The sequence below is a fragment of the Brucella grignonensis genome, from assembly GCF_002252505.1.
Lineage (GTDB): Bacteria > Pseudomonadota > Alphaproteobacteria > Rhizobiales > Rhizobiaceae > Brucella > Brucella grignonensis.
In genome coordinates this window covers 1-115,343 of record NZ_NNRL01000159.1, presented here as the reverse complement: position 1 = coordinate 115,343, position 115,343 = coordinate 1, and the positions used below count along the sequence as shown (strand labels likewise).

Below are 115,343 nucleotides of genomic sequence, written 5' to 3'. Positions count from 1 at the left end.
GAAGAGCGCAAGTCGAACTATAATGTCATTAAGGTCGATGGTTTCCCTGAAGGTATGGCAATCCGTGTCCAGACGGGGCCTGCGGTAAACGGCACCGATCTGCGCGATGCGACTGGTACAATCGAATTTGGCCAGTTCAAGAATCAGATCGAATTCCAGAATGCCGGTTCTGCGCTCAATAATGAGATGAAGAAGCAGGTTCTTGAAGGCGTTGATGTCAACAATCTCGTTGGCAAGACGGTTTCAGTGACGGGCGTTTTCAAGCTCGTCAATCCGAAGAACTGGCTGGTTACACCAGTGGGGCTTGAAGTAAAATGAGCCCTGACAGGAAGACAATTGAAGGCAAGCACGGCGAAGTCGTTCTTTCTGCACATGACGTAGCCAAGGCCTATGGACGTATCAACGCGCTCAAGGGCGTGAACTTTGAAATCCGTCGCGGTCAGGTCACCACGCTTTTTGGTGAAAATGGTGCTGGCAAGTCGACCCTGATGAAGGTTCTGTCGGGGGTCATTCAGCCGACGTCGGGCACGATTGTTCTCGATGGTGAACCTGTTGCGTTCGGCTCCTCCTCAGAAGCCCGCGATCGCGGTATTTCGATCATCCATCAGGAGCTGAGTCTCGCACCCAATATGAACGTGCGCGACAACATCTTCATGGGACGCGAAATCCGCGGTGCAACGGGCGTCGACTTCGCAGAAGAAGAACGCCTGACCCGCGAACTTCTTGCAGAACTTGAAGAAGACATCGATCCGCTGACTCTGGTTGAAGAACTACGTCTTGGCCAGCAACAGGTTGTCGAAATCGCGCGTGCGCTTTCGGTCAATTCCCGCATTCTGATCATGGATGAGCCGACTTCAGCGCTCAGTGCTTCGGAAGTGGAAGTGCTCTTCAAGGTCATTCGTGATCTGACTGCGCGCGGTGTGGCGATTGTTTATATCTCCCACCATCTGGAAGAAGCGCTGCAGATCACCGATCATGCCGTGGTTCTGCGCGATGGTGCGATGACCGCTTATGCACCGCGTGCCGAGATTGATCTGGAATGGATCGTTCGCAACATGGTGGGCGAAAACTTCGATCTTGGTTCGCCTCCAACCGGTTACGAATGGGGCGATGTAGCGCTTTCCGTGGAAGGTCTGACTGTTCAGGACAAGTCTGGTGATTTTGCGCTTGTCGATAATATGTCGCTGAATGTGCGTGCCGGTGAGATCGTTTGTATTTACGGTCTGATGGGTGCAGGTCGTACCGAACTTCTTGAAACGGTTGCTGGTCGCCTCAAGGCCAATTCGGGCAGCATTCTGCTTGAAGGCAGGGATGTCGCAGGCCTCACGATTGCCCAGCGCATTGATCAGGGTCTGGTTCTGGTGCCGGAAGATCGTCAGCGTGACGGTCTTGTGCAAACGATGACGGTTGGCAGAAATCTATCGCTGGCAAGCATTGGCGAAATGACGAGAGGCCTTTTCACCTCGACAAAACGTGAAAAGAACATCGTCGATCAGTCGATCAAGAATGTTCACATCAAGACGGATGGTGGCGAAGCCGCAATCGGTTCGCTTTCCGGCGGCAACCAGCAGAAGGTCGTTATCGGCAAGATGTTGGCAACTGAGCCGAAGGTTATTCTTCTGGATGAGCCAAGCCGCGGTATCGACATTGGCGCCAAGGCTGAAGTGTTCAAGCTGCTGGCTGAAAAGGCCAAGGACGGGCTCGCAGTCGTCTACACGACATCTGAAGTCGGCGAATGTCTCAGCATCGCTCATCGTATCATCGTTATGCACCGTGGACGCATCTCGGCCGAATTCGGCTCCGACGTCTCCAAGGAAAAGATCATGGCCGCCTCGGGCGAATCCATGGTCGGTCACTAAAGCATGATCCCGAAAAGTTGTTCGACTTTTCGGATAAGATTATGCGTTAAAACAAAGAGTTAGAGCATTAAGTTGGTCTTTATAACCACAAATGCTCTTGATTATGGAGCACTGATAGAATGTCAGTCACGAGCACCAACGACAAAAAGGCGGCGTCCACCGGGACAAAGCGCAAAACCAGCATCGTGCATTTGCTGCTCGAAGGCCGTGCGTTCTTTGCATTGATTGCGATCATCGCAGCCTTCTCGTTCCTTTCGCCTTATTATTTTACCGTCAATAACTTCCTCATCATGTCGTCGCATGTGGCCATTTTCGGTCTGCTGGCAATTGGCATGCTGCTGGTCATCCTCAACGGCGGTATTGATCTTTCGGTCGGTTCGACGCTTGGTCTTGCGGGTGTTGTTGCCGGTTTCCTTATGCAGGGTGTCAACCTTCCGGAACTGGGTGTCATTCTCTATTTCCCGGTTTGGGCGGTTGTCATCATCACCTGTGCGTTGGGCGCATTTGTTGGTGCCATCAACGGTGTTCTGATCGCTTATCTGCGTGTTCCGGCCTTTGTGGCGACGCTCGGAGTGCTTTATTGCGCACGCGGCGTGGCACTTCTGATGACCAATGGTCTGACCTATAACAATCTCGGTGGTCGTCCGGAACTCGGCAATACCGGCTTCGAATGGCTCGGCTTCAACACGCTTTTTGGTGTGCCGATCGGTGTTCTGGTACTTGCTGTTCTCGCCATCATCGTTGCAGTCGTACTCAACCGCACCGCATTTGGTCGCTGGCTCTATGCTTCGGGTGGTAACGAACGTGCAGCTGAACTGTCGGGCGTTCCAGTGAAGCGCGTGCAGATTTCGGTTTATGTGATTTCGGGCATCTGCGCGGCAATCGCTGGTCTAGTTCTGTCGTCGCAGCTGACTTCGGCTGGTCCGACCGCAGGCACCACTTACGAGTTGACGGCAATCGCCGCAGTCGTGATCGGCGGCGCAGCGCTGACGGGTGGTCGCGGTACAATTCTCGGCACGCTTCTCGGCGCTTTTGTTATCGGTTTCCTTTCCGATGGCCTCGTGATCATTGGCGTATCGTCCTACTGGCAGACTGTCTTTACCGGTGCGGTTATCGTGCTCGCAGTTCTGCTCAACAGCATTCAATATTCCCGGCGTTGATAATTACGGCTCCGCTCACCGTTCCGGGCGGAGCCGGTTCTTCGGGGGTATCGAAAGGTTCCAAGACGGCGATATCAGTTTGAAATCTCGCCCACTGGAAATGGTAGCGCCGGGCAACCGGCATAACTCAACGATAATTTTTACGGGAGTGAGACATGTTTAAGAAGGGTATGCGCGTTCTTTTTGCTGCTGCTGCAGCATTGCCGCTTATCGCCAGCACCGCATGGGCTGAAGGTCTGATCTCAATCGTGGTCAACGATCCTTCCAACCCATACTGGTACACTGAAGGTGAAATCGCCAAGAAAACCGCTGAAGGCCTCGGTTATTCGGCTGTGGTTGGCGGCCATAAGGGCGACACTAACACCGAAAGCAACCTTATCGATACAGCCATCACCAACAAGTCGGTCGCAATCATTCTCGATCCGGCAAATGCTGACGGTTCGGTTGGCGCAGTCAAGCGTGCTGTTGCAGCTGGTATTCCAGTGTTCCTCGTAAACGCTGAAATCAACCAGGAAGGCCTTGCCAAGGCACAGCTCGTTTCCAACAACGCACAGGGCGCAGCACTTGGTGCAACGCAGTGGGTTGAGAGCGTTGGTGAAGAAGGCAAGTATGTTGAGTTGTTTGGTTCGCCGTCGGACAACAATGCTGCAACGCGTTCGAACGGCTATGAAACCGTTCTTTCGCAGTATCCAGACCTCGTAAAGGCTGGTCAGGACGTTGCGAACTGGAACCGTACGCAGGGTCACGACAAGATGCAGGCTTTGCTTCAGGCAAACCCAGACATCATCGGCGTTATCTCGGGTAACGACGAAATGGCTCTCGGTGCAATTGCTGCTCTGAAGAAGGCTGGCAAGCTCGATAAGGTTAAGGTTGGTGGTTTTGACGGTTCGCCAGACGCCGTTGCCGCGATCAAGGCTGGTGAACTTCAGTACACCGTTCTGCAGCCCGTTGCGATCTTCTCGGAAGCTGCTGTCAAGCAGGCCGACACCTTCATCAAGACCGGCAAGACCGGTGTTGATCAGGAAAAGCAGCTCTTCGATTGCTTCCTGATCACCAAGGACAATGTTGACAAGTACACTGCTCCGTTCGTTCTCGAACAGTAAGAACTGTGTGGATGGGGCGCGGATCTAATTCCGTGCCCCATCCAATTTTTCGTACTGATGCTATGAATCGGAACCGGTCAATAAATTGAGCGGGCTGGGGGCGAGTGATAGGCATGGTTACAAGCAATAAAGCAAGCATTGAAAACCTGATGACGGAGCAGGTGCCGAACGATAGTCGGCATGCACGTCAATTGGTTCGCCGCCAGCAAATTGCTGAAATGATTATGTCCGAAGGATCGGTAAGGATCGAGGATCTCACCGAGCGTTTCGGCATCAGTCTGATGACTGCCCACAGAGATGTTGATGAACTCGTCAGTCGCGGTCTGTTTCGCAAGGCGCGCGGTATTGTTTCCGCAGCACCCACAAGCCTCATTGAAGCGAGCGATCTTTATCGCGTCGCACGCCAGTCCGAAGAGAAGAAGCTGATCGCGGAAGCTGCGATGCAGTTTGTAGAGCCAGGGCAGGCGATTTTCTTCGATGATTCTACAACCGTTCTCCAGATGGTCCCCTATCTTCCGGGCAAGGGGCCGCTGACCGTCATCACCAATTCGCTGATCCTGATGAATGAAGTGCGCGATATGAAAGATGTCACGCTGCTTGGTCTCGGTGGACAGCTTTATAACTGGTGCAATGCCTTTGTCGGTGGCATGACGATCCATGAAATCCGTCGCCTGCGGGCCGATGTGGCGTTCATTTCGATTGCTGCCATTACCGATGATCTGTTGTTTCACCAGTCGCCGGAAATGGTCGAAACCAAACGCGCCATGCTTGATTGCGCTGCAAAGCGCGTGCTGCTTGTCGATCACTCAAAGTTTGAGCGCCGGGCACTGCATAATTTCGGCGCGCTTAATGATTTCGATGTTGTCATTGTCGATGACAAGACTCCGCATGAACATATCGAACGCATGCAGTCGCAGAACATCAATGTGGTTATCGCCAGTTCTGGCGGAACAAGAGAATAAAGCCCAGTACTTCATCGCATACATATCAGGAAATACGATCCATGCCGTCTCTGTTGGGAATTGATAGCGGACTGACCGTCACCAAGGCCGTAATATTCGACGTTGATGGAACGACGCTTGCCGTTGCCCGCCGCCGCGTCGCGCAATCCTTCCCACGCCCACGCCATGTTGAACGCGACATGGATGAATTCTGGAATGCGACTGCGGATGCAATTGTCGAAGCACTCGCAAAAAGCGGACGCCCTGCATCTGATATTCTAGCCATTGCCACCACCGCCCATGGTGACGGCATCTACATGCTCGATAAAGATCGCCACCCGCTTGGTAAAGGCATTCTGTCGCTGGATAGCCGTGCCGTTGATGTGGCTGAGCGCTGGGTGAACAGCCCTGTCGCAGAACAGTCGATTGCGATCACCGGTCAGCTGCCGCACGCCTCTGCACCGTCCGCCATTCTGGCCTGGGTTAAGGAAAATGAGCCTGAACGCTATGGGCGCATCGGGCATGTGATTGCGTGTAAGGATTGGCTGCGTTTCTGCCTGACGGGCGAAGTCGGCACTGATCGCACCGAGGCATCGACGTCTTTCACTGATTACAAAACGCAAGACTATTCCAAAGACGCGCTCAAACTTTTCGACCTCGAAGCACTTTGGGATGCGCTGCCTCCAATGTCGCGCTCGGATGAAATCGTTGGAGGGGTCTCTCAGGAATGCGCGAGCCGAACCGGCCTTGCTGCTGGAACGCCCGTTGTTGGCGGCCTGCATGATGTGACGGCCTCGGCGCTCGGTGTTGGCGGTCTTAAGATTTGTACAGTTGCGGTCGTGGCTGGCACCTATTCGATCAATGAAACGCTGTCATCCAAGCCCAACGTCGATAAGAGCTGGTTCTGCCGCAATGGCATTGCACCGGGCGAATGGAACAACATGTCCATTTCGCCTGCTTCCACCGCAAATTACGACTGGTTTCTCGACAAGCTCTGCCCGGCGGAACGCCGTGAAGCTGAGGAAACTGGCCGCTCGATCCATGACATGCTGCGCCCCGAAATCGATGCCGCACTGGCCAAGCCTTCGACAGCGCTGTTCCATCCTTATCTGTTCGGCTCGCCTTACGGTGCCATGGCGAGTGGTGCGTTCTTCGGTCTTCGCGGTTGGCAGGAACGTGGTGATATGCTGCGCGCAGTCTGGGAGGGCATTGCCTTTAATCACCGCATCCACGTTGATCATCTGAAAGACGGCTTTGAAATTTCTGCAGCGCGCCTGACCGGCGGCGTTTCGCGCAGCCCATCATTCGCGCAGATGTTTGCGAATGTTTTGGGTATGCCGGTCACAGTGACCGATACGGATGAAGCGGCAGCATGGGGCGCCGCACTTTGTGCGGGCAAGGGTGCAGGTGTTTTCTCTGATGTTTACAGCGACCCGCGCGATCTTGATGCGATTGGCCGAACTTATGTTCCGGATGCCGCACGCAGCGAGCAATATGGAAAGCGTTATGCGCTGTTCAGGGAAATCGCCTCTGCGATGGGGCCGATCTGGCCGAAAATTGACGCGCTTACTGATTGAAATACAGCGAAGACAGTGAAATGAACGATTTCGTAAACAGTGCCCACATGAAGAACCGCATCAGCCAGCTCGAAACGGATGGTGTCGACGTGCTCATCCTTGGTGCGGGCATCAACGGCGCGGGCCTTTATCGCGATCTGAGCGAACAGGGCGTAAGCTGTTTCATCGTCGATAAGGGCGACTTTGGTTCCGGCACGAGTGCTGCCCCGTCACGCCTCATTCACGGCGGTCTCAAATATCTCGAAACCGGTGAATTTGGTCTCGTGGCGCAATCAACCGTTGAGCGTAATATCCTGCTCAAAAACGCGCCGCATAATGTCCAGCCGCTGCCGACCTTCATTCCGGTCTTTTCGTGGACCAAGGGTATTACCGCAGCGCTTCGTACCTTGTTCGGCTCAACGACAGCCCCGCGCAGCCGTGGCGCAGTTCTCATCAAGATCGGCCTTGGTCTTTATGATTATTTTGGTGCGCGTGAACGTGTCATGCCAAAACACAATTTTCTCTTCAAGAAGAAAGCCTTGAAGGAAATGCCTTATATGACGCCGTCTATCGTGGCGGGTGGCATTTATTATGACGCATGGGTTAGCAAGCCGGAACGTCTGGTTTATGAGCTTGTCAGCGATGGTTTGAAGGCTAACCCGAAAAGTGCAGCAGCCAATTTCACGGCAATTGTTGCAGCCAACGACGGCGCAGTAAGCTTTGAAGGGCCGGATGGCGCGACTTTCTCGGTTAAGCCGAAGATCGTTATCAATGCGGCTGGTCCGTGGATTGATCATGTCAATGCGGCGCTTGGTAAAGAAACCAAGATGATTGGCGGCACCAAAGGTTCGCACATCCTTGTTGACCACCCTGAGCTGGTAAAGAGCCTCAAGGGCCGTATGATCTATTTCGAGGCGGATGATGGCCGTATCTGCCTTGTCTATGATTATCATGGTCTGGCGCTGGTCGGCTCTACCGATATTCCGGCAAACAATCCGGACGAGGTTTTTGCCGAAGACAAGGAAATCGATTATTTCATCGAAAGCCTGCGCTCGCTGCTGCCAAAGCTGAAGTTTGACCGCAGTCAGATCGTTTACACCTATAGCGGCATTCGTCCGCTGCCCGCCTCCAATGCGTCGGAACCGGGGCTGATCAGCCGTGACCATTCCGCACCGGTTATTGAGCCGGATGCAGGGCGTCCGTTCGCGATTATTTCGCTTGTTGGCGGCAAGTGGACCACGTTCCGTGGTTTTGCGGAAGAAGTAGCCGATACGGTGCTCAAGCGCTTTGGCCGGGAGCGTGTTAAATCAACCCGTAATCTGACCATCGGCGGCGGCAAGGATTACCCGGCGGACGATCGTGCACGCGCTGCATGGGTGGCGAAACATGCTAAGGAAACCGGGCTTGCTGCTGAACGGGTCGAAACGCTTTTGCAGCGTTATGGCACGACGGCCCTGCCGATCATTCAGGACGAAGCCCAAGTCGGTGTTACACTTTTGCCCGATACGGACAGCATAAGCCGTGCAGAAATTGCGTGGATCGCGCGCAATGAGCTGGTGGTGCACCTCTCTGACGTTGTTCTGCGACGTACAACACTGGCAATTGACGGCGCATTGTCGAATGCCAATCTCGCGGCAATTGCTGATATTCTTGGCGTCGAGTTTGGCTGGGATGCTGCGCGCAAGGCGCAGGAGCTTGAGCTTGTTATTGCTGAGCTTTCAAAACGTCACGGTATGAAACTTGGCGAGCAGCCAGCGAAACGCCGCTAAAGCTCTCAAATTTATTTGATAAAACGCCGGTCAATAGATCGGCGTTTTGCACTTTCTTTGCAATGTCGCGGCGCTATCTTATGCACGGACAGGAGAATGCTATGGAAATCAAAAGAAATGGATCTGCGCCATCAGGTGTTGGTCCTGCAGACTGGTTCACGGGCAAGGTTCGCATTGACCCGTTGTTTTCGCCCAATGAAGCGCGGCGCGCTGCAGCCGCTACCGTGACATTCGAACCGGGTGCCCGGACCGCTTGGCACACCCATCCACTGGGCCAGACACTGATTGTGACCTTTGGACTTGGTCTTGTTCAGCGCGAAGGCGGCCCGATTGAAGAAATCCGCCCCGGCGATGTCGTCTGGTTTGAGCCAAATGAAAAGCATTGGCATGGTGCGTCACCAAAAAATGCGATGACCCATATTGCCATTCAGGAGCAGCTTGACGGTAAAGTCGTCGATTGGATGGAGCATGTGACGGACGCTCAATATCCGAGTGTCTAAATGAAAAAAAACGGGCCATTGGCCCGTTTTTTAGCTCATGCTCAACTGAACGCCATAAGGTGGCAAGCTTATTGTCTTGCCACCTGCAATGACCACATCCTGTTCATGTGGTGTAATATTGACCAGCCAGATCTTCTCTTCTACTGCCATTGCCAGAACGTCCGATGGACGCGAAGACTGGCACAGCCTGAAGCTTTTCCCGGCAAGCTGTGCAAGCACTTTTACAGCGTTGAACAAAGGACGCTTGTTACCGATAGCAACCGGTTCATTCTCATCCGCAATGAGTCCGAAAGGGCCGGTGAGGGCTGAAAGCGTAAGGCTGTCGAGACCAGCATTCAGCACCGATATGGCATAGGCCAATGCGAAGCTTTCCGCGAATTTTCCATTATGGCGCGGATCGCGATTGGCCATCGCAATGCGCTTGCCATTCGGGTTTTCCATCGTTCGGCTGCCATAAGGATTCTGGCGCATGGGGATGGTAGACGGCCCGATGCGATAGGGCTTGTCGCCATAGACTGCTCGCACCGAACGGGTAATGAAAGGCAGCGCCTCCAGTGTTTGCATGACGCTTAGATCATCGGCGGCATGAACAATCGGATTGGTGCAATGGGTGACGAAATCAACAAGCTCGCCCGGAACGCGCTTGCGATTAAGCTCGGTGAAATAGCTCAGCATTCCGCCGCCAAGCCGCACATTCGGGAAGGCTGCTCTTGCTGCCGCATAGACATCTTCAAGCGGTGGGCAGGGTGGCCATTCGCTGCCGGGCGGTGTGGACTGCCGGTCTATAGCCGGTGAAACAATGATTGAATCCGGGGTAAAACCAGCCGTCTTCATGTCAGAAGCGATGGTCTTCGTCTCATCAATGAGCGGCTTCTCGCAAGGCAATGCAATTTCGAGCGAAACGCGCCCACTATGCTTCGCAGCCAAGGCTGCAAAATCGGCAAAGGCTGAACTTTTGTGCCCTGCGAGTGGATCGTAATGAAATAACAGATCCTGCGGGCCAATTTCCTGCAACAGATCAATTGCGGTAAGGCTTGCTTTGGCTTCTTCCGGTGTGATGATAATGCCGATATTCGGCATTCTGCCGCTCGTGTCACCAAGCGTGATGCTCACCGGCTCTGCATACCGGGTGTTATTTGATGTCGCTGCGCGGGTGTCGGAAATGTTGAGTACGATGCGCTGATGCTGTGGTTTCTTGGCTTCGATCTGGTAAGGCCATGGCAAAGCCAGCGGACGTACATAGGTCTTGTAAGATGCATCCGACCAGTTGCGCTGATCCTCCATCTCAAAGGTATCGCCTTCCATGCGGCATTCGGCCGTAACGTTGGGCATGGCCTCATGGGTGATCGCACGCATGTCCTTGAAAGGCTGCCATGGCTCAATCAGATAGGGCAGCTGTGTTCTATTGAGTGTGCCATCGACATGCTCGACAGTTACAGGCGAACCGGCAACGCCGACGATTGGATGCAGGATGCAAAAGCCGCAACGGTTGGTTTCAAAGCCTGTCGTTGTATTCGCTACGGCGTCGAAAGTGAGCGTACCGCCACTCTCTGCCTGAATACGGACATCAATGGTGAGTTGGGTCGCATCCGGGCCTTCGCAACGTGCCTGATAGGTGACGATGAAACCGCTGTCGCTTTGCTCGACGTTCAGATCATGGATTTGCGGGTTATAGGTTCCCCAGTCGCGATCCCGCACGAGATAGGAGACAGCGCGCAGAACTTCGACACCGTCGTAAGTGATGGTGCGAAGATTGCCGTCGCTCAAATCCAGGCTAAGCAAGCCTGCTTTCAGATGCGTCGGTCGAGCTTCAGCTTCACGCGTTCCATAGAGCAGGAAAGGATCGACGTTGCTCATTTGAGCAACGCCGTAATGTCGACGCGGTTGCCGCTTGCGGCACTGTCATAGGCGGCTTCGACAAGCGCGAAAGTCTTGAGATTATCCGCACCCGATGTCGAGGTTTCTTCGCGAGTTTCCAGCTTGTCCACCCAATGCTGCTGAATGGCAAAAACGCTTTCCTGAATATTGTGCCATGGACGTGTGGCCCATGAGAGCAGTTTTGGTGAAACGTCGGAAACCGTGGTGCCGTTCGGCGTAATCACTTCAAGGCGATAACCCTGATAAAGACGGATAGAGCCTTCGGTGCCATCAATTTCAACGAGTGTTTCCGGGAAAGGATCGGTTTGGAGCTTGGTGGCGTAGCTTACGTCGACAATGGAAGTCGCACCATTTTCATGGTCCATGAGAATGGTTGCTACATCTTCGCCCTTGATCTTCGGGTTCACACGCTTGGTGCGTGCGACAAGGCTCGTGACATCGCCCAGAATGAAGCGTGCAATATCAAGTGTATGAATGCCTAAATCTTCTATGATGAAGCGTTCGCCTTCCGCAAGATAAGGCTGGCCGGAGAAAACATCAAAGCCCGAGCGGAAGGAGAAACGTCCCCAGAACGGTGTGCCGATGACGCCGCTGTCGAGCGCTTTACGCACGGCCTGAATAGGTGTCTGCCAGCGGAAGTTTTCATGCACCATGAGCGGAATGCCTGCTTCATCGCAGACCTTCACCATGGCCTTTGCATCATCAAGCGTCTTGGCAAAGGGCTTCTGGCAGATTGCTGGCACCTTGTGGGCGGCGGCAAGTTCCACCAGAGCGCGGTGGCTTGAAACCGTGGTGGCGATATCGACAAAGTCGATGCCGCCATCTGCAAACAGCGCCTCAGCATCTGTGTAGCGGCGTTCGATGCCGAACTGGTCGCCGACAATCTTCAACCGCTCAGGATCACGGTCGCAGATCGCCACAATTTTGGCACCCGAAACGTCATTCCATGCATGCATCTGGTTGATTGCGAAGAAACCGCAGCCGATCAGAGCGCCATTCAATTCCGCCATTTACTGAGCCTTTATCCTGCTTTTGCCATTTGCATAAGTGTAACGCGCTGCTGGAGGCGGCGCTGTGCCTGATCGACCACCACGGCAATGATGATGACAAGGCCCTTGATGACCATCTGCCAGAAGGACGATACGCCCATCATGACCAGACCGTCGGAGAGAATACCGATGACGAATGCACCGATGATTGTGCCGCCAATGGTGCCGCGTCCGCCTGACATCGAAGTGCCGCCGAGAACGGCTGCCGCAATGGCGTTCAGCTCGAACGAGTTACCCGTTGCCGGATGCGACGACATCAGTTCGGACGAGATGATAAGCCCGGCGATCGCAGCACAGAAGCCTGAAAACATGTAAACGAACATCTTTACGCGGTCGACGCGGATACCCGACATACGTGCCGCACGTTCATTGCCGCCGACTGCGAAAATCTGCCGCCCAAGCGGCGTGTATCGCGCGATATAGGCTGCGGCCAATGCGACGACGATCAGAATCCAGATCGAGACCGGAAGACCGAGAATGCTGCCTGATCCAAGGAAGGCGAAGCCTGTTGTGCCCAGGTCTTCACGGCCTACAAGGTTCGGGAAGGTCTGGCCGTCCGAGGACAGAAGAGCCAGACCGCGTGCCACATAAAGCGTGCCGAGTGTCGCGATGAAGGGCGCGACATTCAATTTGGTTATCAATAGCCCGTTTATGAAGCCGACTGCGACACCCACAGCCAGTGTGATCAGCGAGATTTCGATGATGTTGAAATAGATCGTGTAGCCGATGCCAAGATCGATCCCGTAGATCAGAAGACCGCCGGCAACCATGCCGCAAAGCCCGACAATGGAGCCGACGGAAAGGTCGATGCCGCCTGTGATGATGACGAAGGTCATGCCCATTGCAAGAAATGCGTTAAGTGCAACGTGCTTCGACATCAGGATCAGGTTGGCGGCTGAAAGGAAGTTTGGTGCTGCGAATGAGAAGAAGATGAACACCGCAAAAAGCGCGATGAAGGTTCTCAGTTTCATCAGCGTCAGCAGGGCCGAGCCGCTGTTAAAGGTTGAGTCAGTGGCGGCCGTCGTCGTGTTGGCTGTCATGACGCGAGTTCCCTTGTTTGTTTGTTGTGGTCGTTGTCATGTGTGTGCCCGTGGCCTTTGGCTGAAGCGGCAACAATGTCGGCTTCCGTCGCTTTATCGCGGTCGAATATGGCAATCAGCTTCCCATTGCTGAGCACCGCGATGCGATCGGAGAGCGCCATGACTTCTTCCAGATCAGAGGTTGAAAAGAGAATGGAAAGACCTTCGGCAGCAAGCCTGCGCATGGTGCGGAAGACATCGGCCTTGGCACCGACATCGATGCCGCGCGATGGCTCATCCATCAGAAGAACTTTTGGGTTGGTCATCAGCGCCTTGCCGATGACGACCTTTTGCTGATTGCCGCCTGACATCGAAGTGACTTCGAATTCCGGGTTCGGCGCCTTGATCGAAAGGTCTTTGATCGCCTGTTGAATGGCCTGTTTTTCACGCTTGGGCGTGATGTGGAAGAAGCGCGCCAGACGATCGAGACTTGCCAGTGTCAAATTGCTGGCAATCGACAAGATCTGTACCAGACCTTCGCGCTGACGATCTTCCGGTATGAGGGCAAGGCCGCGCCGGATGCGACGGGTCGTATCGCGTTCCTTCACTTCCTCGCCATCGATATAGATATGGCCGGTGGAGTGCCCATGCTGGCCCATCACACATTCGAAAAACTCAGAGCGCCCCGCGCCCATAAGGCCGTAAATGCCCAGAACTTCGCCCGCGCGTACGGTCAGGGAGACGTCATCAACCGCAAGCCCGCCGATAGCCCGGGGCAGGGTGATGTTTTCAGCACGAAACCGTTCTGCACCGATCTTGTGGGTCACAGGCTTGGCAAAGTCCTTGGCATCGGAACCGATCATCGAACGCACAATCCATTGCGTGTCGATATTTTTGATCCCTTCCTGGCCGGTGATTTTTCCGTCGCGCAGAACCGTGATGTAATCGCCAATTCGCATCAGTTCTTCAAGACGATGCGAAATATAGACGATTGCCACGCCCTTCTTTTTCAGCTCGGCGATCACCTTGAACAGAATATCGACTTCGGCTGCAGAAAGGGCCGATGTCGGTTCATCCATGATGACGATGCGTGCATCGAGCGAAATGGCCTTGGCGATTTCGACAAGCTGCTGCTGACCGATCGGCAGATCGGCGACGAGCGTAGTTGCACTGATGCCTGCGTCAAGACGGTCGAGATATTCGTTGGCCTTGACGATCTGCGCCTTGTGATCAATGCCACGCAAACCGCGCGTGATCTCGCGTGTGGCAAAGATGTTCTCTGCCACCGTCATGTTTGAAAACAGGTTCAGTTCCTGAAAGATCATCGCAATGCCGCGCTTCTGCGCGTCGGCAGGGCTGTCGAATGACACTTCCTCGCCATCGAGAATAATCTTCCCCATGGTCGGACGCTCAACGCCCGCGATGATTTTCATCAGCGTTGACTTGCCAGCACCGTTTTCGCCGACAAGCACATTGACCGAACCACGGCGCAATTCAAGATTGGCGCGCTTGACCGCAACAATGCCCGAATAGACCTTGGAAACATCCTCAAGCTTGAGGACGATATCGTTTTTCTCGTTCAATTCCGTCTCCATGGCTTATTTCTCCAGAGAGATGGAAACAGGCGTCACAAGAGGAAGCTGGCCCTTCGATGGCAACGGAAAAGCACCTTCGGCCTTCACCTTCATGCCAACGAGTTCTTCGCGTGGCAGCTTGGACAATACGTCATCGTTGACGCGGGTGTTGAACGCCTTGCCAAATTGCGCCCAGTCGATCTGATTGCGGAACTCGTTAAAATTCACAAAGGACAGGCCGTCACGGATTGCGCTGCCGCGAACGGTCGGCCCGATCTGCACGCGTGCATCGGCCTTGCCATCGCCATTGCTGTCGACATCGACATAGGCGGCACGTGACTTTGTTTCAGCGGCGACCACTGTGCCTTCAAGCTTGGCTGCGAAAGTCCAGGGGGCATTGCCCTGCTTTTCGCGATGACCGTATTTCGCTCCAGCCGCATCCGCATCTGCGTTTGCTGCCTGCATCACTTCATCGAGCGTTGCAGTTTTCTCGGCAAAAAACGGCTTAACTTTTGAATCCCATATGTCGGCAACAGAACGATCGGGATTGAAATTATCACCGCGTGCTTCTGCGGCTTCTTCTGCTGTCGGCGTCTTGATGATTTTGCAACCCGAAAGCGCGACACCGCAGGCCAGCAGGATAATGGAAGCTGACTTCAGCACTGACATGAATTTATCCTCAATATAGAAAATAGTGCCGGGAACACCCAAATTAGATTGGCGCTCCCGGCCAGGCAGTGCTTGATCAATCCTTCAAAGCGAAGGTTTCGAGCTTGTCTGCATTGTCAGGATTGATGAGGACGCAGTCCATCAGCTGCTTTTCTTCAGCAGGGCCCTTACCGGTCTTGATGAATTCGTCTGCCTGAACGACAGCCATCTGTGCCTGAGCATAGGCTGGCTGAAGAACCGTTGCCTTGATGCCACCGGCCTTGATGGAGTCGCGAACATCGTTGGAGCCGTCGAAGCCGACAACGATAACGTCCTTGCGACCTGCGGCTTCAAGCGCTGCCCATGCGCCCATGGCCATGGTGTCGTTGCCGGAAATCACGCCCTTAATGTCGGGATTTGCCTGCAGGATGCTCTGCATCTTGGAGAAGGCTTCAGTCTGGCTCCAGTTGGCAGACTGCTGCGCAACCATCTTCATGTCAGGATATTCATCGATGACGTCGTGATAACCCTTCGAACGAGTGCCTGCATTGAGATCGGATTCACGGCCGAGCAGCTCGACATAATTGCCAGCTTCGCCCATTAGCTTCACGAATTCTTCCGCACCAAGCTGTGCGCCCTGATAGTTGTTGGAAACAATCTGCGACACTGCAACACCGGAGGCGTTGATTTCACGGTCGATCAGGAATGAAGGGACTTTGGCATCCTTGGCCTTCTGAACGGCGGCAATCGATGCTTCCGAGCCAGCATTGTCGAGAATGATTGCCTTTGCGCCACGACCGATGGCCGTATCGACAAGCTGTGACTGTTTGGTTGGGTCGTCGTCATGTTGAAGGATCAGTGTTTCGTAGCCGAGTTCCTTGGCTTTGGCTTCAGCACCCACGGCTTCAGCTTTGTAGAATGGATTGTCGTGCGATGGCGTGATGATCGCGATCAGATCAGCGGCCCATGCTGGCATGACAACACCGCCTGCCAATGTTGCCGAGACTGCTGCAATCGCAAAACCGCGCGCAATTGTCCTGCGTGTAAACTTCATATTTTCCTCCCAAATCAAGCCCCGTTTCCCAAGAGGCGGTAAAAAGGGGAAGGCGCATTGCGCCCTCCCGGATAACGTCACGTAATGCGACGGATGCTTTCTGCGATTTCTTCCGGTTCGAAAACGTTCTTCCAGTCGTCGCGCATCAGCGCAGGAATGCCGAATTCGATTGCCTTGTTGCAGGCATCGGAGAATACGCCCTGGACTTCGCCAAAGATGACGGCGCCGAGAACATTCATGTGGCCGAGCAGGAAGTCGCGCGCTGCTTCTTCAGGAACGCCGCGACGAACAGTTTCATCCATGGCCTGCTTCATGACAACGAGAAGCGAAGCTGCAACGGTTTCCGAAAGACCCGGCTCGAGGATTGCGAGCTGCTCAACGGTTACGCGATGCGAGCGCATCACTGGTGCCCAGATGACCTTGGCGATTTCTTCGCCCAGTGCATAAGCTTCTTCCGGACCCTGCATCAGAGCCGAAACGATGTGCTGCTTTGCAAACAGACCGCCGAAGTGGTCCTTCTTTGCTTGCATATCCGTTTCGTCGTTGAAGATCGGCGGATGGCAAGGATGGGTCACGAAATAGGTGAGGTCTGCACGTTCTGGCAGATGGCCGGCAAATGGCGCGGCTGCGTCGAGTGCAACAACCATCGTGCCCGGCTTCAGCTTGTCAACGATGGATGAAGCAACTTTACCGATGATGGTATCCGGCACAGCCAGAATGACGACTTCCGCGCCTTCAAGACCCGCATCAACATCGACTGTATCGATGCCGAGGTCGTTCTTCAGGCGTGCCTTGCCTGCGTCGCTGACTTCAATGTGACGGACGTCAAAGCGCGAACCTTTGAGGTTCTTGGCCAGACGGTAGCCCATCTTGCCGCCCGCTCCGAACAAAGCGATAGCTGTCATGATTGTAGTTCCTTCCCAGACTTTTGGTAGCGCAACTGGTATAACCAGTCAATGAGTATTCCAGATTCAAGCGGTCAGGCCGTCGCGAATCTGACTGAAATAACCGTCAGAACCGACCTGACCACCCTTGAGGGCAATCTGGAGGCCGTTGGTGGCGGCGTGAGCGCCGTGCGCCGTGCAAAGCGGCGACCCCGGTGTTTGTGGAAGCGGCAAAAGCGTGGTGAGTGCATCGACATGCAATTCACGCAATGCGTGGCTCGAAGTGTCGCCGCCTGCAATGACGGCGCGGGTAAGCCTTTCGCGCTCGACAAGGCTGCGGAGGATGAAGCCGAGGCTGCGGGCCAGCTTGTGGCGGCTGCCTGCAATCTTGTCGATTTCGGTGCCTCGGTCAGCCGAAGGGCCGAGGGCGGTGTTGAGGATCACACTGTTGCCCTGCTGAAGCGCCTTCTGACCGTCAGCAATGGCAGCTTCGATTGCCTGATTGCCATTCTCACCCAGAAGATCGAGCGGGTTGAGATCAATGCCGGTAAAGCCTGATGCCGTTGCATGACGAATCTGACGTTCTGTCGTCGGTGAGACGCTTCCTGAAACGACCGCAATGCGGTCAGCCTTGCCCGGAAGTGGAAACTCTTTTTTCGCACTGATCAGTCCGGCCTTGGCCCATGCTACGAGAAGTGCGTATTCGACACCGGACGAGCCTGCAACGAACCAACCCGCATCAGGACGCAGACGCCAAAGCTGTTCACCTGCCTGTAACTGGCTTTCATGGCTGTCGACGTCGAACAGCAACATGCCGTCCGCATTTTTGACAATGGCGTTTATGTGGTCATTTGCGTCTGCGGCTGAAAGCGCTACGAGATCAGCAAGTACCGTTTTCAGTGCGGTCTGCTTTGCCAGATGCACGCGCAGGTCTGCTTCATGCATGGGCGTGACCGGATGGCGGCTCATGACGGGGTGGCGGTCGATACGATAGGTTTCGCCCTGATAGGCGGCAAAGAGATTGCCGAAAGATGTGTAACGCTTTAGCTGCGGCGCACCGACAATCAACGGTACATAGGCCTGATCGAAGATTGCTTTGCCGATTTCCACGGCCTTGCCAATATTGCCGACATGTGGTGCGGAATCGAATGTCGAGCAGACTTTGTAATGCGCAATTGCAGCATTCAGGCTTTTGAGCCAGTTGAACGCAGGCGTGAGATTTTCCTGCATCCATTCCGGCGTTTCACTGCGGCTGGTGCCTGCAAGACCGATAGCCTTGCAGTGCGAAAAGCGTGAAAGAAGCTCTTCATCCGGCACATTCATGAACAGCACAGTGTCGACGCCATTGGATGCCATGGCTTCCATAACATCGGTCGAGCCGGTCAGATCATCGCCGTAATAAGACAGCAGTAATTCGTTGGAAGCCTGTGACATTATTCGCCACCTTTCCCGAATTTTGCGAGCGAGGCTGCAAGTTCGGGGTGATCTGCGGCGTAAGTTTCAAGCGGGATACCCGCAACTGCTGCTTCCCATGCCTTTTGCACGGCGCGAACACCGGCTGCCGGGCCACCCGGATGGCTGACAATACCGCCGCCGCACAGATAAAGAAGGTCCGTCGTGCGGCCCGTGCGCTCATAGGTTTCCGGTGCCTGTCCACCCCATTGCCCGGAACCGGCCACAGGAAGCGGACAATCGGACGGATCAAACAGGGGGGTGCTGACAGCCTTGAACGAATTGACGAAGCTTTCGTCCGGCTCCCAATATTTCACGCGAATACCGTTGATCTGGAACTGATCGACGCCGAGCAGCCGCCAGAACTGCTGATAAACGCGGAAATCCATACCGGCGCCCGGATTGCGGGTCAGGATGTCCCAACCGTTGCGATGGGCATGAAGCACGAGGCCCGAGCGCTTGCGCAAGAAGCTCATGCCCCCAAAGCCAACCGAGTTGATGTTGACCACAGCGCAATTGCCGCCAGCTTTCAGTACCATGTCATGGTTGCGCATCATCTCGTCAGGATCGGCATGGGAGATACCGAAGGCATACATGACCTTCTTGCCGGTCTTCTGTTCGTGATCGAGAATACGTGGCATGATTGCCGCGATGCGCTCTTTAAGCGGCGAGTAGGCCGGGCTCATCAGTTTTTCATCGTCCTTGATGAAATCGACACCAGATTCGATCAGTTCGCCAACGAGTTCTGCTGTTTCATGCGGACGTAGGCCGAGCGCGGGCTTAACGATGGTGCCGATGATCGGACGCTTTTCAACGCCTGTCAGACGACGGCTTCCGGCAATGCCGAACTGTGGGCCGGGATGCGCGCTTTTGAAGGCTTCCGGCAGCTTCATGTCGACAACGCGGATGCCTGTCATGCCCTTGATCGAATAGACGCCGCCGACGGCAATCGTCATCAGTGCTGCAAGATCAGTACCGATTGCATCGAGCGGAAAGGCAATATCGACATCGGCGCGCTTGATCGGGCTGTGTCCGGGCTCAAGCTCCGGCCATGCAGGCATCGTTGCGTCTTCAAGCGGGCGAATCTCGAGCACACGTGCTGCAACCCGCGCCTTCAGTTCTTCCGTCTCACCCGGAACGGCGACGAAAGTGCCGGTCGACTGATCGCTCGCGATCTTGGCCGCCATCTGTTCGATGCTGCCGGTGGTCTCAATGCGATAGGTCAAACAGATGTTCATCGGAATTGTCGTCACTCACGGTTTTCGTTGCGCCTACAATAAGCGCATGGTGTTTGAGTGCGAACTGGTATAATGAGTATTCCAATATCTGCAAGCGGAAAATTGTTAACCGGTCGCGAGAGTGTGGGTAACGGCTTTCCTCAGAGCATTTGAAGATGCATAAGGGAGAAAAGCTCATGAGCAGTGAGACGCAATGACCCAAGCAATTGAACCCATCATTCGCCGCAAACTATCTGACGAAGTTTTTGACCGGCTCGAAAACATGATTACTTCCGGTGAATTGACGCCGGGCGACGAGATGCCGTCCGAGCGCGTTCTGATGGAGCGTTTTGGCGTTGGGCGGCCCGCGATCCGCGAGGCGATGCAGTCACTTGCCAAGATGGGGCTGGTCAGCATCTCGCATGGTGAGCGCGCCAAGGTTTTGAAACTGACTGCACGTTCGATCTTGCAGCAAGTGGATCCAACTGCGAAGATCATGCTGGCGCAATCTTTGGATACGCTGGAGCACCTTAAAAGCGCACGTATTTTCTTCGAGCGTGGAATTGCGCGTGAAGCAGCACTCAAGGTAAGCGACAAGGATGTTGCGGAGCTTCGTGCCATCGTCGAACGCCAACGAGATTCGCTTGGCGATGCCGATGCATTTATTTCTGCTGATATGGAGTTTCATATTCGGATCGCGAAGATCTCAGGCAATCCGATCTTCGTTGGCGTCAGTGAGGCGATGCTTGCCTGGCTGCGTGAATATCATACGCATATGCTGATCTGGACCGGTAAAGAGAAATACACGCTGGTCGAGCACGAAGAAATTATCGACATGCTTGCCACTAAAAACTCAGATGGTGCAGAAGCTGCGATGCTGCGTCATCTGGAGCGCTCGCGCGCTCTTTATACGAAGTAACCTTTTTCGGGATGCGCTTTAATTTTCAGGAATGTTCTCTCTGAAGATCACCTGAACGCGAGGTGGTTGTGGGTCGAATGGTGCACCTTTAATGCTGCTCATTAAAGTAACCAGTGCTTCGCGTGCTTCAACGCGCGGGTTCTGATCAATGACAGCATCCATCGTGCCGTTCAGCAGCAGGCGTTTGGTGCTTTCTGTCAGTTCATGGCCGATGAAAATAACCGAATCCGATTTTCCTGAATCCATCAGTGCCTGTCCGATGCCCTGATTGCCTGCGCCGAGATTATAGATGCCTGCAAGGTCGGGATGGCGCTTCAGCAAAGCCATGGTTTCCGTGTAGGCTTTCTCGCGGCTATCCTCGATCTCTTTGAGTTCGACGATATTCAAGTGCGAGAACTCTTCCGCAATGACACGACGAAAGCCCATTTCGCGTTCCTCATGGCCGCGATAGGAAAGCGATCCGGCAAAGAGCGCGATCTTGTTTTCGGGCTGCAGGCCAAGAAAGCGACCGAGTATGTAGCCGCCAAGTCTGCCTGCCGCACGATTATCGATGCCGATATAGCCAGCGCGCGGCACATGGAGAATGTCAGATGCAATGGTGACGATATGAGCGCCGGCTTCAGCAAGCGAGCGCATGGCTTCACGCACGGTCGGGTGGTCCAGTGCGATCACGCCAACACCTTGCGCCTGTCCCTTGAGGTCTTCAAGGGCGCGCGCAAGCGTATCCGGGTTGAAACCTTCAACGCTATGGATTGTAAGTTCGATTTCAGGCTTCAGTGCTGCTTGCCTGACGATCTGGTCGCGCAGATTGGCAATGAAGGTGTTTGTGCCTGCTGGTAGAACGAAATCCAGCTTGATGCGATCAGCGGGATTTGCGCTGAGTGGAGCGCCACCGGGGAGGTAGCCAAGATTGCGTGCGGCTTCGAGCACGATTTCGCGCGTGCGCTCTCTCACGCCCTCGCGATTGTTGAGCACACGATCAACAGTGGCGCTGGAAACGCCCGCTGTTCTGGCAATGTCGCTCACCGTGGAACGCAAGTCAGACTCCTCATCAAAATGATGGGAAATGATGTATTTCGATTTGTGCAAGATGCAAGGCTTGTTGTGCGCTGGATGCGTGTTTTCCTCATAAATTCGACTTTACCGCAATATGAAGGCATCAAAAAGCATCAAAATTTATATATGAACGTCGAAATTCGGGAAAATGGTCAGATATTTTGTCAATTTCGATGTTAAATGATGTAAATTGATTTTATATGATGTTGACACTGTTGTAATTAATCTTCATTAATCATCAGGTTGCCAATGGAGGTTGGCAATTTCCTCGCAGAGGCTGGTCCTGCTCGTCAGGTTTTCGATGAAGTTGGGGCTTGGAAATGTAATGGGAGGATACAATGAGCGATGCGCGGGGCTTTGTTCCTGATCCGCAGGTGCGGGCTCGGGATTCCAAAATAGGCTGTATCGGCGCAGGTATGATCATGGCCGAATGTCATCTTGCGGCCTATAAGGAAGCGGGCTTTACGGTCGCGGCAATCGCCTCGCGCACCAGGGCGAAGGCCGAAGAGGTCGCCGCGCGCTGGGGCATCGCCAAGGTTCACGACACGCCGGAAGCGCTGATAGCCGATGAAGCAATCGAAATCATCGATATTGCATATCCGCCGGATCAGCAGCCTGCGCTCATTCGCAAAGCGCTCACACAGCCACATATCAAGGGCATCCTTGCGCAAAAGCCACTGGCTCTGACGCTTGAGGAGGCTGTTGCCCTTCGCGATGAGGCAGCAAAGGCTGGCAAAATCCTCTCGGTTAATCAAAACATGCGTTACGACCAGTCGATGCGCGTGTTGAAGCAAATTCTCGACAAGGGTGAGCTGGGCGCACCCGTCATGGCCACCATCGAGATGCGCGCGATCCCACATTGGCAGGCATTTCTGGAAGATTATGATCGCCTGACACTGTCTAACATGAGCGTGCATCATCTCGATGTACTGCGCTTCCTGTTTGGCGAGCCTGATACCATCACAACACTGACACGGACTGATCCCCGCACCCAGTTTGAACACAAGGACGGTATCACCGTTTCGACGTTGATGTTCCCGAGTGGTGTGATGGCTGTTTCGATGGAAGACGTCTGGTCGGGGCCGCGCGAAGAGGGCTTTGACAGCGACATTTATATCAAATGGCGTGTCGAAGGCACAGATGGTGTGGCACAGGGCACGATTGGTTGGCCCGATGGCTCGCCATCGACACTGACTTATGCCTCCAAAAAGACGACAGACGGCAAATGGGTGAGCCCGAAATGGGAAACCATGTGGTTCCCGCATGCTTTCATTGGTGTGATGGAGCAGCTGCAATACGCCATTCAGTCTGGCGAGCCGCCAGCGCTTTCAGTGGCGGACAATGTGAAGACGGTCGCACTCATTGAGGCGGGCTACAAGTCGATCGATGAAGGCCGCACTGTCAAATTGTCTGAGATATCAATCAATTAAGCAAGCACATCCCGAAAGGTGCGAAGCGGTTTTCGGAAAAGATGCGCGTTAACAAATAATCTTAACGGGAGGGTTTCGATCATGATGCAGGTGGGTATTTTCAGCGGCTATTTCCCTTATTCGCTTGAGGAAACGGCTAAAAAAATCCGTGCGCTCGATTTTAATGCAGTCCAGCTGGACATGCATTTCAAGGATATCGATCTGAGTGCTGGTCAGATCACCAAAGATAAGTGCGTTAAAATCCGCGAGACATTCCGCGATCACAATCTGCCGATTTCATGCATTTCCGGCTATACGAACATCATTCACCCGGACAAGGCAGAGCGTGAGCGTCGCGTCGGCTATCTCAAAGAGATCATCCGCCATGCGCAATATCTCGGTACGCCTTATGTGATTTCGGAAACCGGCACCTACAACACCGAATCTGATTGGGTTCATCACCCGAAAAACAAGACCGAAGAAGGTTTTGAAGAATGCCGCAAGGTCATCGCTGACCTCTCGCAGTTTGCTTACGACCACGGTGCGATGTTCCTGCTCGAAACCTACGTGAACAACGTCGTCGGCTCGGTCGAGGAAACGGTGAAGATGTTTGCCCAGGTCGATCATCCGGGTCTTGGCCTGCTGATGGACCCAACCAATTATTTCGAGACGCACAATATCGACCGGATGGATGAAATTCTCAATCAGGTCTTTGATACGCTGAGCGACAAGATCAAGATTGGTCATGCCAAGGACGTCAAGCGTTCCGGCGACGACAAGACTGAAAAACATGCAGATATTGGCGATGCCGACGCGCTTGAAAGCCATACTTTCCGTGGTGTGGGTGAGATCGAACTGCCAGCTCCGGGTCTTGGTTCGCTGAACTACGACCTTTATCTCAAGCGCCTTGCGCAGAAGCATCCAAACATTCCGATGCTCATCGAGCATCTTGATGAGGCTGATGTGCCGCGCGCGAAGAAGTTCCTTGATGGTAAGCTGCGTGCGCAGGGACTCTAGAGCACGTTCGATCTGATTGAATCAGATCGGCGCTCCAATTTCGGGATGCGCTCTAACACCACCTCGGGCGGGGTGGGGCGGTTGGTGTTTACAGTGGCCGCCTTCTGATCAAATGGCTGTTCGCCGCAGCATTTAAGGTGCCAGAATGGTGAAGCTTTACGGAGAGGCGAGGTCGCGTCGCGACATCGCCGCGAGCAGTGGTTCTTTTGCGCAATTTGCAGGCGTTCGCCTGATGGTGCTCGAAGACGGATTGGAACGCGGCATAAGAATGCTGGAGTTCCGTTCAGGTACCGGCTTACGCTTCACCGTTTTGGTTGATCGTGCGCTCGATATTGCCGATTGCGACTATTGCGGCATGGCAATCGGCTGGCACTCCCCGTCCGGTTTTCGCCATCCGGGGCTGCATGAATATGAGGGCGAGGGCGGTCTTGGCTGGATGCGTTCGTTCTCCGGCCTGATGGTGACATGCGGTCTCGACCATATCCTCTTCATGTATGATGAGACGGCGGACCATTATAATTACAAGCCGCGTCAGACGATCAAGCATTCCATTCATGGCCGTGTCGGCACCATTCCTGCGAAGCTGACCGGCTATGGTGAGCGCTGGGAAGGCGACGAATGTTTTCTCTGGTGCGAAGGTGTCGTCACGCAGGGAACAGTTTTTGGCGAGCATCTGGAATTGACGCGCCGCATCGAAATCAAAGCTGGTACAAACGATATCAAGCTCACGGATCGCGTGACCAATCGCGGTTTTTATCGCACGCCGCATATGTATTGTTACCACATTAATGTCGGACATCCCGTTTTGGCCGAAGGCTCGCGTTATCTCGCACCCGTCAGGGATGTTGTCTGGGCGGCTCATGCCGGAGACGACTACACAAAGCAGAGCGTTGGCTATCGAACACTGCCTGCACCGCAGATGCAGTTTCATGAGCAGGTCTGGCAGCATGAAATGAGTGCCGATGCCAATGGCGAAGTGCCGGTTGCGCTGGTCAATGACCGGCTTGGCATCGGCTTTGAAGTCGTTACCCGAAAGGACCAGTTCCCTTGCATGTATGAGTGGCAGAATCTGCAGGCCGGGCAATATGCGCTTGGCATCGAGCCTGCGACCAATCACGTTCTGGGACATGGTGCGGCCCGCGATCGTGGTGAATTGATCTGGCTCGAACACGGTGAGGAACGCCGTTACGACAGTACGTTCCGAGTTTTGGGTGATGTCGCTGACATTGCGGCGAGTGAAGCACGCATTACTGCAATCGTGAAACAGCCTGTAGACGATTATCCGGCACCATCCGGCAATCACATCGCTATTGGAGGCCGCTCATGACCGCATCATCGCCGTTTTCGGTTGCAGGCAAAACCATTCTCTACACAGGCGCTGCCGGTGGCCTCGGTCTTGAAACTACGCTCAATTTTCTGCGCGCCGGCGCACAGGTTGTGGCTATCGATCATGATCCGAAAAAGATCGAAGAACTGAAAGACAAGGCCAAGGCCGAGGGAGTTACCGGACTTTCGATCCATGCGCTCGATCTATCGAATTTGCAGGCACTTCGCCCTGCACTGGAAGCGATTAGTCGTGAGGTCGGTGGCTTTGATGTCGTGATCAACAATGCTGCGATTTATCCATCCAAGTCGTTTGAAGACTATACGCTTGAGGAAATGCAGAAAGTTCAGCACATCAATGTCGATGCGGGTATTGTCTGCGTTCAGGTGGCGCTGCCGCATATGCGGAAAAAGGGCTGGGGTCGTATCATCAATATTGCCAGCGTGACTGCCTATGGCGGCTGGGCACTGCTTTCGCCTTATGTGCAATCAAAGGGTGCCCTGATCGGGCTTGCGCGTGCTTGGGCGCGCGAGTTTGGTGCCTATGGCATTACCGTCAATGCGATTTCTCCGGGTGCGTTTCCAACCGATGCCGAGAAAATTCACCCTGATCCGGAAGGTTACACGAAGTTTGTGCTGGAACATCAGGCTGTTAAGCGTCGCGGATCATCACGGGATATAGCCTCGGCTTTGATGTTCCTTGCCTCCGATGAAGCAGGATTTATTACCGGACAGACCTTGAATGTCGATGGCGGATGGGTGATGCATTAGGGTCCATGGGGAATTAGGTTTTGGGCGTGGCGTGAGACGGATTTTGTTTCTGAACAGGAGACCCCACTCCACCTTCGGCTTTGCTCCAAAATCTGTGCTATTTTCATCCATACCACGCTTCAAAACTAATTCCCCACAGACCCTGAATAGTGTTTTGCGTTTACGTCGTCCGCGTCATGGATTAGGAGAAACAGGCACCATAGCGGAATAACTCTTTTATAAGGCTTTTCCATCTTTGACCGGCGAAACCGCGCAAACCCGAAAAAGTCGCCGCAAAGGCTCTGGTGTGACCATGGCAGATGTGGCTGCGGCTGCAGGGGTTTCCATGCAGACCGTTTCGCGCGCCTTGCGTTTTCCGGATTCCGTGACGCCTGATAAGCGAAAGCTCATTCAGGATGCAATCGAGAAGACGCATTACGTCCATAATCTCGCGGCAAGTCATCTCGCATCGCATAAAAGCAATACGGTTGCGGCGATCATACCCACGCTGTCCGCATCTGTTTTTGCTGACACGATCCAGCATTTTTCAGATGTGCTGCATCAGGCCGGTTATCAGATATTTTTAGGCAATACCGATTACCGGCTGGAACGCGAGGAAGAGATCATTCGCAGCCTTCTTGGACGGCGACCGGATGGCGTTTTTCTGATTGGCACACACCACAGCAAACGCAGTGTCGCATTGCTCAAACGTGCGGAAATCCCTGTGGTTGAGGGCTGGGATTTTACCGATAAGCCAATCGATCGGCTGGTTGGGTTTTCCAATACAGCGGCGATCACCGAGATGGTCAGTCATCTGATCGATGCGGGTCGACGCTATATCGTTTTTGCTGGTGTCGTACGAAAAGGCGACAGCCGTGCCGCCGAACGCCGCGCTGCATTCAAGTCGGCGATGGAGCAACAGTTTCCGGATGAGACGCCACGCATCACGGTTGCAACTGAAATGCCTATTGCCATGGCTTCAGGTGTCGATCTTCTACGGAGAGCGCTGGCCCAATATCCGGAAGCCGATGCTGTCATGTTTTCAAGCGATATTCTTGCTTCCGGCGCCTTGCTGGAGACACAACGCATTGGCATCAAGGTTCCACAACGTCTTGCTATTACCGGCTTTGGTGACTTTGAACTTTCTCGCCATCTATTGCCGCCATTGACGACGGTTGCGGTGCCTTCCGCAGAAATCGGGCGACAGGCGGGCGAGCTTTTGCTTCAAGCCATGCGTGGTGAGACATCGGCAAATACGATTATCGATGTTGGTTTCGAGCTCAAGATCAGGGCAAGCGGCTAAACGATAAACGGTGCTTGAAGCCAGTCAGCACTTGGCAGCCATTTTCGGTCATATGCAATGTGAATTCAAGCCGTGCACCGGCAGTATCCGGTTTGAATGCGGTTGGTTCCAACATCACAATCAGATCTTCCTGACACGCTCGGTTTCATACCTGACAAGCCGTGGCCATGTGTCAGTTGGAAAATGTTGGCGCTAATTTAAAAGATAGAGATATTGCAAAAAATGTGAGAGTATGAATTAAAAAATGTTAGCGCTCACTATAGACAAAGTAAAAATAATGGATAGGTTCTGACACCAATGGATTTGAGCAGGGAGTGAGCTGCCATGGGTGTTTTATCAGGCTATCGGGTACTGGATTGTTCGATTGCTATGGCGGGGCCATTTGCGGCGCAGCGGCTGGGTGATCTTGGCGCCGACGTGGTGAAGGTCGAGCCGACGACGGGCGAATGGCAGCGCCATGTGGCGGCGGGTGGCGCAGAAGGCAATCGCGTCAATGTCTCGTTTCTGTCACTCAACCGTAACAAGCGTTCGCTGGCGGTTGATCTCAAATCGTCGGACGGAAAGCAGGTTTTGCTTGATCTGGTTAAGACCGCTGATGTTTTCTTGCAAAACTATCGTCCGGGCGTCGCAAAGCGCCTTGGCGTCGATTACGAGTCGCTGGTGAAGATCAATCCGAAGCTGATCTATGTTTCGATTTCCGGTTATGGCGAAGATGGTCCTTATGTCCACCGTCCGGGGCAGGATCTCGTTTTGCAGGGCATGTCGGGTGCCATGCTTTCCGCAGGCCGTGAAGGCGAACCGCCGACCGCCGCCGGGCAATATCTTGTGGATGCCATCACAGCTTATAACGCGTTTGAAGGCGCGCTTGCAGCGCTTCTCCATCGCGAGCGAACTGGCGAGGGGCAGCTGGTGCAGGTCAATATGCTCGATGCGATCACCACCATTCAGATGCAGGAGCTTTCGGTTTTCACCGTTGGTGGCAAGCCGCAAACCCGTTCGGCAGAACCGCACGCGCATGTTTATATCCGCGCGCCTTACGGCGCTTTCGCAACCTCTGACGGCTTCATCATTGTCGCTTTTCCGAAGCTGAAAACGCTGGGTGAAGTGATTGGCGAAGACAGTTTCCTCACCATGAATGATGAGGTTGATACCTGGGCGCGCCGTGATGAAATCTTTGCCAAGACACGCGATAAGCTGAAAACGAAAACCTCTGCCGAATGGCTGGAGCTTCTGCGCGCTGCCGATATCTGGTGTGGGCCTGTCTATGGCTATGCCGATCTCGTGGACGACGAGCAGATCAAGCATAACGGCACCTTTGTCGAGTATGAGCATCCGACCGAAGGCAAGGTAAAAACGCCAGGTTTCCCGATCCGCTTTTCCAAAACGCCATCGACGGTGGACCGTGGTGCACCCGTCACCGGACAGGATACGCGCGATGTGCTGGTGGAAGCCGGATACGCGGCAGACAAGATTGAAGCACTTGAGAAATCGGGCGCTATCGTGTCGGGGAATATCTGAGATGCAGGTGATTAAAGCTCTCACCTGGGATCATCCGCGCGGCTATAATGCATTGGCTGCGGCATCAAAATTGCCGGATGTTATTGCTGCCGGTCTAGACATCCATTGGGACAAGCAGCCGCTTGAAGGTTTTGAATCCCACCCGATTGCCGATCTCTGCGCCCACTATGATCTCGTGGTTCTTGATCATCCGCATGTGGGTGAGGCCATTTCTGGCGATTGTCTGCTTTCGCTTGAAGAGGTGTTTGGTGCTGAAGCGGTTGCAGAGCTTGCCAAGGCCAGTATCGGCCCGTCTTTGACGAGCTATCGCTTTGCGGGCAAGCACTGGGCCTTGCCGCTTGATGCTGCAACACAGGTCATGGCTCTTCGTCCAGACCTTTCAGATGGTGTGCCTGTCACTTGGGATGACGTGCTTTGCCTGTCGCAAAAAAGCGGCAAGGTTGCGCTTTCACTCGCTGGCCCACATGCCTGCCTGTCATTTCTGTCTATCGCGGCTGCTTTTGGTGAGCCACCTGCTGAAGAAGACCCGGGTATACTGGTTTCAGAAAATGTCGGGCGACAGGTCTATGATCTCATGGCAGAGCTTGCCGCACGCAGCCCCGCATCGGTTAGGCATAAAAATCCTATCGGCATTCTTGGCCATATGGCTGGGAATGACGATGTAGCGCTTTGCCCACTCGTTTACGGCTACGTAAACTATGCAGCCCCGCAGAGTGGGCAAGCAATCGCATTTCACAATGCACCACGTGCTGTGGTCGGTGGCCGTCCGGGCTCGACACTGGGCGGCACGGGCATTGGCGTTTCTCGCCGCGCTCATGTCACCTCGACGCTCAAAGCCCATCTTTTGTGGCTGATGAGCCGTGAAGCGCAATCCGGATTTATTCCCGATCATGAAGGTCAGCCATCGCGCCGCGATGCCTGGCACAATGAGCGGGTGAACCGGCGATGGGGCGATTTTTATCGCAACACGGCGGATACGCTCGAGCAGGCTTATGTGCGCCCGCGCCATGATGGCTACATCACCTTTCAGGGCAAAGCTTCGGCGCTTTTGAGGGCGGCTTTTGATGAAAAGCGCTCGGCCTCCGATGTCCTGAATGACCTTCAGTCTCTTTATGTCGCTTCGCGCGTGAATGCCGGTGAAAGGTAGATTGCTATGACCCAAGACGTGAAATTTGAAGTGGATGGTGCTGTTGCCATCATCACCTTGAACCGTCCGCAAAAACTCAACGCCGTTACGCCAGAAATGGCAGATGCGATTGTGGCCGCCGTTACTGAATGTAATGACAGCAACACCATTCGTTGCGTTATTCTGACGGGTGCCGGTGAGCGTGCATTTTGTGCGGGCTCGGATATTCGCGAACTCGATACGTATGAGACGCCGTGGCAGTTCCGCAATCGCCCGGATTACTGCGATGCATTCCGTGCGCTGCTCAAGCCATCGATTGCAGCCGTCAATGGCTATGCCTTTGGTGGCGGGCTTGAAACGGCGATGTCCTGCGATATCCGCATTGCTTCGGATAATGCGCAGTTTGCAGCGCCCGAAATCAAGCTTGGCTGGATCGGTGGCGGTGGTATGGCCGCTCATCTGGCGCACTCCATCGGCGCATCTAATGCAGCATTGATGATTATGACAGGCGACCCAATTTCAGCCGAGAAAGCCGAGCGCTGGGGTCTGGTGAGTGAAGTCGTGCCACAGACCTATCTTCTCACGCGGGCGCGCGAAATTGCGAGTGTGATCGCGTCACGCGCACCGATTGCTGCCGAAACCGCGAAGCTCAACCTCAAAGCAGCTGTCTCGATGCCGCTTGAAAAAGCCATCGAATATGAGCGCGATCTGCAGACAATCTGTTTTGCCACTGCCGATGCGCAGGAGGGACGCGCAGCGTTCAAAGAAAAAAGAGCGCCGGTTTTCCGGCGCCGTTAAGTCGTTAGAGCGCGTTTCGATCTGATTGGATCAGATCGGCGCTCTGAATATTTGTTTTAACGCGCATCTTTGTCCGAAAACCGTTTCACACTTTTGGGGATGCGCTCTGAGATACATAGCCCCGCACATTTTTAAATGCGCGGGGCTTTTGAGTTTAGAGTTTTCCTGCCAAGGCTGCATTCAGCAGATCAAGCGCGCCCTGTTTTGTAAGCTCGATCGGGTTGCCGCCAGCAGTTGGATCGACAATAGCCATTTCGGCGATCAGATCTTTGCGCGCTGCATCCATTTCGAGCCCTTTGACGAATTCCAGCAAAGTATTCGGTACGCCAAGATCCTTGCGCAGCTTTAAGATCGCATCCACAAAGCCATCGAAGCCACCTTCGATGCCAAGATAATCGGCAAGACGTTCGATGCGCTTTTCGATAGCCGCACGGTTGTGTTTGAGCACATAGGGCATGAAGACGGCATTGGTCATGCCGTGATGAGTGTCGTAAAGTGCGCCGATGGGATGGGAGAGGGAATGGATTGCACCAAGCCCCTTCTGGAAAGCCGTCGCCCCCATGGAAGCTGCAGCCATCAGATTGGCGCGTGCTTCAATATCCGTGCCATTGGCATAGGCTTTCGGCAGATTTTCAAACACAAGACGGATGCCTTCAACCGCAATACCGTCAGCCATCGGATGAAAGCCCGGTGCGCAATAGGCTTCCAGACAATGTGCCAGCGCATCCATGCCGGTGCCGACCGTGATGAAGGGTGGCATGCCGGTTGAGAGTTCCGGATCGGCGATCACTGTGACGGGGAGCATTTTCGGATGGAAAATGACTTTCTTGGTGTGCGTTGCTTCGTTGGTCAGAACGCCGGCGCGCCCGACTTCCGATCCTGTTCCAGCGGTTGTTGGCACGGCGATGATGGGTGCTATTGCGTTGCTGTCAGCGCGTGTCCACCAGTCCCCAATGTCTTCGAAATCCCAGACATCGCGGGTCTGTCCTGCCTGAAATGCGATGAGCTTGCCAAGATCAAGCGCCGAACCGCCACCAAATGCAATCACACCATCATGCTTGCCTTCGTTGAAAACCTTGACGCCAGCATAAAGATTGCTTTCAACCGGGTTTGGCTTCACATCGGAAAAAACCGCATATTTGACGCCTGCTGCATCAAGAATGGCGAGTGTGGAAGCGACGACTGGCAATTTTGCAAGGCCGGGATCTGTGACAAAGAGCGGGCGTTCGATGTCTGCCGCTTTCAGGACAGCAGGCAGTTCCTTGATACGGCCCGGCCCGAAAAGCACGGTGGTCGGAAAATTCCATTTGGCAGTCAGAGTGGTCATGTCGATCGCTTTCCAGATATTAAAAGCATTTCCAGCAAAAGTGTGAAGCGGTTTTGCGTGAGGTCAAAGTGTCAGACAAATTGGTCAGAGTTTTTCACGCAGGTGGAAGGATTTTGGCCGCGTGAGATTACCGTAACCAATAGGCGAAAGGGCAGCGCCCTTGCCGGTATCCTTCACGCCGGTCCAGACCAATGCGGGATCGAGATAATCGCAACGGTTCATGAAGACAGTACCGGTTTCAACGCGGTCGCCGAGTGCTGCCGCATGATCGGTATCCGTTGTCCAGAGTGAGGCGGTGAGGCCGTAAATGCTATCATTCATCAGCGCCAGCGCTTCATCATCATTGCGCACCTTCATAATGCCGACGATGGGGCCGAAGCTTTCCTCACGCATGACGCTCATCTGATGATCGACATTGGTGAGCACTTCCGGCGCAATGTAAGGCGAACCGGAAACGTCGTTGCCGACTGTCATATTCACATGGGCTTTAGCGCCTTTGCGCAAAGCTTCTGCCTTCTGCTCCCGAATGAGATCGGCGAAACGTGCTTGCGCCATTGGCCCAAGCGTTGTTGTGCTATCCAGTGGATTACCAACGACATATTGCTTTGTGAGATCGATGAAGCCATCGACGAAGCGGTCATAGACGGCCTCATGCACATAGATGCGTTCGATGCCACAGCAACACTGTCCGGAATTGAAGAATGCGCCGTCGACCAGATTGGCGACGGCATGGTCGAGATTGACGTCGGGCAGCACATAGGCCGGGTCTTTGCCACCAAGCTCCAGCCCCAGCGACATGAAGGTGCCTGCGGCAGCTTTTTCGATGGCGCGTCCGCCGCCGACCGAACCGGTGAAATTGACATGATCAATGCTGCCCGATGCGAGCAGCTTCTCAGTCGATGCATGATCCAGAACAATGTTCTGGAAGACACCTTTCGGAATCCCCGCCTTCTCAAAGGCTTGCGCAAAACGTTCGCCGGTCAGCAACGTCTGTGTGGCGTGTTTGAGGATCACGCTGTTGCCCGCCATCAGGGCCGGAATGATGGTATTGACTGCAGTGAGATAAGGATAATTCCACGGCGCAATGACCATAACAACGCCGAGCGGAACGTGCTTTACATAACGGCGGAAACCATCCTTTTGTGTCGGCACATAAGGTTTCAGCGCCTCCTCGGCGATATCGATCATATATTGGCCGCGTTCCTGCACGCCGCCATTTTCACCGCCATAGCGCGTTGGACGTCCCATCTGCCATGCAATTTCAGGAATGATTGCATCCTGCATTGCGGCAAGTGCATCCAATGCTGCACGACAATAGCTGGCTCGTTCTGCGATGCTTGAGGCGGCCCAACCGACCTGCGCCTGTCGTGCCGCTGTAACTGCCGCATTGATCGCGGCGTCGCTCGCATAAGGACGCTCCGCATAAATCGAGCCATCAATTGGAGAAATGATCTTGGCTGTGCCGCTCATCGGGCAGTTCCTTTGTATGAAGTCATTCTGTATTTCAGTCTGTTTCGCGATTGCAGGTCAATATCGTTCAAAGCCGCGATGCAGTTCCCAATCGGTAACGCGGCGGTCATATTCAATCTGCTCCCAATGAGCTGTATGGACATAGTGATTGACCACGCCCTCACCGAACGCTTCCTTGAGGAAATCTGAGTTTTTGAGAGCTTCCGCAGCGTCTCGTAAAGTGTATGGAATTTCCTTGAGTTTGACTGCGCTATAGGCGTCACCCACGAATGGCTCTTCCAGTTCGAGGTTTTCGTCGATACCCTTAAGCCCTGCCGCAATAAGCGCTGCAAAGGCCAGATAAGGGTTGAGATCGGCACCGCCGATGCGGCATTCGATACGAATGCCTTTAGTGCCTTCGCCACAAAGTCGGAAACCCGCCGTGCGGTTGTCCTGGCTCCACATGATCTTTGTTGGTGCGAAAGTGCCGGCCTGAAAGCGCTTGTAGGAGTTGATGTAGGGTGCCAGAAAATAGGTGTAATCGACGGCATATTTGAGCTGCCCCGCCACCCATGAGCGCATCAGCGGTGTCATGGTATTGGGTGCTTTGGGGTCGAAGAATAGTGGTTCCTTGCCGTCTGCGCTCCAGATGGAATTGTGGATGTGGCTTGAACTTCCAGCTCTGGAATAATCATACTTAGCCATGAAAGTGATGCACTTGCCATGCGCCTCGGCAATTTCCTTCATGGCATTCTTCATGATGACATGGCGGTCGGCCATTTCCAGCGCTTCGGCATAGCGAACATTGAGTTCCTGTTGTCCAGGCCCCCATTCGCCCTTGGAGTTTTCAACCGGAATGCCCGCAGCCCCAAGATGATTGCGCATGGCGCGCAGAACCTGCTCTTCCTTGGTGGTCAGGTGGATCACATAATCCTGCACATAGGGGGAGGCGGTCTCCATTTCCTGCCAGCGTTTGGCGCGCGCGGTTTTGTAAGTCTCATCAAAGAGATAAAATTCGAGTTCGGACGCGAAATAGGCGCGATAACCGCGTTCATGCAGGCGTGCCAGCTGCTTTTTCAGGATGCCGCGCGGTGAATGCGCAAGATCTTCATGATCATGATGATCAAGCACATCGCAAAGAACAATGGCCGTCTTTTCCAGCCATGGTGCGAAGCGCAACGTTGAAAGATCGGGCTTTATGACGAAATCGCCATAGCCTTTGTCCCAGCTTGCAGCTTCATAACCCGGCACCGGTTCCATATCGATGTCGTCAGCCAGAAGATAGTTGCAGCCATGCGTTTCATCGTGGGCGGATTCCACAAAGAACGGTGCGTAGAAGCGTTTGCCAATCAGACGCCCCTGCATGTCCACAAAACATGCAAGCACGGTATCAATCTCGTCATTTGCTACGGCTTTTTTCAGAGTGTCGAAAGTCAACTGTTCGGCCATTTAATGCTTCGCTCCTCACGGGAAAAATTAGAGGGCGCCGCGCCAAAGCGCGGCGCCTAATTCATTAGCTGTAACGATAAGGCGCGCCCGCATTGCGCATGGTTTCCTGATATTTCTTCAGGATCGCGACCACCTTGGCATTGCGTTCGCTCTGCTTGGCAACGTCGTCCCAGAACTCAAGCGCTGCGTCTTCGATCTGTTTCCACTCGGATTCCGGAATGGTGGTGAGTTCGAGCTTGCCGCCGGTGGTGCGATAATGCGCTTCACCCCACCAGTACCAATGCTGACGATGGTAATGCGATGAATCCATGGCAAGGCGGAACAGCGTCTTGAGATGGTCCGGCACCGCTTCCCATTTTTCAGTGTTCGCGAAATAGGAACCGGCCCACGCACCATTGATGTTGTTGGTGAGGTAGTATTTGTTAATGTCGGCCCAACCAACCGTATAGGCCTCCGTCGCACCGCACCATGCAACACCATCAAGCTCGCCGGTCTGGATGGCGACTTCGATGTCTTCCCATGGCAGTGTGACCGGAACGACCCCGAATTTTGTCAGGAAGCGACCGCCGGTGGGGAAGGTGAAGACGCGCAGGCCTTTGAGATCTGCAACGCTGCGGATCGGCTTTGTCGTCACAAAGTTGCAAGGGTCCCATGAACCGGCGCTGAGCCATGTAACGCCCGGGATTTCCTTGTAGGCTTCTTCCCAGATTTCATTGAGACCGTACCAGTTGAAGAGTGCGGGTACGTCGAGACTGTAGCGCGACGCAAACGGGAAATAGGCCCCGAATACGGCGACATCGACTGGCGAGGCCATGGAGTCATCGTCACTTTGCGCTGCATCGATTGTGCCGGCCTGAACAGCGCGGAAGAGTTCGCCCTGCGGGACGAGCTGGTCGGCGGTATAGAGTTCGATCACCATTTCGCCATTTGCTGCCTTGTTGAAGGCATCGATAGACGGCTTGATGACATGTTCTGCGAGTGCCGGGCCCGCATAGGTCTGGAGACGCCATTTGATCGGGCTCTGAGCCCGTACATAAGGCGTCGCAAGTGTGGTGGCGCCAATGGCCCCCACAGTTGTCAGTCCGGCCTTTTTGAGAAAGTCACGTTTGTTAAGCTTGTTATTCTCACTCATGCCCATTCTCCCATTAAGTGTTTGAAGTTCCCTGCTAGTCTAACGGCTTGGCCATTGGCGGCTCTTTTGACCGTTCATGCTTATGCGTTCCTCCTGAACCCTCGTAATTGGCTCCGCTATTTGCCCATATACCAGTTGGGTAGCCACATCGCGACCTGCGGAAAGATCATTAGAATGATGATGGTGAGCACCATGAGGAGGAAAAATGGCATGATGGACTGATAGATATCCATCAACGTAACCTCTTTTGGTGCCAACGCCCGCATCATGAAGAGATTGTATCCGAACGGTGGCGTAATGTATGCGATCTGACAGGTGATGGTGTAGAGAATGCCAAACCAAATGGGATTGAAACCAAGGCTCTTCACCAACGGGATATAAAGAGGCGCCACAATGACCAGCATGGCTGTGTCATCAAGGAACATGCCCAATACGACGAATGATAACAGCATCAGGACCAGAATTGTCCAGGGAGACAAGTCAAAGGTGCCAAGCAAAAGACGCTCGATTGCCTTTACTGCTCCAAGACCGTCATAGACTGACGAGAAGCAAAGAGCCGCCAGAATGATCCAGAGGAACATACAGGTAATCGTCAGCGTATTGCGCGTGGTGGTTTCCCAAACAACTTTCGTCAGGCGCTTGGTGAACAACGCCGCCAGAGTTGCCAGCAGTGCACCGATAGCCGAGCTTTCTACGAGGCTTGTAACGCCCGTTAGAAACAGCCCCATCATGGTTCCAAAGATAACAAGTGGAAGCAGTCCCACCTGAAGCGAAGAGATGCGTTCAGCCCATGTAATCTGCTCCAGCTCTTCCTTGGGCAAGGCTGGCCCAAGTTCAGGACTTATGCGGCAGCGTATATAAATGTAGATGGAAAAGAGTGCAGCCATCAGCAGGCCGGGACCTATACCAGCCAGCCAGAGTTGCAATACAGGCTGTCGTGCGATCATGGCGTAAAGCACCAATACGACGCTTGGCGGAATCAGAATACCAAGCGAACTGCCAGCCTGAATGACGCCTGTCACCATAACCTTGTTATAGCCGCGCTTGAGAAGTTCCGGCAGTGCAACCGTAGCTCCGATGGCCATGCCCGCGACGCTCAATCCGTTCATGCAGGAAATGATGACCATCAAGCCGATGGTTCCCAAGGCCAGACCGCCGCGAATGCCTCCAAACCAGACATGGAACATGCGATAGAGATTGCTGGCGATGCCGGATTCCGACAACATATAGCCCATGAAGACAAAGAACGGCACAGTTATGAGCGGATACCAGTTCAACACCGCGAATGTGGCATTGTAGGGCATCTCGAAGGAACCCTTGCCCCAGAGCAGAAGTGCTGCGATTGTGCCCACAAATCCGATCACACCGAAGACGCGCTGACCTGTCATCAGCAGCACCATCATCGTGGCGAACATGAAAAGGGTGATGAATTCGGAACTCATATGTGGTGGCCTTCCTCAATCGCGGGACCTGCAATGGTTTCGATTGGTTTCCCCCGCCAGGAGGCCCAGTCCTTGAAGAAATTCGAGACACATTGAAGAAGCAGAAGGAAGATGCCCACCGTCATGATGAGTTTGATCGGCCACAAAACCGGTGCCCAGGCCGTATAATTCTTCTGGCTGTAGACGATCGCGTAATTGGTGGATGAGATACCACCCATCACCATCACTCCCAGATAGAAGATGATGAACAGAATGGTGATCATATCGGTGATCGCCTTCCTGCGTGGGCTCAGGCGATCAAAGAACAGATCCATGCGCACATGCGCGCCCTGCTGCATGGCATAGGCTCCGCCCAGCAGATAATAGGCAGAGAGAAGGAACTGGGACATTTCCAGCACCCAGTTTACCGGCACGCCCAGCACAACACGTGAAAAGGTTGAATAGAGAAGGCAGGCGCCAAGTACGAAAAACAGATACATGGCAAAGCGCCCGACATAATAGTTCAGCGCATCAACATATTTGACGAATAGTCTGATCGGCTTCGGCATTTCCCGCTCCTTCAGGCCTTCTGTCTGGTGAGTTGAAGTTGAGGGTCCAGCGTCTTCGCAATATCTGTAAAGATTGTTGCAAGCCGCATTGCCCAGGCGTCCTGTGTATCTTTGCTCGCGATTTCGTTGTTGCGGAATTCAATCATCGCGCACGGCGTATTGCGTGGTCGCGCATGACGCTCGAGCGTGTAATAGACCCGGTCAGCGGGCGAATAAGGCTCGTTCACCCCGACATTGAGGTTCTTGTCCTGCTTCAAAGCAGCAATCAGTGGTGCCGCGATCCGGTCGTCCTGATCGTGAATGATGCCAATTTGCCAGGGACGGGAAACACCGCGATAGATCGGGGTGAACGAATGGATGGTTACCACCCATGACGCCTGACCGCGCGCTACGCGGGCATTGATGACCTCTTCGATACGGCGGTGAAACGGCCTGTGCGACATATCTATTCGCGCGGTTCTTTCTACAGAGCCGAGTTCATGGTTGCCCGGAACAACCGTCGTTTCGCTGATTTCAGGAATAAGATCCCGCGCATCAAGGGGGCGGTTGCAATCGATAAGCAGACGCGAAAGACCTGCCTCGACAAGAGGGGCATCGAGTGCGGTGCTTAACTGCCTTGCGACGTCTACCGCGCCGGGATCCCATGCGATATGCGCATTGAGAGCTTCCGCGTCGAGCCCAAGTCCGTCGAAGCTGTCCGGCATGAAATTTGATGCGTGCTCGCAAACGAAGAGATAGGGACTTTTCCCCTCCTCGTTCATGACAAAATACGGCTCAAAAGACATAGCTCCAGTAGCCGCGCGATTATCTCGCTCGTCCGTCATTCTGCTTGTTCCCCGCGCTGTAACTTATGTTACGTTTTTTACAATTATGCGCTATTGCGGATTATTTGATACGCCGTATGATAATTTGTCAAACACAATTTTGCCCGAATTTAAAAAGAGCTGCCAAAATGGAAAATGCCGCAATGACGAGTACGAGCGTCGCGGAACTGATCAATGAGCGTATTGATACGATGCCTGCTGGTGAGCGCAGTGCAGCACAGACGTTGATCGCGAATTATCCCATGCTGGGGCTTAAAACCGTTGCTGAGTTTTCCGCGCAGGCCGGTGTCAGCTCACCAACGATCCTGCGATTCGTTAATCGCCTTGGCTTTCAGAATTATCCCGATTTTCAGGCTCGGTTGCAGGATGAACTTGCAGCGCAGCTTCAGTCACCGCATCATCGTAACGAACATCCCGAAAAGGGCAGGGATGCTGCATATCCGGCAGTGGAACATACGCTGGAGAATATTCGCGAGACCTTCCGCCACCTGGGCGAGAAGCAGTTGCGGCAGGTGGTTTCGGCACTCAGCAACTCCAAGGGAAATGTCTATCTGATTGGCGGACGGTTCACTGACCCGATTGCGCAATATATGGCGGCGCATATGTCTATCATTCGTCCGCATGTGTTTCATCTTGGCGGACAGGAAAGTGTATGGCGGGATCGCCTGCTGGATATGGGCAAGCGCGATGTGCTGCTGGTCTTTGATATTCGTCGTTATCAGGACAGCCTCCTGAGGCTTGCCGAGAAGGCGCGCGGGCGAGGGGTGGAAGTGATCCTTGTGACCGACCAGTGGCTTTCGCCGATCGCGCGTGTATCGCGCCATGTGCTTGCGGGCCGCATTGCAGTGCCGTCTGCATGGGATTCATCGGCGGCACTTTTCGTGCTGGCAGAAACAATCATTCGTGAAATGACACGTATTCTGGAAAAAGACAGTGCGGCACGTATCGCTGAACTGGAAGCGCTCAGATAAATTCTGCTTTATACCAACGATGATTCACGCTTACTGAACTCAGTAAGCAGGGTTCTGCATGGGAGGCATAAGGTGGACGTATTTCTGGGCGTTGATGTCGGCACGGGTAGCGCGCGGGCAGGGCTGTTTACACGCGATGGAGAATTGCTTGCGAGTGCCAAGCAAAATATCCGCATGTGGAAGCAGGGTTCGGATATCGTCGAGCAATCCTCGGAAGATATCTGGAAGGCCGTTTGCAACTCGGTGGCTGCAGCACTGAAACAGGCGAATGTCGCCCCGGAATCCGTCAAAGGCATCGGCTTCGATGCGACCTGTTCGCTGGTCATTCTCGACAAAAATGGCAATCCATTGCCTGCGAGCCCTGCGGGAGACGCAGAACGAAACATCATCGTCTGGATGGATCATCGCGCCCGCGAACAGGCTGAACGCATAAATGCGACGGCCCATCCCGTTTTGAAATATGTGGGCGGGCGCATTTCGCCAGAAATGGAAACGCCGAAGCTGCTTTGGTTGAAGGAAAATAACCCAGAAACCTTCAACGCCGCTGGTCTCTTCTTCGATTTGCCAGATTATCTGACCTATCGCGCAACCGGCAGCCATTCACGCTCGCTTTGCACTGTTGTTTGCAAATGGACCTATCTTGGTCACGAAAAGCGTTGGGATGAAGATTACTTCCGCACCATTGGCCTTGGTGTTCTGGCCGATGAAGGTTTTGCCCGTATAGGAACCGACATTGTCGATATCGCCACCCCGTTGGGTCAGGGGTTGACTGAGCAGGCTGCAAAAGAACTTGGACTAATTCCTGGTACGGCGGTCGGTGCTTCGCTTATCGATGCACATGCGGGTGGTGTTGGCACAATCGCGGGAAGTGCCGATGAGCACAGCGCCGTCGATATGCGGTCAAGGCTGGCACTGATTATCGGCACCTCCGCCTGCACGCTGAGTGTTACTGAGAAGCCAGCCTTTGTGGATGGTGTCTGGGGCCCTTACTGGGGTGCCATGATGCCGGGCCTTTGGCTCAATGAAGGCGGGCAGTCGGCATTTGGTGCCGCGACCGACTATCTGGTCGGTATGCATCCTTACAAGGCAGAGGCTGAGAAGGAAGCCGCAGCCAAAGGCCTTTCGCTCCTCGATTATCTTGAGCAGCTGGCCATCAATGCCGCGGGCGAGCTTTCAAAGACAGCACTTCTGGCAAAGGGGCTTCACGTTGTGCCGGAGTTTCTGGGCAATCGTGCGCCAGATGCCGATCCAGATGCGACAGGTACAATTACGGGTATCAAGCTTGATGCATCGCGTGAAAATCTGGTTCGCCTGTTCGTCGCAGGTCTTTGTGGTCTGGCATATGGCACGGCGGATATTCTTGATGCACTGACTGCCAAAGATATTCCGATCCGTACAATTATCGTCAGTGGGGGGGCTGCGCGCAGCCCGCTCATGCGCCGGATATTGGCCGATGCAACAGGCCTGGAAGTCGCCCTGCCATCGTCTGCCGAGCCGGTTCTGCTTGGCTCTGGCATAGCAGGTGCAAGCGCCTTCGAGAAAACGGATCTCGCTCAGATTGCTGCCAGCATGAGCGCCATTGCTGAAACGATTGAGCCGCAGAAAGGTCTGGTCAGCGAATTCCATGCTGCCAAGCGCGATATCTACAAGGATCTGAAGCGCAGCGAGCTTGCTGCGCGTCAGTTGATGCAGATATTTTAAGCGGACTTATTTACCCGCTTTGGGCGCCTTGAACACGGGAAGCGGGTAGGTTTGGCCAAGAACGATCCCCGCTTTTTGCAATACGTCCTCGGGTGCGGCATAGGGTTTATGGATCCAACGATCCGGTAATGCGGCGATTTCCGGCACCCATTCGCGCACATATCCGCCGCCGGTATCGAATTTATCGCCTTGCAATACTGGATTGAACACGCGGAAATAGGGTGCTGCGTCCATGCCGCAACCGGCAACCCATTGCCAGCTCCCCGGGTTGCTGGCGATATCGGCATCCACCAGTGTATCCCAGAACCATTTTTCGCCGTCGCGCCAGTCGATCTGCATATTTTTGCTCAAGACCGATGCCACCAGCATTCGCACGCGGTTGTGCATCCAGCCTGTAGCCCAGAGCTGACGCATACCGGCATCGATCATCGGAACGCCAGTATTGCCCTTTTTCCAGGCTTCAAACGCTTGCGGGTTACTCTGCCACTGAATGTCGACCAGCGTGTCGCGCATATCGTTTTCGGCAATGTCTGGACGATAATAGAGCTGGTGATAGTGAAAATCGCGCCAGATCAGTTCGGAGAGAAACTTCTCACCGCCAATTCGGGTGTTTGGATGCTCATCCATCAGCGAAAGTGTGGCATACCACGCCTGCCTTGGACTGATCTCACCAAAGCGCAGATGCGGCGAAAGTTTTGATGTGCCTTCGACATCCGGGCGATCACGATCACCAGCATAGTTGCGAATAGTCTCATCGAAGAAATGATATAATTGATCGATGGCAGCCGCTTCGCCTATCTCCCACAAACCATTCATCTTTTTTGACCAGAACGGCTGCTTGTAAGCCTCCCGCGCAGGCTTATGCTCGATGGTCGATGGCTCGGCTTTCCAGTCAAACGAGGAGAGCGGTCGGTTAACACCCTGCTGGCGCAGCGTTTTGGCATAGGGCGTGAAGATCTGATAAGGGCCGCCGCTGCCGGTTTTGATCTCCCAGGGTTCAGCCAGAAGATTGCCTGCAAAGGACTCCACAGTCAGTCCCCTGTCTTTCAATGTGGATTTGACGATAGCATCGACATCCCGCTCCTGCGGAGCGTAGCGGCGGTTCCAGAAAACAGTATCGAAGCCGTTTTCCTCAATCAGCTTCTCGATAATATCGAGTGCTTCGCCGCGTGCCACAAGCAATTCGACATTGCGTTCATTGAAGCTTTTTTCGAGCGAACCGAGGCTCTGTTCCAGCCACCAGAGTACAGCGCCGCCGGGTGCACGCAAATGCGGATTGGTTTCATGAACATAAAGCGCTGTGATCTTGCCGCCCAGTTTAACAGCGGCTTGAAGTGCAGGATTGTCGGCAAGGCGCAGATCGTTGCGCAACCAGACAAGCGCATTCGCAGTCATTGAATAATCCCTATTTGACGGGTCTCAAAAAATAGTGCCCGACACCCCCAGACGTTGCAGGATTAGCATGATCTGATCAATCATTTGGCTAAGTTGTTCAACCAATCCAAAGCTGTTTGCTGATAATGACGTCCGGACGGATGCAATCATGTCATATTTGGTAATTCCCCACAGACCTAGGCGCTGTCTTCAGCCCGGAAACTGCCGATAACATTCTTCTGCGATCTGTCGAAGCTGGTCGCGGGATATCTCGCCGCTCACCGCATAGCCGAGTTCGCCGTCTATCCAATAGAAGGTTTCAACGCCATCACTTGATGCAAAGCGAAAGCTTGTGTCACGGTTTTGCGGATTTCGCCCAACGATGACTGAAAGACGCTTTCCGGCCCTATCTTCATACATGAAGAATGCGCCGGGTTTATTATCGACCGGGAGCAAACGCCCACCAACGAGCTGGAAGCCAAACGTGCTGAGATCAGGGATTTTAAGGTCAGCTATATTGAGCCGCTTTCCAAGCCATGTTGCCAGATGGGCTTCTTCCTCCGAGAAAACTTCAACCGGATGACGCACTTCGCTGGCATAAATCAGATATGCGGCTTGTGCCTGTTGTGGCAGGGCGTCAGCATTAGTGATTTGTTGGGGCTGATCATAAATGCGGGAGCCTGCAAAGCCACCAAAACCGCCGATCACCAAGGCCGCCAGAATAGAAGCTGCAACAGCCCAATGATACTTGTGTTTGCGTCGCCTGGTTGACGAGTGGATCAGGCCCACATCCCCGTTTTTTTCGAGCGCATAACCGGCAAATAGCTGTCTGATGCCCTCATTTTGCTTGCACCATTCGTCAGCCAGTGCGGCCTGTTCGGGGTGGCTCTCAAGGATGGTCGCTATACGGGTTCTTTCTTCGTCGGACAACTGACCGTCAACGAAGCTATGGAGTTCGACTTCACTTATCGGAGAATTGCGGTCTGTCATTTGTTTCTCCGAAGCGTTACCACATTCGTGCCGTTCATGTGTTCCCCAAGGCGCTGCCGGGCACGTGACAAGCGTGACATGACGGTTCCAACGGGGATTTGAAGTATTTCCGCTGCCTCGCCATAGCTGTATCCCTCAACAACAATCAGCATCAGGACCGCGCGGTTATCTTCTGGCAGGCTATTGATGGCCTCTTCAAGCTGCTGCAACTGGAATGGATCGTTTTCTGCAGTGGTCGTACTTATATTCTCGGCGGCATCCAGCGTTTCGTAACGGGTGCGCGCTTTGCTATTGTAGCTGTTGCGATAAAGGTTGGTCATAATCGTGAGTATCCACCCACGCAGGTTGAGGCCACGCCATTGGCCGCGCCGGGATAGCGCTTTGGTCACGCAGTCCTGCAGCAAATCCTCGCCTTCGGCGTCCGATTTCGCAAGGCTGCGCGAATAGCGCCGCATGATCGGCAGGAGGGCCAGAAGCTGGCCCTCAAAACTGTCGGGGGCAGGGCGGCTCACGTCTGCCTCATGGCTTTGCGGCGTGCCAGACTCCATTAACGCCGTCTCCGGTCACATCGCCAGCCTTCTTGTCCTTCACGAAGTAGTAAAGTGGCATTCCGTCTTTTGCCCATTGCTCGCTACCATCCTTGCGCTTTGCAAGCGTATATGCGCCAGAAGCCTTGGCACCCTTTGCCGCCATAAAAGGTGGCCAGTTGGTTGCACAAGTATCGTAGCAGTTGGACATGCCTTTGCTGTCTTTGTCAAAAGTGTAGAGCGTCATGTCTTTTGCACCAGCCAGAACCTGACCTTTGGAGGTGTCCATTGCCTTGACTGCGGGTGCTGCCAGCACGGAAGATGCCGCTACCGTTGCAATTGTCAGAACAGACATAAAAGTTGCGGTTTTCATGGTTTGCCTCATACGGATTCCAATCGCGACATGCGATATGACGTAAGACAATCGGAAAGCCGATTTTATTCCCGCAGTTCGGGAAAAATATTCATTTTGACGGGTTACGTTTTCATTAGCAGTAGGAGCATTAGAACAATATTGATTGCTACCCGATTGCGTACTATATATGTAGCTACTCATATTATAGATAGCTATACAATGTCTCAAACCAAGCAAGAACTCGAAGCCGCATTCACGATGGGTCTTTCCACCGCGGCCCGAAAAATGCGCAATCTTTTCGACTCCCGTGTTCGCGAGCGGGGGCTGACACTTGCGCGAGCCCGCGTGCTTCTGCTTCTTGCGGAACAAAGAGATTGGAACCAACGTGAACTGGCAGATGCGCTCGAAATAGAGCATCCATCAGTGGTACGGCTTCTCGACGGTTTGGAAAAGCAGGGGCTTATCTATCGTGCTGCTGTAGAAGGGGATCGGCGCGCCAAGCGCATTGAGCTCACGGACGAAGCGCAGGCGCAGGTCAAGCAGCTTAAGGCCATCACGCAAGCCATCCGTGCAGAATTACTGCAGAGGATCGACCCGCAGGCGCTCGAAACAGCGCTCGCTGTCTTTCATGAAATCAACCAGACCGTTGAAACGGCACTCACTGATAAAGACAGGTGATGTGCTATGTCTGAGAGAGGGGACGATAAACCGATAGTGCCGAGCCAACAGCAGGCTCCTACGCCTGCGGTTCCGCATATGCCGGTCTATATGTCTGCAATTTATATCGCGGCGTCCGTCCTCATGTGGTCGACGCGCGGCCTCAGCATGTATTTCATCTCGGCCAATACGCAGCAGATTCAAGGTTCGCTTGGCGCAACACTGACAGAAACCTCATGGCTTATCGCGGCCTATATGGCGCCTTATGCAAGTCTCACTATTTTGCTGGTCAAGATACGCACGCAATTTGGGCTTCGTCGCTTTGCAGAAATTGCTATCGCAGTCTTTCTCGTGTCGTCGTTACTGCATTTGCTGGTCTATGATATCTGGTCGGCCATTCCGATCCGTTTCATAGCCGGTGCTGCCGCTGCGCCCGTCTCGACCATCGGCTTTCTCTATATGCTGGAAGCTTTTCCGCCTGCAAAGAAGATGACTTGGGGCCTAAGCCTCGCACTCACATGTTCAGCGGCGGCTGGGCCATTCGCGCGCGTGATTTCACCAATGCTGTTTGATATCGGGCAATGGCAGCAGCTATATATGGTGGAAATCGGTCTCTCACTTGCCGCCTTTGCTGTTGTGTACGTGTTGCCGATGACACAGGTTCCACGTGCCAAAGTTCTGCATTGGCTGGATTTTGTTGCCTACGGATTGATCGCCATCGGCTTCGGCCTTCTGGCCGTCCTTCTTGTTCAGGGCAAAAATTATTGGTGGTTCGAAGCGCCATGGATCGGCGTTTGTCTCGCCATCTCCATCGCTGCACTTGCTTGCGCTGCCGCAATTGAAATTAACCGCGAACAGCCGCTGATGAATCTCCATTGGCTATTTTCACCGGAAATTCTGCGTTTTACGCTAATCCTGTTTGTCTTCCGCATTGTGCTTGCTGAACAGACAACAGGTGCGGTGGGATTGTTTCAGGCTTTTGGCTTACAGGATGGGCAAAGTCAGGGGCTTTATCTCATCATCCTCGCCGCCTCACTTGCGGGAGGCGTGTTCTGTGGCATGTGGATGAATATCGACCGTGTCACGACCATCTTCGGACTGGCACTGGTTTTCATCGCTGTGGGTGCGTTCATGGATAGTCATGCGACCAATCTGACACGTCCACACGACGCCTATCTCAGTCAGGCATTGATTGCCTTTGGCGGCGCCTTGTTTTTGCCTCCCGCTATGCTTGCCGGTATCACGAAAGCGATGAAACAAGGACCAACATTCATGACGAGCTTCATCGTCATCTTCCTGTTTACGCAGAACATTGGGGGACTGATCGGCTCGGCAGTGTTCAGTACGTTCATTTCGATCCGCGAGAAGTATCATTCGGCGCACTTGGTCGAACAGCTTGTAATGTCCAATCCGGTCGTCGCGCAACGCGTTCAGGCGCTTTCAGGCAGCTATTCAAAGGTTCTCGCCGACCAGGGACTGACCAAGGCCGAAGGGTTGGTCCTGCTGGGGCAGCGGGTCACACGCGAGGCAACAGTGCTTTCCTACAACGATGCATTTCTAGCGATTTCAGTCATTGCGGTTGTCTCGCTCGGATGTCTGATGGCCTATCGGTTTTTTGAAAATATGCAAATCCGCCACCATCCAGAAGTGACGGCAAGTTAGAGCACATCCCGAAAAGTGGGAACCGGTTTTCGGAACAAGATGTGCGTAAAAGCAAAAGATAGAGCATTTCTCATGATTCAACTTAATTCAGAAATGCTCTAACTTAATCCACGAGTGTTTGAACATGTCAGTTGGAAAACAATATATTCGCGGCGGCTCAGCTCTCATCATCGGTCTTGCTGGCGTTTTGATGGTTCTTTGGGCGTGGCAATTGCCGCCATTCAAGCGCAGCGTTGAGACGACGGATAATGCCTATGTTCGTGGACAGGTCACAGTCATCAGCCCGCAAGTCGCAGGCTATGTTACCAAGGTCGATGTGAACGACTATGAGGTCGTGAAGCAGGGGCAGCCTCTGTTTGAGATCGACAACCGAAGCTATCAGCAGAAGCTCGATCAGGCAGAGGCATCGCTCGCGACGAAGAAAGCAGCCCTTGCCAATTCACAGCAGAGTCAGCGTTCTGCAGAAGCGACAATCCAGTCGCGGCAGGCACAGATTTCAGGCGCTAACGCTGCCTTGGAAGTTGCACAGGCCAATGCAAAGCGCGTTGAAGCCTTGCTGCCCCGTGGTGTAACGACACAAAGTTCGGCCGATACTGCGCATGGCACGTTGCTTCAGGCGCAGGCAACAGTTGCTGAAACTGAGGCTGCTCTTGCTGTCGCGAAGCAAGACCTTCAGTCCATAATTGTTAATCGTGAGAGCCTCAATGCGGATATCGCCAGTGCGGAAGCTACGGTAGAGCTGGCGAAGATTGATCTCCAGAACACCAGGATTATTGCCCCGCGTGACGGCAAGCTGGGTGAAGTTGGCGTCCGTCTTGGACAGTATGTGACGGCGGGTACACAGCTTGTGTCGGTCGTGCCTATCACCAAGTGGGTTATTGCAAACTTCAAGGAAACCCAGCTTTACGGCATGAAGGTTGGTCAACCTGTGACCTTCACAGTCGATGCGCTGCGTCATGCTGAACTAAAGGGCCACTTGGAGGCATTTGCGCCAGCAGCGGGTTCGGAATTCAGCGTTATCAAATCCGATAACGCAACCGGCAATTTCACCAAGATTACCCAGCGACTGTCAGTACGCATAGCCATTGATGACGGCCAGTCGGATGCTGACCTGCTGGCACCCGGCATGTCTGTCGTGGTTCGGGTCGATACGGCCGCGAATTGACAGGTGGGTCTACTTACAGCGGTTCCAGTTAAGACTGAATCGTTAGAGCCGCTGTAAATATTTGTTTTTACGCATTATCCTACGCAAAATCGCTTCGCGCTTTTGCTGGAAATGCTTTAACCGTGGCTCGCATCATTTGGCACCAGCGGCGTGACCTTTTTGACCTTGTCTCTGTGGAAGATGAACAGTCCGGCCAGCACGATGATGGCTGCTCCAAAGAGGGTTTGCTGATCAGGTAAGTCGTTGAAGAACATCCATCCGAAAATGATCGCCCAAAGCAACAGCGTATATTGCAACGGTGCTAATACAGATGCGGGGGCGAGCTTGAGTGCGCGGGTAATTAGCAGATGTGCAAGGCAGGCCACGATACCAAGCAGGAGCAATGCCAGCAATTCGCCTGTGGTAAAGGGCGTCCAATGTCCAATGCTGAGGACAGCGCCAACGACGAGACAGCCCAGAGTCTGCCACGTGACCAGCGTTGCATCCGGTGTCGAACGCAGCACACGGCCAAGCACAAGCGTCATAGCGAAAGAAATACTGCCCAAAAGTCCGAACACTGATGGCCATGAGAGCATCGCCGAAGACGGGCGCAATGCAATGATGACGCCGATGAAGCCAATGAAGACTGCAAGCCAGCGTCGCCAGCCGATACGTTCACCGAGCAGGAAATGGGAGAGTGCCGCTACATAGATCGGTCCGGCCATATAGAAGGTCATAACGTCGGCCAGGGGAAGGAATGTAACTGCCGCGTAGAACAGGCCGGTGTCAGCTGTTGCCAGAACGACCCGAGCCAGTTGCAGCGAGGGCTTTTCGATCTGAAACAATGCGCTGGCTGGTTGTCGCGACAACATTGGACCGAGCACAAAAAATGCGCCGAATGAGCGGATCAACAAAACTTGACCGACCGAAAAGCTGGCCACAAGCCATTTGCCCATGGCGTCGTTCAAAGCGAACATGAAATCGCCGAGCAGCATCAAAAGAATGCCAGCCAATACTGCGTTGCCGCCCACGGCCAAAGCCGCTTTCTTATTCATGATTTAGGGGTGCTCCGACCACTGGTTCAACGCGTTCTCGCGCGCAAATCCATTACTGAAGTTTGCCGGATAATCTCGCTGCATGTTTGAATGAGAGCTGCTTACTCCTCGCGTTATGCCTTTGCAAGATGTTAGAGCGTGTCGCGCTTAGAGCGCATCCCGAAAAGTGTGAAACGGTTTTCGGACAAAGATGCGCGTTAAAACAAATATTTAGAGCGCCAGTGCGCCCGCTCTATATTTATGAAGTGGTCGCATGTTCGCGAACGCTAAATGAATCCATTTAGCTGCGACATGCTTTAGGTGCTTTACGCACCTCAGAACATGCCTTCTCAAGTGGTTCGTCGTGAGCTATAGCGGCTTCGCTTCATTGTGAGGTCATCATGAATTCTGGAAACGCTGAGTCGAAGCCGATCTTCGGGATTGCACTCGCCTCCGCAGGTTATGCCTGCTTCGCTCTGCAAGATGCCATCGTCAAATGGCTGGTTGCCGATTATGCGGTTCCGCAAATTCTTTTCATGCGAAGCCTCGTCATTGTCCTCATTACTGGTGGGCTGGCCTGGCGTTTCGGCCACCCTTCCGTCTTTAAAAGCAAATATCGCAATACGCTCGTCCTGCGGGCCGGTTTGATGCTGTTTGCCTGGCTGCTTTTTTATAACGCGGCTCGCCATCTCGGCCTCGCCGAATTGACGACGCTCTACTTCTCAGCGCCGATCATGGTGATGTTTCTGTCGATCTTCATTCTCAAGGAGAAGATCGGAGTTGGGCGCTGGGTCGCGTGTATGGGTGGTTTTGTAGGCGTACTGATTGCCGCCAACCCGACTCATTCACCAAATCTTATACCTGCTGCAATGTGTGTGGTTGCTGGTTTCTGTTGGGCTTTGAGCACGATCCTGATCCGTCTTGTCAGTAGAACCGAAACAACTTTGACTCAGATGTGGGCAACGAGCCTGCTGTTTGGTATCGCTTGCGCGGTTTCCTTCCCATGGGTCTGGAAGACACCCGACACATCAGCGTGGATCCTGATGATTGGCCTTGGTCTTGTTGCAACGGTCGGGCAGTATCTTCTTTACGAAGGTTTCCGCCATGCACCAGCCTCGGCACTCGCACCAACCGAATTCACCGGGCTTATCTGGGCATTCCTCTATGGTTATGCGATTTGGGCAGAAGTTCCGGCCTCAAACGTCGCATTCGGTGCGGTGTTGATTGTTTGCTCCAGCCTTGTGCTTGTCGCGTGGGAAAAGAGGGCAGTGCGGGTACGCGCCGTCCAGGCCAGCTGAGGTGCAAACGCTCCTCCTCGAATGTACCGGCAGTTGAGAAAGTTTGATCTATCGACGGATAGATCTGGGGGCGACGGCGGATGCCAGTCCACAATTTGCATGAAGGAAGGGCCGGATTGCCCCGGCCCTCAGCGTCTGTTCCAAAAGTCGCCATGCCGGTCTGCAAATGGCAATTTACCTCCGTTCCGGTGCTCACGTACCTTTAAGTACGCTGCGCTCCGGTACTCGAAAATTACCATTTTCGCCTCGGCCTGCCGCTTTTCGATTCAGACGCTCGATTAGAAACATAAGGAGTGACGCCGGGGTTATTCCCCCGGCGCCAGATGCGGGGCTTCGATCTTGGCGCCTGCATGTTTCAACGGGCGTTCGCCGGAGAGCTTGCGGATCAGCACATAGAACACCGGCGTCATGAAGATGCCGAAGGCCGTCACGCCGATCATGCCTGCAAAGACCGCGATGCCCATGGCCGAGCGCATTTCAGCGCCCGCACCTGTCGATGTCACCAGAGGCACCACGCCCATGATGAAGGCCATCGAGGTCATCAGAATCGGGCGCAGACGCAACCGGCTTGCCTCGACCGCCGCCTGCACGACGCTTCGTCCGGACAGCTCCAGCTCGCGGGCGAATTCCACGATCAGGATCGCGTTCTTCGCCGATAGCCCCACAAGGACTATCAAGCCGATCTGGGTGAAGACATTGTTGTCACCTCCTGTCAGCCAGACGCCGGTGAGTGCAGCCATGATCCCCATCGGCACGATCATGATGATCGACAGCGGCAGGGCAAGGCTTTCATATTGCGCGGCCAGAACCAGATAGACGAGCAGCAACGCCAGTGGGAAGACGAGGAAACCTGAGTTGCCGGCGAGAATTTGCTGGTAGGTCAGATCGGTCCACTCGTAAGCGATGCCCGGAGGCAAGGTTTCTTCTGCGATCCGTTCGATGGCAGCCTGTGCCTGCCCGGACGAGAAGCCGGGAGCCGGGTTGCCGTTGATATCGGCAGAAAGGAAGCCGTTATAACGGATGGCGCGTTCCGCACCCACGGTCTGCTCCACCTTCAGAAGTGCCGACAGCGGGATCATCTCGCCCGACTGCGAACGCACTTTCAGCTTGCCGATATCCTCGGCATGGCTGCGATAATTAGCATCGGCCTGAATGCGCACGCTGTAGGTGCGTCCAAAGGCATTGAAGTCGTTGACATAGAGCGAACCCAGATAAATCTGCAGGGTTTCGAACACATCGGTCACCGCCACGCCCAGCTGCCGTGCCTTCGTGCGATCAAGATCGGCATAAAGCTGCGGCACATTGATCTGGTAGCTCGAGTAGAGACCAGCCAGCTCGGGTGTCTGATAGGCCTTGGCGAGAAACGCCTTGGTCGCATCGTCCAGCGCCTTGAAGCCAAGCCCGTTGCGATCCTCAAGCTGGAGCTTGAAACCGCCTGTCGTGCCGAGACCCTGAACGGGCGGTGGCGGGAACATGGCAATGAAGGCGTCCTGAATGGCACCGAACTGCTGGTTTAGTTCTCCCGTGATTGCATTGGCCGAAAGTTCCGGCGTCTTGCGCTCCTCGAACGGCTTCAGCGTCACGAAAACGATGCCGGAGTTCGATGAGTTGGTGAAACCATTGATCGACAGGCCGGGGAAGGCGATGGCATTGGCCACACCCGGATGCTTGAGGGCAATGTCGCTCATGCGGCGGATCACGTCTTCCGAACGGTCGAGCGTTGCCGCATCCGGCAATTGCGCGAAGCCGATCAGATATTGCTTGTCCTGCGCTGGAACGAAGCCGCCGGGCACTGCACGGAACAGCACGAAGGTGACGCCGAGCAGCACGACATAGAGGCCCATCACCAGTGACTTGCGCGAGAGAATGCTGCCAACGCCGCGCCCATAGGCGTTTGAGCTGGCACCAAAGAAACGGTTGAAGCCACGGAAGAACCAGCCAAACAGCTTGTCCATGATCCGGGTCAGCCGATCCTTCGGCGCATCGTGACCGCGCAGCAGCAGAGCTGCCAGAGCAGGTGAAAGTGTCAGCGAGTTGAAGGCGGAGATCACCGTCGAGATCGCGATGGTGAGAGCGAACTGGCGGTAGAACTGACCGGTCAGGCCGGTGATGAAGGCAAGCGGCACGAAGACCGCAACCAGCACCAGCGCGATGGCAATAATCGGCCCGGACACTTCCTGCATGGCGCGATAGGTTGCCTCGACCGGTGACAGGCCCTGTTCGATGTTACGCTCGACATTTTCCACCACCACGATGGCGTCATCGACCACGATGCCGATGGCAAGCACGAGGCCGAAGAGGCTGAGCGCATTGATGGAGAAGCCGAACACATACATGACGGCAAACGTGCCGACGATGGAAACGGGAACGGCAACCAGTGGAATGATGGAGGCGCGCCATGTCTGCAGGAACATGATGACGACGATCACCACGAGAACAATGGCTTCGAGCAGGGTGTGAATGACAGACTCGATAGAGGCTTTCACAAACGCCGTCGTGTCATAGACGATGTCGAAATCCACACCTTCCGGCATGGTTTTCTTCAGGTCGGCCATGGCGGCATGGACGTTTTCGGAAATTTCAAGCGCATTGGAGCCTGGTGCCTGAAACACACCCATGCCGACAGCCGACTTGTTGTCGAGCAGCGAGCGCAGGGAATAATCAGCGGCGCCCATTTCGACACGCGCAACATCGCCCAGCCGGGTGATTTCACCTTCGCTGCCTGATTTCACGACGATATTGGCAAATTCTTCCGGTGACTGGAGACGGCCTTGCGCATTGACGGATAGCTGAAGGTCGAGACCCGAAACGGACGGCGATGCGCCGATGACACCGGCAGCAGCCTGAACGTTCTGCTGGCGGATGGCAGTGGCGATATCGCTTGCAGAAAGTCCGCGTTCGGCTGCCTTCTGCGGGTCAATCCAGACGCGCATCGAATAATCACCGCCGCCGAATATCTGCACCTGACCGACGCCCGGAATGCGGGCTATACGGTCCTTGACGTTCAGAACGGCGTAATTGCGCAGATAGTTCACGTCATATCGCCCATCGGGCGAGATAAGGTGAACGACCAGCGTCAGGTCGGGCGAGCTTTTGGCAGTTGTGACGCCAAGGGTACGCACTTCTTCCGGCAGGCGCGGTTCGGCCTGCGAAATACGGTTCTGCACCAGCTGCTGGGCCTGATCGGGATCGGTGCCGAGCGCAAACGTGACGGTCAGCGTCATGACGCCGTCGGCGGTCGCCTGGCTCTGCATATAAAGCATGCCTTCGACGCCGTTGATCTGTTCTTCAAGCGGCGTGGCGACGGTTTCGGAAATAACGGCTGGGTTGGCGCCGGGATATTGTGCGCGAACCACGATTTGTGGCGGCACGACTTCCGGATATTCCGAGATCGGCAAACCTGTCATGCCGATCAGACCGGCAACGAAGATCAGGACCGACAGAACGCCAGCGAAGACCGGACGGTCGACGAAGAAGCGTGAAAAGTTCATCTGTTTATCCCCCTTAAGCGGGAAGGCAAAGACTCTCCCGGCCCGCGGGAACAAGTGTTCTCGCGGGTTATTTAGGCTGAGTGTTTGCGTTTATGCGCGCTTCAGGCGCGCACTGTTTCAATGAGCATTTCCAGCAAAAGTGCGAAGCAGTTTTGCGTGAGGTAAATGCGTAAAAGCAAAGAGATAGAGCGGTTCCACGATTCCGTTCAAACTGGAACCGCTCTAGTTCTGGGCAAGTGTTTCGGTTACCGGTTGCGGTACGACGACTACGCCCGGACGAATGCGCTGCAGGCCGTTCACGACGATATTCTCGCCGGGCTTCAGTCCGCTTTCGATAATGCGCAGGCCATCATAATTGCGACCGAGAACCACCTGCCGGTATTCAACCTTGTTATCCGCGCCGACTACAAAGACGAACTTCTTGTCCTGATCGGAAGAAATCGCCCGGTCGCTCACCACCAGTTTTTCATCCGGTTCCGGCTCACCGAAACGAATGCGGACAAACTGGCCCGGAATGAGTCTTCCGTCCGGATTGTCGATTGCCGCACGAACCCGAATTGTGCCGGTTGTGGCATCGACTTCATTGTTGATGAGCTGGATATGGCCGGAAATCGGGGTGCCTTCATCGGAAGCAGTGCCGATCTGGACAGGAATGCGCTCGATGGCGTTTCCGCCAGGCGAGGCTGCAAGCTTGGCCAGTGCCTTGGTGACGACTTCCTCATTGGCGCTGAAGCTTGCATAGATCGGATCGACCGAAACAAGCGTGGTCAGGACCGGCGAGGCGGAACTTGCCGCAACGAGATTGCCTGCCGTGACTTCCAGCCGCCCGACGCGACCGGAAATCGGTGCGCGCACTTCGGTATATTGAAGATCGAGCTCGGCGGAACGCAGGGCTGCCTTGGCGGAACGTAAGGTCGCCTGCGTCTCGTCATAGGCGCTGGAGCGCTGGTCGAGGCCGCTTTGGGCGATCGTACGGGTGGTCACGAGCTGGCGCCCGCGTTCCAGTTCGGTCTTGGCCAGTGCGACGCGGGCTTCTTCAGCGGAAACCTGCGCTTTTGCCTTTTCGACCGCTGCCGCATAGGGCTCGGGATCGATGGTGACGAGCAGGTCACCCTGTTTCACCAGAGCGCCTTCGCGGAAATGGGCTTTCAGGATGGCGCCGCCGACGCGTGGGCGAATTTCTACCCGGTCAATCGCTTCCAGACGGCCGGAAAACTCTTCCCAGCTCACGATGCGTCGCGATTCTGCCTTGGCGACCGAAACCGGCACGGCAGGCGGTGGAGCGGAAATATCGGTTGCAGCATCGGCTTTGAGGTGAGGCGCGCCAAAAAGAATGGCGCCGCCGCCAGCTGCAGACAATAGGATACTCAGGCCGGCGCCCCATAGGGCCCGGCGGGCTGTGATCGATGTCATTGTTGTATCTCCTGGAGCATAATCCGACCGGAGTGGAACGAGGATCGGTCAGATTATGCTTTCAATAAAGGAGGTTAGAGCTTCGCTCTAACCGGTGGGGGCCGGCTTCAATGTGAGCACCAGATCAAAGCTTGGGAGGACTTTAAAACTGATGTTATGCTGCGATTGGCTTTGCTCCTGCCTGCCGGAAGAAATCGGAAAACAGGTCGATAAGTTTATGTTCCTGTGGCGACCAGTCGGTGCTCGCCACCTTGTTTTCGGCTATCCAGCCGGCTTTTCCGGGCAGGACATGCGATTGTACCTTCACGCCCGCCTGACGGAGACGCTCGGCATAGGCCTGCGTTTCATCGCGCATCGGGCACTGGGCGCTGGTGACAAGCAAGGTGGGTGCCAGACCAGCAAGACGCGTACACAGGGCAGGCGCGGCGTAGGGGTGGGTGAAACCCGCACACTCGCCCAGATAATGCTGCCAGCCATCCGACATCGTCTGGACGGCGCTTTCCGGGCAATACTTGCGGAAAGACGCCGTGGCGAGGCAGGGGTCGAGCATGGGCGAAAGCAGTATCTGACCCTTGAGCTCGGTCAGATATTGATCGCGCGCCATGAGGGCTACGCCGGCAGCAATATTACCGCCCGCCTCTTCACCGGCGACGAACAGCATCGACTTCTTGTGCGCTAGTTCAGGGCAACGTGCGCGCATCGAAGACAAAATGGAGTAGGCTATCTCAAGCGCCGCCGGGAACGGGTTGAGACAGGCCGACGAATATTCTGGCGACACGACCACCGCACCTGCCTCGGCAAGTGTTTCGGCAACGCGCTCGCAGTCACCAAGGCAGTTGACCGAGAAAGCACCGCCGTGAAGGTGCAACACCACAGGCGGCGGAGAGAGCAACTTGGCGCCCTTATAAATGCGCGCCGTGCAGTTGGTGGTACCCGCCTGCCCATGGGCTTGCCCATGAACCTGCAATGTCTCAACCGTAAACTTCTCGCACATCTTTCGTGGCCTTCATGTATAGCGGCAAACCGCCATGGTTAGATATTAGCATTGTCTATAGGCTGGAATAGTCCCCTATAATTGGTTACACTGTCCAGAATCTCGAACAATGACGGATTTTTGATAATGGACCAGCTCTCGGCCATGCGCGCTTTTCTCCGGGTTGTTGAAACCGGGAACTTCACGCGCGCCTCCGCCTCCCTCAATATGCCCAAGGCAACGATCAGCAATCTTATCCAGGGATTGGAAGCCCATCTTCGTACAAAACTCCTCAATCGTACGACCCGCCGTGTTCTCGTAACACCGGATGGCGCACTTTACTATGAGCGCGCTGCACGATTGCTGGCCGATCTTGCGGAACTTGACGGCAGCCTGTCGAGCGCCCAGACCTTGCCCAAAGGTCGCCTGCGCGTGGAAATGGCGAGCGCGGTCGCCAATCTCATCATCATTCCGGCGCTGATCGAGTTTCATCAGCGTTATCCCGATATCCAGATCGATCTTGGCGTATCGGACCGGCCTGTCGATTATGTGGCGGAGAACGTCGATTGCGCCATCCGCATTGGCGAGCTGGCTGACCAGTCGCTGATTGCGCGGCGCATTGGCGACATGCATTTCATCGCCTGTGCTTCCGCCGAATATCTCGACCGCGGCGTTACGCCCAACCATCCCGCCGACCTCGGTAAAGATTGCAAAGTTGTCGGTTATTTCCGGCCATCGACCGGCCAGCAAATGCCGTTCCGTTTCAAAAAAGGGACGGAGGAAATCGAGGTCAACGGGCGCTATGTGGTGGCGGCCAATGAATCAACTACCTATCTCGCCGCCGCGCGCGCAGGGCTCGGCGTGGTGCAGGCACCTTTGTTCATGGTAAGGGACGACATCGAAAACGGCACGTTACGCCCTGTCCTACAGGAGTGGGAAATCGAACCGATGCCGATCTATCTGGTCTATCCACCCAACCGCCACCTCAGCAACCGCCTTCGTGTCTTTGCCGACTGGGTCGTCAAGACCGTTGCAAAGTCACAGCTTACGGGTCTGTAACAGGCGATCTTGTTTCCGTGTATCGTAACGACATCGCCAAAGTCACACGGACATCGCGGAATAGAAGTGCGTTACCCTTTTGAGATTGACCACCGGAGTTTCCACTTGGACGATAAGGCTCACACCCATTCAGTTCTGTCTAACTGTATGAAATGTGGGCACGAATAGGCTAGGTCTCTACAGTATGAATGGGTTCGAAATCGGTTGACGAAGATGTATTAATTGTTCAGTTTTTATTGACCTGTTATATTAGTAAATCAAAATAGACGGATCGCGGCGGAGACCTCATGGCGACTGAAGGACTTGGACAGACACTCGGGCCCGCTGTGGTTCTGCTCGCCGCTGGCGTTATGGCGGTGCCGCTGTTTCGGAAGCTCGGCCTTGGTTCAGTGCTGGGATATTTTGCTGCTGGCGCTCTGGTCGGGCCTTCGGTTTTCGGGTTCTTTACCGACCCCGCAACGATCCTGCATTTTTCTGAACTTGGCGTGGTCATGTTCCTGTTCGTTATCGGACTTGAAATGCGCCCCGGCAAGCTCTGGACAATGCGGCATCAGATATTCGGTCTCGGTCTTGCGCAGGTTCTCGGCTGTATCGCCTTGCTGACGGGGACGGGGGTTCTTCTAGGCCTATCTCCGGTAACGGCCTTGATCGCGGGAGCTGGCTTCGTGCTCTCGTCCACTGCCGTCATTATGTCGATACTGCAGGAGCGAGGTGAAATCGCCACGCCCGATGGCCAGAAGGCAGTCTCGATCCTCCTGCTCGAAGACCTGATGATCGTGCCGCTGCTGGCGCTCGTTGCCTTTCTTTCACCTTCTCAGCATGAATCCGGCGGAATCTTGGGCATCGCGACAGCCATTGGCGCTATTTTGCTGCTGATTGCTGTCGGGCGCTGGCTGCTTGATCCCTTCTTCTCCTTGCTTGCCCGTGCGAGAGCACGCGAGGTCCTGACGGCCGGCGCCCTGATTGTCGTGCTCGGGGCAGCTTTGCTGATGGAAGCGAGCGGCCTTTCCATGGCGATGGGGGCCTTTCTCGCCGGGGTAATGCTGTCCGGTTCCAGTTACCGGCATCAGATCGAGAGTGATATCGAGCCGTTCAAGGGGCTCCTGATGGGGCTGTTCTTTCTGGCTGTCGGCATGTCGCTCGATCTTGGCGTAGTTGCTTCGGACTGGCCCTCGGTTCTCATCTTCCTTATTGCCTATGTGATTACAAAGGCAATCGGCATCTATGTCGTCGCCCGTATTTTCGGCTCCAACCATCATTCGGCGCTCCAACGAACGTTGCTCTTCGCGCAGGGCGGAGAGTTCGCCTTCGTGCTCTATACGTCGGCATTCGGTAACGGGTTGCTTTCAGCACGTGACAATGCGCTGTTTTCGACCGTCATCATTCTATCGATGGCTGTAACACCATTCGTGCTGCTTTTGGGTTCCCGGCTTTTGCGCGAGGAAGCACCGTCTCTCGAAGGCGTTGAATCCGCTCATAATCTCAAAGGCCGGGTGTTGATGATCGGTTTCGGGCGCTTCGGACAAATTGCGGCGCAATTGCTCCTTGCCCAGAGATCGGATGTTTCGATTATCGAAGCCGATCCCAATCGTATTCGCGAAGCCGGACGGTTCGGTTTCAAGATATTCTATGGCGATGGATCACGTCTCGACATCCTGCATCATTCAGGCGCTGACGAGGCGGAAGTCATCATGATCTGCGTGGATGACCGCAAGACAGCCAATCGGATCGTGGAGCTGGTCAAATCGCATTTTCCGGCGGCAAAGATCATGGTGCGGTCTTATGATCGCACACATTCTATCGAATTGTTGAAAGCGGGCGTGGATTTCGAACTGCGCGAAACATTTGAATCTGCGCTTCTTTTTGGAAAGGAAGCGCTTTGCGAGCTTGGTCTGGATGAAAGTCTTGCAGAGGACACGCTACGTGATATTCGCGCGCGCGATGCTGAACGGCTGACGGCACAGGTGCAGGGCGACATTTATTCGGGCGCCGATCAGCTGCTCACCAGCGTTCCTGTTCCTGAACCGCTGACACCGCCCGGCAAGGTTACGAAACTTGCCGGAGAAGAAGGATTAAATTGAAAACAAAAGTCAGTCGCAGGGGCAACCAAGCGTAACCAACTGCTGCTGGCTTCGATGCGCAATTCATGGCTTGTAAGCGTCGAGGTTTGGGACTTCAGCGGAGAAGTTTAACGAAGAGGCCTTTTCATTATCAACGGCCCGTTTGATTGAGTGGCTGTAAACCTCATGACAACGCGAATGGTTCTCGATTTAACGGCAGTCTTGCTTGCGCATTCCATCAATGCCTGTTGGGCGCTGATAGCAAATTCTTCGCCAGCTTTGCGCACAGGCTGATAGTCGACTGTAACAACACGCAATAACTCACCATCTGAGTTGTAAGTGACTTCAAATGTCGCGGAGGCCCTTTGATAATCAATGCCTTGGGGGAGTTTCCAGCACTTGGTTGCCATTTCAGTCACTATTTCCGCATCCGTGGCAGCAAGCGTGACGGCCGGGTTTAATGCTAGTGCGGCAATTCCAAGTAATATCAGGTTTCTCATACGCCTCCCTTATAGGCCAGTGATGAATACTAACCTAATATGGACAAGGTAGGTAACAGCATTGGTCAGGGCATTGCACAGCTTGGCGGTGCCATTGGCAATGCTGCTGAACAGCAGAACGCCTTGGCAAATCGCCGTTTGGAAATGCAGCGGCAGGCCGATGAGTTCGCAGCCAATCAGTCGTTCCAGCGCTGGCAGGATGATAACGCTCTCGAATTTGGACAGTCACAGCAAAAGATCGATCCGTCTGGCAAAGGCTTCACAGATACTGTTTCGGGCATCTACACGAAGCGTTCCGAGGAATTTCTAAAGACTGTCCCGGCTTCTTTGCAGCCACGCTTTCAGGAGTTGGTGGCTACTGCTCGCAATCAGTGGATCGACAAGGGTGCGGCTACAGAAGTCGATCAGCGTAATACCTGGTATCGCACCGGCATCACAGAACGTCAGCAGACCTTGCAAAATCAGGTCTTCAACGATCCAGCGATGTTTGATGCAGCCAAGCAGGATGCATACCGTACGATTGATGCATCTGGTCTGTCCCCAGCAGAAAAGGAAACGCTTCGCAAAAAGACGGATGAAATGTTTGCACTCACTATCGGTGAGCGTGAAATCCGTGATGCTGAGGCTAATCCGGTATCGGCCGGCAGCGCAGCGGAACGCCTTGGCGTAACTGGTGCGGTGAAAACTTCGCGTGGTGGTGACGCAATGTCGCTGCTCCGCAAGTTCGAAGGATTCCGAGATACGCCTTACTGGGACGTAAATGCTCACCACGTCGGATACGGATCAGATACTATCACCACGGCAGATGGTCGAAAGGTGAAGGTCGAGCAAGGCACGAAGGTAAGCCGCGCAGATGCTGAGCGCGACTTGGCCCGACGAACAAAAGAATTTGAACAAGGAGCCGCTGCCAAGGTTGGCGTACAATCTTGGAATAATCTCGCACCGAATGTGCAGGCTGCACTAGTATCGGTGGCCTATAACTACGGATCATTGCCGGATAATGTGGCACAGGCTGCTCGTTCTGGTGACGTCCACGCTATCGCAACTGCTGTTGATGCCCGGTCAGGCGACAATGGAGGCGTGAACCGCAAGCGCCGTATGGAAGAAGCGAACATTATTCGTGGCGCTGCACAGATCAGTGGCAACGCTCCAGCATTTGATCCGCGTTCAATGGACCCGCGCTATGCAAATCTTTCGCTTTCGCAGCGCCTCTCTCTTTATGATCAGACACAAGCAGCAGCGCAACGTGGACAGACCGCAATCGAAGCTCAGCAGACCGCAGCCTATAATTCCCAGAAAGGAGCTTTGCAGCTTGGTATCCAGACTGGTGAGGTTTCAAGTTCTGAGCAAATCCTATCGAGTGGCATGAATGATAGTGACAAGGCCACGCTAATCTCTGCGCTGCGCTCGCGTCAGGGTGATCAGATTGCCATTGGCGAGGCAGTTGCGGCATTTCAGAATGGCTCGTTAACAGTCGATCCCTATTCGAGCGATGGCCGTAAGCGTGTAGATGCTGTTGGTGACGTGATAGCAAGATCGGTTCCGGCAGACCAGCAACAGTCCGCGAATGAAGAACTGGTGCGCCAAACCGGAACGCTACCGCAGTCCGTACTCAACAATATCAGGGCTGGCGCCGATAGTCAGGTGGCATCAAAGGTGCAAGCGGCAATGCAGGCAGCTTCACGCTTTGCTCAAATCAATCCGGCTGCACTTGGTCGGCGCGAAGGTGGCGATGCTATTCAGCGCAAGGTTGACGACTTCGATTATTATGTGAATACGCTCAATCTCGATCCATCGGACGCAGCGCGCCGCATTGCTGAGCAAAATGACCCGAATAAGGTTCGTGACCGAAAAGCGCTTGAGCCAGCAGCGAAAGAATTCCGCAAGCAGCTCGAAGGCGCTGACATCGGAGCAATGTTTGATGACAGCTTCATGGGCTGGAGATCAAATCCGAATGTCGGCTTCACCGAAGGGCAGGCGGCAGGAATCGCAGCGGATTACCTCGCAATCGCGGAAGAACAATTCTATCTCACAAGCGGCAACACCGATCTGGCCAAGTCTCGCGCAGAACAGGAAATGAAGCGCCTTTACGGCACATCAGATATTGGCGGCTCGAAAACCATCATGAAATACCCGCCTGAGAAATATTGGCCGGGGATGCCTGGTGAAAGTGATCCATACGCTTACGCGAAAGACCAACTTATCACCGATCTTGCGGAGGCCTTTCCTGACGATCCGCTACTGAATCCTAAGAAGTCAGGTTCAGGTTTCGTAGGCACTGTTGACGGACGCACTGTCGATATCCGCGATGAAAGCGGCTTGTCAGACTATCGCAACATGATCCGTGACACAGCTTTGAGCCGTATTGTGTTGGTTGCCACTCCTGAAACTGGCGCAGAGGCGAAATCCAATCAGCTCCCCGGTTACACCGTGCTCTATAAGGACGAGAACGGCAACTTGCAGACGCTTTACGGCAAGCAGTGGCGACCAGACCCGCAGGCCGTAGTAAGTGGTGCACGCCGTCAGCAACAGGATCGCTTAGGCCGCGCGGAAGTGTATCAGCAGACAGGGCAGGGCTTGGCAGACTTCCTCGCAGGCGGCGAAATCCCTATGGGTGCTGGCAGTGCGTGGGATAACCCGGAAGCACAGCAGGCTGCACCAGTCCCCGCACAGGCACCGTCAGCACCTGTCCCGTCGACGCCAAGCCCAACTGTTCAGGGTAACTTGCAGAACCAACGCTCACAGTTGTTCCAGAATGCACAGCAAAGCGGATTGCTCACGCCGGGGGGAATGTAATGCCGTTCTATGAACCCACTGTTCGTGTGAAAGAACTGACGAACATCGCACCCGTCGGGCAGCCGGATGATCCGAGTCTTGGCGAGACATGGAGCGCAGCATTTCGCACGGAAAACATAGTCGGTTCATATCTGTCTTCGCGTGGCGTTCAGGATCCTTATGAAGTCGAACAAGGCTTCAACTCCATCGACTATGTGAAAGACGACCCAGACTTTGCGCAGCACGTCGAGCGTTTCGGTGGCGTCTTTAATCGAAAGGCAGCGGACGCGCTCAAGGTTCAAATCAAGCGCGAAGAAGAAGACAGGCGGACACTGGATGCAGCGGGAATCAACGGCACCATTGCATCGCTTGCCGCTGGCGTGTTCGATCTTCCTACGGTTTTCTCTGTTGGTGGTGGCGTTGTCGGCGCAGGGCGCACAGCGCTTGGCACAGCTGTTCGTGTAAGTGCGGGCGCGGGCGTCGATGCGGCAGTGTCCGAAACAGGTTTGCAGCTTACACAACAGACCAGAACAGGCGAGGAAACCGCGTTTAACATCGGTGGGTCAATTCTACTCGGTGGCGCGCTTGGCACGCTGGCAGGCCGTTATCTGTCGATCGTTGAGGCTTCGGCACTCACACGCAAGATTGAGGAGCAGGGCAGGGGTTTTGATGAGGCTGACGCGGCAGTGTTTGGCACGGGTGGCGGCGCTCAGTCCGCAGGTGCAGCAGCAGTTGCTAAAGGCCCGACGCATCTCAAGGATGAAGAGCTTATCAATAAGATTTGGGGCGTTCGTTCTCAGGATCCGCTTATTCGTTCGCAGTTGTCCGATTTTGATGAAACGCGCAACACGGTTCGCCAATTGGCAGAAACGCCATTGGAATACGCCGAAAATGCGCAAGGTGTAGCTACTGAAATTGGCGGATCAGTCGAAACCCGCATGAAGATGTGGCAAGCTCCACTCGCTGACACATTGCAGCAGATCGACATAGCTTATGCGAAATACTTCCACAGCACGCCAGACCCGACCGGCTGGCAGCGTCGTATTGCTCCGATGCGTTCTGAAATGCAGCGCATCACTGGCGGCGACAAACTGACGTTCAAGCAGTTCAAGGAAGAGGTCGGGCGCGCGGCATACAGTGGCGACACACACGCAATTCCTGAAGTAGCCGAAGCGGCTCAGATACAAAGAAAACTCGATGACGCTTTCAAAAATGCCGCCATTGAAGCGCGAATTCTATCCGAAGATGTGACAGCAGCTGGCGACATTTCGCACCTTTTCCGCATGTACAACAAGGATAAGATCGCCGCTTATCGTTCTGACTTTGGCCGCATCCTGCATGATTATTTTATTACGAAGCGCGATGCGTCCGCAAGGATCGGTGATGCTGAGAGTGTTGCCAGAAAAGCTGATGCTAAAGCAGACGCAGTGGCAAAGAAGGCGGAAGAATTTTCGCGCCTATCTGATCAGGAAGTCAGCGAACTGGTTGAGGAAACGATTAATACGATTCTTGGCAACGTAGACGGTCGCATTCCTTACGACAGCATTGTATCCGGTCCACGCGGCCCGCTGAAAGAGCGCCTTTTGCGTATCGAAAGTAAGAAGATACAGGAGTTTCTCAATACAGACATTGAGGAAGTGCTTCACGCACAAACGCGCACCATGTCTGCTGATGTTGAGCTTGCCAAGAAATTCGGCTCTGTCGATATGTCAGAGCAAATTGCCAAGATCAACGATGAGGCGCCCCGGAAGATAGCCGCGGTTGATCGGATGCTTGATAAAGACGGTAAGGCAGCATCCACCGAAGCCAAGGCAAAAGAACGTGCGCGCCTTGATCGCGCTCGCAAGGGAGCGGTGCGTGATATTGAGGCTATGCGTGACCGGCTTCGGGGCCAGTTTGCATTGCCATCGAATCCTGATGGCATTGTACTTCGTGCGGGTCGCGTGGCGCGCAATCTCAATTACTTGCGCTTGCTCGGCGGCATGACGCTTTCTGCTTTCCCTGATATGGCTGGTATTGTTCTGAAGCATGGCCTTACCTCGACATTCCGCGACGGGTTCGCGCCTCTCATTTCAAACATGAAGGCAGTGAAGCTGGCAGGTGCGGAAGTGAAAGCCGCAGGAACTGCGCTTGATATGATACTCGACAGTCGCGCTATGTCGTTGGCTGAGATCGGTGATGACTTCGGACGAGGTAGTAAATTCGAGCGTGCCATTAAATCAGCGGGCACTCGCTTTGGCGTTGTCTCTTTGATGGCTCCTTGGAACGCTTCAATGAAGCAATTCAGCGGCATGATCGTAATGACCAATCTTTTGCGCGCTGCTGAAAAGGTGGCGAAGGGCGGGGCAAGCCCGAAAGAAATCCGGAAGCTTGCAGCCGCAGGCATCAATGCAGATTTGGCGCAGCGCATCACCCAACAGTTCGCGAAGCATGGCGAGACACAAACCGGCGTACTGCTGGCAAAAGCTGGTGCGTGGGATGACAGGCTTGCACGAGAGGCATTTCGTTCTGCCGTTGTTCGTGACGTTGATCGTATTATCGTGACGCCTGGACAAGATAAACCGCTCTGGATGAGCACAGAACTTGGGAAGACGGTCGGACAGTTCAAGAGCTTTAACGTGTCAGCCATGCAGCGAATTGCGCTTTCTGCCCTACAGCAACGGGACGCAGAAACATTAGCTGGTGCTGTGACTGCTTTATCGCTTGGAGCAATGACCTATGCAGCGAAACAGGCCGTTGCTGGCAAAGAAATATCCGACGATCCAGCAGTATGGGCGACGAACGCCTTTGACTGGTCTGGCCTCGCTGGCTGGTTCATGGAAGTTAATAATGTGGCCGAAAAGGCAACGCGGGGCAGAATAGGACTTTCAGCGCTGACGGGCGAGCAAATGAGCCGTTACCAGTCGCGAAACGTTGTCGGTGCGTTCCTTGGCCCGACGCCAGACGCCGTATCTGACATATTCCAATTCACAGGATCGATGTTCGCGGGCGATACGACCAAATCAGACTTGAGGAAAATGCGTCAATTGCTGCCTTTCCAAAACCTTTTCTATGTTCGTGGTCTTCTTAATCAGGTAGAATCTGCAACCGGCGATGCGTTGAACTTACCAGAGACAAGGAAGAATTGATTGTTTCTCTTAACACTGCTCGCCATATTTGCATTCTTTCCAATGGTTATTGCTGCTCTGATGACCATTTCGGCACTACGCAGGAAAGAACATGACTTCGCGATGAAGTCAGGTGCGGTCTTTCTCGTCTGCCTGCTGATCGTTGTAATCGCACCCAAGGGCAAGCCACACATGTCTGACGGTTGCCGTTTTTACGGGCGCTTCGCATCTGACTGTTAAAAACGACAACTCTGAGCATCGTCAAGCGTCGAAGCGTTAAGAATGCACCTACGATATCTATTAGCTTCATCCACCAAATTATTGTGTTTGGAAACTAAACTGTCGTATTCCGATATCGCGCTGTCGAGCTTGTCTTTACAAACGAACCCACCCGGAAAGCATGTGTAAGAATCGAAGCACTGCGCGTCTTTTTTGACGCACTTTGCCGCGTAACCGTCGCAGACATTGTCGCTGTAATCGAGGCAAGATGGTTGCTTGCCATAGGGGCAAGAGAACGACTGCGAATGCGCAATACTGGACGACAGTAGAGTAAACACAGCAATCATAACAAAAACTATCGGCCTCATAACCATCCCCCGGCTCCAGTGTTGAGCCTGAGTTACATCAAAAAATCAGAATTCAAACAAGGCCCTGCAATCGCGGGGCCTTTTTCTTTGGAGCCTCGCATGACCGTTCCTGTTCCTGACCAGCTGGAATACATCTCTGACGCCAACGGCGTAACCAAAGACTTCCCATATCCTAAGCGCTTCTTGCAAAAGGATGAAGTTGTTGTCGCGCTGCGCAATGCTGATGGCATCGACACACCGCAAATCCTTGGTACGCATTATACGATTGCTGGAAGCTCTTGGCCGACAGGTGGAACAGTTTCATTCATCAATGCTCCACAGGCTCCGAATAAAGTCGTGCGTTATCGCATGACGGAAGCCAAACAGACTGTTGGCCTTGCGAATAATCAGCGTAATGACGCGCCAAGCGTGGAGCTTCAGCTTGATCGCTTGACTATGGCTTTGCAGGATCGCGGTGCACGCGGGGAGATTACATGGCTTGCGCTGCTTGCAGAGATTGTAGCCCGCAAGGCGGGGGATAAGCAACTCAGCGACAGAATCAACGCGGAAGAAGCGGCAAGAATTGCCGCCGATCTTCTTGAGAGAGCGCAGAGAATCTCTGTCGATAGCGCTATAAACCAACGCGTTGACAAGGAAATTCTAGATCGAATTAATGGTGACAATGCTCTTTCATCATTGATTGGGGCTTGGGGTCCGTTAGACCGCAATTTCTATGACACCAAGCTAGCTGCCTCTCTCACCTTTATCGCGCCAAGCGTGTCGCATCTCTTTACGGGAGGTTCATTCGCTGCTGGTGATGGCCCTATTGGTGTGTGGGCGCGGGACAACACTTTGACACCGGGTGGTTTCACGTCGAGAGACGGCACTTACTGGTCGAACATAAGCCCTGTAATGGATTTCCTTCAGTTCGGAGCGGATTCTACAGGCGTTGAAGTAGCAGATCAGGCCATAAGTGATTGTTTCGCCAGAGCCGCAGAGGTTGGCGCCAAAGTCCAACAGAACAGCGGGGTATTTCTTTGGCGGCATCAGAACGTTCAGGTTTTGGTGGACGCAGACCTAACCGGGTCAACTATTAAGCTTGATGAAGAAAGCGGAGCGTTCCCGTCCACTTGGGAAAACGAGTACCTATTCACGATAGCGCCTAACTCAACCAGGATAGATTTTGACGCAGGCGTCCTTGCCAGTTTGAACGAGCCACAGTTTAAAGGTTTGATGAAAACGGGGTGCACATATTTACCACATCCACTATTCCTTGCTAACAGAGATTCTTTCGTCTCAATCAGGACATCAGATATCGATATTGTTCGGTGGCCCAACCAGCCTATAGAGCTGAGAGATCAGCTTGTAGTTGGGTTTTCTGGAATGTTGACATGGGGTTTTGATCGAAATCTAACTGAGGCCACGATCAACGGCGGGTTCCTATATCCACGCGAAAGAACCAAGCGCACCTTCAAAAGCCCAACCTTTGTAATTGACGCATGCGGTTCGGTTTGCTTGATCGATGTCCAGAGACACCAGACAGACGTATGGAATTTTGACTTTGTTGAAGAAAGCAGACCATCCGGTGACATGATACGTCAGCTGACGATGACAAGAAATTGCTACGGGGTGAATTGGTTTGGCGGTAAATCTGAATGCCCTGATCAGGCGACCGCTGCTTATACTATCGCCGGAGGCAATGCTATCGATGTTAATTTCTTTGACTGGTATGCTGTTGATGGGTGGGGTGCGTGCGGCCTAAATTTTATTAAGGGATGGTATTGGCATCGTAGTGAACTGAGCCGCATAGATGCTCATTGGGGGATGCGGGGGCATAACGGCGCTTATAATTGCACGATAAAGAACGGTCGTATTCATATTGCGGGCGGAGGTCTATTTATAGCGCAAGACTGCACATTCCAAATCGGGTACGGTGCCACGCCGAATACCCAGCCTTATTACGAATGCATATCTACGCGAGTAGATTATGGATATGAATGGGTGGGAGAAATTCGCTCTGAAAGAAGCAAAATTCTATTAGGGTCTGAGGTGCCAGACGGGGCAATAATTGCAGTGGTTCGCGCTGGAGGCAATATTAGCCACGACATGGGCAGGTCCTGTATTCTCCCTAACGTTGTTGTCAAGGACACAGTAGTCCAAGGGAACCGCAATATTGCTCTCACAGGGAATGGGATATCAGTCGGCGGCGTCACGTTATGGGATGCACGAGCTGATAGCTCTTTTGGATGGGGATGTAATTACCCGGATCGTATTGAAGTTGATGGAATTTCATTCCAAAACTTCGACGCTTCTGCGAAGGTTCGAGGATTTGGGTTGAGGGCTAATTACTATGGACACATTAGCGTAAAGTCGCGTAAGCCAGCACAGGTCGATGGAAGCGTAGCTATACAAGGTGGCACGAATGCCAACGTGATACTGAATAACCTAGACAGTTGGTGCTCAGATAGAATTAGTACGATTTCCTCAAATCGTTCTTACACTTTGGATTTGCGCATGTCGCAATCGACTTGGGACGCGGGTTACAGTAGTCGCTCGTCCGATAGGTGGTATCCACGAGTGGAAATACAGAACTCGCGCAAGGTGGAAATCATCGATGCTTTTCTTGGAGAAGTCTTCATTAGCAATAGCGAAATTATGAAGATTGACGATACATGGGGAGGGTCGCCAAATCCAAGAGTTGTCATCCAAGGCGGTGTCATTAAGCCTTGGTATGTTACAGCGGCTGACGGACTACCAGTAATGAAAAGCGACCTCATCCTGCTAGGGGTCGGTGTTTATGCCCCTGTCAAGGCTGACAATACCTTAGGAACATTTAGTCTCAACTCAGCAAAGGGCATGGGAAATTTTATGTTGTCCGGGGCAAAAACTACTAACGTTACTGGATGGGATCCAGCATACGGTAGTTTTTGGGCGATATAGATTGTTGCGCAGACGGTCGGTTGAGAAAAAATCTTGCGAACCCGTCTGCAAGTTTCTGTGAAGGGAGGTCAACAGTTCTTGTTAATATCTCTGAAAGAGCAAATGTCACAATCAAGGTCAACGACAAACCTACTACACAAGCCGATTGAACGCCTATCAACGGAGAGAGTTTCACAATGGCAAGGCAACCAAGGCTACTGAACACAGTGAAGTGAATTAGATAAAGTGAGAAAGATATTCTCCCTAACCATGAACACACAGGTAATGATAATGCTTGCTTAGCAATCTCGCTGCCGCGTATTGAGAGGACAAGGATTATTGCCCCCACGGCATGAATCACAACGTCCGGCTTTATACCGATAAAATTCTTCCAATAAAACGAATTAGAGATTGAGCTAATTGGCGCATCCCAAGCCCTAAATGAACCTAAATATAGAGCCGCGAATATAAGTGGCCAGAATAAATATAAGTTCTTCCTTTTAAGGATATAACTTCCAGCAATAAATAGGGAAACATAAAGCCCGGTTTCTCCATAATACGATATTAGAAAAACTGAAAATAATAATGAAATAATACCGTAAAAGTTGGATTTATAGAACAAAGAACACAACCCAAATAAAATCATAGACCCCAAGAATTCTATTCTCATAGTCCACAAAACGCCATTCTGTGGGCTTTGCCCATGGAAAATAACGGTTAGACCTTGTTTAATTGTCTCAAAAAAGCTGATTTGTGGTGGCTGACTGGATGCAAGCCAGTTATGCCCCCCAATCAATTGAGCTACATCGGAATTGTAAAAGCCTATCGACGTTTGAATCAAATACAAAAGGATTGCCGAAGCTAAGATTGCGGGTGTCAGCCTTAAATACCGCTTCAATGCTCCTGACGATAAAGCGTCACCGCCACGTTTGTCATATTTCAGTATTAGCACATATCCGCTTAGTACAAAAAAGATGCAAACCGCGAAGTTGCCCCCTGATAAAAACCAGTATGCTTTTAATGTATTCGTTATCGTGTACTGTCCACCGCTTGAAATTGCAGCAGAAAACACAGACTCGAAGTGAGAAAATACAACGGCGAGAGCCGCTAAGCCGCGAAGTCCATCAAGGTAGTCTAAACGTTCCGACATAGCTAACAATTACCAGTTATTAGATATTGCATTTATCCCGATAGAATAAGCTCAATCACTCTATTGGAGATTTTAAATAAACGTACATGACAACCGCTACGATTAATGCAGCAATTATTGTTAGAGAGATATTCAAAACAAAAAACATGTTGCCATCCGATTTAGCTAGGTTCGATTCCACAATTCCATAATTATTGCAAGGAAAACCTAGTAATCAGCATGGCGCTTATAGCGCTGCTCCACACCTCACCGCCCTTGAGGCGGCTTTTTCGTGCCGAAAGGCGTTATCCCCGTCACGCTGGCTTGATGTAAAATGTCTAAGGTTGTGGATTATGTGGAATAGCGACAAAATACCTGTTGCCAGTAATGTTTTCCACAGGGTGATGACTTGACAAACTGAATCACCTATATGTGTAGGAACGCAGTCAGTACGAACAACTAGCGAACGGAGGGTAGTATGTACGACGCACGTCAAATTGCCAACTGGTTCGTCCAGCGCGCTGGGAAAGATGGAAAACAACTTTCCATAATGCAGTTGCTGAAGTTGGTTTATATTTCTCACGGCTGGTATCTGGAGATGTCAGGCGCTCCTTTGATCCGTAACAAGATCGAAGCTTGGAAGCGTGGCCCCGTAATTCCTGATGTTTACCGATCCTTCCGCGGGCAAGGTGTTGATATAACAACTCCAGTTCCGGGGTTCGACGCGGTTAACAACTCCTACGCGGAGAATATTCTCGAGCAGATTTATCAAGGCTACGGCAAAATTCACGCTTTCAGGCTTTCTGATATGACTCATGAACCCGGCGGGCCGTGGGATATAGCTTCTAAGAAGTTCGGTTTTTTTGCCCCTATCACAAATGACTTGATCTTGGCGCATTATCGCCAAAAAAGGCTAGCTAGATCCGGATAATGGCAGACGATTTCATTCCGAATGACCCGACAAGCGGCAGCCCTACAGATGGGCGCTTGGATAATCTGGAAGCGCGGTTGGCCTTTATCGAGGCCGACCGTGCCGCTAAGGCACTCTCTGCCGAAGATGAATATAATAATCTGTTAAAGCACGAAGTTTTACAGCGTATCCTTATGCGGTACGCTGTTATGCTTATAGCCGTGATTGTAATTGCTATTATGGTCACTTTTGCAACATATGTATTGTGTCATTACGTATTCTTCCCAATTGTATATGTAGCACCTACCGTTACGATTGCTCTGTATGTAGCTCCTGTCGTTTCTATATCCACGGTCACAATTATGCTGCTTATTGGGGCGTTTAGACGCTTTAAAGATGACGATATTGAACAAGTGAATTCGCAAGCAGTTATTGAGTCCGCAAAGGCTATAGCTGGAAGCTAAGGCTTCAAACGATAAAACTTAGTAGGGCCCTGCAATCGCGGGGCCTTTTCTTTTGCCGAAAGGAAACACAATGGCACGACGCATCAACGCGGCGGGGCTTTCGCTCATCAAGCAGTGGGAAGGCCTCAAGACAACGGCATATAAGAAGGCCTCAAGACAACGGCATATAAGGATGTCGCAGGCATTTTGACTATTGGCTATGGCCATACGTCAGCGGCTGGCGCGCCAAAGGTTACGCCGGGTATGGCAATTGGCGATAAAGAAGCCGAACGCATCCTGCAGAACGATCTGGCGAAATTTGAGGCGCGGGTTGAGCGTCTGGTTAGTGTGCCGGTCAATGACAATCAGTTCGCCACGCTCGTCTCGTTCGATTTTAACACCGGCGCGCTTCACAAGTCGACGCTGCTCAAGAAGCTGAACAAGGGCGACTACGATGCAGTGCCTGGTGAACTTGCCAAGTGGGTAAATGCTGGCGGCAGGAAAGTGCAGGGCCTTGTGAACCGGCGCGCAGCCGAAGCGGGGCTGTGGGTGCAGGGTGCTTTTGTATCCTCGAACAATGTCACAGCGACAACTGCGGCGAACAAGACCGATGTGGCAACGATCGGTGGCGCGGGTGCTATCGGTGTCGGCAGCTCAGTTGGGCCGATCCTTCCAGATATTACGCAGGCCATCGTTGATCAGCAGGACAGCCTCACAAGCGGGCAGTGGGCGCGCATTATTGTCGGCGGCATCGTTCTTGCTCTCACACTCTGGGGCATCTACCGGAAGATCAAATCATGATCTGGGCCTTAATCCCGAACTGGCTGAAATACTCGATAGCCGCCCTCGTGGCGGCTTTTTTGTTGCTGGCTGCTGGCAATCTCTACGGAGCGATGAAAGAGCGCCAGCGCGCCGCAATGGCAGCGGCGGAAGCAACCGCAAAGGCAATCCAAAAGAGGGCGGATATAGATGAGGAAGTTGTCAATATGGATGTTCGCAGGCTTTGCCTTGAGCTTGGCGGGATGCGCGAGCAATGCGACCAACTGCGCGGGATGGAAGCAGATAAGCCTTAAGCCCGAAACGGCGGTCTATCTGGCTGGAAACGATCTAAAGGCAGGGCAGGGGATTGCGGGACATAATCAATTCGGGAAATCGCGGGGCTGCTGGAAGTGACACCAATGGACGAAGAAGCACAGACCGTAGAACGCATGATCGAACTGCCTACGCGAACAAAGGATTTCTTGTCCAAGTTGGATGATGACGATATCGACAATCTGGAAGATGCGATCAAGTTCTACGCAACGGTGCGCACCATGGGCCGTGTGTTTAAATGGATGGCAATAACCATTCTTGCGGTCATCGTTGGCATTGCCTCACTCTATGAGAACAGTCTGAAAATATGGGGCTGGTTTCATAAATAGGGTGAGCGGCATCCTGTCCAAAATCATGTGGCTGGTAATCAGCGGCTTGGTAATGGCGTTCGTTGCCTTTGTGATTGGCGGTGGATTGAAGCCGCTTTGAGGGGCAGGCATGTTGCATTCCATGTTGCATGGATTTGCCGGGGTTTTTTGTAACCAATTGTAATTACAGGGAATCTATTTGTGACAAGATGCAACATGAAAGTAGGGCATTAACAGCCTGCGATGCATCTTAATATATTGTTTTTGTTGATAAAGTTTTTGGAGGCCTCACCCGGAATCGAACCGGGGTGCAAGGATTTGCAGTCCTCTGCGTAACCACTCCGCCATGAGGCCATCCGTAAGAGGTCTGTCAAATCAGTCAGCGCTCTCTTGAGCAGTTCCAATATTGATCCAGACACGCTTCGTCAAGCGGTTAGCCGTGATTGATTTATTTTTCTCCCAAGCTTTGTAGCAGCTTATCGAGGGCCGTGTCATTCATCGGGGTCACGGTCGGTGGGCGTTTGCGGGCGTGCGAGATTGCCTTTTGAGAATGTGTAGCCGGTTTCAACTGCGTTACGACCAAACTTGTTGCGCAAGCGATCGATCGCGCCTTCTGCGACCGCACGCTTTGTAGCCTGTGTGTCAACGAGATCCGGCGGGTCGGCGCGGTCGTCCGGCGAGAGCTCACCAACACCAATGCCAAGCAGCCGGAACTTGGTTCCATCCAGTTCTTTTTCCAGGAGCTGAAGGCCTGTACGGAAAATACGGTCAGCAAGCTGTGTAGGATCAGCCAGTTGGCGATTGCGCGTCCGTAATTTGAAGTCTTGTGTTTTAAGCTTGAGCACGACCGTCCGTCCGGCAATGTCGCCAGCCTTCAGGCGCTGTGAAACCTTCTCAGACAATGCGCGCAGCACTGGCACCAGATCACTCGCTTGCGAGAGATCTTTGTTGAAAGTTGTTTCGGCCGAAACACTTTTCATATCGTGTTCGGGTTCAACCTTGCGGCTGTCTTGTCCGCGTGAAAGCCTGAACAGCCGCTGACCCATTGTGCCATAGGCTTTCATGAGCGAGCCTTCATCCATAGTCTGAAGTTGCCCGATTGTGCGAATGCCGTCGCTTTCAAGCTTGGCGTTGAAGGATTTTCCGACCCCCCAGATCATGGCGACTGGCTTGTTACGCAGAAAATCGAGCGCTTCGGCTTCGCCGATGACCGAGAAGCCGCGCGGCTTCTCAAGATCAGACGCGACCTTGGCCAGATATTTACAATAGGACAGACCAACCGAAATGGTAATGCCAATTTCTTCTTCAACACGTTTGGCAAAACGCGCCAGCACAATCGCCGCCGGTGCACGATGCAGCCGCTCAGTTCCCCCCAGATCGAGAAATGCCTCATCGATGGAAATAGGTTCGACGAGTGGGGTAAGGTCGAGCATCAGCTCTCGGACTTCACGCCCGACGCGAACGTATTTCTCCATATTTGGTTTAACCACAACTGCTTCGGGACAGGCCTCCAGTGCTTTAAACATTGGCATGGCAGACCGCACACCATGAATGCGCGCAATATAACAAGCGGTCGAAACCACGCCACGCGTGCCGCCGCCAATGATAAGCGGCTTGTCGCGAAGCTCCGGATTATCCCGCTTTTCAACCGAGGCATAAAAAGCATCGCAATCCACATGGGCGAGCGACAGTTTGTAAAGCTCTGCATGGCGAACCAGGCGTGGACTGCCACAGGCGCGGCACCGTCGCACGGACTCGAGCTTTTGCAGCGATATGCAATCGCGGCAGAAACCTTGCTCCGGACTATTTTCTGCGAATCGATCGACCATGGCTGCGTGCTATTTCATGAACATAAAAGGAACATCGTTTTATAGCACCAAAGTTCGGCAATGCCATCGCCACTCTCATGTCCTGTCAGCAGTGCACTTGACATTGGCAAGGATATCACCAAGTTTAGTACTATGAACAACCGTTTTGCTTCCATACTCCATCGGGTTCAACCGATCACGGGATAGCAACCCTCGAGTCCTGCTCAGCGCAGAGGATTCCGGGGGACGGTTTGCCGCTTGCCTTCAAGCGGAATTACTAAAAGCGCTTTCTTCCAAAATTCAATCAGTCGCTCCGGACCGGAATCGTTACGGAGGGCAATTATCATAAGACAGCAGTGAGCTATCGTCATGAGCGTAAAGAATCGCAAGAAGCCCAAGATCGTCGTCAGTGACATCGATCACGAACGCCTGACAATTCTGGCCGGGAACGTCTCCGAAAAGCTGGAGGAAGTGGCCGAGGAATTGTTGCAGGAACTCGACCGCGCCAAGGTGGTGCCGCAAAAGAAACTGCCGGCGGATGTCGTTCATATGGGTTCGACAGTCGAATTTCGCTCCAATGACGGGCACGAGCGCAAGGTAACGCTCGTTTATCCGGGTGAGGCGGATATTGCTCAGGGCAAGATTTCTATTCTGACGCCAATCGGCACGGCACTCATCGGCCTGGCTCCAGGTCAGTCCATGTCGTGGATTGCACGCGACGGCAAAGCGCACGAGCTGAGCGTTTTGAGCGTGTCGGCTGCAGAAGCCGCAAGCGCAGAATAATTTTTGATGACGTCGAAAAAGCGCCTCGCAAGGGCGCTTTTTTATTTTGGGGAGCTGTCGAGACGGTTCAGCATTCGCTGTGCCGTTCTAAAGATGGTGATTTAACCCGCCGGGCAACAGTGAAGCGGCCTTTTCAATGCTCGCTGGATCTCGCCCGGTCTCTTCGCAAAAGCGCAGCAGGGTTGGTTCGTGGCTGAGATAGAATTGCAGGACGCCCGCCAGAAAGCCCGGTTCCTGAGCCGCAGACCGAATTGACGAAACCTCTATCCCGGTGAGTGCGAGAAAACGCGGCATCAGATCCTTGTCCTGAGCCAGCCATACAAGCGCTTCGACTGCAAGGTTCTCTGCATCCGCTTGGCTCATGAGGCTTTTCATCTGCTTCTCCGCTTTCAATCATTGTTTTGACATTTCAGGTCCCGGAAAAGCCGATTCCTGTTCTTCCGGGATATATCTTACAATAGCTGCGCGACAATGTGAGATTTGGCGAATATTTGCCATTCGTCAATGAAATGCGCTTAGACTATATAGGATCCATATTGGTGTGATGGGCAGATAAACCTGTCTTGGGGCAGGAAAGAATAAGGCCAGGGAATATTCGATGACCAAAAGTGTGATGATCGTCGAGGACAACGAACTCAATATGAAGTTGTTTCGCGATCTTATCGAAGCCAGCGGATATGAAACCATCAGGACCCGAAGCGGTCTTGAGGCGCTTGATCTTGCCCGCGAGCATCGCCCTGATCTTATCTTGATGGATATTCAGCTTCCTGAAGTTTCCGGGCTGGAAGTGACGAAATGGCTCAAGGATGATGAAGAATTGCGCCACATACCGGTGATTGCAGTGACGGCCTTTGCCATGAAAGGCGATGAGGAGCGTATTCGTCAGGGAGGCTGTGAAGCCTATATATCCAAACCGATTTCGGTTCCGCGTTTTATCGAGACCATAAAATCTTATCTGGGTGACGCCTGATCATTTTCAGGGCGGGAAAGTTTACGGCGTGAGGATCTGGGGGGCTAGGCAATCATGACGGCAAGAATCCTCGTCGTTGACGATGCGGAATCGCACGTAAAGCTGCTGGAAGCTCTGCTCCTGCGTGAGTATTACGAGGTTGTGACCGCTTGCAACGGCGCAGAAGCCATCGAAATTTGCCTCGGCGGTCAGATTGATGTGGTCATTCTCGATGTCTTGCTGCCAGGGACCGATGGCTTTGAAGTTTGTCGTCGCTTGAAAGATGATCCGCGCACGACCAATATTTCTGTTGTGATCTTGACGATGCTGGATAGCGCGGAAGACAAAATCAGGGGCCTTGAAGCAGGCGCCGATGACTTCATGTCGAAGCCGGTCAAGGATCTTCAATTGCTTTCCCGCGTCAAGAGCCTTGCCCGGCTCAAGATGGTTTCCGACGAATTGTTCCAGCGCACCGGAACAGTTGCCGACACGGAGGTGGAAGCGCTGCTTGTCACCAAGCTCTCCGGTCGTTTTGGGGGCGGAGAGGATGCCGCACGCATTCTCGTTGTTGACGAGAACGAACTGGCTGCAGCTCGCCTTCGCATGATCCTGGGTGAAGATTATTTTGTCGATGTTGCTCATGATGCCAATGGCGCGCTGATCAAGGCGATTGAGAGTGACTACGACAGTATCGTCATTTCAGCCGATTTTACCTATTACGATCCGCTACGGCTCTGTTCGCAGATGCGTACAATCGAGCGCACAAGGCTTGTGCCGATCATCCTGATTGTGAACGAGGATGAAGGCTCGCTGGTCGTCCGTGCCCTTGAGCTTGGCGTAAATGACTATGTGATGCGACCATTGGAGAAGCTTGAGCTTTATGCGCGGCTGCGTACGCAGATCAAGCGCAAGTGCTATAACGATCTTTTGCGTCAAAGCCTGCACCGCTCAATCACCATGGCGGTGACAGACAGCCTCACAGGGCTGCATAACCGTCGATACCTTGATACACACATGCCGGTGCTGCTTTCGCGCGCTACGGGGCGTGAGCGGCCATTATCAGTCGTTATGATCGACTTTGACCATTTCAAGCGTGTGAACGACCAATATGGCCATGACGGCGGCGATGATGTGTTGCGGGAATTCGCAGTGCGGCTGCGTAAGAAGATTCGCGGCATGGACGTAATGTGCCGCTATGGTGGCGAGGAATTCGCAATTGTCCTGCCCGATACCGATATAACGGCGGCCGCTGCGGTGGCCGAACGCATTCGTGAAGCCGTTGCGGAAAAGCCTTTCGTGCTGGCTGGTGGCAAACACACAATAAATATGACGATCAGTATCGGCATCGCATCGCTGCGCCTTATGGGCGGCGACACTGCCGAGGCGCTTTTTTCAAGAACTGATGCCGCACTATATGAAGCCAAGAAAAATGGCCGAAACAGGATTGTTCTGTCTGCTGCTTAGAGCGCATCCCGAAAAGTGCGAAGCGGTTTTCGGGCAAGATGCGCGTCAAAAAATGTTAAAGCGCATCCCGTGTGCAAACGAAAAAAGCCGTCTCGTAAGAGACGGCTTTTTGATTCCTGCCAGTGATGTCTGGCGGCGGAAACGAAAATTACTTGATCTTCGTTTCCTTGAAGTCGACGTGCTTGCGCGCAATCGGGTCGTACTTTGTCTTTGTCATCTTTTCCGTCATCGTGCGGCTGTTCTTCTTCGTTACGTAGAAGAAGCCGGTGTCAGCGGTCGACAAAAGCTTGATCTTGATGGTCGTAGCCTTGGCCATATCGAAATACCTGCTCTTTCATGATTAAACCGCTGCGAGTCTCGCCAATTGGCTAGAAGCGGAAATTCGGCGCGACACTACGGATTGAGGGCGAAAAGTCAACCCCGCTTCTTCTTCTGAATGAGCCTTATCGCAGCAAAGAGTGCAAAAGCCGCAAAAAAGATGCCCAAAGTGAGCGGAAAGCCCTTTGGCCCCATCGCATCCATGCCCACACCGACCGCTTGAGGTCCGGCGAGCATGCCGATTGCATAGCAGAAAATAAAGGCGGCGTTGGCGGAAGCCAATTCACGGCCGGTCAGCTCTGAACCAAGATGCGCGAGGCCGACCGTGTAAAGTCCGGCCACGACACCGCCCCATAAAAACAGGACAGCGGCCATCAGATACCAGCTCTGCATGAGATAGGGCAGGGCGATCATGCCAATGAGACCTGTCACAGCACAGAACAGAAGCAGCTTGCGCCGGTCCGAAATACGGTCGCTGATGATGCCGAGCGGGATCTGCATCAGCACATTGCCAAGACCGATCATTGTCAACAGGAGTGCTGCATCCCCTTCATTAAATCCGACTCGTGCACCAAAGACCGGGAAGAGAGCGAACCCGCCTGTTTCAACTGCACCGAATACGAAGACCGCCATGGTTGCTGTTGGCACGGCAAAGATGAACGGCAGGAACGGGACATGGTCGCCTTCCTCGAAATCCGGGCTGTCGCGCCAGGCGAGCAGCACCGGCACAATGGCGACCAGTATAATTGCGAAGCCCACATAGAATGGTGTGCCGCCTGCACTGCCTATTTTTGAGAACAGCCACGGTCCGAGGGCGAAACCCAGCGAAAGTGATGTCGCATAGATACCGAGCACAAGTCCGCGTTTTTCGGGTGGGGCCGAGGCATTGATCCAGTATTCAGACAAGACGAACAGTACGGTCAGTGCAAAATGCAGTACGATTCGCAGTGCAAACCACGCCCAGAGTGGCTGCAGGAAGTGGAAGCCGAGGAAGGCGACGCTGCCGATGATCAGCATCAGAACAATGGCGCGTGCGACGCCAAGCCTGGCAGCGATAGGTGCTGCGAGTGGTGCGGCGACGATTGACGCAAGTCCTGCGACAGCTGTATTGGCACCGATCAGGCTTGCGGAGTGACCGCGTGCTTCAAGAAGTACGCTCAGGAGGGGTATGCCCAAGCCAATTGCAGCGCCCATGGCGCTGATCGTGGCAATTGCTGCAGCAAGCGAACGCCAATGCATCTGGCCCTCATTCGGCCCGCCTTCCGGTTCCCGGGAGGCAAGATCGGCGGGGTGGATTTCTTTGTTCATAAGGTCAGATCACTTCACGGACAAAGCGGCCATGCCGCTTGCTGTATTGTGCCACAGGCAAGGTGGCAGGCAGGTCGAGCCGGGTTTCTGTGAGCAGCATTCGCGCTTCCTTTAGAATGGCCTGAGTAATACGGGCGACGTCGAGTTTATCAACTTCATCAATAGCCACCCAGTCCAAATCTTCGAGTTCCCCACTTGGAACAAGTTTTGCTGTTTCAAGTTCCGGCAGGCTGTCACGAAAAACGATAAAAAAACGCGCATCAAACCGACGAACGTTGCCAGGTGGCGTTATCGCCCGAGCGAAATAGCGTAGATCACCAAGTGCTGGCAACGCACCATGTTCAAGGAATGCACACCAATCCTTGTTATCAGGCATTATTATGTCGGTAGATGACAGCCGTTTGGCAGAAGAGAGATGATCAGCGGATGACTTGTCAAAGGACGTGCGCGCAATCCGCAGTCCGGTTTCCTCGAAAGTTTCCCGGATAGCGCAAAGTCCAAGCGCACGAGCCCTGCGTAGTGAAGCACGCGTTCCCATGCCAGTCATAAGTTTTTGCGTGTCGTTGGAACTGAGTTCTGTTGCCGCCGCTATTGCGCCATCCACTGCGTCTGCCCGTCCGCCAGGGAAGACGAATTTGCCCGGCATGAAAACCAGACTGGAATGACGTTTACCCATCAGAATACGTGGCGTGGGGCCTGTCCGGTCAATCAACAACAACGACGCTGCATCGTGTGGACGCAGCGCCGATTGAGTTGAGGACTGATTGGAAGGGGAGGTCACGGCAAAACCGCCTGTTATGTGACGTCGCCGTAATCGCCTTCACCCTGTCCACCGAAACCGTGCATGAACAATGCCCATTGCAGGCCGATGGTCGCGCCCTTGATAGGCTGTAACAAGAGCAGGGACATGATCACAATCATCGGACCCCATATCGCCATATGAGCCCATAATGACAGGTTGGTTGTGGCTTCCACGCCCATGAATGCGCCAACCACGATGTGGCCGACGATGAGGATTGTCAGATAGGCCGGAAGATCATCAGCGCGCTGCTCCGTATAATCTTCACCACAGACAGAGCAATGATCCACTGGCTTTACGAAGGCGCGAAACAGTTTTCCCTCGCCACAATGCGGGCAGCGGCATTTAAAGCCGCGCCAGAGAGCCTGGCCGAGAGGGCGGCTGGGACGCGCGGTTTTCCGGCTTTCACCGCCGAAAACCTGAACATGACTATTTGTGGAATTGGCCTCTAACGTGCTCATCTGCGACCTTTTCTCTTAGGGCCTGCTTTCTTCGACCCTGTTCTGGGGGAGCCGGAAAAACCTGCTGGCTTTCCTTTGCGTCCGCGCATTCCCCTGCTTGCCTTATGATGCGAACGTGTCGACATCGGCAGAGAATGCGGTTCTGAAACCATCTCAAAACGAAGCGCGCCCGCAACGGGGAGCGCTTCAACAAGCCTTACCGTGACAGTATCGCCCAGACGGAAGCCTTTTCCGCTTCTTTCTCCGGCGATCGCATGGTTCGCTTCGTCATATAGATAGTATTCATCACCCAAAGTTGAAATGGGCACAAGTCCGTCTGCGCCATATGTCGCAAGAGACACGAAAAGACCGGCTCTGGTAACGCCTGTAACACGGCCTTCATAATCGTCACCAAGATGGGCGGCGAGGAAGTGCGCAATCAGGCGATCAACCGTTTCTCGTTCGGCAAGCATCGCGCGTCGTTCCGTTGAAGAAATCAACGCGGCAGTTTCGTCGAGTTGCGATTCTTCTATTGTGGTCAGCCCATCATTACCCAGTCCAAGAGCCTTGATCAGGGCGCGATGGACGATCAGATCGGCATAACGGCGAATTGGCGATGTGAAATGCGCGTATTTGTGCAAATTCAAACCAAAATGGCCGATATTGTCAGGGCTGTAGATCGCCTGACTTTGTGTGCGCAGCACAACCTGATTGACCAGTTCCTGATGATCTGTGCCTTCAACAGCTTCGAGAATACGATTGAACTGGCCCGGTCTGAGTTCCGCACCCTTTGCGAGGTTCATATCAAGCGTGCGGAGAAACTCACGCAGGCTTTCCTGCTTTGCGAGTGCAGGCGCATCGTGAATACGGAAGATCAGCGGCTGACGACGGGCTTCAAGCACTTCAGCCGCCGCCACATTGGCCTGAATCATGAACTCTTCGATGAGCTTATGCGCGTCAAGCCGTTCCGGCACGATGACCTTATCGACCTTGCCGTCAGGTGCCAGCAGGATTTTCTTTTCCGGAAGGTCCAGCTCGAGCGGTTCACGGGCATCGCGACCACGCTTCAATGCTGCATAGGCGTTCCACAGCGGCTTGAGAATGGTATCGAGTATAGGTGCGGTCTTATCGTCGGTCGCACCGTCAATCGCCGCCTGTGCCTGCGGATAGGCCAGTTTTGCGGCCGAACGCATCAGAATGCGGTGGAACTTGTGCGACTTCTTGTGACCGTTGGCATCGAACACCATACGCACTGCAAGTGCCGGGCGATCTTCCAATTCACGCAACGAGCAGAGATCGTTGGAAATGCGCTCTGGCAGCATCGGTACAACCCGGTCGGGGAAGTAGACTGAATTGCCGCGTTTCAGCGCTTCACGGTCGAGTGCGGAGTTAGGGCGCACATAGGCTGCGACGTCGGCAATAGCGACGATAACAATATGTCCGCCGGGATTCTCCGGGTCTGTATCGGGCTCTGCATAGACTGCGTCGTCATGATCCTTGGCATCTGCCGGATCGATGGTGACGAGTGGAACCTGACGCCAGTCTTCCCTGCCGTCCAATGTTGCAGGCTTGGCGCTTTCCGCTTCGCGGATCACATCATCCGGGAAAATATGCGGGATTTCATGTTCATGGATCGCAATCATCGACAGCGCTTTTTCACTGTCTATGGAACCGACCACCTGACGCACCTTGCCTGCTGGCAGGCCGTAGCGGCGTGACGATGTAAGCTCGACCTCGACCAGATCGCCGCTTTTAGCATCCTGCAGCGATTGTGGGTCCAGCTGCACTTCCGGCTGCTTACGGTTAACCGGCTCCAACCGCCATTCGCCGTTGCTCAACTTGCGCAACACGCCGAGCACTGCATTGCTGCTGTGGTCGATTACCTTGATGACACGCGCCGAATATTCAGGGCCATCATTTTCCTTGCTGCGGAAAATCTTGGCCAATACACGGTCGCCGACCCCAACGGTTGGACCGTCGGAGGCTTTATTGAGACGCGTACGGCGGATCAGCACTACAGGTGCCTGACCGTATTCCACTTCGTCCCAGTCCGTTGGGCGGGCCACAAGACCACCATCATTGTCGCGTCCCGTGACGTTCAAAGTGGTAATCGGTGGCAGAGAACCGGGGCGTGACAATCTGCGGGCACGCTTTTCTACCAGCCCTTCATCGGCGAGTTCACGCAACAGGTCTTTCAGATAGACCCGCGCATCGCCCTTGATGTTGAAGGCTTTGGCCAGCTCACGTTTGCCAGCGCGATCAGGATTTTCCTCAATGAATTTGAGGACTTCTTCACGCGTCGGCAAATAAGAGACCGGGTTTCCGGACTGAGCGGCCTCGGATTTTGCCTTGTTAGCACGCCGTTCGGTCCTTGCGGACCGTCCGGTATCGGGTTTGGGGAAACGACGCGCCAATTCTTACTCCTCTGCCGCCTTCGCCTTTGCTTTGGAAGGGGCTTTTTTCTTTGCAGCCGGCTTCTTGGCGGCAGCTTTTTTCGGTGCGGCTTTCTTTTCGCCATCTGCGGTCTTAGCGGCAGATTTGCGTGCAGGAGCCTTTTTTGTTTTGGTGCTTCCGGCCTTGGCAGCAATGAGCACCAAGGCTTCTTCAAGTGTTACACTTGCCGGATCTTTGCCCTTTGGCAGTGTAGCGTTGACCTTGCCCCAATTGACATACGGACCATAGCGGCCATCACGGACGGTGATTGAGCCGCCATCAGGATGGTCGCCAAGCGTTGCAAGCGCTGCAGGTGCGGAACGTCCACGACCCGCACCCTTGGACTGTTTGTCCGCCAGCACGGCAACCGCACGGTTGAGGCCGACCGAGAAAACTTCGTCTGCGTTTTCAAGGTTTGCGAAAGTGCCATCATGGCTGACATAAGGACCATAGCGCCCAATGCCGGCTGAAATCATTTTGCCTGTTTCGGGGTGCTGCCCGACATCGCGCGGCAATGACAGAAGGGCCATCGCCTTTTCATGATCAAGTGTATCGATCGACCAACCTTTCGGCAGGCTGGCGCGTTTGGCTTCTTTACCCTCACCACGCTGGATATAAGGTCCGAAGCGTCCGGTGCGTGCTGTGATCTCTTCGCCAGTGAATGGATCTTTGCCGAGCGACTTCGGCTCATCAGAAGCCGCTGCATCGCCATTGCCTTCACCGCCGAGCTGACGGGTGAATTTGCACTCCGGATAATTGGAGCAGCCGACAAATGCGCCATACTTGCCGAGCTTCAACGAAAGCTGACCGGTTCCGCAAGTCGGGCAGGTGCGTGGATCACTGCCATCACCGCGATCCGGGAAGGCAAGCGTTGCCAGTTCTTCGTTGAGCGCGTCGAGAACATTGGTAACACGCAGTTCCTTGATGTCATCGACAGAACCGGAGAAATCACGCCAGAAGTCGCGCAGCACGTCTTTCCATGACAGCTTGCCATCGGAAATCAGATCGAGCTTTTCTTCGAGATCCGCTGTGAAATCATATTCAACATAGCGTTTGAAGAAGCTTTCGAGGAACGAAATAACCAGACGGCCCTTCGGTTCCGGCATAAGCTTGCGCTTGTCGATGGTGATATATTCGCGGTCGCGAAGGGTTGCGAGCGTTGCAGCATAGGTCGAAGGACGACCAATGCCGAGCTCTTCCATCTTCTTGATGAGAGAAGCTTCAGAATAGCGCGGTGGTGGCTCGGTCGAGTGCTGCGTCGCATCGATCTTTTCACGTGCAATCGTTTCACCGGAGCGGATTTCAGGCAGCTTTGCGCTGTCTTCGTCCTCATCTTCTTCTTCGCGGTGATCCATATAGGCTGCGAGGAAGCCGTCGAATTTTGTGACCGAGCCGTTGGCACGCAGCATTGCCGACTTCGAGCCGTTCAGGGCTTCGATGTCTGCTGTCGTGCGTTCGATGTCGGCTGCCTGCATCTGACTTGCGATAGCGCGCTTCCAGATCAGTTCGTAAAGGCGCGCCTGATCTTCGTCGAGATAACGGCGCACTTCTTTCGGGTGACGCATAAAGTCGGTTGGGCGAATGGCTTCGTGCGCTTCCTGTGCGTTCTTGGCCTTGCTGGAATAGTAACGCGGCTTTTCAGGCACGTAATTCGGACCAAAGCTCTTACCAATCGCGTCGCGGGCAGCAGTGATCGCTTCGGGAGCCATTTGCACGCCGTCAGTACGCATATAGGTGATGAGACCGGTGGTTTCGCCGCCAATATCCACGCCTTCATAAAGGCGCTGCGCCACCTGCATGGTGCGGGATGCTGAAAAGCCGAGCTGACCGGACGCTGCCTGCTGCAAAGTCGAGGTCGTGAACGGAGGACCCGGATTGCGCTTGGTTGGCTTAGCTTCAACCGAGACCGCCTTGAAGCTTGCACCTTCAAGCATGGTTCGGATCGCGCTTGCCTGTTCTTCATTCTTGATGTCGAGCTTGCCAAGGCGCTTGCCGTCAACGGCTGTGAGACGTGCCGTGAAGTTATCATTGCGTGGCGTTTTCAGAAGCGCGGCGATGTTCCAGTATTCTTCACGGATGAAGCGCTCAATCTCGGACTCGCGATCGCAGACCAGACGAAGTGCTACCGACTGCACGCGGCCAGCCGAACGAGCGCCGGGCAACTTGCGCCACAGAACTGGCGACAGGGTAAAACCGACCAGATAATCGAGAGCACGGCGAGCCAGATAGGCGTCAACCAGAGGCTCGTCGATGTCACGCGGATTGGCGATAGCGTCAAGAACGGCCTTCTTGGTGATCGCGTTGAAGGCAACGCGCTTTACCGTTTTGCCCTTGAGCGCCTTTTTCTGGTTGAGAACTTCCAGCACATGCCACGAAATGGCTTCCCCTTCGCGATCAGGGTCAGTTGCCAGAAACAGTCCGTCGCTGTCCTTTAGCGCTTTGACAATATCTGCCAGACGCTTGGCGGAATTACTGTCCACTTCCCAGGACATGGCAAAATCTTCGTCCGGACGGACGGAGCCATCCTTAGCTGGCAGATCTCGCACATGACCAAACGAGGCCAGAACCTTATAGTTCGAGCCGAGATATTTGTTGATGGTTTTGGCCTTGGCAGGCGATTCGACAACGACAACGTTCATTAAAGCAGCCTAGATTCGCGACCTTCCAAGGCAAAATGCCCATTCATCGCGTTCAAATTGTTGCCTTTCACATGAACAGCGGTTTGCGTTTGGTCAAGAGCATGTCGGCAAAATTCGTCAAATACAACCTAAGATTGCTATTGTAGATTGTGAAGCCAGTGGTAGTATTCGACTGGGGTATATCCGATGGGTTTGAACCAGAAGGGTGATTTTCACGTGATGGAAACAGAAACGTCGTGGGGGCATGAATGGTTCAACGGGAGACAACTCACCGTGAGACATTGGCGTATATTGAAGAAATGCTGCAAGAACTCATCAAGATGGCAAGGACAACCGATAGCCATCTCCTAGCCTATCTGATGGATATGGCATTGCAGGAAGCGCGAGACAACCAGCATAGCTATACAAGTGACTGACTTTATGAATGCTCCTCTTGCGGCATGAGAGCCACCTGATTGCCGGGATAGCGTAACAGCCTCCCGGCAAGATCAAGTTCCAGCAAGATCAGTTGCGCTGAACCGGCATTGATACCGACATGCCTCACCAAAGCATCCACATCGACCGGCACTGGACCAAGTGCGTCGACCATAAGATCGCGTTCCATGTCTGTCGTGATCGGCTGTAGCGCTGCCGATTCTTCATCAAGCTGGTTCAGGAGATCAGGCTGCGCCGGATTGGGTAAAATGCTGCCATTCGGCATGAGTGGCGCAAGAGATTCGATGACATCGTCCGCACCGGTAACGAGTGTCGCACCCTGCTTGAGAAGGGCGTTCGTACCGCGAGCGCGCGGATCAAGCGGAGAGCCTGGCACGGCAAAAACCGTTCGCCCCATTTCGCCAGCCATGCGCGCGCTGATAAGCGAGCCGGAGCGTTCCGCTGCCTCAATGACAATCAGGCCTAGCGACAGTCCTGCAATAATGCGATTGCGTCGCGGAAAATCCCGCGCGCGCGGCTCGGCACCCATTGGCATTTCTGTAATCAGTGCGCCGCCGTTTTCAGGAATCGCGCGATAGATTGGCAGATTTTCAGGTGGGTAGGGCCGGTCGAGACCGCCAGCCAGAACTGCAACTGTGCCACTTGCCATGCTGGCCTTATGGGCTGCGGCATCGATGCCACGTGCCAGTCCTGAAACGATGGCGAATCCGGCATCGCCCAGATCGCGCGCAAGTTTTTCGGTGAAACGTGCGCCAACGACAGACGCATTGCGCGAACCGACGATTGCTACTGGCGGTTTGCGAAACACATTCGCATCGCCCTTGATGGTGACCAATGGTGGTGGTGCTTCACAGTTTTTCAGTTGCTGCGGATAGTCCGGCTCGCCCATGCCGACAAGGCGGGCTCCCATACGCTCAATGGCTTCAAGCTCGCGCTCGGCATCGTCCAATGACGAAACGCGCACTGGCCGCGCGCCGCCACCGCGGATATTGAGATCGGGCAAGCGTTCGATTGCGTTGGCTGCGGAGCCGCAAAAGAGAATCAGATCACGAAAGGCGACAGGACCGATGTTTTCGGTCCGGATGAGGCGCAGCCAGTTTATCCGCTGGCGATCGGAGAGGCGAATTCCAGTCTGCGAATTCGCGCCCTCTTTCATCCCTTTTTGCCGATCTTGCTTTCGGTGCCGCTCAGAAGCCGCGAAATATTGGCATGATGTTTGATGAAGATGATCACCGTCATGACGGCAAACAATGCTGCAATCGCAAGATCTCCACGCACGTAAAGTGCAACCGGGACGATGAGGGTCGCAACAAGAGCTGAAAGCGATGAATAGCGGGTCAGCAAGGCCGTGATGATCCAGGCGGCGATGAACACCAGCGCACCGGGCCATGCAAGGCCAATCAGAATGCCCAGATAGGTCGCGACGCCTTTGCCACCTTTGAAGCCGATCCAGACGGGGAAGAGATGGCCGATAAAGGCACCAAACCCGGCTGCGATGGCAGCATATTCACCAAAGCGCGCGGCAATCAGCACGGCGATCGTGCCTTTAAACGCATCGAGAAGAAGCGTTGCAGCAGCGAGTTTCTTGTTTCCGGTGCGCAAGACGTTGGTCGCGCCAATATTGCCGGAGCCGATTGAACGCACATCGCCCAGCCCTGCAAGCCGCGTCAGGATAAGCCCGAAGGGAATGGAACCAAGGATATAACCGAATATCAGCGTGCCGAGCGTCACCAAATTGACCATGCCTGTTTCGGCCATGAAACTCCCCATATCTTCTTTATTAAATCAATTGAGAAGAAAAGCCGCCTAAAAGCAAGACGGCTTTTCTAAAATTTGTGAGAGCTGCCAGAAAAGCCTAAGGCATTATTCTGGATGCTTATTTAAGCGATTGCTAAGCTGTGTAAACGGTTTTGCCACCAACTATGGTGCGGTTCACACGCCCCTGGAAACGAGCACTCTCAAAGCAGCTGTTCTTCGAGCGCGAATGCAGGTCCTGCTCGCGAACAACCCACGGCTCATCGAGGTCAACGATGGCGAGATCGGCTTTTGCACCCGGCTTGAGCGTTCCGGCATCAAGGCCGAAAATACGCGCGGGCGCAGTCGAAAGCACTTCCGTAAGGCGCAGCAAAGGAATGCTGTCATTGTGGTAGAGGCGAAGAGCTGCTGCGAGCAGCGTTTCCAGGCCAATGGCACCAGCTTCGGCATCTGCGAAGGGAAGACGCTTGGTGTCGACATCCTGCGGATCATGGGCAGAAACGACAATATCAATCGTTCCATTCTTGACTGCTTCAACCATCGCCAGACGATCTTCCTCGCTGCGCAGAGGCGGCGAAAGACGAAAGAATGTCCTGAACTCGCCAATATCGTTTTCGTTGAGCGACAGGTGATTGATGGAAACGCCAGCGGTAACTTTCGTGCCGAGTTCCTTTGAGCGGCGCAAAGCATCGGCAGACATGGCGCAAGAAATCTGGGCTGCGTGATATTTGCTTCTGGTCAGTGCGGCGAGCCGCAGGTCGCGTTCGAGCGGGATGACTTCAGCTTCACGTGGGCTGCCGGACAGACCGAGCCAGCTTGCGAACAAGCCTTCATTCATCACGCCATTTGCGCCGAGATAGGGATCGCGGGTTTCGCAGGCAATGACCGCGTCAAAGTCACGGGCATAGGTCAGTGCACGGCGCATCAATTGTGTGTTGGCAATCGTGTGACGGCCTTCGGTGAATGCAACGGCTCCCGCATTGCGAAGCAGACCGATCTCGGTCATTTCCTCGCCATGCAGTCCCTTGGTAATGGCTGCTGCCGGATGGACATTGACGATGGCCGTATCGCGCGCCGTACGTTTGACGAATTCAACAAGCGCAACATCATCGATGACCGGATCTGTATCGGGCATCATGATGATAGAGGTGACGCCACCGGCGGCCGCCGCACGGCTTGCAGACGCGATGGTTTCGCGATGCTCAGCACCGGGTTCGCCGATGAAAACACGCGAGTCAACCAGACCGGGCAGGATTGCCATGCCGTTGAGATCGACGATTTCCGCGCCTTCCGGAGCGCCCTGATTGCGCGCATCGGCGCCGCTTGCGACAATCTTGCCATCCTGGATAAGCAAGCTGCCGTTTTCATCCAGCCCGCGAGAAGGGTCAACGATGCGGGCATTTTCAAACAGGACCGCGCTCATGCTCGTTCTCCGGTGCTCGATTGGCTACGTCGGGGATCAAGCAGCGCTTCCATGACCGCCATGCGGACGGCCACGCCCATCTCAACCTGCTGCTGGATCATGCTTTGAGGACCATCGGCAATGTCGGAGGCGATTTCCACGCCGCGGTTCATCGGACCGGGATGCATGACGAGAGCGTCAGGCTTTGCATATTTAAGCTTTTCGTTGTCGAGGCCATAGAAATGGAAATATTCGCGCACCGAAGGCACGAAGGAACCGGCCATACGCTCACGTTGAAGGCGCAGCATCATGACGACATCTGCGTCTTTCAGGCCTTCTTCCATGGTATTGTAGACTTCGACACTCATATCAGCGATGCCAGCAGGCAGCAGCGTCGAAGGAGCAACGACACGGACACGTGCCCCGAGTGCATTGAGAAGAAGGATATTGGAGCGAGCAACGCGCGAGTGAAGTACATCGCCGCAAATCGCAACGATAAGATTTCCGATTTCGCCCTTGGCGCGACGGATGGTGAGCGCATCAAGCAGTGCCTGGGTCGGATGTTCGTGGGCACCGTCACCTGCATTGACGACTGCACAGCCGACTTTTTGCGCAAGCAGTGCCGCAGCACCGGCCGAAGCATGGCGAATGACCAGAATATCGGGCTGCATGGCGTTGAGCGTCATGGCCGTATCGATCAGCGTTTCGCCTTTTTTGACCGACGAATTGCCGACGGACATGTTCATCACGTCAGCGCCCAGCCGTTTTCCAGCCAGTTCGAACGAAGATTGTGTTCGCGTCGATGCTTCAAAGAAGAGGTTGATTTGTGTGCGACCGCGCAGCACGGACTTTTTCTTTTCTGGCTGTCTTGAAACAGCGACTTCCTGATCGGCAAGATCAAGAAGGCAAAGAATGTCCAGGGGCGATAGCCCCTTGATGCCAAGCAGGTGGCGATGAGGGAATAGCGGAGAGACCGTTTGGTTTGTCATGGCAAGTCACCCGTATAGAGCCGCGAAAGCTGGACCGCAACCGCCCTTATAATGGCTTTGGTCGATTCACAAAGAAAAACCTGTATTCTTTTGGGTGGAAATTGCACGTCCGTTGGAAAATGTTAGGAAATTGGAATGCAAGAGGGCATAAATTGAATTCGGTTGGAACGCTGATCTGACTGAATTTTGTCTCCGCTCTAACTACTTCTTCTTACGCATTTGCCTCACGCAAGACCGCTTCGCACTTTTGGCTCAAATGCTCTAACCAAACGGATAAGCCTGTGAAAACTCACGAAGTCACCAACCAGACGCCGTCCATGACGGGCACCAATGCATATCTGGGCGATCCGCTTCTGATACAAATCGCAGCGCGTTTTCCGAAAGAGCTTCATACCGATCTGGAGAATACCGGACGTTTTGTCTTGTCCGCGGAAGCGCAGGATCTTGCGCGGCTTGCAAATACCGAGTTGCCGAAACTGCGTACGCACGACCGGCAGGGGCGGCGTGTCGATCTTGTTGAATATCATCCTGCTTACCATGCCTTGATGCGCCGCTCGATTGCGCAAGGGCTGCATTGCTCGATCTGGGAGGCCAATCCTCTTGAAACAGGTCGCCGTCATCAGGCACGTGCCGCGCGTTTTTATCTGACTGCACAGCTTGAGGCCGGACATCTTTGTCCACTGACGATGACAAATGCATCGCTTGCCGCCATCATGGCATCGTCCGAGCTTTACAAGGAATGGTCGCCACAGGTTCTGTCGCGCAAATATGATTCCTCGCAAAAGCCTGCATTCAACAAGCAGGGCATCACGCTCGGCATGGGCATGACCGAAAAGCAAGGCGGTACAGATGTGCGTGCCAATACGACCCGTGCTGAACGCAATGAGGATGGTACTTACACACTGAGCGGCCACAAGTGGTTCATGTCGGCTCCAATGTCCGATGCATTTCTCGTATTGGCCCAAGCGGAAGAAGGTCTTTCGTGCTTCCTGTTGCCGCGTTTGACCAACGAAGCCGCTGGAAATGGCTTTTTCTTTCAGCGCCTGAAAGACAAGCTGGGCAATAAGTCCAACGCTTCCGCAGAAGTCGAATTTGACGGTGCTATCGGCCATCTCGTCGGAAATCCCGGCGAGGGCGTGAAGACCATCATGGATATGGTGACGCTGACCCGGCTTGATTGTGCCGTTGCTTCTGCGGGCTTGATGCGCTCAGGTCTGGCTGAAGCCGTTCATCATGCGCGCCATCGCGTGGTTTTTGATAAACCATTGATCGAACAGCCGCTCATGAGCCGCGTTTTGGCTGATATGGCGCTTGATGTTGCAGGTGCGACGGCACTTTCCATGCGCCTTGCGCGTGCTTTTGATATGGCCGCAAGTGACCGGGCGGAAGCTGCTTTTGCCCGCTGTATGACACCTGTCGTCAAATATTGGGTCTGCAAGATCGCGCCGTCACTGCTTTATGAAGCGATGGAATGCCTCGGTGGCAATGGCTATATCGAGGAGGGCAATCTTGCCCGCGCCTATCGTGAGGCACCGGTCAATGCGATATGGGAGGGTTCCGGCAATGTGATGGCGCTCGATGTGGCCCGGGTGCTGTCGCGCGCACCGTCGCTTTTTGATGAAGTTCTGGACTGGATCAGCGAACAACTGGGCGTGCGCGGGCAAGGCACAATCGATGTGCTTCAGGCCGCATTGCAACTGACTGAAACCGATCAGGGTGTTGCGCGTCTACTAACGGAACAGCTCGCCTACGCCGCCGCTGCTGCCGAATTGCGTAATCTTGGTGCAGACGACATTGCAGATGCCTTCATTGAAACCCGACTCGGTGGGCAGTGGCGCTCGACTTATGGCATGTTGGACGCGCGCCACAATGCCAACCGAATTCTCGATCAGCTCTATCCAGAGGGCAACTGATCAAGGGCTAGGCCGGATTGGCTTGTTGCCCACATCGAGAACAGAACTGGCTATCAGGTGACAGCGTAGTCTGACACCCGATGCATGTCTGTGATTTTGCAAAGGCGGAACCGCACTTCGAACAATATGATGCTGAGACATCGGCACCAAAGTTACATGCCAGACAAGCCTTCAGACGTGGCGTTGGTTGTGCCTGCGGATTTTCCCATGCAGGATAGCTGCCATGTTTCGAGCCGTGACGTTTGCCCGACCCATGACCATTCCCATGGTTTGTCCCATTTCTGTAATCGCTATGTCCATTGCTCATGTTGCCGACATATCGGCGCATAAAATTTTGTAAAAAACTCATAAATTTATCTCGTAAAATAAGTAACTACTTCACAAATTTAGCTCCTCTAGTGACTAGAGGAGCAAGCGATATTATTTATTTTTCGTTTTTTTCTGCCAGCCATTAATTTGTGGACTGTCAGTTAATCGAACCACTATTCGGGATTGCTCTCGTGTTTTTGACGATCAAGCAGGTGCAGGCGATCCAATGCGCCTTGCAGAATGAATGATGCAGCGGCTGAATCGATGCGTTCGGCCCGCTTGCCGCGAGAAACATCCATACCAATCAGTGCGCGTTCGGCAGCAACCGTCGAGAGCCGTTCGTCCCAAAAAACAAAAGGCAAATCGGTCAGTGGTTGCATGGTGCGTACAAATGCGCGTGTTGCCTGAACACGTGGTCCTGCAGTGCCGTCCATGTTCATTGGCAGGCCGATAATGATGACGCCCACTTTGTCGGCTTCCAACGCTTTGAGCAGCACCTGTGCATCGATTGTGAACTTGGCACGTTTGATAACAGGTCGAGGATTGGCGAAGGACAGCCCAAGATCGGAAACGGCGAGGCCGATGGTTTTGGTGCCAAGATCAAGCCCGGCAATGGTCTGGCCTGGTTGCAGAATTTCCAAAACGTCTTCGATTTCAATGACGGCCATTGTTCCTCTTTGGGTTCCTCATAGTATTTTGATCAGGCGTCATATTGCCTGAAACTTCATCCGCGTAATATCTGTTTTAAAACTGAAAATCGAGCCGCAAGGAGAAACACAATGAAAATCACCTGGTTGGGCCACGCAGCCTATCGTGTTGAAACGGAACAGGCGGTCATTCTGATCGATCCGTTTATCAATGGAAATCCGGGTGCCAAGGATATCGATTTCAAGGAAGTGACCAAGGGCACAACACATATCGCGCTCACTCATGGTCATGGCGATCATATCGGTGACACGGTGGCGATTGCCAAGGAGCATGGCGCGACGGTTATCGCCAATGCCGATCTTGCAACATGGCTTGGCAGTCAGGGTGTTGAAAATCTTGATGCAGGCAACACCGGAGGTACGCTTGCGCATGAGGGTTTTACAATCACGTTCGTCAACGCGCTTCATTCGTCTGCTATGCTGACTGAAAATGGTGTCAGCCAGGCGCTTGGTAATCCGAATGGACTGGTTTTCCATTTCAACGATGCGCCATCGCTTTATCATATGGGTGACACGGATATTTTCTCCGATATGGCGCTGATCAATGAGCTGCATCAGCCGGAAATTGGCATTGTGCCGATTGGTGATCGGTTCACTATGGGCGGTGCTGTGGCAGCGCTCGCCTGCCAGCGCTACTTTAACTTTAAGACCGTTCTGCCATGCCATTACGGTTCGTTCCCGATCGTCGATCAGAACGCGGAAAAATTTGTTGCCGGTATGGAAGGTCAGTCAAAAACCAAGGTTCTGGTCGCTCCGGCAGGCACAGTGCACGATTTCTAACTATGGATGGAAGCGCAAGAAATGTTGCGCTTCCCCACACGCACCGTTATAGCCGGTAAAAGAACCTTTTCGGGGCAGTTCCATGCTGCTCAACGCATCGGCCCAAAATCGAAATCGATTTTTGGAAAGCTCTATGCGTAAAGTTAACAAGTCAGAGCGTCCTTTGTGCGTCCCTTCGGACGCATGGCGCTCTGATCTAGCATTTGCGGAGAACAGGATGTCCGTCGATATTTCCACCGTCAAGCGCGTTGCGCATCTAGCGCGTATCGCTGTCAGCGAGGATGAAGCTGAACGCATGACCGGTGAACTCAATGCAATTCTGGGCTTTGTCGAGCAGTTGAACGAAGTCGATATTGAAGGTGTTGAGCCGATGACTTCGGTGACGCCGATGAAGATGCGCCTGCGTGAAGATGCAGTGACGGATGGTAATATCGCCAATGCCGTCGTTGCCAATGCGCCTGTGACCGAAGATAATTTCTTCGTCGTGCCAAAGGTCGTGGAGTAAGTTGATGGTCGTTCGGGTTTCCGTCGAGACACCACTGCAGGACGATGTGCGCGATCTGGTTGAAGCACTGAATGCGCATATGCTGCCGCTTTCGCCTCTCGAGTTCCAGTTCAAGATGACTGTCGAACAGATGGCAGAGGCGAATACCACGGTTTTCGTTGCACGAGATGAGAACGGCAAGGCGGTTGGTTGTGGTGCGTTGAAAATGCATGACAACGGTGTGGGTGAACTCAAGCGGATGTTCACGCGCCCGGAAGTCCGCGGCAAGCGCGTCGGTTCATTTCTTGTCGATGCGATCGTTGATTTGGCAAAAGCCAAGGGTGTTTCGCGTTTGGTCCTCGAAACGGGCACTGGCCCTGGCTTCGATGGCGCCTGGCGGCTTTATGAGAATTCGGGTTTTGTGCGCTGCGGTGTAGTTCTGGATTATCCGGATTCCGAATACAGCGCCTTTTTTGAAAAGCGTCTCGTTGAGGCGTGACTTTACAGGATTTGACGATGAGCGAACTGACCGCACTGACCATTGCCGAAGCGCGCGACAAGCTGAAGGCCAAGGCATTTACCGCGACTGAACTCACAGATGCCTATATTGCGGCTATTGATTCCGCCAATGACAAGCTCAATGCCTATGTCGCTGTGACGCCTGAAAAGGCGCGCGAAATGGCAAAGGCTTCCGATACCCGTATTGCTGAAGGCAAAGCCGGTGCGCTTGAAGGTATTCCGCTTGGCGTGAAAGATCTGTTTGCGACCAAAGGCGTTCACACGCAGGCTTGTTCGCATGTTCTGGATGGCTTCAAGCCGGAATATGAATCGACCGTAACAGCCAATCTCTGGGCAGATGGCGCTGTCATGCTGGGCAAGCTCAACATGGATGAATTCGCCATGGGCTCGTCCAATGAAAGCTCCTATTACGGCCCTGTGAAAAACCCATGGCGTGCGAATGGCTCGGATGTGGATCTGGTGCCGGGCGGCTCGTCAGGCGGCTCGTCGGCAGCAGTTGCGGCGCATCTTTGTGCAGGCGCTACGGCAACCGATACGGGCGGCTCGATCCGTCAGCCGGCAGCTTTCACCGGCACTGTCGGCATCAAGCCGACCTATGGTCGCGTCTCGCGCTGGGGCACAGTTGCTTATGCATCTTCGCTTGATCAGGCTGGCCCGATTGCGCGCGATGTGCGCGACGCAGCGATCCTGCTCAGGTCCATGGCATCGCTTGATCTGAAAGATACGACCTCGGTCGATCTGCCGGTGCCGGATTATGAAGCAGCTATCGGCAAGTCCCTGAAGGGGCTCAAGATCGGTATTCCGAACGAATACCGCATGGATGGCATGCCGGAAGAGATCGAAGCGCTCTGGCAGAAGGGCGTCCAGTATCTGAAAGATGCGGGTGCAGAAATCGTCGATGTTTCGCTACCGCACACCAAATATGCACTTGCCGCCTATTATATCGTTGCGCCTGCAGAAGCTTCGTCCAACCTCGCACGATATGATGGTGTGCGTTATGGTCTGCGCGTACCGGGCAAAGATATTGCCGATATGTACGAACAGAGCCGCGCCGCGGGCTTTGGCAAGGAAGTGAAGCGCCGTATCCTGACCGGAACCTATGTTCTGTCGGCTGGCTATTACGACGCCTATTATCTGCGCGCGCAGAAGGTTCGCACGCTGATCAAAAAAGACTTTGAAAACGTCTTTGCAAGCGGCGTCCATGCTATTCTGACACCTGTAACGCCGTCTGCTGCGTTCAGCATTGGCGACAAGGAACTGGCGAACGATCCGGTCAAGATGTATCTCAACGACATCTTCACCATTACACTCAACATGGCCGGTCTGCCGGGGATCGCTGTTCCTGCGGGCCTCAACGATCAGGGCCTGCCGCTTGGCTTGCAGCTGATTGGTCGTCCATTTGAGGAAGAAACGCTTTTCCAGGCAGCCAGCGCAATTGAGCAGGCTGCGGGACGCTTTACACCGAAGAAATGGTGGTAAAATCTGAAGTTCTCATTCGCCGGGCAGAAATGTCCGGCGAATTCGCTTTGATGGCTGAAATCGCGGTGCGCGCGTGGCAAACCGCAGCGCGCGACATTGTGCTGACGGATGAAAGCCGGTCGGAACTCCAGGCCAAATTCCTGCGTGACTTGCGCGGGAATGCCGATGGTGTTTTGTTGGCGGAACGATGCGGCGAAATATACGGTTGGGGCGCTCGTGTCCCGAAATCAAACTACATTTCCGACCTCTGGGTTGATCCCGCGCACCATGGTCAGGGCGTAGGCGGCGCATTGCTTGGTGCGCTGATGGCGCAGATTGTTCTTGATGGTTTTGGGGAAGCTGAAATCGGTACCCATGCCGATAATTCTCCAGCAATCAGGCTTTATGAAAAAGCGGGGTTCAGAACCTATCACCGCAGCGAAGAATGGTCGGAGAGTTTTGGTCGCAATGTTGAAAAGGTCAGAATGCAGGTAAAGCTCTAAAGCATGTCGCCCAAAAGTGGGAACCGGTTTTGGGATAAAGACATGCTTGAAAACAATGTCTTAAAGCGTGTCACATGGATATGATAAAATGCGACCCGCTTTAGAGCGCGTTTCGATCTGATTGGATCAGATCGACGCTCTAAATATTTGTTTTAACGCGCATCTTTGTCCGAAAACCGTTTCACACTTTTCGGGATGCGCTCTAAGCGAGCATTGCCATTTCAAGACGCGCTCCTATCCTCTTCTATAGCAACTATTTTCAGGAGGAGGGGCACATGTGGATCATGCTTACGGATGTCAGCGGTGAGCGGGTTGCAGTGAATTTCAACCACGTTCTTTCCTATAATGCATATGGGACAGGAACCCGCATTGTAACGCTGAGCACCGATCTCACATTCTTTGTCAAAGAATCCACCGAAGAGATTGAGAGTAGGCTTGGCATTGACGTAAAAAGCTAATCTTTTTACAGAAAACGGCAGCTCATTGTTGATGAGTTGCCGTCTGCATTTTCACGTATTGCCACCCGATTGATCCCAATCAGATGTCGAGTTCTTCCACGAAGGCTGCACGATCCTGAATGAAACGGAAGCGGGCTTCCGGCTTTGTGCCCATCAGATCATCGACGGTGTTACGCGTCTCATCGATATAGTCTTCATCGACGTGTACGCGCAGAAGCGTGCGTTTCTTGGGGTCCATGGTCGTTTCTTTGAGCTGCTCGGCACGCATTTCGCCAAGGCCTTTGAAGCGACCGATTTCTATCTTGCCGCGTCCGGTGAACATGGTGCGAAGCAATTCGTCCTTGTGCGCATCATCGCGTGCATAGGCGACTTTGCCGCCCTGGCTCAGACGATAAAGCGGCGGTACGGCGAGATAGAGATGACCGTTGCGGATGAGATCCGGCATCTCCTGATAGAAAAATGTAATCAGAAGCGATGCGATATGTGCGCCATCCACGTCCGCATCGGTCATCACGATGACGCGGTCATAGCGAAGATCATCTTCGCGATAATTCTTGCGCGTACCGGCTCCCAGTGCCTGCACGAGATCGGCAATCTGCTGGTTTGCGGTCAGTTTTTCACGGCCCGCGCTCGCTACGTTCAGAATTTTGCCGCGCAGCGGCAGGATCGCCTGATTGGAACGATTGCGCGCCTGTTTCGCCGAACCACCGGCCGAGTCACCCTCGACGATGAACAGTTCGGCACCGGCCGCCGCATTCTGCGTGCAATCGGCAAGCTTGCCGGGGAGACGCAGCTTGCGCGTAGCACTTTTGCGGACAGTTTCCTTTTCCTGACGACGGCGCAGGCGCTCTTCCGCACGATCGACAACCCAGTCGAGCAGACGTGAAGCTTCCTGCGGCGAAGCTGTAAGCCAGTGGTCGAACGGATCGCGGATGACATTTTCCACAATACGCTGCGCCTCAACAGTGGCAAGCTTGTCTTTAGTCTGACCGACAAATTCAGGCTCGCGAATGAAAACCGACATCATGGCGGCAGCTGAAATCATCACGTCATCGGTGGTGATGATTGAAGCGCGTTTGTTGTTGGTCAGCTCTGCATAGGCTTTGAGGCCACGTGTCAATGCAATGCGCAGACCTGCTTCATGCGTGCCGCCGTCGCCCGTCGGGATCGTGTTACAGTAGGAATTGACGAAGCCATCGCCGCCATACCACGATACAGCCCATTCAACTGCGCCGTGCCCGCCCTGCTTTTCAGTGCGGCCTGAGAAAATCTCGCGCGTCACCTGATGCTCTTTGCCAAGCGAGGCAGAGAGATAATCCTTGAGACCGCCGGGGAAGTGAAAAACAGCCTTTTCAGGCGTTTCTTTTTTTGGGTCGAGAAGAGCCGGATCGCAGCTCCAGCGGATTTCCACGCCGCCAAACAGATAGGCCTTCGAGCGTGCCATGCGATAAAGCCGGTGCGGATCGAAATGGGCGTTCTTGCCGAAAATATCCGGGTCTGGATGGAAGCGGACGCGCGTGCCGCGACGGTTATGCACCTCGCCGACGTCTTCAAGGCCGCCCTGCGGAATGCCGCGCGAAAAGCGCTGACGATAAAGACGACGATTGCGCGCGACTTCGACTTCCAGAACATCGGACAGCGCATTGACGACCGAAACGCCGACGCCGTGCAGACCGCCGGATGTTTCATAGGCTTTGCCGTCAAACTTACCGCCCGCATGCAGCTTGGTCATGATGACTTCAAGTGTGGATTTTCCCGGAACTTGCGGGTGCTCATCAACCGGGATGCCGCGACCATTGTCGCTGACCGTCAGGAAGCCTTCTGCATCAAGGCTGACTTCTATGAAGTTGGCATGGCCTGCAACTGCTTCGTCCATCGAATTGTCGATGACTTCTGCGAAGAGGTGATGCAGAGCCTTTTCGTCGGTGCCGCCAATATACATGCCGGGACGCAAACGAACCGGTTCCAGACCCTCAAGAACTCGAATGGAGGAGGCGTTGTACTCATCAGCGCCTGATATAACAGGCGGAGCCTTCGTCGCAACAGGAGCCGGCTTCGGTGCAGATGGTGTCGTTGCCGTTTGCGCAACAGGCGTCGATGCGGGAGCCTTCTTGGGCTGCTGCTCCATCTGCCGTTCACGGGCATTGTTGACTACTCTGGAAAAGAGATCGTTGCTGTCGTCCATCTTTGTCCGAAAAGCTTTCTGTCTGAAACCGAAAGAACCGCCCCAGTTAACGGCGCGAAATAAGTTGTCTGCGAATCACATAGATAATGCCACGGGAACACCCGCAATGCGAATAAAGTTCGCCTTACGTTCCGCTTTTGCCCGAGGTTATCAAATGGTTTTGCTCACAGCGAGACCGATTTGCACCAGAAACATGGCGAAAGTCAAACCGGGTGCTTTTCTTAAGCGAATTAAGATGGAAACAGGCAGGCCATTCGCGTAAGCGCAAGAGGTGGTGAGAAAATTGCGAGTGATGAAATGCAGAGCAGGGCAGCGGTTGGCGTAGAAGCGCATGTGAAGGGCATGGCAATCATGGTGCTCTCTGTGTTGTTGCTGCCGCTTATGGATGCCATCGGCAAATGGCTTGCCATGATGGATAACATGCCGCCCGCAACCGTCACCTTTATGCGTTTTTTCATCCAGTCGGTGCTCATGTTCCTGATGTTGATCGTCATGGGCGGGTTCGCAGCTTTGCGCACGACGCATCTTACCGGTAATCTGGTTCGCGGTGCCCTGATGGGGTTTGGCGGAACATGCTTTTTCACGGCCGTCAAATATATGCCCCTGGCCGATGCCATGGCGGTTTTTTTCGCCGAACCACTGATCTTGACGCTGCTTTCTGCTGTGTTTCTGAAAGAAAAGGTTGGTTGGCGCCGCTTCAGTGCCGTCGGTATCGGGCTGATCGGCACGATGATCGTCATTCAGCCGAGCTTTGAGATTTTCGGGGCGGTATCACTGTTGCCCCTGGCGACCGCTGTCACCTTCGCGATCTATCTGATCTTGAACCGCAAATATGGCGCGAAGGAAAGCCCGGTCGTCATGCAGTTCTATGCAGGCATCGGTGGTTCTTTTCTTGCTGGCCTTGCCATGGTGTTTGGCACGGCCATCGGCGTCGAGGATTTGACTTTCTCGCTGCCGCACAGTCTGCAACCATGGTTGTTGTTGCTCCTGCTTGGCACGATTGGCACCGTCAGTCATCTGCTGGTCGTGCAGGCGTTCAAGCTTGCGCCCGCATCGATGCTTGCGCCGTTCCAGTATCTTGAAATCGTCAATGCAGTGCTGGTCGGATTGATTGTCTTCGGTGATTTTCCAACACCGTCGAAATGGTTTGGCATCTTTATCATCGTCGGATCGGGCTTTTATGTCTTCATGCGTGAAAGGCGCGTGAAGGCCGTCTAGGGCGGTTCCAATTAAGATTAAATCGTTGGAACCACCCTACTCTTTATTCTCATGCAAAACCGCGACATTCTCATGCAAAACCGCGACGCACTTTTGCAGGAAATGCTTTAATTTCACTTTGTCTGACGAGGGCCGAAAACGCTTTCAAAGGCCTTGCCGAGAGCGACATCCACGTCGCCCATCGTAACCGGTAGTCCCAGATCGACCAGACTGGTAACGCCATATTCGGCGATGCCGCAAGGAACGATGCCGCCGAAATGTTCGAGTTCCGGCTCAACATTGATGGCAATGCCGTGGAAACTGACCCAGCGACGCAGGCGAATGCCGATGGCTGCGATCTTGTCTTCGCACATGCTGCCATTGGCAAGTGGCGGCTTTTCAGGGCGCACAACCCATACGCCAACGCGATCTGCGCGTCGCTCGCCCTTGATATTGAACTGTGCGAGAGTCTCGACGATCCACTGTTCAAGCGCCGTTACAAACGCGCGCACATCTTCACGGCGTCGTTTGAGGTCGAGCATGATATAAGCCACCCGCTGGCCGGGACCATGATAGGTGTATTCGCCGCCGCGTCCGGTGTTAAAGACAGGGAAACGATCAGGCGTCAGCAGATCTTCTGCATGGGCACTTGTGCCCGCGGTGTAGAGCGAGGGGTGCTCAACGAGCCAGACGAGCTCGTTTTCCGTACCTTCGCGAATGGCCTGAACGCGCGCTTCCATGAAGGCAAGCGCTGCTTCATAATCCGTCAAACCCTCAGCGATCCGCCATTCAACTGCTGGAGCATCCGCAGACAGAGGCAGGAAATGCGTTCCACCGGGCGCTATATCACGCGTGGAGGATAACGGTTCGTCCGTACGGGCGGTTAAAAGGGGGGAGGAGTTATCGTTCATGATTGCAGCATATGGCGCTTTTACCATGCCTATGCCAGATGGCAAATTGCCTCTCTGCATTGCTGTCGAGCAAATTCAGGCAATCAATTGACCTGATTTCATCTTGTGGTCGAACCCAGGAAACACGTCGGGGGTAATCGGTGCGAGAACATTGATTTTCAGACCTGAAGGAGCGAAATCAATGTCGCATTGCGCTTTCAGTTCTTCCGCCAACACAAGACGCAACAGGCGCTGGCCGAAACCACGATGTGACGGGCGCGTGACGGATGGTCCGTTTGTTTCTATCCAGCACATCTGGAATTTCTTTTGGCCCTGATCATCAACGACGCCCCAGCTGAAATCGATGCCGCCGTGTTCGTTGGATAGAGCACCATATTTGACGGCATTGGTCGCAAGCTCATATAGCCCTAGCGAAAGCGACACTGTCACGCGATCACTCACGAACAACGAAGGGCCACCCATGCGAATACGGTTGCCGAATGTTCTGTTGAACGGGGCCAGTGCCATATTGGATATTTGTGTGATGGTCGCGCCGCCCCAGTCTTTCTGAAGTAACATATCATGCGCTTGTGCGAGCGCATGCAGGCGCTCGTTGAAGAGCTGACGCGCTTGTTCGGAATCGCTTGCATTACGCAACGTCTGGTTAGCAATGGATTGCACCATCGCCATCGAGTTCTTGAAACGGTGAGAAATTTCACGGGTTACGAGGGCTTTGTCGGCTTCGGTTTGCTTGCGTTCAGTGACATCCAGCATGACGCCAAGCAATGTCGGGTTCTCGCTGAGTAGAGCTTTTGCACGCGTTTCCACCCATACGGTTTCGCCGGCTCTGTTTACGATCCGATATTCCATGGAATAGGGTTCGCCGGTCGCAAAAGCCTCTTCAGTTTTCTGCAACACTGCCATTCTGTCTTCCAGCACCACCATGTCGATAATCTGGTCAAAATGAATGTGCTCGCTTTCCTCGAACCCAAAAATACGGCGACATTCAGCTGAACCTGTGACATTGCCAGACCTAATGTCACAGGTCCAATAGCCGATATTGGCAACATCTACGATATAGTCGAGGTAGTTCTGACGCCGTTTGGTCTCATTGGACAGCGAGTCTCGCTCTTGTTGAAGTTCAACAAGCTGTTTGAGTTCGAGCGTGACATCAAGCTGAGTTGAGACAAAATGCTGAACTACGCCATCAGGGCCTTTGACTGGTGAAATATGCAGTCTGTTCCAGAAAGCCTCCCCAGATTTTTTGTAGTTCAGTATGTCGATATTGATGGATGTTTCCGCTGTCAAAGCAGCTTTAATTCTTGCCACATGCTCGGGAGACGTTTCTGCGCCCTGCAGAAATCTGCAATTTTTTCCAATGATCTCATCTGGGAAATAGCCTGTCAGTTGCAGGAAGGCCTTGTTCGCATAGACGATTGGGTTATCCAGCAGGCGCGGATCGGTGATCAGCATCGGCGTAGGCGTATGTTCAACCGCAGCTAAGAATGGATTGGTATCTTTTGACATCAAGCCCGATACTAAATTGCTGGCTGATTCTAATTCAGTTGACACGACACCCCCAACACACACGCCGCTACAACTCATTTTAGAAGGTTGCAAAGTTAACTGATAATGGCAGTAATTGCGAATAAAATCGCATTTATTCCTAGTTTGTAGAATTTGACGTTTGAATTCCAACCGATGCAAATACTTTTTGAATGTCAGGTTCGAAAAATTAACAAACGATCATCGCACCGGATCGGCAGTAAACCGGGTTTGCATTAATTATGTTCGCGCTGAGCGCGGGCCTATCACTTGTCAGATATATAGGGTGCTATATATTCTTGCCTATCATTCAGCACACGTTCATCTAACATCGACCATGATGTGTGCAGTTGAACTGGAGAACGAGATGATTAACACCTTGAAAAAAATGATGGTTGGCGTAATCGGCGCCACTTTTATGATCGGTGCGATGGCGCCAGTTTCTGCTGCTCCGGTCCTGCTCACTGCCCAGGTGGCGGGCAGCGATAACGTCGTTCCTGTTCGGAATGATCGTTGGGACCGTCGCGGACATGGCCATTGGAATGGTCATCGTCCAGGCCGTCCGGGTTGGAATGGTCACCGCCCAGGTCGGCCGGGCTGGAATGGCCATCATCGCCCACGTCCAGGCTATTGGAATGGCTATCGCGGCTACAATCACTATCGTCATGGCTATCGCCGTTACAATGATGGCTGGTGGTATCCATTGGCTGCCTTCGGTGCTGGTGCGGTCATCGGCGGTGCGATTGCGCAGCCTGCACCTCAGCCGGTGTATCGTTATAGCAACAACCATGTTCAGTGGTGCTATAACCGTTACAGGTCTTACCGTGCTTCGGACAATACGTTCCAGCCTTACAACGGTCCACGTCAGCAATGCTATTCGCCTTACCGTTGATAAGTTGAACCTCAAAAAAACAGCCGCCTCAAAAGGGCGGCTGTTTTTTGTTTGGAGGTAATTCATAGACGTTCTAGAGCATTTCCTGTTTTTCTTGAATCATTGGAAATGCTCTATCTCTTTGTTTTTTCGCATTATCCGACGCAAAACCGCTTCGCACTTTTGCTGGAAATGCTCTAAATATTTGTTTTAACGCACATCTTTGTCCGAAAACCGTTTCACACTTTTCGGGATGCGCTCTAACCGCCGCGCTGGTCGTACCCTTCAACATCCTCGCCAGTCATCTTATGGTGCAGGTATTGTTTGAGCCGATTGATCTGATCTTCGCTCCAGCCATCGATATCCGCGACTTCGATCCAGGCATCAACATAGTGTTCCGGCGCATAAACATGACCATGACCCAACGGTGTTGTGGTCGCGAAAGCCATATCCAACGCAAGCTGTAACATTGTAACCACCGGATACCACCTCAATTGTGGTGAAACATCGTATCCGCGTGGAGCATTCATCCATTCCGGCTGCCGATAGAATGCGTGACTGTCAAAGAAGACCACTGCATCGCTCGCATATTGCAAATAGACGATACGAAGAGGTCCCCATCGGGTGCCATTGCCGGGAGCCTCCCCTTTTTGGTTCATGAAGCGGACGAAAGATCCGTCCCGGAAAACAGGCAGCCATTCTGGAGATCCAGCATTTCTGTCGCGCGTAATCTGTTTCCAGTCGCGGCTCGGGAAGGGTGGCCCGCTCCATAATGCTCCGTTGATCGGGTCTTCCAGCATTTCAAACAGGGCAATGGACTTTTCGGAATTCATTGCACCCAGACTGAGGCCATAGAGATACAGGCGTGGACGCTGGTCTTTCGGCAGGGTTTTCCAGTAGTTATAGACGGTTGTGAACAGTGCGCGCGAGGCTTCGGCTCCATATTCGGGCTGGAAGAGCAGCGAAAGTGGGCTGTTGAGATAGGAATATTGCATGGCAATGCTGGCAACATCGCCATCATGAAGAAATTCGAGGCCATCCATTGCCGCCGGATCAACCCAGCCCGTACCTGTCGGTGTGATGATGACAAGGATAGAACGGTCAAACCCGTTTTGGCGTTTAAGTTCTTCAAGGGCGCGTTCCGCACGCTGTCTGGGTTGATCGGCCACATTCAGGCCGGCATAGACCCGGATGGGGTCCAAGGCCTCACGTCCTGTGAATGACGAGATTTCGTCGGCAGTTGGCCCTGATGCTACAAATTCACGACCAGCACGTCCCAGTTCATTCCATTTCAAGAGAGACGCGGTGCTTCCGGTTTTATCAGCGGCAACAGGTTGCGGGCGATCCGGCTCGATCAAAGCATCAAATTCGCGGAACGAACGATCAAGAACCTCAAATGTTGATTGAATAAGAAGGCCGTTTGCAATCGTCCAGATAAGGAGAACGGTCAGCGCTATCCCCACGACATTGGCTACTCGTCGTGGCACAATGCGGTATATTTTTGCCGAAATGTAGCGCCCAAGCCAGATGAGCGCGCGGGTCAACAGCAACAGGATCAGAAACGTAACGATAGCCAACCCGCATACGCTTGCGGGATAAGCGCTCGGCACAGGCTCCATACCCATTACAGATCGCACTGAGTTCTGCCAGCCGGCTGACAGGTAAAGTGCTGCTATCGCGACGGCTAGACAAATAAGCCCGACGATGAGATTGACACGACTGCGCAAGTGATCAGCTGGCTCAGGCAATTCGAGGTAGTGCCAAATCCAGCGCCAGAAAACGCCAAGACCATATCCCGAACCAAATGCCACGCCACACAAGATGCCTTGCATCACATATGTTCGTGGAACCAGGCTTGGTGTCAGTGCCGCTGCGAACAGAAGAGTTCCCAGTGCCAGCCCGATGCCGGAAAGGGAATGTCTGAAACGAGAAAAGGCTTTGGCGACAAATGACATGAAAAACCGAAACGCTGGAACGAGTTACGCGGAAGAGCCTACAGTATCATTTCAACGACCGGAATCGATTTCTGGAATCATTTTTGCTCTTTGTAACTGCTAAGGAGCGGCGCGATTCTATCTTTTCGGCACGCAACAGATCAAATTCTTTGCCGAAAAGCTGAATTCTGGCGTGTCAATTTCATTGACAAGCCCTGTCGGCTCGAAGTTTCCATCGATAGGTGCTGATTTTTTGAATTTATGTTGGAGAAACTTGATTTTATGGTGTTGACCAATGCGAAAGCCGCCCTTATGTTCCGCCGCACTTCCAGGGACGATTTGTTCCTCTTGGGAGCGCGTAGCTCAGCCGGTAGAGCAACTGACTTTTAATCAGTAGGTCCAGGGTTCGAATCCCTGCGCGCTCACCAAAATCAATGACTTAGCACCTTTCCAAAGTCACCGTTTTACACCTAGCCATATATTTTACACTTCGGATGCTATTTAGTTCCCTTTCTGATCGCCTCAATTACATCCCCGCCAGCAAGATAGTTCTTCCGGATTACGCCTTCACATTCAGATTTGGAATGACCTGAGATTTCAGCGATGCGTTCAATGTCCATTCCATGGGCGTATGCATAGGTGATTGCTGTTCCTCGTAGATCGTGAAAAGTCACGCCAGATATTTCGAGGCGTTTTATTTCTTTTCGGAACGAAGTGTCAAAGCCTGATGATGTCCAGATTTCACCAAAGCTGTTTACGAGAACGCGCTTTTGGTTTGCGTCTTTTGCCTTCTGGAACATAGGCATTATCTCGTCAGCGGGGTTAACCCTGACACGCGCGCCGGTCTTGCCTTGCGTGATCCATAGAAGGCCATCGCTATATGCGGTTGTTGTCAGTCCAAGAACCTCACCCTTCCACTGCATGGTCCACAATGCCAGCCTGACCACATCGGATAGGTATGGGGCGGCTTCATTTAGAAACTTATTCACCTGGCTTGGCATCCAAATGATGTCTTTTCGGTTGGCCTTGTGAAGCTTCCCGGCTTTCTCTAACGGGTTGCTATCGGCAGAGAGTTGACATGTTCGCCGTGGAAGCCGCCGTACTCGCCGTTCATTTCAATAGTCACGCGGACGATATTGTAAAGATTGGTGAATTCGTACTTTGTGCCGCGAAAATGGCTAATCATTAAAGAGAAAGCCGCATCTAACGACGCGGTGTAAAATGGTGCAGCCCAAATAATACCGTCCCCGCTCCAAGTCGCCTGATCACTATGGCATTCTGGTCCGTCAATTTTTGGCCAAGTGTTGGCAAATACCTCTTGCGGGTACTTGAACATTTCAGCAATCTCCGCATCCACTTCCCTATCCGGCCCGTCCAGCTTGGATATCGAGCTCACGCCGAAGCAGGCCGACTATGCGATTGTGTTCTCGGAGCTTTGCAAGAACGGTGACGGGTTAACATCGCCTGCAAAATTGCTGTTTGAGGTTGTCGGTGCTCCTCTTTACGACTGGCGTAAAGATAGCACTATGGGCGGCTCTGGCTCGCACCGTTGGGACAATCAGAGCACATGGGAGTACAGCGACAATCCCGCTGTGCAGGCATACAACCTTGAGCGTGGGTTCTTTAATGGCATTCAGCGCATGGTCGGCAAGGCTGTCCGTGCAAGTCGCTTGCCTTTGGCCAAATACACTCAGGCTGCCAATATCTGCGATGAGATTATGACCGATGGCACAAAACGCTACCGCACACATGCTATCGCCAAGGATGGTCCGGGCGCAAACCATGATGCTAATCTCCCTCCGATACTCGAAGGCATGTACGCTTCTTGGGTTGCCCAAGGCGATCAAAACCCGATTGATTACGAAGGCCTTGCAGAAGATCTGAAAGGATATCTCGGCTGGATCGGTCCACAGATGCGCGAAATCATCCGTCAGGCGGAAGAGCTGGCATCTACCACAGCTGAGAACCACAATGCGAACTATTCGGATATTCAGCATCTCAGCTCTCGCCTGACGAGCACATTCAACAATGCCAAGGCCAGTTGGGAGGAGGATATTCTCGTTGCCACTGGCCCGAATAGTGCAATCGGTCAGCAACTCATCCGGATCGACACACAGCTATGGGACAATACAGGAGCGAGCATTGTTCAGCTTCTGCAGGCACGTGTTGACGGTGTGGAGGGTGAGGTTGAGGCTCAAGCCACTGCAATTACCAGCCTGACAACGGTCGTTAATGATGTCAGCGCGAATGCGACATTCCGAATGGCAAGTTCTGTTGCCCCTTCAGGCTGGAACTCGCGAATTGGTATGCAGGTCGAAGGCGGAACGGTTGGGGACTGGAAGAGTGCGGGCCTCTTTCTCGATGCTGGTCCAAACGGTGCGCGTGTTGCGATGATCGCATCTCAGCTCGTGTTTTCAAATGGTGACGAGTATTTCAGACCTTTCGTCATTCAGGACGGTGTTATGTACGGCGATGCCTTTGTGATGGACTGGGCAAAAATTCAAAACGTCCAGATCACATGGGCGCAGATCGGCAGCGCAGTGGTTGATAACTTGATCGTCGGAACCAGTAACCTCGACTTCAACGCTGTGACGAGATCCGGATCGGTCGGATATTCTGCCAACAATTCGGCCAATGATTTTCAGGTTATGTCGACCACGATCAATAGTCCGCAAGGCAACACTGTTCTGGCCGAATGGAACTTTTTTGGCACGTTGGTCAATAGTCTGAATACAGGCACAGTCGTAACGGTGGTCAAACTCACCAACCTGACAACCAACACGGTTCTAAAGTCATTCACGTTTACGGCTGGGCCTCAGACAACCGTCAGTGCTGACATCAATGCAGTGGCAATTGATATCAGTGCCGCCCAAGGTAACAACGTTTATGAAGTCCGAAAGACCAACTCAAGCGGTTCGGGAGGAACATTGGCCGGTAGCGGTAACGTCCGCTCCCTTGTTTGGAAACGCTGATCGCTTCAATCCAAAAATCTAAATAACCAGACCATGTTGGCGCATGGGGAGGCAAATCTATGGCCGTTTTACCTGATTATGTGTCCGGAACGATTACCGTCACCCAAGGCGATGTAAATTTCACGGGAACGAACACGCTTTGGCGAACGATGGGCTTTCGCGAGGGAGACACAGTTCAGCTGCAGGGCTTCACAGCCATCATCAAAGGGACAAGCGAATTCGGTAATCCTATCGACAGCAATGTCGCGGGGCAGTTCGTAGAACCTTGGCCCGGGCAGAGCGGAACGTTTACATACCGTATGCGCTTCCTTCCGGATGGTGTCAGATTTGCAGGTAAATCCACCAATCTGATCGAACTTCTCGGAAACGGCGTTCTATCTAACCTTGCAGAACTTGGCGTTGAGAATGGCAAGGTGCCAGTCGGGAATGATGCGGGTCAATACGAGCTGAAGCCAACATCAGGCTTCGGCATCCAAGACCCAAACGGCACATTGGCGAAGTTTGCAGCGCTGACGACCGAAGCGAACAAAGTCTTTGCCACCAACGGGACTTCCTACCCAATTCTTGCAACCATCGCAGCCATTCTTGGTTACACACCTGCGGACAGGGCCTGTGGTACTTTCACAGGCAATGTCACGATTGCACCAACAGGTGGCAATGGACAGGTGCGAGTATCAATCGGTGGGACAAATTACAATTGGTTTAACCAATCTCAGATAGCGCTCAGGAATAACACAACCGGTGTGTATAGCTATTTGAACGGCAATCAGGTTTGGTTGTTGAGAAATGGCGGGATGCAGATCGACCTTGGCGACTTTAGCATGACGCAAGGATTGATAAACAGCATATTTAACGGCAATGGAACAAGAATTAGATAAGGGCAGAACGCCGCATCGCTAAGCGCCCTCGCAGTAGACGTCAATGGTGCCGGTCAAATGGCGCTCTACGGACCGGCTGCAATTAGTTATTTCTCCGGCGATGGCTCTAATCTTCTACGCGGCACGTCGTATGCTATATCTCGCGGCAATCTGAGTGTATCGGGTTCCATTACGGGCGGCAGTAAGTCGCTCGAGATTGATCACCCGACAGACATCTACAACAAAGACCTTGTTTTTATGTCCACAGAAGCGCCGATGGCCGGTGTGGAGTTATGGGGAACTGTCCAGCTGATTGATGACGTTGCCGAAGTCGATCTTGATGCAGCCAGTAATCTTTCGCCGGGAACGTTTGCAGTGCTAACCCAACGCGCCATTCCATTGAGACCCAACAATTTAGACGGTGACACGGATGTTCGCGCCGGTCGCATTATCGACGGCAAATTCACGATCTACGCGAGCGACCCGACCTGTAACGATGAAGTTTCGTGGCACGTCAAGGCAGAGCGCGGCGATAGCTTCATTAAAAGCCACCCACGCTGTGATCCGCAAACAGGTCTGTTGATCCCGGAACATGAAAAGGAAGACGCCTGATGTCAGCTACAAAGCAAGTTATTGATTATGACAGGATTGGCAAAAAGGGATTTCCGAGGCACTACGCAGCTCTCGGGCTTGAGCCGCCGATGAAGACTGTACCGGTTGAAGATGGGAAGCCTGACATCTATCACCCCGGCCTCAGCCCTGTCGGTGTTTACCGCCTCGAAATTCAGGCATTGATCGACGGTACAGCCAAGGAACGCGACTATGACAGCGGCGCGACCTTGGCGAGTTACGTCAACTCGGCGGTTGAGCTGTGGGCTACCGAGGCACAAGTCTTCGTCGCGTGGCGAGATGCTGTTTGGTTCCATGTCTTGACCGAGCTGGGCAAAGTACAAAAGGCAGAACGTGACCAGCCTAGCGTAGAAGCTTTCTTGGCTGAACTGCCCGCGTTCGATTGGTGATAAAATTCACAGGTTAAAGAAAATCCCAATCGAACTGGGTGCATGTAGATCTGTACGTTGTGCGGCATGCTGTCGTTTCAGTTGCACCAAATTTTGTTAGATAAATCGACAGGCTGCAATTCAGGCATGCTCGGAACCTTATGCACATTTGTGAAGTCGTTTGTCGGTGTAGAGTGGTGATGTCAATATCAAACGAAAATAACAATATTAGAAACTGCTAATTATCCATAATATATGCTTCATACGATAAAGGGTAGACTTTGGTATTAGATATCGTCAGGCTGGAATTCTTCTAATAACTACGAAATAAGAGGAAATAAGACGAAAGAAACGTAAAGTTAATCGTTAATTTTGATGCATGGGGGTGTATTTTTCAATCAATAAGGGTATATCGCGGCTTCACAAGCGAATTTATCTGCCGGATAAGACCACCATGATTATACCCACGTTATCGATCGTAGTTCCAGTATACAATGTTGAAAGCTACATTTCCGAATGTTTGGAAAGCATAGTAACAGCATTTGAAACAAATTTCCCCTTTGAAGTCATCTGCGTTAACGATGGTAGCACGGATGATTCTCTATCTATTCTTGAACGTTTTTCGCAAAGTTATGATAACTTCAGGGTTATTAGTCAGATAAATGCTGGCTATGGTCGAGCCATTAATGTTGGTATTCAGCATGCGAAAGGCGAGTTCGTAGCCATTGTGGAATCCGACGATGTGATTCTACCCAATGTGCACCAAAGAATAATCGAAATCTTTAAGAAGTTTCCTGAGGTTGATTTTGTTAAAACCCCATATCAACCTTGGAGTCCATTAAACCCAAGAAATGTTGTTTCATTACCAAACCCTGTTTCAACTATCGATAATATTCTTAAATCTGAAGATGGGTTCTCGTAAGTTCTGATGGAAAAATAAATCAAGTAGTAGTGAATTTCAAAACTGATGATTCGATCCTGCACGCACCTAGTATATGGAGTTGCATATATCGTAAATCGTCAATTTTGGAACGGAATATTGAGGTAATAGAAACCCCGGGCGCATCTTTTCAGGATACAGATTTTGCGTTTAAGTGTTATTTGAGTGGGATGAACTACATTCGGGTTTTTGAGCATTTTTACCTGTATAGAGTTAGTCGTTTTGATGCCTCGCGCCATAATCGAAAGTGGGGGGAACAATTTATTGATATGCTGGCGAATACCAAGCAGTTTTTGATTGATTCAGATGCATTTGGGTCAGAAGAGAAAGCAGCGTTTTATGCAGCGTTTTTCCTTCGATTCAAGTGGTACTTCGAACGTGTTTCGCCCGGATTGCGGTTTCGCGTTTTTTCACGTGCTTATGCAGAATTCAAGGAGATATTCGACCGACCGGATCTGTACGTGTCGGTTATACGGACATTGGGATCTTCCGGTCGAGATTTTTTAGAGTTTGCAAGAGGAAATTATCGACATTTTATCCCACCTGTCTCTGCGTCTCCAGGTAATGCGATCAAGCATTCGTTTCGCAGTGGTGATGAATTCGCGAAATTTTTAAAGATGTCGTACTGGAATACACCTTTAATTAGAAAGTTGGCTGGCGGCAATCGAGCGTCGATTCGTAGTAGAGCTGTCGGTTTGGGATTGAAGCCGTCTTTGCTTATGGCGAAATACTATTCAAGACGGATTCGGCGGGAAGGAAAATAATATGTCTCAGATAACAACACAAGAACCGCTAGTGACTATCGGTATTACCTGCTTCAATGCTGAATATAGTATAGGTAGGGCAATTGATAGCGCACTATCTCAAGATTACGCTAATATCGAGATTATCATCGTAGATGACTGTTCTAGCGATCGTTCTTTGGACGTTATCAAGCGCAGAACTGATGGTTTATCGAATGTAACAATCATAAAGAATGAAGTTAACAAAGGTGCAGCCGCCTCTTTTAACATAATTGCCGATGCCGCTCGTGGCGAATACATTTCTCTGTTTGATGATGATGATTATAGTCTTCCTTTTAGAATTTCGGAATCTATGAGAGTTCTTGCAGGAGATGACAGTAAGGTATTTTTTTGTGATCGGTTTATAAATAAAGCTGAAGAAGGTCTGACGTTTGGAGTGCGCCCTTTAGCTGTCACTTCCACTCAGCTCTCTAAATATATGGCCGATGCCCTTTTTTATCATCTCGATAAAAAGTTTTGCCAAAATAATCCGGAGTTTTTCGAGAGCGTTAAGGGGCATGGTGTAAAGGGCTCTGTTGGTTCGGGAATAATGACGTGCCCTACTGAAATAATCCGTAAAGTTCGGTTCAACGAAGAACTTAGAAGATTTTATGATACTGAATTCAACCTTCGTGTGGCTTCAGCCGGCTATTCTGCGGTCGGAAGTGAAAAACCATGCATGATCCAAACGTTAACTGACAGCGAAGATAAAGGTGTGCCTTATAGCCAACTAAGCATTTTAGAGGCGCTACGGACAAACGAGAAAATTTTTAATTCTTTCAGGATCGATCACCCTTTGGATTTCAGAACAGAAAGCCTCTGCGGTGCTGTGGATGATCACATCAAAGAACGGACAACTGTGCGGGCTACTATAGGTCTTTTGACCTACAACTGCATTGATACGATTGGATATTCGCTAAATTCTGCTCTTTCTCAGGTGGGGGGCGAATATGAGATATTGATTCTTGACGATTGCTCCACAGATGGGACGTTCGAATTTCTACAGAAGTTTTCTTCTAAAGATACTCGAGTGCGCTTATTGAGAAATGAACAAAATCGAGGTGCTGGCTACAGTCGCAAAGTTGTGGTAGACGAGGCAAGAGGTGAATTTCTCGTATTCTTCGATGATGACGACGTTTCTAAGAATACCCGCGTCATAGAGCAGGTAGCTCAGATCGAGAAAAGCGAGAGTGATTCAATTTGCATTGCACGTTTTAATCACTTTGCGAACTCCAAGTACTTGGGGCCGCGTAATCCGTTTGGACTTTACGGAGATCTCATTTATCCTGATCTAGGAAATAGAATAGTTTGGAATGAAGTTTTGAGGCATACGGCCCAGCGGCATCTAATGCCGCAAACTGGTGTCGATGGAACTTTTCATTATGCGCTAGGCACATCTCTGATGGCAGGCCACATTTCTGTGTTTAGACGGTTTCAGTTTGATGAAAATTTGCGTCGTATGCAGGATTTGGAGTTTCTCTTACGATTTACGTCCGAAGGCGGAAAACTTATTCAAAGTAATAACATTCTCATCAATGTGATCAGTACCGAATCTGTCGATAAAAGCTGGAATATTATTTTTGCTAATAGCAGTTATATTCTGTCTAAGCATAAATCTCAGCTTATGGAGAGATTCAATATCGATTCGAATTATATTATCAATGCAAATAGTGATGTTTATGATCCAGAGATAAGGCATCATGAAAAAGTGAAAGATGAACTGTCAAAACTACATGATAGGATTTTCAGTTTCGCCGCAAAAACTAAACGAATACTTCAATTTTAGTTTTATCGGGTTGGCTGTAATAGGCCGATAGTATGGCGTTTTCGCCTCTTTTTCAGTGATTCCCCCTGCGGCGAAAGCTATAGATAGGGCTATTGTAATCGACGCAGGCTGTTATCTGTCGATTGTCGCCGCAGGGTTGGATTAAAAGGACGAAGCTATTGAAAATTGCGGTGGCCGGTTTGGGATATGTTGGGCTATCTAACGCTCTTATATTGTCTCAGT

At 53.2% G+C, this 115,343-nt stretch carries 100 protein-coding genes and 2 tRNA genes (1 of these 102 running past the window's edge); 54 read left to right on the top strand and 48 right to left on the bottom strand.

Going from position 1 to position 115,343, the window contains the following annotated elements:
* From CEV33_RS11280 to CEV33_RS11245, 8 genes are all read left to right on the top strand, one after another.
* Nucleotides 1-318, top strand: the final stretch of a protein-coding gene (locus tag CEV33_RS11280) for a DUF2291 family protein (RefSeq protein WP_094540581.1). 336 nt of this gene lie to the left of the window's left edge; only the last 318 of its 654 coding nucleotides appear in the window; the start codon falls outside the window, past its left edge; the stop codon is at nucleotides 316-318.
* Nucleotides 315-1,859: a sugar ABC transporter ATP-binding protein gene (locus CEV33_RS11275; RefSeq protein ID WP_094540580.1), complete on the top strand. Its 1,545-nt coding sequence runs from the start codon at nucleotides 315-317 to the stop codon at nucleotides 1,857-1,859. The genes CEV33_RS11280 and CEV33_RS11275 overlap by 4 nt, the downstream gene beginning before the upstream one ends.
* A 119-nt stretch (nucleotides 1,860-1,978) precedes the next feature.
* Entirely contained in the window at nucleotides 1,979-3,019 is a 1,041-nt protein-coding gene (locus CEV33_RS11270; protein WP_094540579.1) for an ABC transporter permease, read from the top strand.
* A 155-nt stretch (nucleotides 3,020-3,174) separates the two neighbouring features.
* On the top strand, nucleotides 3,175-4,122 hold the full coding sequence (locus CEV33_RS11265) for a D-ribose ABC transporter substrate-binding protein (RefSeq protein WP_007878309.1): 948 nt from the start codon (nucleotides 3,175-3,177) through the stop codon (nucleotides 4,120-4,122).
* Nucleotides 4,123-4,235: 113 nt separating this feature from the next.
* The gene (locus CEV33_RS11260; RefSeq protein WP_094540578.1) at nucleotides 4,236-5,084 is read left to right on the top strand and encodes a DeoR/GlpR family DNA-binding transcription regulator; all 849 of its coding nucleotides are present in this window, start codon (nucleotides 4,236-4,238) and stop codon (nucleotides 5,082-5,084) included.
* A 41-nt stretch (nucleotides 5,085-5,125) separates the two neighbouring features.
* On the top strand, nucleotides 5,126-6,640 hold the full coding sequence (locus CEV33_RS11255) for an FGGY-family carbohydrate kinase (RefSeq protein WP_094540577.1): 1,515 nt from the start codon (nucleotides 5,126-5,128) through the stop codon (nucleotides 6,638-6,640).
* A gap of 20 nt (nucleotides 6,641-6,660) precedes the next feature.
* A complete protein-coding gene (locus tag CEV33_RS11250; RefSeq protein ID WP_094540576.1) occupies nucleotides 6,661-8,388 on the top strand; it encodes a glycerol-3-phosphate dehydrogenase/oxidase in 1,728 nt (575 codons plus the stop codon).
* A 101-nt stretch (nucleotides 8,389-8,489) separates the two neighbouring features.
* Nucleotides 8,490-8,888 carry a (R)-mandelonitrile lyase gene (locus CEV33_RS11245; RefSeq protein WP_094540575.1) on the top strand — a complete coding sequence of 133 codons (399 nt, stop codon included), beginning with the start codon at nucleotides 8,490-8,492 and terminating at the stop codon, nucleotides 8,886-8,888.
* A gap of 30 nt (nucleotides 8,889-8,918) precedes the next feature.
* On the opposite strand, the gene apnL is transcribed toward CEV33_RS11245, so the two are convergent.
* The 9 genes from apnL to oiaX form a co-directional block, all read right to left on the bottom strand.
* Entirely contained in the window at nucleotides 8,919-10,745 is a 1,827-nt protein-coding gene (gene apnL, locus CEV33_RS11240) for a D-apionate lactonase (protein ID WP_094540574.1), read from the bottom strand.
* Complete coding sequence (locus CEV33_RS11235; protein ID WP_094540573.1) at nucleotides 10,742-11,776, bottom strand: Gfo/Idh/MocA family protein; 1,035 nt, start codon at nucleotides 11,774-11,776, stop codon at nucleotides 10,742-10,744. Before CEV33_RS11235 ends, apnL begins: the two co-directional genes overlap by 4 nt.
* A gap of 11 nt (nucleotides 11,777-11,787) precedes the next feature.
* Nucleotides 11,788-12,855, bottom strand: coding sequence for an ABC transporter permease (locus tag CEV33_RS11230; protein WP_010661025.1), 1,068 nt, complete (start codon nucleotides 12,853-12,855; stop codon nucleotides 11,788-11,790).
* Nucleotides 12,852-14,429 carry a sugar ABC transporter ATP-binding protein gene (locus CEV33_RS11225; protein ID WP_094540572.1) on the bottom strand — a complete coding sequence of 526 codons (1,578 nt, stop codon included), beginning with the start codon at nucleotides 14,427-14,429 and terminating at the stop codon, nucleotides 12,852-12,854. Before CEV33_RS11225 ends, CEV33_RS11230 begins: the two co-directional genes overlap by 4 nt.
* 3 nt (nucleotides 14,430-14,432) lie before the next feature.
* Nucleotides 14,433-15,077 (bottom strand): DUF2291 family protein, encoded by a 645-nt coding sequence (locus CEV33_RS11220; protein ID WP_094540571.1) that lies wholly within the window; start codon nucleotides 15,075-15,077, stop codon nucleotides 14,433-14,435.
* A gap of 76 nt (nucleotides 15,078-15,153) precedes the next feature.
* The gene (locus tag CEV33_RS11215) at nucleotides 15,154-16,110 is read right to left on the bottom strand and encodes a D-ribose ABC transporter substrate-binding protein (RefSeq protein WP_029927944.1); all 957 of its coding nucleotides are present in this window, start codon (nucleotides 16,108-16,110) and stop codon (nucleotides 15,154-15,156) included.
* Nucleotides 16,111-16,187: 77 nt separating this feature from the next.
* Nucleotides 16,188-17,015 carry a phosphogluconate dehydrogenase C-terminal domain-containing protein gene (locus CEV33_RS11210; RefSeq protein ID WP_094540570.1) on the bottom strand — a complete coding sequence of 276 codons (828 nt, stop codon included), beginning with the start codon at nucleotides 17,013-17,015 and terminating at the stop codon, nucleotides 16,188-16,190.
* A gap of 66 nt (nucleotides 17,016-17,081) precedes the next feature.
* Complete coding sequence (locus tag CEV33_RS11205) at nucleotides 17,082-18,428, bottom strand: four-carbon acid sugar kinase family protein (RefSeq protein WP_094540569.1); 1,347 nt, start codon at nucleotides 18,426-18,428, stop codon at nucleotides 17,082-17,084.
* Nucleotides 18,428-19,684 carry a 3-oxo-isoapionate-4-phosphate decarboxylase OiaX gene (gene oiaX / locus CEV33_RS11200; RefSeq protein WP_094540568.1) on the bottom strand — a complete coding sequence of 419 codons (1,257 nt, stop codon included), beginning with the start codon at nucleotides 19,682-19,684 and terminating at the stop codon, nucleotides 18,428-18,430. Before oiaX ends, CEV33_RS11205 begins: the two co-directional genes overlap by 1 nt.
* A gap of 193 nt (nucleotides 19,685-19,877) precedes the next feature.
* On the opposite strand from oiaX, the gene CEV33_RS11195 reads away from it, so the two are divergent.
* Nucleotides 19,878-20,582 carry a transcriptional regulator NanR gene (locus CEV33_RS11195; RefSeq protein ID WP_094540567.1) on the top strand — a complete coding sequence of 235 codons (705 nt, stop codon included), beginning with the start codon at nucleotides 19,878-19,880 and terminating at the stop codon, nucleotides 20,580-20,582.
* 18 nt (nucleotides 20,583-20,600) lie between these two features.
* Here CEV33_RS11195 and CEV33_RS11190 read toward each other — a convergent pair whose 3' ends face one another.
* Nucleotides 20,601-21,620: a LacI family DNA-binding transcriptional regulator gene (locus tag CEV33_RS11190; RefSeq protein WP_094540712.1), complete on the bottom strand. Its 1,020-nt coding sequence runs from the start codon at nucleotides 21,618-21,620 to the stop codon at nucleotides 20,601-20,603.
* Between the two features lie 356 nt (nucleotides 21,621-21,976).
* Here CEV33_RS11190 and CEV33_RS11185 point away from each other — a divergent pair, with 356 nt between their 5' ends.
* The 8 genes from CEV33_RS11185 to CEV33_RS11150 all read left to right on the top strand — a co-directional run bounded on the left by CEV33_RS11185 (nucleotide 21,977) and on the right by CEV33_RS11150 (nucleotide 30,882).
* Nucleotides 21,977-23,068: a Gfo/Idh/MocA family protein gene (locus tag CEV33_RS11185; protein ID WP_094540566.1), complete on the top strand. Its 1,092-nt coding sequence runs from the start codon at nucleotides 21,977-21,979 to the stop codon at nucleotides 23,066-23,068.
* A gap of 81 nt (nucleotides 23,069-23,149) precedes the next feature.
* Nucleotides 23,150-24,064: a sugar phosphate isomerase/epimerase family protein gene (locus CEV33_RS11180; RefSeq protein ID WP_094540565.1), complete on the top strand. Its 915-nt coding sequence runs from the start codon at nucleotides 23,150-23,152 to the stop codon at nucleotides 24,062-24,064.
* 145 nt (nucleotides 24,065-24,209) lie between these two features.
* Nucleotides 24,210-25,391, top strand: a complete 1,182-nt coding sequence (locus CEV33_RS11175; protein ID WP_094540564.1) for an aldose 1-epimerase family protein — start codon at nucleotides 24,210-24,212, stop codon at nucleotides 25,389-25,391.
* Nucleotides 25,388-26,158 (top strand): SDR family NAD(P)-dependent oxidoreductase, encoded by a 771-nt coding sequence (locus CEV33_RS11170; RefSeq protein ID WP_094540563.1) that lies wholly within the window; start codon nucleotides 25,388-25,390, stop codon nucleotides 26,156-26,158. The genes CEV33_RS11175 and CEV33_RS11170 overlap by 4 nt, the downstream gene beginning before the upstream one ends.
* A 235-nt stretch (nucleotides 26,159-26,393) precedes the next feature.
* Nucleotides 26,394-27,440, top strand: a complete 1,047-nt coding sequence (locus CEV33_RS11165; protein WP_094540562.1) for a LacI family DNA-binding transcriptional regulator — start codon at nucleotides 26,394-26,396, stop codon at nucleotides 27,438-27,440.
* A 324-nt stretch (nucleotides 27,441-27,764) separates the two neighbouring features.
* Entirely contained in the window at nucleotides 27,765-28,958 is a 1,194-nt protein-coding gene (locus CEV33_RS11160) for a CaiB/BaiF CoA transferase family protein (RefSeq protein WP_094540561.1), read from the top strand.
* 1 nt (nucleotide 28,959) lies between these two features.
* A complete protein-coding gene (locus tag CEV33_RS11155; protein WP_094540560.1) occupies nucleotides 28,960-30,105 on the top strand; it encodes a hypothetical protein in 1,146 nt (381 codons plus the stop codon).
* Nucleotides 30,106-30,111: 6 nt separating this feature from the next.
* Nucleotides 30,112-30,882, top strand: a complete 771-nt coding sequence (locus CEV33_RS11150; protein WP_094540559.1) for an enoyl-CoA hydratase/isomerase family protein — start codon at nucleotides 30,112-30,114, stop codon at nucleotides 30,880-30,882.
* Between the two features lie 154 nt (nucleotides 30,883-31,036).
* Here the strand turns inward: CEV33_RS11150 and CEV33_RS11145 are convergent, their stop codons facing one another.
* The 7 genes from CEV33_RS11145 to CEV33_RS11115 form a co-directional block, all read right to left on the bottom strand.
* On the bottom strand, nucleotides 31,037-32,209 hold the full coding sequence (locus CEV33_RS11145) for an iron-containing alcohol dehydrogenase (protein ID WP_094540558.1): 1,173 nt from the start codon (nucleotides 32,207-32,209) through the stop codon (nucleotides 31,037-31,039).
* 84 nt (nucleotides 32,210-32,293) lie between these two features.
* On the bottom strand, nucleotides 32,294-33,679 hold the full coding sequence (locus CEV33_RS11140) for an aldehyde dehydrogenase family protein (protein ID WP_094540557.1): 1,386 nt from the start codon (nucleotides 33,677-33,679) through the stop codon (nucleotides 32,294-32,296).
* Nucleotides 33,680-33,736: 57 nt separating this feature from the next.
* The gene (locus CEV33_RS11135; protein WP_094540556.1) at nucleotides 33,737-35,107 is read right to left on the bottom strand and encodes a glutamine synthetase family protein; all 1,371 of its coding nucleotides are present in this window, start codon (nucleotides 35,105-35,107) and stop codon (nucleotides 33,737-33,739) included.
* A gap of 64 nt (nucleotides 35,108-35,171) precedes the next feature.
* Nucleotides 35,172-36,239 carry a TRAP transporter substrate-binding protein gene (locus CEV33_RS11130; protein ID WP_024900179.1) on the bottom strand — a complete coding sequence of 356 codons (1,068 nt, stop codon included), beginning with the start codon at nucleotides 36,237-36,239 and terminating at the stop codon, nucleotides 35,172-35,174.
* Between the two features lie 116 nt (nucleotides 36,240-36,355).
* A complete protein-coding gene (locus tag CEV33_RS11125) occupies nucleotides 36,356-37,681 on the bottom strand; it encodes a TRAP transporter large permease (protein WP_094540555.1) in 1,326 nt (441 codons plus the stop codon).
* Nucleotides 37,678-38,229, bottom strand: a complete 552-nt coding sequence (locus tag CEV33_RS11120) for a TRAP transporter small permease subunit (RefSeq protein WP_024900181.1) — start codon at nucleotides 38,227-38,229, stop codon at nucleotides 37,678-37,680. The genes CEV33_RS11125 and CEV33_RS11120 overlap by 4 nt, the downstream gene beginning before the upstream one ends.
* A gap of 11 nt (nucleotides 38,230-38,240) precedes the next feature.
* Nucleotides 38,241-39,053 carry an N-formylglutamate amidohydrolase gene (locus CEV33_RS11115; RefSeq protein WP_094540554.1) on the bottom strand — a complete coding sequence of 271 codons (813 nt, stop codon included), beginning with the start codon at nucleotides 39,051-39,053 and terminating at the stop codon, nucleotides 38,241-38,243.
* A gap of 128 nt (nucleotides 39,054-39,181) precedes the next feature.
* On the opposite strand from CEV33_RS11115, the gene CEV33_RS11110 reads away from it, so the two are divergent.
* Together CEV33_RS11110 and CEV33_RS11105 are read left to right on the top strand one after the other, a co-directional pair.
* The gene (locus CEV33_RS11110; protein WP_094540553.1) at nucleotides 39,182-40,024 is read left to right on the top strand and encodes a MurR/RpiR family transcriptional regulator; all 843 of its coding nucleotides are present in this window, start codon (nucleotides 39,182-39,184) and stop codon (nucleotides 40,022-40,024) included.
* Between the two features lie 72 nt (nucleotides 40,025-40,096).
* Nucleotides 40,097-41,725: an FGGY-family carbohydrate kinase gene (locus CEV33_RS11105; RefSeq protein ID WP_094540552.1), complete on the top strand. Its 1,629-nt coding sequence runs from the start codon at nucleotides 40,097-40,099 to the stop codon at nucleotides 41,723-41,725.
* Between the two features lie 6 nt (nucleotides 41,726-41,731).
* On the opposite strand, the gene CEV33_RS11100 is transcribed toward CEV33_RS11105, so the two are convergent.
* The 4 genes from CEV33_RS11100 to CEV33_RS11085 all read right to left on the bottom strand — a co-directional run bounded on the left by CEV33_RS11100 (nucleotide 41,732) and on the right by CEV33_RS11085 (nucleotide 44,989).
* Nucleotides 41,732-43,120, bottom strand: coding sequence for a cryptochrome/photolyase family protein (locus CEV33_RS11100; RefSeq protein ID WP_094540551.1), 1,389 nt, complete (start codon nucleotides 43,118-43,120; stop codon nucleotides 41,732-41,734).
* A 189-nt stretch (nucleotides 43,121-43,309) separates the two neighbouring features.
* Nucleotides 43,310-44,089 (bottom strand): anti-sigma factor family protein, encoded by a 780-nt coding sequence (locus CEV33_RS11095; protein WP_094540550.1) that lies wholly within the window; start codon nucleotides 44,087-44,089, stop codon nucleotides 43,310-43,312.
* Nucleotides 44,086-44,637, bottom strand: a complete 552-nt coding sequence (locus CEV33_RS11090; RefSeq protein WP_094540549.1) for a sigma-70 family RNA polymerase sigma factor — start codon at nucleotides 44,635-44,637, stop codon at nucleotides 44,086-44,088. The genes CEV33_RS11095 and CEV33_RS11090 overlap by 4 nt, the downstream gene beginning before the upstream one ends.
* A complete protein-coding gene (locus tag CEV33_RS11085; protein WP_094540548.1) occupies nucleotides 44,609-44,989 on the bottom strand; it encodes a COG4315 family predicted lipoprotein in 381 nt (126 codons plus the stop codon). Before CEV33_RS11085 ends, CEV33_RS11090 begins: the two co-directional genes overlap by 29 nt.
* Before the next feature lie 201 nt (nucleotides 44,990-45,190).
* On the opposite strand from CEV33_RS11085, the gene CEV33_RS11080 reads away from it, so the two are divergent.
* The 3 genes from CEV33_RS11080 (at nucleotide 45,191) to CEV33_RS11070 (ending at nucleotide 48,455) form a co-directional block, all read left to right on the top strand.
* Nucleotides 45,191-45,649, top strand: coding sequence for a MarR family winged helix-turn-helix transcriptional regulator (locus CEV33_RS11080; protein WP_094540547.1), 459 nt, complete (start codon nucleotides 45,191-45,193; stop codon nucleotides 45,647-45,649).
* A 6-nt stretch (nucleotides 45,650-45,655) separates the two neighbouring features.
* On the top strand, nucleotides 45,656-47,290 hold the full coding sequence (locus CEV33_RS11075) for an MFS transporter (RefSeq protein ID WP_094540546.1): 1,635 nt from the start codon (nucleotides 45,656-45,658) through the stop codon (nucleotides 47,288-47,290).
* Between the two features lie 124 nt (nucleotides 47,291-47,414).
* The gene (locus CEV33_RS11070; RefSeq protein ID WP_094540545.1) at nucleotides 47,415-48,455 is read left to right on the top strand and encodes an HlyD family secretion protein; all 1,041 of its coding nucleotides are present in this window, start codon (nucleotides 47,415-47,417) and stop codon (nucleotides 48,453-48,455) included.
* Between the two features lie 116 nt (nucleotides 48,456-48,571).
* Here the strand turns inward: CEV33_RS11070 and CEV33_RS11065 are convergent, their stop codons facing one another.
* Nucleotides 48,572-49,489, bottom strand: a complete 918-nt coding sequence (locus CEV33_RS11065) for a DMT family transporter (protein ID WP_094540544.1) — start codon at nucleotides 49,487-49,489, stop codon at nucleotides 48,572-48,574.
* Between the two features lie 380 nt (nucleotides 49,490-49,869).
* Between CEV33_RS11065 and CEV33_RS11060 the strand changes: the two genes are divergently transcribed.
* Nucleotides 49,870-50,766 (top strand): DMT family transporter, encoded by an 897-nt coding sequence (locus CEV33_RS11060; protein WP_094540543.1) that lies wholly within the window; start codon nucleotides 49,870-49,872, stop codon nucleotides 50,764-50,766.
* Nucleotides 50,767-51,071: 305 nt separating this feature from the next.
* Here CEV33_RS11060 and CEV33_RS11055 read toward each other — a convergent pair whose 3' ends face one another.
* The 3 genes from CEV33_RS11055 to CEV33_RS11045 form a co-directional block, all read right to left on the bottom strand.
* Nucleotides 51,072-54,257 carry an efflux RND transporter permease subunit gene (locus CEV33_RS11055; RefSeq protein WP_094540542.1) on the bottom strand — a complete coding sequence of 1,062 codons (3,186 nt, stop codon included), beginning with the start codon at nucleotides 54,255-54,257 and terminating at the stop codon, nucleotides 51,072-51,074.
* A 222-nt stretch (nucleotides 54,258-54,479) separates the two neighbouring features.
* Nucleotides 54,480-55,670, bottom strand: a complete 1,191-nt coding sequence (locus CEV33_RS11050) for an efflux RND transporter periplasmic adaptor subunit (RefSeq protein WP_094540541.1) — start codon at nucleotides 55,668-55,670, stop codon at nucleotides 54,480-54,482.
* 154 nt (nucleotides 55,671-55,824) lie between these two features.
* A complete protein-coding gene (locus tag CEV33_RS11045) occupies nucleotides 55,825-56,664 on the bottom strand; it encodes an alpha/beta hydrolase (RefSeq protein ID WP_094540540.1) in 840 nt (279 codons plus the stop codon).
* Nucleotides 56,665-56,790: 126 nt separating this feature from the next.
* Here CEV33_RS11045 and CEV33_RS11040 point away from each other — a divergent pair, with 126 nt between their 5' ends.
* Both CEV33_RS11040 and CEV33_RS11035 read left to right on the top strand, forming a co-directional pair.
* On the top strand, nucleotides 56,791-57,702 hold the full coding sequence (locus CEV33_RS11040) for a LysR family transcriptional regulator (protein ID WP_094540539.1): 912 nt from the start codon (nucleotides 56,791-56,793) through the stop codon (nucleotides 57,700-57,702).
* Nucleotides 57,703-57,989: 287 nt separating this feature from the next.
* Entirely contained in the window at nucleotides 57,990-59,783 is a 1,794-nt protein-coding gene (locus tag CEV33_RS11035) for a monovalent cation:proton antiporter-2 (CPA2) family protein (RefSeq protein WP_094540538.1), read from the top strand.
* Between the two features lie 107 nt (nucleotides 59,784-59,890).
* Here the strand turns inward: CEV33_RS11035 and CEV33_RS11030 are convergent, their stop codons facing one another.
* The gene (locus CEV33_RS11030) at nucleotides 59,891-60,262 is read right to left on the bottom strand and encodes a hypothetical protein (RefSeq protein WP_094540537.1); all 372 of its coding nucleotides are present in this window, start codon (nucleotides 60,260-60,262) and stop codon (nucleotides 59,891-59,893) included.
* 39 nt (nucleotides 60,263-60,301) lie between these two features.
* On the opposite strand from CEV33_RS11030, the gene CEV33_RS11025 reads away from it, so the two are divergent.
* The 4 genes from CEV33_RS11025 (at nucleotide 60,302) to CEV33_RS11005 (ending at nucleotide 69,650) form a co-directional block, all read left to right on the top strand.
* Entirely contained in the window at nucleotides 60,302-63,058 is a 2,757-nt protein-coding gene (locus CEV33_RS11025) for a lysozyme (RefSeq protein ID WP_094540536.1), read from the top strand.
* Complete coding sequence (locus tag CEV33_RS24440) at nucleotides 63,058-66,165, top strand: hypothetical protein (protein WP_235818397.1); 3,108 nt, start codon at nucleotides 63,058-63,060, stop codon at nucleotides 66,163-66,165. The genes CEV33_RS11025 and CEV33_RS24440 overlap by 1 nt, the downstream gene beginning before the upstream one ends.
* On the top strand, nucleotides 66,166-66,384 hold the full coding sequence (locus CEV33_RS11015) for a hypothetical protein (protein ID WP_094540535.1): 219 nt from the start codon (nucleotides 66,166-66,168) through the stop codon (nucleotides 66,382-66,384). It begins immediately after the preceding gene.
* Between the two features lie 446 nt (nucleotides 66,385-66,830).
* On the top strand, nucleotides 66,831-69,650 hold the full coding sequence (locus tag CEV33_RS11005) for a hypothetical protein (protein ID WP_094540533.1): 2,820 nt from the start codon (nucleotides 66,831-66,833) through the stop codon (nucleotides 69,648-69,650).
* Here CEV33_RS11005 and CEV33_RS11000 read toward each other — a convergent pair.
* Nucleotides 69,607-70,779: an acyltransferase family protein gene (locus tag CEV33_RS11000; RefSeq protein WP_094540532.1), complete on the bottom strand. Its 1,173-nt coding sequence runs from the start codon at nucleotides 70,777-70,779 to the stop codon at nucleotides 69,607-69,609. The two genes, CEV33_RS11005 and CEV33_RS11000, sit on opposite strands and share 44 nt — an antisense overlap.
* 457 nt (nucleotides 70,780-71,236) lie before the next feature.
* On the opposite strand from CEV33_RS11000, the gene CEV33_RS10995 reads away from it, so the two are divergent.
* The 5 genes from CEV33_RS10995 to CEV33_RS10975 all read left to right on the top strand — a co-directional run bounded on the left by CEV33_RS10995 (nucleotide 71,237) and on the right by CEV33_RS10975 (nucleotide 73,532).
* Nucleotides 71,237-71,689: a Panacea domain-containing protein gene (locus CEV33_RS10995; protein ID WP_094540531.1), complete on the top strand. Its 453-nt coding sequence runs from the start codon at nucleotides 71,237-71,239 to the stop codon at nucleotides 71,687-71,689.
* Complete coding sequence (locus tag CEV33_RS10990) at nucleotides 71,689-72,132, top strand: hypothetical protein (protein WP_094540530.1); 444 nt, start codon at nucleotides 71,689-71,691, stop codon at nucleotides 72,130-72,132. Before CEV33_RS10995 ends, CEV33_RS10990 begins: the two co-directional genes overlap by 1 nt.
* A 186-nt stretch (nucleotides 72,133-72,318) precedes the next feature.
* Complete coding sequence (locus tag CEV33_RS10985; protein WP_374817140.1) at nucleotides 72,319-72,912, top strand: lysozyme; 594 nt, start codon at nucleotides 72,319-72,321, stop codon at nucleotides 72,910-72,912.
* On the top strand, nucleotides 72,909-73,184 hold the full coding sequence (locus CEV33_RS10980; RefSeq protein ID WP_094540528.1) for a hypothetical protein: 276 nt from the start codon (nucleotides 72,909-72,911) through the stop codon (nucleotides 73,182-73,184). Before CEV33_RS10985 ends, CEV33_RS10980 begins: the two co-directional genes overlap by 4 nt.
* 87 nt (nucleotides 73,185-73,271) lie before the next feature.
* Entirely contained in the window at nucleotides 73,272-73,532 is a 261-nt protein-coding gene (locus CEV33_RS10975) for a hypothetical protein (RefSeq protein ID WP_094540527.1), read from the top strand.
* A gap of 259 nt (nucleotides 73,533-73,791) precedes the next feature.
* Here the strand turns inward: CEV33_RS10975 and CEV33_RS10970 are convergent.
* Both CEV33_RS10970 and CEV33_RS10965 read right to left on the bottom strand, forming a co-directional pair.
* A tRNA-Cys gene (locus CEV33_RS10970) sits at nucleotides 73,792-73,865 on the bottom strand.
* Between the two features lie 137 nt (nucleotides 73,866-74,002).
* Nucleotides 74,003-75,340, bottom strand: a complete 1,338-nt coding sequence (locus CEV33_RS10965; RefSeq protein WP_094540526.1) for a DNA polymerase IV — start codon at nucleotides 75,338-75,340, stop codon at nucleotides 74,003-74,005.
* 348 nt (nucleotides 75,341-75,688) lie between these two features.
* On the opposite strand from CEV33_RS10965, the gene rnk reads away from it, so the two are divergent.
* The gene (gene rnk / locus CEV33_RS10960) at nucleotides 75,689-76,102 is read left to right on the top strand and encodes a nucleoside diphosphate kinase regulator (protein WP_094540525.1); all 414 of its coding nucleotides are present in this window, start codon (nucleotides 75,689-75,691) and stop codon (nucleotides 76,100-76,102) included.
* A gap of 87 nt (nucleotides 76,103-76,189) precedes the next feature.
* Here rnk and CEV33_RS10955 read toward each other — a convergent pair whose 3' ends face one another.
* A complete protein-coding gene (locus tag CEV33_RS10955; RefSeq protein WP_094540524.1) occupies nucleotides 76,190-76,477 on the bottom strand; it encodes a DUF3572 domain-containing protein in 288 nt (95 codons plus the stop codon).
* A gap of 223 nt (nucleotides 76,478-76,700) precedes the next feature.
* Between CEV33_RS10955 and CEV33_RS10950 the strand changes: the two genes are divergently transcribed.
* Both CEV33_RS10950 and CEV33_RS10945 read left to right on the top strand, forming a co-directional pair.
* On the top strand, nucleotides 76,701-77,072 hold the full coding sequence (locus CEV33_RS10950; protein WP_024900225.1) for a response regulator: 372 nt from the start codon (nucleotides 76,701-76,703) through the stop codon (nucleotides 77,070-77,072).
* Nucleotides 77,073-77,126: 54 nt separating this feature from the next.
* The gene (locus tag CEV33_RS10945) at nucleotides 77,127-78,515 is read left to right on the top strand and encodes a PleD family two-component system response regulator (RefSeq protein WP_094540523.1); all 1,389 of its coding nucleotides are present in this window, start codon (nucleotides 77,127-77,129) and stop codon (nucleotides 78,513-78,515) included.
* Between the two features lie 148 nt (nucleotides 78,516-78,663).
* Here CEV33_RS10945 and rpmG read toward each other — a convergent pair whose 3' ends face one another.
* From rpmG to CEV33_RS10895, 10 genes are all read right to left on the bottom strand, one after another.
* Nucleotides 78,664-78,831 carry a 50S ribosomal protein L33 gene (gene rpmG, locus CEV33_RS10940; protein WP_007878621.1) on the bottom strand — a complete coding sequence of 56 codons (168 nt, stop codon included), beginning with the start codon at nucleotides 78,829-78,831 and terminating at the stop codon, nucleotides 78,664-78,666.
* 98 nt (nucleotides 78,832-78,929) lie between these two features.
* The gene (locus tag CEV33_RS10935) at nucleotides 78,930-80,072 is read right to left on the bottom strand and encodes an MFS transporter (protein ID WP_094540710.1); all 1,143 of its coding nucleotides are present in this window, start codon (nucleotides 80,070-80,072) and stop codon (nucleotides 78,930-78,932) included.
* Between the two features lie 73 nt (nucleotides 80,073-80,145).
* Entirely contained in the window at nucleotides 80,146-80,787 is a 642-nt protein-coding gene (locus tag CEV33_RS10930) for an NUDIX hydrolase (protein WP_235818410.1), read from the bottom strand.
* Nucleotides 80,788-80,936: 149 nt separating this feature from the next.
* The gene (locus CEV33_RS10925) at nucleotides 80,937-81,401 is read right to left on the bottom strand and encodes a DUF983 domain-containing protein (protein WP_094540521.1); all 465 of its coding nucleotides are present in this window, start codon (nucleotides 81,399-81,401) and stop codon (nucleotides 80,937-80,939) included.
* A complete protein-coding gene (rnr, locus tag CEV33_RS10920) occupies nucleotides 81,398-83,794 on the bottom strand; it encodes a ribonuclease R (RefSeq protein ID WP_094540520.1) in 2,397 nt (798 codons plus the stop codon). The genes CEV33_RS10925 and rnr overlap by 4 nt, the downstream gene beginning before the upstream one ends.
* A gap of 3 nt (nucleotides 83,795-83,797) precedes the next feature.
* Nucleotides 83,798-86,452, bottom strand: coding sequence for a type I DNA topoisomerase (gene topA, locus CEV33_RS10915; protein ID WP_094540519.1), 2,655 nt, complete (start codon nucleotides 86,450-86,452; stop codon nucleotides 83,798-83,800).
* A gap of 418 nt (nucleotides 86,453-86,870) precedes the next feature.
* Nucleotides 86,871-88,043: a DNA-processing protein DprA gene (dprA, locus tag CEV33_RS10910; RefSeq protein WP_094540518.1), complete on the bottom strand. Its 1,173-nt coding sequence runs from the start codon at nucleotides 88,041-88,043 to the stop codon at nucleotides 86,871-86,873.
* On the bottom strand, nucleotides 88,040-88,645 hold the full coding sequence (plsY, locus tag CEV33_RS10905) for a glycerol-3-phosphate 1-O-acyltransferase PlsY (RefSeq protein ID WP_094540517.1): 606 nt from the start codon (nucleotides 88,643-88,645) through the stop codon (nucleotides 88,040-88,042). The genes dprA and plsY overlap by 4 nt, the downstream gene beginning before the upstream one ends.
* Before the next feature lie 133 nt (nucleotides 88,646-88,778).
* Entirely contained in the window at nucleotides 88,779-90,065 is a 1,287-nt protein-coding gene (locus tag CEV33_RS10900) for a dihydroorotase (protein ID WP_094540516.1), read from the bottom strand.
* The gene (locus CEV33_RS10895; RefSeq protein ID WP_094540515.1) at nucleotides 90,062-91,033 is read right to left on the bottom strand and encodes an aspartate carbamoyltransferase catalytic subunit; all 972 of its coding nucleotides are present in this window, start codon (nucleotides 91,031-91,033) and stop codon (nucleotides 90,062-90,064) included. Before CEV33_RS10895 ends, CEV33_RS10900 begins: the two co-directional genes overlap by 4 nt.
* A 281-nt stretch (nucleotides 91,034-91,314) precedes the next feature.
* Between CEV33_RS10895 and CEV33_RS10890 the strand changes: the two genes are divergently transcribed.
* Nucleotides 91,315-92,946, top strand: coding sequence for an acyl-CoA dehydrogenase family protein (locus CEV33_RS10890; protein ID WP_094540514.1), 1,632 nt, complete (start codon nucleotides 91,315-91,317; stop codon nucleotides 92,944-92,946).
* 7 nt (nucleotides 92,947-92,953) lie between these two features.
* Here the strand turns inward: CEV33_RS10890 and CEV33_RS24795 are convergent, their stop codons facing one another.
* Both CEV33_RS24795 and ruvX read right to left on the bottom strand, forming a co-directional pair.
* Nucleotides 92,954-93,253, bottom strand: coding sequence for a double zinc ribbon domain-containing protein (locus CEV33_RS24795; protein WP_407923793.1), 300 nt, complete (start codon nucleotides 93,251-93,253; stop codon nucleotides 92,954-92,956).
* 175 nt (nucleotides 93,254-93,428) lie between these two features.
* Entirely contained in the window at nucleotides 93,429-93,923 is a 495-nt protein-coding gene (gene ruvX / locus CEV33_RS10885) for a Holliday junction resolvase RuvX (protein WP_094540513.1), read from the bottom strand.
* A 111-nt stretch (nucleotides 93,924-94,034) separates the two neighbouring features.
* Here ruvX and CEV33_RS10880 point away from each other — a divergent pair, with 111 nt between their 5' ends.
* The 6 genes from CEV33_RS10880 (at nucleotide 94,035) to CEV33_RS10855 (ending at nucleotide 98,164) form a co-directional block, all read left to right on the top strand.
* Nucleotides 94,035-94,742, top strand: coding sequence for a metal-dependent hydrolase (locus CEV33_RS10880; protein ID WP_094540512.1), 708 nt, complete (start codon nucleotides 94,035-94,037; stop codon nucleotides 94,740-94,742).
* 217 nt (nucleotides 94,743-94,959) lie between these two features.
* Complete coding sequence (gene gatC, locus CEV33_RS10875) at nucleotides 94,960-95,247, top strand: Asp-tRNA(Asn)/Glu-tRNA(Gln) amidotransferase subunit GatC (protein WP_094540511.1); 288 nt, start codon at nucleotides 94,960-94,962, stop codon at nucleotides 95,245-95,247.
* A gap of 4 nt (nucleotides 95,248-95,251) precedes the next feature.
* The gene (locus CEV33_RS10870) at nucleotides 95,252-95,725 is read left to right on the top strand and encodes a GNAT family N-acetyltransferase (RefSeq protein WP_094540510.1); all 474 of its coding nucleotides are present in this window, start codon (nucleotides 95,252-95,254) and stop codon (nucleotides 95,723-95,725) included.
* 17 nt (nucleotides 95,726-95,742) lie between these two features.
* Nucleotides 95,743-97,224 carry an Asp-tRNA(Asn)/Glu-tRNA(Gln) amidotransferase subunit GatA gene (gene gatA / locus CEV33_RS10865; RefSeq protein ID WP_094540509.1) on the top strand — a complete coding sequence of 494 codons (1,482 nt, stop codon included), beginning with the start codon at nucleotides 95,743-95,745 and terminating at the stop codon, nucleotides 97,222-97,224.
* Nucleotides 97,215-97,706: a GNAT family N-acetyltransferase gene (locus CEV33_RS10860; RefSeq protein ID WP_094540508.1), complete on the top strand. Its 492-nt coding sequence runs from the start codon at nucleotides 97,215-97,217 to the stop codon at nucleotides 97,704-97,706. The genes gatA and CEV33_RS10860 overlap by 10 nt, the downstream gene beginning before the upstream one ends.
* Nucleotides 97,707-97,981: 275 nt before the next feature.
* The gene (locus tag CEV33_RS10855) at nucleotides 97,982-98,164 is read left to right on the top strand and encodes a hypothetical protein (protein ID WP_024900242.1); all 183 of its coding nucleotides are present in this window, start codon (nucleotides 97,982-97,984) and stop codon (nucleotides 98,162-98,164) included.
* A gap of 79 nt (nucleotides 98,165-98,243) precedes the next feature.
* On the opposite strand, the gene parE is transcribed toward CEV33_RS10855, so the two are convergent.
* Nucleotides 98,244-100,349 carry a DNA topoisomerase IV subunit B gene (gene parE, locus CEV33_RS10850; protein ID WP_094540507.1) on the bottom strand — a complete coding sequence of 702 codons (2,106 nt, stop codon included), beginning with the start codon at nucleotides 100,347-100,349 and terminating at the stop codon, nucleotides 98,244-98,246.
* A gap of 297 nt (nucleotides 100,350-100,646) precedes the next feature.
* Here parE and CEV33_RS10845 point away from each other — a divergent pair, with 297 nt between their 5' ends.
* Nucleotides 100,647-101,567, top strand: coding sequence for a DMT family transporter (locus CEV33_RS10845; protein ID WP_094540506.1), 921 nt, complete (start codon nucleotides 100,647-100,649; stop codon nucleotides 101,565-101,567).
* 113 nt (nucleotides 101,568-101,680) lie between these two features.
* Here CEV33_RS10845 and lipB read toward each other — a convergent pair whose 3' ends face one another.
* On the bottom strand, nucleotides 101,681-102,484 hold the full coding sequence (gene lipB, locus CEV33_RS10840; protein WP_374817161.1) for a lipoyl(octanoyl) transferase LipB: 804 nt from the start codon (nucleotides 102,482-102,484) through the stop codon (nucleotides 101,681-101,683).
* 48 nt (nucleotides 102,485-102,532) lie between these two features.
* Nucleotides 102,533-103,963, bottom strand: coding sequence for an HWE histidine kinase domain-containing protein (locus CEV33_RS10835; RefSeq protein ID WP_094540505.1), 1,431 nt, complete (start codon nucleotides 103,961-103,963; stop codon nucleotides 102,533-102,535).
* Nucleotides 103,964-104,348: 385 nt separating this feature from the next.
* Between CEV33_RS10835 and CEV33_RS10830 the strand changes: the two genes are divergently transcribed.
* Nucleotides 104,349-104,873: a BA14K family protein gene (locus CEV33_RS10830; protein WP_094540504.1), complete on the top strand. Its 525-nt coding sequence runs from the start codon at nucleotides 104,349-104,351 to the stop codon at nucleotides 104,871-104,873.
* 239 nt (nucleotides 104,874-105,112) lie between these two features.
* On the opposite strand, the gene CEV33_RS10825 is transcribed toward CEV33_RS10830, so the two are convergent.
* Nucleotides 105,113-106,807 carry an alpha/beta hydrolase gene (locus tag CEV33_RS10825; RefSeq protein ID WP_094540503.1) on the bottom strand — a complete coding sequence of 565 codons (1,695 nt, stop codon included), beginning with the start codon at nucleotides 106,805-106,807 and terminating at the stop codon, nucleotides 105,113-105,115.
* Between the two features lie 331 nt (nucleotides 106,808-107,138).
* On the opposite strand from CEV33_RS10825, the gene CEV33_RS10820 reads away from it, so the two are divergent.
* Nucleotides 107,139-107,214 (top strand) — tRNA-Lys (locus CEV33_RS10820).
* A 69-nt stretch (nucleotides 107,215-107,283) separates the two neighbouring features.
* On the opposite strand, the gene CEV33_RS10815 is transcribed toward CEV33_RS10820, so the two are convergent.
* Together CEV33_RS10815 and CEV33_RS10810 are read right to left on the bottom strand one after the other, a co-directional pair.
* The gene (locus CEV33_RS10815) at nucleotides 107,284-107,787 is read right to left on the bottom strand and encodes a tyrosine-type recombinase/integrase (RefSeq protein WP_094540502.1); all 504 of its coding nucleotides are present in this window, start codon (nucleotides 107,785-107,787) and stop codon (nucleotides 107,284-107,286) included.
* Between the two features lie 47 nt (nucleotides 107,788-107,834).
* Nucleotides 107,835-108,143, bottom strand: a complete 309-nt coding sequence (locus CEV33_RS10810; RefSeq protein ID WP_141211581.1) for a hypothetical protein — start codon at nucleotides 108,141-108,143, stop codon at nucleotides 107,835-107,837.
* A 22-nt stretch (nucleotides 108,144-108,165) separates the two neighbouring features.
* On the opposite strand from CEV33_RS10810, the gene CEV33_RS10805 reads away from it, so the two are divergent.
* From CEV33_RS10805 to CEV33_RS10775, 7 genes are all read left to right on the top strand, one after another.
* A complete protein-coding gene (locus tag CEV33_RS10805) occupies nucleotides 108,166-109,758 on the top strand; it encodes a hypothetical protein (RefSeq protein WP_235818396.1) in 1,593 nt (530 codons plus the stop codon).
* 59 nt (nucleotides 109,759-109,817) lie between these two features.
* On the top strand, nucleotides 109,818-110,636 hold the full coding sequence (locus tag CEV33_RS10800) for a hypothetical protein (RefSeq protein WP_094540500.1): 819 nt from the start codon (nucleotides 109,818-109,820) through the stop codon (nucleotides 110,634-110,636).
* A 57-nt stretch (nucleotides 110,637-110,693) separates the two neighbouring features.
* Entirely contained in the window at nucleotides 110,694-111,227 is a 534-nt protein-coding gene (locus CEV33_RS10795; RefSeq protein ID WP_094540499.1) for a hypothetical protein, read from the top strand.
* A complete protein-coding gene (locus CEV33_RS10790; RefSeq protein WP_094540498.1) occupies nucleotides 111,227-111,634 on the top strand; it encodes a hypothetical protein in 408 nt (135 codons plus the stop codon). Before CEV33_RS10795 ends, CEV33_RS10790 begins: the two co-directional genes overlap by 1 nt.
* A gap of 433 nt (nucleotides 111,635-112,067) precedes the next feature.
* Complete coding sequence (locus tag CEV33_RS10785; protein WP_167388147.1) at nucleotides 112,068-112,535, top strand: glycosyltransferase family 2 protein; 468 nt, start codon at nucleotides 112,068-112,070, stop codon at nucleotides 112,533-112,535.
* Between the two features lie 188 nt (nucleotides 112,536-112,723).
* Nucleotides 112,724-113,317 (top strand): hypothetical protein, encoded by a 594-nt coding sequence (locus tag CEV33_RS10780; protein ID WP_141211580.1) that lies wholly within the window; start codon nucleotides 112,724-112,726, stop codon nucleotides 113,315-113,317.
* A 1-nt stretch (nucleotide 113,318) separates the two neighbouring features.
* Nucleotides 113,319-115,121, top strand: coding sequence for a glycosyltransferase family 2 protein (locus tag CEV33_RS10775; RefSeq protein ID WP_094540495.1), 1,803 nt, complete (start codon nucleotides 113,319-113,321; stop codon nucleotides 115,119-115,121).
* Nucleotides 115,122-115,343: the final 222 nt, after the last annotated feature.

Coding starts and splice junctions, on each gene's coding strand:
- CEV33_RS11275 (WP_094540580.1), top strand. CDS start 315: ATGAGCCCTGACAGGAAGACAATTGAAGGCAAGCACGGCGAAGTCGTT.
- CEV33_RS11270 (WP_094540579.1), top strand. CDS start 1,979: ATGTCAGTCACGAGCACCAACGACAAAAAGGCGGCGTCCACCGGGACA.
- CEV33_RS11265 (WP_007878309.1), top strand. CDS start 3,175: ATGTTTAAGAAGGGTATGCGCGTTCTTTTTGCTGCTGCTGCAGCATTG.
- CEV33_RS11260 (WP_094540578.1), top strand. CDS start 4,236: ATGGTTACAAGCAATAAAGCAAGCATTGAAAACCTGATGACGGAGCAG.
- CEV33_RS11255 (WP_094540577.1), top strand. CDS start 5,126: ATGCCGTCTCTGTTGGGAATTGATAGCGGACTGACCGTCACCAAGGCC.
- CEV33_RS11250 (WP_094540576.1), top strand. CDS start 6,661: ATGAACGATTTCGTAAACAGTGCCCACATGAAGAACCGCATCAGCCAG.
- CEV33_RS11245 (WP_094540575.1), top strand. CDS start 8,490: ATGGAAATCAAAAGAAATGGATCTGCGCCATCAGGTGTTGGTCCTGCA.
- apnL (WP_094540574.1), bottom strand. CDS start 10,745: ATGAGCAACGTCGATCCTTTCCTGCTCTATGGAACGCGTGAAGCTGAA.
- CEV33_RS11235 (WP_094540573.1), bottom strand. CDS start 11,776: ATGGCGGAATTGAATGGCGCTCTGATCGGCTGCGGTTTCTTCGCAATC.
- CEV33_RS11230 (WP_010661025.1), bottom strand. CDS start 12,855: ATGACAGCCAACACGACGACGGCCGCCACTGACTCAACCTTTAACAGC.
- CEV33_RS11225 (WP_094540572.1), bottom strand. CDS start 14,429: ATGGAGACGGAATTGAACGAGAAAAACGATATCGTCCTCAAGCTTGAG.
- CEV33_RS11220 (WP_094540571.1), bottom strand. CDS start 15,077: ATGTCAGTGCTGAAGTCAGCTTCCATTATCCTGCTGGCCTGCGGTGTC.
- CEV33_RS11215 (WP_029927944.1), bottom strand. CDS start 16,110: ATGAAGTTTACACGCAGGACAATTGCGCGCGGTTTTGCGATTGCAGCA.
- CEV33_RS11210 (WP_094540570.1), bottom strand. CDS start 17,015: ATGACAGCTATCGCTTTGTTCGGAGCGGGCGGCAAGATGGGCTACCGT.
- CEV33_RS11205 (WP_094540569.1), bottom strand. CDS start 18,428: ATGTCACAGGCTTCCAACGAATTACTGCTGTCTTATTACGGCGATGAT.
- oiaX (WP_094540568.1), bottom strand. CDS start 19,684: ATGAACATCTGTTTGACCTATCGCATTGAGACCACCGGCAGCATCGAA.
- CEV33_RS11195 (WP_094540567.1), top strand. CDS start 19,878: ATGACCCAAGCAATTGAACCCATCATTCGCCGCAAACTATCTGACGAA.
- CEV33_RS11185 (WP_094540566.1), top strand. CDS start 21,977: ATGAGCGATGCGCGGGGCTTTGTTCCTGATCCGCAGGTGCGGGCTCGG.
- CEV33_RS11180 (WP_094540565.1), top strand. CDS start 23,150: ATGATGCAGGTGGGTATTTTCAGCGGCTATTTCCCTTATTCGCTTGAG.
- CEV33_RS11175 (WP_094540564.1), top strand. CDS start 24,210: ATGGTGAAGCTTTACGGAGAGGCGAGGTCGCGTCGCGACATCGCCGCG.
- CEV33_RS11170 (WP_094540563.1), top strand. CDS start 25,388: ATGACCGCATCATCGCCGTTTTCGGTTGCAGGCAAAACCATTCTCTAC.
- CEV33_RS11160 (WP_094540561.1), top strand. CDS start 27,765: ATGGGTGTTTTATCAGGCTATCGGGTACTGGATTGTTCGATTGCTATG.
- CEV33_RS11155 (WP_094540560.1), top strand. CDS start 28,960: ATGCAGGTGATTAAAGCTCTCACCTGGGATCATCCGCGCGGCTATAAT.
- CEV33_RS11150 (WP_094540559.1), top strand. CDS start 30,112: ATGACCCAAGACGTGAAATTTGAAGTGGATGGTGCTGTTGCCATCATC.
- CEV33_RS11145 (WP_094540558.1), bottom strand. CDS start 32,209: ATGACCACTCTGACTGCCAAATGGAATTTTCCGACCACCGTGCTTTTC.
- CEV33_RS11140 (WP_094540557.1), bottom strand. CDS start 33,679: ATGAGCGGCACAGCCAAGATCATTTCTCCAATTGATGGCTCGATTTAT.
- CEV33_RS11135 (WP_094540556.1), bottom strand. CDS start 35,107: ATGGCCGAACAGTTGACTTTCGACACTCTGAAAAAAGCCGTAGCAAAT.
- CEV33_RS11130 (WP_024900179.1), bottom strand. CDS start 36,239: ATGAGTGAGAATAACAAGCTTAACAAACGTGACTTTCTCAAAAAGGCC.
- CEV33_RS11125 (WP_094540555.1), bottom strand. CDS start 37,681: ATGAGTTCCGAATTCATCACCCTTTTCATGTTCGCCACGATGATGGTG.
- CEV33_RS11120 (WP_024900181.1), bottom strand. CDS start 38,229: ATGCCGAAGCCGATCAGACTATTCGTCAAATATGTTGATGCGCTGAAC.
- CEV33_RS11115 (WP_094540554.1), bottom strand. CDS start 39,053: ATGACGGACGAGCGAGATAATCGCGCGGCTACTGGAGCTATGTCTTTT.
- CEV33_RS11110 (WP_094540553.1), top strand. CDS start 39,182: ATGGAAAATGCCGCAATGACGAGTACGAGCGTCGCGGAACTGATCAAT.
- CEV33_RS11100 (WP_094540551.1), bottom strand. CDS start 43,120: ATGACTGCGAATGCGCTTGTCTGGTTGCGCAACGATCTGCGCCTTGCC.
- CEV33_RS11095 (WP_094540550.1), bottom strand. CDS start 44,089: ATGACAGACCGCAATTCTCCGATAAGTGAAGTCGAACTCCATAGCTTC.
- CEV33_RS11090 (WP_094540549.1), bottom strand. CDS start 44,637: ATGGAGTCTGGCACGCCGCAAAGCCATGAGGCAGACGTGAGCCGCCCT.
- CEV33_RS11085 (WP_094540548.1), bottom strand. CDS start 44,989: ATGAAAACCGCAACTTTTATGTCTGTTCTGACAATTGCAACGGTAGCG.
- CEV33_RS11080 (WP_094540547.1), top strand. CDS start 45,191: ATGTCTCAAACCAAGCAAGAACTCGAAGCCGCATTCACGATGGGTCTT.
- CEV33_RS11075 (WP_094540546.1), top strand. CDS start 45,656: ATGTCTGAGAGAGGGGACGATAAACCGATAGTGCCGAGCCAACAGCAG.
- CEV33_RS11070 (WP_094540545.1), top strand. CDS start 47,415: ATGTCAGTTGGAAAACAATATATTCGCGGCGGCTCAGCTCTCATCATC.
- CEV33_RS11065 (WP_094540544.1), bottom strand. CDS start 49,489: ATGAATAAGAAAGCGGCTTTGGCCGTGGGCGGCAACGCAGTATTGGCT.
- CEV33_RS11060 (WP_094540543.1), top strand. CDS start 49,870: ATGAATTCTGGAAACGCTGAGTCGAAGCCGATCTTCGGGATTGCACTC.
- CEV33_RS11055 (WP_094540542.1), bottom strand. CDS start 54,257: ATGAACTTTTCACGCTTCTTCGTCGACCGTCCGGTCTTCGCTGGCGTT.
- CEV33_RS11050 (WP_094540541.1), bottom strand. CDS start 55,670: ATGACATCGATCACAGCCCGCCGGGCCCTATGGGGCGCCGGCCTGAGT.
- CEV33_RS11045 (WP_094540540.1), bottom strand. CDS start 56,664: ATGTGCGAGAAGTTTACGGTTGAGACATTGCAGGTTCATGGGCAAGCC.
- CEV33_RS11040 (WP_094540539.1), top strand. CDS start 56,791: ATGGACCAGCTCTCGGCCATGCGCGCTTTTCTCCGGGTTGTTGAAACC.
- CEV33_RS11035 (WP_094540538.1), top strand. CDS start 57,990: ATGGCGACTGAAGGACTTGGACAGACACTCGGGCCCGCTGTGGTTCTG.
- CEV33_RS11030 (WP_094540537.1), bottom strand. CDS start 60,262: ATGAGAAACCTGATATTACTTGGAATTGCCGCACTAGCATTAAACCCG.
- CEV33_RS11025 (WP_094540536.1), top strand. CDS start 60,302: ATGGACAAGGTAGGTAACAGCATTGGTCAGGGCATTGCACAGCTTGGC.
- CEV33_RS24440 (WP_235818397.1), top strand. CDS start 63,058: ATGCCGTTCTATGAACCCACTGTTCGTGTGAAAGAACTGACGAACATC.
- CEV33_RS11005 (WP_094540533.1), top strand. CDS start 66,831: ATGACCGTTCCTGTTCCTGACCAGCTGGAATACATCTCTGACGCCAAC.
- CEV33_RS11000 (WP_094540532.1), bottom strand. CDS start 70,779: ATGTCGGAACGTTTAGACTACCTTGATGGACTTCGCGGCTTAGCGGCT.
- CEV33_RS10995 (WP_094540531.1), top strand. CDS start 71,237: ATGTACGACGCACGTCAAATTGCCAACTGGTTCGTCCAGCGCGCTGGG.
- CEV33_RS10990 (WP_094540530.1), top strand. CDS start 71,689: ATGGCAGACGATTTCATTCCGAATGACCCGACAAGCGGCAGCCCTACA.
- CEV33_RS10980 (WP_094540528.1), top strand. CDS start 72,909: ATGATCTGGGCCTTAATCCCGAACTGGCTGAAATACTCGATAGCCGCC.
- CEV33_RS10965 (WP_094540526.1), bottom strand. CDS start 75,340: ATGGTCGATCGATTCGCAGAAAATAGTCCGGAGCAAGGTTTCTGCCGC.
- rnk (WP_094540525.1), top strand. CDS start 75,689: ATGAGCGTAAAGAATCGCAAGAAGCCCAAGATCGTCGTCAGTGACATC.
- CEV33_RS10955 (WP_094540524.1), bottom strand. CDS start 76,477: ATGAAAAGCCTCATGAGCCAAGCGGATGCAGAGAACCTTGCAGTCGAA.
- CEV33_RS10950 (WP_024900225.1), top strand. CDS start 76,701: ATGACCAAAAGTGTGATGATCGTCGAGGACAACGAACTCAATATGAAG.
- CEV33_RS10945 (WP_094540523.1), top strand. CDS start 77,127: ATGACGGCAAGAATCCTCGTCGTTGACGATGCGGAATCGCACGTAAAG.
- rpmG (WP_007878621.1), bottom strand. CDS start 78,831: ATGGCCAAGGCTACGACCATCAAGATCAAGCTTTTGTCGACCGCTGAC.
- CEV33_RS10935 (WP_094540710.1), bottom strand. CDS start 80,072: ATGCATTGGCGTTCGCTTGCTGCAGCAATTGCCACGATCAGCGCCATG.
- CEV33_RS10930 (WP_235818410.1), bottom strand. CDS start 80,787: ATGCCGGGCAAATTCGTCTTCCCTGGCGGACGGGCAGACGCAGTGGAT.
- CEV33_RS10925 (WP_094540521.1), bottom strand. CDS start 81,401: ATGAGCACGTTAGAGGCCAATTCCACAAATAGTCATGTTCAGGTTTTC.
- topA (WP_094540519.1), bottom strand. CDS start 86,452: ATGAACGTTGTCGTTGTCGAATCGCCTGCCAAGGCCAAAACCATCAAC.
- dprA (WP_094540518.1), bottom strand. CDS start 88,043: ATGAAAGAGGGCGCGAATTCGCAGACTGGAATTCGCCTCTCCGATCGC.
- plsY (WP_094540517.1), bottom strand. CDS start 88,645: ATGGCCGAAACAGGCATGGTCAATTTGGTGACGCTCGGCACGCTGATA.
- CEV33_RS10900 (WP_094540516.1), bottom strand. CDS start 90,065: ATGAGCGCGGTCCTGTTTGAAAATGCCCGCATCGTTGACCCTTCTCGC.
- CEV33_RS10895 (WP_094540515.1), bottom strand. CDS start 91,033: ATGACAAACCAAACGGTCTCTCCGCTATTCCCTCATCGCCACCTGCTT.
- CEV33_RS24795 (WP_407923793.1), bottom strand. CDS start 93,253: ATGAGCAATGGACATAGCGATTACAGAAATGGGACAAACCATGGGAAT.
- ruvX (WP_094540513.1), bottom strand. CDS start 93,923: ATGGCCGTCATTGAAATCGAAGACGTTTTGGAAATTCTGCAACCAGGC.
- CEV33_RS10880 (WP_094540512.1), top strand. CDS start 94,035: ATGAAAATCACCTGGTTGGGCCACGCAGCCTATCGTGTTGAAACGGAA.
- gatC (WP_094540511.1), top strand. CDS start 94,960: ATGTCCGTCGATATTTCCACCGTCAAGCGCGTTGCGCATCTAGCGCGT.
- CEV33_RS10870 (WP_094540510.1), top strand. CDS start 95,252: ATGGTCGTTCGGGTTTCCGTCGAGACACCACTGCAGGACGATGTGCGC.
- gatA (WP_094540509.1), top strand. CDS start 95,743: ATGAGCGAACTGACCGCACTGACCATTGCCGAAGCGCGCGACAAGCTG.
- CEV33_RS10860 (WP_094540508.1), top strand. CDS start 97,215: ATGGTGGTAAAATCTGAAGTTCTCATTCGCCGGGCAGAAATGTCCGGC.
- CEV33_RS10855 (WP_024900242.1), top strand. CDS start 97,982: ATGTGGATCATGCTTACGGATGTCAGCGGTGAGCGGGTTGCAGTGAAT.
- parE (WP_094540507.1), bottom strand. CDS start 100,349: ATGGACGACAGCAACGATCTCTTTTCCAGAGTAGTCAACAATGCCCGT.
- CEV33_RS10845 (WP_094540506.1), top strand. CDS start 100,647: ATGCAGAGCAGGGCAGCGGTTGGCGTAGAAGCGCATGTGAAGGGCATG.
- lipB (WP_374817161.1), bottom strand. CDS start 102,484: ATGGTAAAAGCGCCATATGCTGCAATCATGAACGATAACTCCTCCCCC.
- CEV33_RS10835 (WP_094540505.1), bottom strand. CDS start 103,963: ATGTCAAAAGATACCAATCCATTCTTAGCTGCGGTTGAACATACGCCT.
- CEV33_RS10830 (WP_094540504.1), top strand. CDS start 104,349: ATGATTAACACCTTGAAAAAAATGATGGTTGGCGTAATCGGCGCCACT.
- CEV33_RS10825 (WP_094540503.1), bottom strand. CDS start 106,807: ATGTCATTTGTCGCCAAAGCCTTTTCTCGTTTCAGACATTCCCTTTCC.
- CEV33_RS10815 (WP_094540502.1), bottom strand. CDS start 107,787: ATGCCAAGCCAGGTGAATAAGTTTCTAAATGAAGCCGCCCCATACCTA.
- CEV33_RS10800 (WP_094540500.1), top strand. CDS start 109,818: ATGGCCGTTTTACCTGATTATGTGTCCGGAACGATTACCGTCACCCAA.
- CEV33_RS10795 (WP_094540499.1), top strand. CDS start 110,694: ATGGCGCTCTACGGACCGGCTGCAATTAGTTATTTCTCCGGCGATGGC.
- CEV33_RS10790 (WP_094540498.1), top strand. CDS start 111,227: ATGTCAGCTACAAAGCAAGTTATTGATTATGACAGGATTGGCAAAAAG.
- CEV33_RS10785 (WP_167388147.1), top strand. CDS start 112,068: ATGATTATACCCACGTTATCGATCGTAGTTCCAGTATACAATGTTGAA.
- CEV33_RS10780 (WP_141211580.1), top strand. CDS start 112,724: ATGAACTACATTCGGGTTTTTGAGCATTTTTACCTGTATAGAGTTAGT.
- CEV33_RS10775 (WP_094540495.1), top strand. CDS start 113,319: ATGTCTCAGATAACAACACAAGAACCGCTAGTGACTATCGGTATTACC.